The 109,960-nt window shown below is 28.6% G+C and carries 89 protein-coding genes, 4 tRNA genes and 1 other annotated feature (1 of these 94 only partly in view); of the genes, 27 read left to right on the forward strand and 66 right to left on the reverse strand.

From position 1 onward, the window contains the following. From ACQPUW_RS14375 to murI, 7 genes are all read right to left on the reverse strand, one after another. Positions 1-1,266: the beginning of a S8 family serine peptidase gene (locus tag ACQPUW_RS14375; protein WP_430838182.1), read on the reverse strand. Its footprint begins 2,250 nt before the window's first position; the window shows 1,266 of its 3,516 coding nt (coding positions 1-1,266); its start codon is at positions 1,264-1,266; the stop codon falls past the left edge of the window. A gap of 127 nt (positions 1,267-1,393) precedes the next feature. Then, positions 1,394-2,071 carry a helix-turn-helix domain-containing protein gene (locus ACQPUW_RS14380; RefSeq protein ID WP_430838183.1) on the reverse strand — a complete coding sequence of 226 codons (678 nt, stop codon included), beginning with the start codon at positions 2,069-2,071 and terminating at the stop codon, positions 1,394-1,396. 5 nt (positions 2,072-2,076) lie between these two features. Continuing rightward, positions 2,077-2,442, reverse strand: a complete 366-nt coding sequence (locus ACQPUW_RS14385; RefSeq protein WP_430838184.1) for a DUF3783 domain-containing protein — start codon at positions 2,440-2,442, stop codon at positions 2,077-2,079. Positions 2,443-2,454: 12 nt separating this feature from the next. Next, a complete protein-coding gene (locus ACQPUW_RS14390) occupies positions 2,455-2,979 on the reverse strand; it encodes a peptidylprolyl isomerase (RefSeq protein WP_430838185.1) in 525 nt (174 codons plus the stop codon). A 201-nt stretch (positions 2,980-3,180) separates the two neighbouring features. Continuing rightward, positions 3,181-3,834, reverse strand: a complete 654-nt coding sequence (locus ACQPUW_RS14395) for a DedA family protein (protein WP_430838186.1) — start codon at positions 3,832-3,834, stop codon at positions 3,181-3,183. A gap of 227 nt (positions 3,835-4,061) precedes the next feature. Further along, positions 4,062-4,334, reverse strand: a complete 273-nt coding sequence (locus tag ACQPUW_RS14400; RefSeq protein WP_430838187.1) for an STAS-like domain-containing protein — start codon at positions 4,332-4,334, stop codon at positions 4,062-4,064. Positions 4,335-4,583: 249 nt separating this feature from the next. Beyond that, positions 4,584-5,357, reverse strand: a complete 774-nt coding sequence (gene murI / locus ACQPUW_RS14405) for a glutamate racemase (RefSeq protein ID WP_430838188.1) — start codon at positions 5,355-5,357, stop codon at positions 4,584-4,586. A 284-nt stretch (positions 5,358-5,641) separates the two neighbouring features. Between murI and ACQPUW_RS14410 the strand changes: the two genes are divergently transcribed. Further along, positions 5,642-7,543, forward strand: a complete 1,902-nt coding sequence (locus ACQPUW_RS14410) for a glutamine synthetase (RefSeq protein ID WP_430838189.1) — start codon at positions 5,642-5,644, stop codon at positions 7,541-7,543. 61 nt (positions 7,544-7,604) lie between these two features. On the opposite strand, the gene ACQPUW_RS14415 is transcribed toward ACQPUW_RS14410, so the two are convergent. The 3 genes from ACQPUW_RS14415 to carA all read right to left on the reverse strand — a co-directional run bounded on the left by ACQPUW_RS14415 (position 7,605) and on the right by carA (position 12,408). After that, positions 7,605-7,853 (reverse strand): hypothetical protein, encoded by a 249-nt coding sequence (locus ACQPUW_RS14415; RefSeq protein ID WP_430838190.1) that lies wholly within the window; start codon positions 7,851-7,853, stop codon positions 7,605-7,607. Positions 7,854-8,120: 267 nt separating this feature from the next. Continuing rightward, entirely contained in the window at positions 8,121-11,336 is a 3,216-nt protein-coding gene (gene carB, locus ACQPUW_RS14420; protein WP_430838191.1) for a carbamoyl-phosphate synthase (glutamine-hydrolyzing) large subunit, read from the reverse strand. A 22-nt stretch (positions 11,337-11,358) separates the two neighbouring features. Further along, positions 11,359-12,408, reverse strand: a complete 1,050-nt coding sequence (gene carA / locus ACQPUW_RS14425) for a glutamine-hydrolyzing carbamoyl-phosphate synthase small subunit (protein WP_430838192.1) — start codon at positions 12,406-12,408, stop codon at positions 11,359-11,361. A 470-nt stretch (positions 12,409-12,878) separates the two neighbouring features. Here carA and ACQPUW_RS14430 point away from each other — a divergent pair, with 470 nt between their 5' ends. The 3 genes from ACQPUW_RS14430 to ACQPUW_RS14440 all read left to right on the forward strand — a co-directional run bounded on the left by ACQPUW_RS14430 (position 12,879) and on the right by ACQPUW_RS14440 (position 16,411). After that, positions 12,879-13,610, forward strand: coding sequence for an ATP-binding cassette domain-containing protein (locus ACQPUW_RS14430; protein ID WP_430838193.1), 732 nt, complete (start codon positions 12,879-12,881; stop codon positions 13,608-13,610). Further along, positions 13,603-14,781 (forward strand): ABC transporter permease, encoded by a 1,179-nt coding sequence (locus ACQPUW_RS14435; RefSeq protein WP_430838194.1) that lies wholly within the window; start codon positions 13,603-13,605, stop codon positions 14,779-14,781. The genes ACQPUW_RS14430 and ACQPUW_RS14435 overlap by 8 nt, the downstream gene beginning before the upstream one ends. Positions 14,782-15,046: 265 nt before the next feature. Then, on the forward strand, positions 15,047-16,411 hold the full coding sequence (locus ACQPUW_RS14440; RefSeq protein ID WP_430838195.1) for an MATE family efflux transporter: 1,365 nt from the start codon (positions 15,047-15,049) through the stop codon (positions 16,409-16,411). A 42-nt stretch (positions 16,412-16,453) separates the two neighbouring features. Here the strand turns inward: ACQPUW_RS14440 and ACQPUW_RS14445 are convergent, their stop codons facing one another. Beyond that, positions 16,454-17,281: a MerR family transcriptional regulator gene (locus ACQPUW_RS14445; protein ID WP_430838196.1), complete on the reverse strand. Its 828-nt coding sequence runs from the start codon at positions 17,279-17,281 to the stop codon at positions 16,454-16,456. 1,299 nt (positions 17,282-18,580) lie between these two features. Here ACQPUW_RS14445 and ACQPUW_RS14450 point away from each other — a divergent pair. Both ACQPUW_RS14450 and ACQPUW_RS14455 read left to right on the forward strand, forming a co-directional pair. After that, a complete protein-coding gene (locus ACQPUW_RS14450; protein WP_430838197.1) occupies positions 18,581-19,717 on the forward strand; it encodes a betaine/proline/choline family ABC transporter ATP-binding protein in 1,137 nt (378 codons plus the stop codon). After that, on the forward strand, positions 19,710-21,257 hold the full coding sequence (locus tag ACQPUW_RS14455) for a glycine betaine ABC transporter substrate-binding protein (RefSeq protein WP_430838198.1): 1,548 nt from the start codon (positions 19,710-19,712) through the stop codon (positions 21,255-21,257). Before ACQPUW_RS14450 ends, ACQPUW_RS14455 begins: the two co-directional genes overlap by 8 nt. A gap of 40 nt (positions 21,258-21,297) precedes the next feature. Here the strand turns inward: ACQPUW_RS14455 and ACQPUW_RS14460 are convergent, their stop codons facing one another. After that, entirely contained in the window at positions 21,298-22,098 is an 801-nt protein-coding gene (locus ACQPUW_RS14460; RefSeq protein WP_430838199.1) for an HAD family hydrolase, read from the reverse strand. 11 nt (positions 22,099-22,109) lie between these two features. Continuing rightward, entirely contained in the window at positions 22,110-22,883 is a 774-nt protein-coding gene (locus ACQPUW_RS14465; protein ID WP_430838200.1) for an SDR family NAD(P)-dependent oxidoreductase, read from the reverse strand. A gap of 374 nt (positions 22,884-23,257) precedes the next feature. Between ACQPUW_RS14465 and ACQPUW_RS14470 the strand changes: the two genes are divergently transcribed. The 3 genes from ACQPUW_RS14470 (at position 23,258) to ACQPUW_RS14480 (ending at position 25,494) form a co-directional block, all read left to right on the forward strand. Next, positions 23,258-23,593 carry a PadR family transcriptional regulator gene (locus tag ACQPUW_RS14470; protein WP_430838201.1) on the forward strand — a complete coding sequence of 112 codons (336 nt, stop codon included), beginning with the start codon at positions 23,258-23,260 and terminating at the stop codon, positions 23,591-23,593. After that, positions 23,590-24,897, forward strand: coding sequence for an FtsW/RodA/SpoVE family cell cycle protein (locus ACQPUW_RS14475; protein ID WP_430838202.1), 1,308 nt, complete (start codon positions 23,590-23,592; stop codon positions 24,895-24,897). The genes ACQPUW_RS14470 and ACQPUW_RS14475 overlap by 4 nt, the downstream gene beginning before the upstream one ends. Before the next feature lie 102 nt (positions 24,898-24,999). Continuing rightward, positions 25,000-25,494 carry a hypothetical protein gene (locus ACQPUW_RS14480; RefSeq protein WP_430838203.1) on the forward strand — a complete coding sequence of 165 codons (495 nt, stop codon included), beginning with the start codon at positions 25,000-25,002 and terminating at the stop codon, positions 25,492-25,494. Between the two features lie 67 nt (positions 25,495-25,561). On the opposite strand, the gene ACQPUW_RS14485 is transcribed toward ACQPUW_RS14480, so the two are convergent. From ACQPUW_RS14485 to proB, 5 genes are all read right to left on the reverse strand, one after another. Then, a complete protein-coding gene (locus ACQPUW_RS14485; protein ID WP_430838204.1) occupies positions 25,562-26,578 on the reverse strand; it encodes a TDT family transporter in 1,017 nt (338 codons plus the stop codon). Between the two features lie 327 nt (positions 26,579-26,905). After that, positions 26,906-27,826, reverse strand: a complete 921-nt coding sequence (locus ACQPUW_RS14490) for a TraB/GumN family protein (RefSeq protein WP_430838205.1) — start codon at positions 27,824-27,826, stop codon at positions 26,906-26,908. Positions 27,827-28,102: 276 nt separating this feature from the next. Further along, positions 28,103-28,552, reverse strand: a complete 450-nt coding sequence (locus ACQPUW_RS14495; RefSeq protein WP_430838206.1) for a GNAT family N-acetyltransferase — start codon at positions 28,550-28,552, stop codon at positions 28,103-28,105. Between the two features lie 71 nt (positions 28,553-28,623). Next, a complete protein-coding gene (locus tag ACQPUW_RS14500; protein ID WP_430838207.1) occupies positions 28,624-29,868 on the reverse strand; it encodes a glutamate-5-semialdehyde dehydrogenase in 1,245 nt (414 codons plus the stop codon). Position 29,869: 1 nt separating this feature from the next. Next, a complete protein-coding gene (proB, locus tag ACQPUW_RS14505) occupies positions 29,870-30,688 on the reverse strand; it encodes a glutamate 5-kinase (RefSeq protein WP_430838208.1) in 819 nt (272 codons plus the stop codon). Positions 30,689-31,180: 492 nt separating this feature from the next. Here proB and ACQPUW_RS14510 point away from each other — a divergent pair, with 492 nt between their 5' ends. Further along, positions 31,181-31,888: an MIP/aquaporin family protein gene (locus ACQPUW_RS14510; RefSeq protein WP_430838209.1), complete on the forward strand. Its 708-nt coding sequence runs from the start codon at positions 31,181-31,183 to the stop codon at positions 31,886-31,888. 29 nt (positions 31,889-31,917) lie between these two features. After that, positions 31,918-33,414 (forward strand): glycerol kinase GlpK, encoded by a 1,497-nt coding sequence (gene glpK / locus ACQPUW_RS14515; RefSeq protein WP_430838210.1) that lies wholly within the window; start codon positions 31,918-31,920, stop codon positions 33,412-33,414. Positions 33,415-33,488: 74 nt separating this feature from the next. Here glpK and ACQPUW_RS14520 read toward each other — a convergent pair whose 3' ends face one another. Beyond that, complete coding sequence (locus ACQPUW_RS14520) at positions 33,489-33,836, reverse strand: hypothetical protein (protein WP_430838211.1); 348 nt, start codon at positions 33,834-33,836, stop codon at positions 33,489-33,491. Positions 33,837-34,057: 221 nt separating this feature from the next. Here ACQPUW_RS14520 and ACQPUW_RS14525 point away from each other — a divergent pair, with 221 nt between their 5' ends. Together ACQPUW_RS14525 and ACQPUW_RS14530 are read left to right on the forward strand one after the other, a co-directional pair. After that, positions 34,058-35,413 (forward strand): YjiH family protein, encoded by a 1,356-nt coding sequence (locus tag ACQPUW_RS14525; protein WP_430838212.1) that lies wholly within the window; start codon positions 34,058-34,060, stop codon positions 35,411-35,413. Positions 35,414-35,507: 94 nt separating this feature from the next. Continuing rightward, complete coding sequence (locus ACQPUW_RS14530) at positions 35,508-35,789, forward strand: hypothetical protein (protein WP_430838213.1); 282 nt, start codon at positions 35,508-35,510, stop codon at positions 35,787-35,789. Between the two features lie 141 nt (positions 35,790-35,930). On the opposite strand, the gene ACQPUW_RS14535 is transcribed toward ACQPUW_RS14530, so the two are convergent. Then, a complete protein-coding gene (locus tag ACQPUW_RS14535; protein WP_430838214.1) occupies positions 35,931-36,752 on the reverse strand; it encodes an alpha/beta fold hydrolase in 822 nt (273 codons plus the stop codon). A gap of 357 nt (positions 36,753-37,109) precedes the next feature. On the opposite strand from ACQPUW_RS14535, the gene ACQPUW_RS14540 reads away from it, so the two are divergent. Further along, a complete protein-coding gene (locus ACQPUW_RS14540; RefSeq protein ID WP_430838215.1) occupies positions 37,110-37,295 on the forward strand; it encodes a hypothetical protein in 186 nt (61 codons plus the stop codon). A 13-nt stretch (positions 37,296-37,308) separates the two neighbouring features. Next, positions 37,309-37,557, forward strand: coding sequence for a spore coat protein (locus tag ACQPUW_RS14545; RefSeq protein WP_430838216.1), 249 nt, complete (start codon positions 37,309-37,311; stop codon positions 37,555-37,557). An 87-nt stretch (positions 37,558-37,644) separates the two neighbouring features. Here the strand turns inward: ACQPUW_RS14545 and ACQPUW_RS14550 are convergent, their stop codons facing one another. The 4 genes from ACQPUW_RS14550 to ACQPUW_RS14565 form a co-directional block, all read right to left on the reverse strand. After that, positions 37,645-38,580, reverse strand: coding sequence for a DUF2935 domain-containing protein (locus ACQPUW_RS14550; protein WP_430838217.1), 936 nt, complete (start codon positions 38,578-38,580; stop codon positions 37,645-37,647). 221 nt (positions 38,581-38,801) lie between these two features. Further along, on the reverse strand, positions 38,802-39,122 hold the full coding sequence (locus ACQPUW_RS14555; protein WP_430838218.1) for a DUF5661 family protein: 321 nt from the start codon (positions 39,120-39,122) through the stop codon (positions 38,802-38,804). 64 nt (positions 39,123-39,186) lie between these two features. Beyond that, positions 39,187-41,193: a molybdopterin-dependent oxidoreductase gene (locus tag ACQPUW_RS14560; protein WP_430838219.1), complete on the reverse strand. Its 2,007-nt coding sequence runs from the start codon at positions 41,191-41,193 to the stop codon at positions 39,187-39,189. 29 nt (positions 41,194-41,222) lie between these two features. Then, positions 41,223-42,182, reverse strand: coding sequence for an alpha/beta hydrolase (locus ACQPUW_RS14565; protein ID WP_430838220.1), 960 nt, complete (start codon positions 42,180-42,182; stop codon positions 41,223-41,225). A gap of 114 nt (positions 42,183-42,296) precedes the next feature. Between ACQPUW_RS14565 and ACQPUW_RS14570 the strand changes: the two genes are divergently transcribed. After that, positions 42,297-42,734 (forward strand): GNAT family N-acetyltransferase, encoded by a 438-nt coding sequence (locus tag ACQPUW_RS14570; RefSeq protein WP_430838221.1) that lies wholly within the window; start codon positions 42,297-42,299, stop codon positions 42,732-42,734. Between the two features lie 102 nt (positions 42,735-42,836). On the opposite strand, the gene ACQPUW_RS14575 is transcribed toward ACQPUW_RS14570, so the two are convergent. Then, positions 42,837-44,540, reverse strand: coding sequence for an ABC-ATPase domain-containing protein (locus ACQPUW_RS14575; protein WP_430838222.1), 1,704 nt, complete (start codon positions 44,538-44,540; stop codon positions 42,837-42,839). Between the two features lie 5 nt (positions 44,541-44,545). Further along, entirely contained in the window at positions 44,546-45,130 is a 585-nt protein-coding gene (locus tag ACQPUW_RS14580) for a DUF1836 domain-containing protein (RefSeq protein ID WP_430838223.1), read from the reverse strand. 220 nt (positions 45,131-45,350) lie between these two features. Between ACQPUW_RS14580 and trhA the strand changes: the two genes are divergently transcribed. Further along, complete coding sequence (gene trhA / locus ACQPUW_RS14585; protein ID WP_430838224.1) at positions 45,351-45,998, forward strand: PAQR family membrane homeostasis protein TrhA; 648 nt, start codon at positions 45,351-45,353, stop codon at positions 45,996-45,998. A 65-nt stretch (positions 45,999-46,063) separates the two neighbouring features. Here the strand turns inward: trhA and ACQPUW_RS14590 are convergent, their stop codons facing one another. From ACQPUW_RS14590 to ybaK, 3 genes are all read right to left on the reverse strand, one after another. After that, positions 46,064-47,500 (reverse strand): NAD(P)/FAD-dependent oxidoreductase, encoded by a 1,437-nt coding sequence (locus ACQPUW_RS14590; protein ID WP_430838225.1) that lies wholly within the window; start codon positions 47,498-47,500, stop codon positions 46,064-46,066. 142 nt (positions 47,501-47,642) lie between these two features. Next, on the reverse strand, positions 47,643-48,719 hold the full coding sequence (locus ACQPUW_RS14595) for an AI-2E family transporter (RefSeq protein ID WP_430838226.1): 1,077 nt from the start codon (positions 48,717-48,719) through the stop codon (positions 47,643-47,645). A 63-nt stretch (positions 48,720-48,782) separates the two neighbouring features. Continuing rightward, positions 48,783-49,253: a Cys-tRNA(Pro) deacylase gene (ybaK, locus tag ACQPUW_RS14600; protein ID WP_430838227.1), complete on the reverse strand. Its 471-nt coding sequence runs from the start codon at positions 49,251-49,253 to the stop codon at positions 48,783-48,785. 161 nt (positions 49,254-49,414) lie between these two features. Here ybaK and ACQPUW_RS14605 point away from each other — a divergent pair, with 161 nt between their 5' ends. Next, complete coding sequence (locus ACQPUW_RS14605) at positions 49,415-49,936, forward strand: hypothetical protein (protein WP_430838228.1); 522 nt, start codon at positions 49,415-49,417, stop codon at positions 49,934-49,936. A 42-nt stretch (positions 49,937-49,978) separates the two neighbouring features. Here the strand turns inward: ACQPUW_RS14605 and ACQPUW_RS14610 are convergent, their stop codons facing one another. Continuing rightward, complete coding sequence (locus tag ACQPUW_RS14610) at positions 49,979-50,890, reverse strand: CPBP family intramembrane glutamic endopeptidase (RefSeq protein ID WP_430838229.1); 912 nt, start codon at positions 50,888-50,890, stop codon at positions 49,979-49,981. A 328-nt stretch (positions 50,891-51,218) separates the two neighbouring features. Here ACQPUW_RS14610 and ACQPUW_RS14615 point away from each other — a divergent pair, with 328 nt between their 5' ends. Next, on the forward strand, positions 51,219-52,430 hold the full coding sequence (locus ACQPUW_RS14615) for a multidrug effflux MFS transporter (protein ID WP_430838230.1): 1,212 nt from the start codon (positions 51,219-51,221) through the stop codon (positions 52,428-52,430). Positions 52,431-52,877: 447 nt separating this feature from the next. Then, on the forward strand, positions 52,878-54,284 hold the full coding sequence (locus ACQPUW_RS14620; protein WP_430838231.1) for a C69 family dipeptidase: 1,407 nt from the start codon (positions 52,878-52,880) through the stop codon (positions 54,282-54,284). A 348-nt stretch (positions 54,285-54,632) separates the two neighbouring features. Here ACQPUW_RS14620 and ACQPUW_RS14625 read toward each other — a convergent pair whose 3' ends face one another. Continuing rightward, positions 54,633-55,943 carry a sodium-dependent transporter gene (locus ACQPUW_RS14625; RefSeq protein ID WP_430838232.1) on the reverse strand — a complete coding sequence of 437 codons (1,311 nt, stop codon included), beginning with the start codon at positions 55,941-55,943 and terminating at the stop codon, positions 54,633-54,635. Positions 55,944-56,511: 568 nt separating this feature from the next. Between ACQPUW_RS14625 and ACQPUW_RS14630 the strand changes: the two genes are divergently transcribed. Then, on the forward strand, positions 56,512-58,101 hold the full coding sequence (locus tag ACQPUW_RS14630; protein ID WP_430838234.1) for an ABC-F family ATP-binding cassette domain-containing protein: 1,590 nt from the start codon (positions 56,512-56,514) through the stop codon (positions 58,099-58,101). A gap of 38 nt (positions 58,102-58,139) precedes the next feature. On the opposite strand, the gene ACQPUW_RS14635 is transcribed toward ACQPUW_RS14630, so the two are convergent. The 7 genes from ACQPUW_RS14635 to ACQPUW_RS14665 form a co-directional block, all read right to left on the reverse strand. Next, positions 58,140-60,329: a cellulose biosynthesis cyclic di-GMP-binding regulatory protein BcsB gene (locus ACQPUW_RS14635; protein WP_430838235.1), complete on the reverse strand. Its 2,190-nt coding sequence runs from the start codon at positions 60,327-60,329 to the stop codon at positions 58,140-58,142. Between the two features lie 15 nt (positions 60,330-60,344). After that, positions 60,345-61,595, reverse strand: coding sequence for a glycosyltransferase (locus ACQPUW_RS14640; RefSeq protein ID WP_430838236.1), 1,251 nt, complete (start codon positions 61,593-61,595; stop codon positions 60,345-60,347). Between the two features lie 10 nt (positions 61,596-61,605). Further along, positions 61,606-62,949, reverse strand: a complete 1,344-nt coding sequence (locus ACQPUW_RS14645) for a DUF2334 domain-containing protein (protein ID WP_430838237.1) — start codon at positions 62,947-62,949, stop codon at positions 61,606-61,608. Beyond that, complete coding sequence (locus ACQPUW_RS14650; RefSeq protein WP_430838238.1) at positions 62,939-63,790, reverse strand: GGDEF domain-containing protein; 852 nt, start codon at positions 63,788-63,790, stop codon at positions 62,939-62,941. The genes ACQPUW_RS14645 and ACQPUW_RS14650 overlap by 11 nt, the downstream gene beginning before the upstream one ends. A gap of 3 nt (positions 63,791-63,793) precedes the next feature. Then, positions 63,794-65,287: a hypothetical protein gene (locus tag ACQPUW_RS14655; protein ID WP_430838239.1), complete on the reverse strand. Its 1,494-nt coding sequence runs from the start codon at positions 65,285-65,287 to the stop codon at positions 63,794-63,796. A 182-nt stretch (positions 65,288-65,469) separates the two neighbouring features. After that, positions 65,470-66,255, reverse strand: coding sequence for an HAD-IIB family hydrolase (locus ACQPUW_RS14660; protein WP_430838240.1), 786 nt, complete (start codon positions 66,253-66,255; stop codon positions 65,470-65,472). An 81-nt stretch (positions 66,256-66,336) separates the two neighbouring features. Then, positions 66,337-68,091 (reverse strand): ferredoxin hydrogenase, encoded by a 1,755-nt coding sequence (locus tag ACQPUW_RS14665; RefSeq protein WP_430838241.1) that lies wholly within the window; start codon positions 68,089-68,091, stop codon positions 66,337-66,339. Between the two features lie 298 nt (positions 68,092-68,389). On the opposite strand from ACQPUW_RS14665, the gene ACQPUW_RS14670 reads away from it, so the two are divergent. Further along, positions 68,390-69,280 carry a phosphatidylserine decarboxylase gene (locus ACQPUW_RS14670; protein ID WP_430838242.1) on the forward strand — a complete coding sequence of 297 codons (891 nt, stop codon included), beginning with the start codon at positions 68,390-68,392 and terminating at the stop codon, positions 69,278-69,280. Positions 69,281-69,296: 16 nt separating this feature from the next. Here the strand turns inward: ACQPUW_RS14670 and ACQPUW_RS14675 are convergent, their stop codons facing one another. The 12 genes from ACQPUW_RS14675 to ACQPUW_RS14730 form a co-directional block, all read right to left on the reverse strand. Next, positions 69,297-70,433 carry a Card1-like endonuclease domain-containing protein gene (locus tag ACQPUW_RS14675; protein ID WP_430838243.1) on the reverse strand — a complete coding sequence of 379 codons (1,137 nt, stop codon included), beginning with the start codon at positions 70,431-70,433 and terminating at the stop codon, positions 69,297-69,299. A gap of 140 nt (positions 70,434-70,573) precedes the next feature. Then, positions 70,574-71,041, reverse strand: a complete 468-nt coding sequence (pssE, locus tag ACQPUW_RS14680) for a PssE/Cps14G family polysaccharide biosynthesis glycosyltransferase (protein WP_430838244.1) — start codon at positions 71,039-71,041, stop codon at positions 70,574-70,576. Then, entirely contained in the window at positions 71,041-71,511 is a 471-nt protein-coding gene (gene pssD / locus ACQPUW_RS14685) for a PssD/Cps14F family polysaccharide biosynthesis glycosyltransferase (RefSeq protein WP_430838245.1), read from the reverse strand. Before pssD ends, pssE begins: the two co-directional genes overlap by 1 nt. An 8-nt stretch (positions 71,512-71,519) precedes the next feature. Further along, the gene (locus ACQPUW_RS14690) at positions 71,520-72,671 is read right to left on the reverse strand and encodes a CDP-glycerol glycerophosphotransferase family protein (protein WP_430838246.1); all 1,152 of its coding nucleotides are present in this window, start codon (positions 72,669-72,671) and stop codon (positions 71,520-71,522) included. A 63-nt stretch (positions 72,672-72,734) separates the two neighbouring features. After that, a complete protein-coding gene (locus ACQPUW_RS14695) occupies positions 72,735-73,754 on the reverse strand; it encodes a ribitol-5-phosphate dehydrogenase (RefSeq protein ID WP_430838247.1) in 1,020 nt (339 codons plus the stop codon). Further along, positions 73,744-74,466 carry an IspD/TarI family cytidylyltransferase gene (locus tag ACQPUW_RS14700; RefSeq protein ID WP_430838248.1) on the reverse strand — a complete coding sequence of 241 codons (723 nt, stop codon included), beginning with the start codon at positions 74,464-74,466 and terminating at the stop codon, positions 73,744-73,746. Before ACQPUW_RS14700 ends, ACQPUW_RS14695 begins: the two co-directional genes overlap by 11 nt. A gap of 225 nt (positions 74,467-74,691) precedes the next feature. Continuing rightward, on the reverse strand, positions 74,692-75,837 hold the full coding sequence (locus ACQPUW_RS14705; protein WP_430838249.1) for an ABC transporter ATP-binding protein: 1,146 nt from the start codon (positions 75,835-75,837) through the stop codon (positions 74,692-74,694). Between the two features lie 11 nt (positions 75,838-75,848). Next, positions 75,849-76,643: an ABC transporter permease gene (locus ACQPUW_RS14710; protein ID WP_204594213.1), complete on the reverse strand. Its 795-nt coding sequence runs from the start codon at positions 76,641-76,643 to the stop codon at positions 75,849-75,851. A gap of 21 nt (positions 76,644-76,664) precedes the next feature. Beyond that, positions 76,665-78,950 carry a bifunctional glycosyltransferase/CDP-glycerol:glycerophosphate glycerophosphotransferase gene (locus ACQPUW_RS14715; protein ID WP_430838250.1) on the reverse strand — a complete coding sequence of 762 codons (2,286 nt, stop codon included), beginning with the start codon at positions 78,948-78,950 and terminating at the stop codon, positions 76,665-76,667. A gap of 74 nt (positions 78,951-79,024) precedes the next feature. Beyond that, positions 79,025-80,077, reverse strand: coding sequence for a glycosyltransferase family 2 protein (locus tag ACQPUW_RS14720; protein WP_430838251.1), 1,053 nt, complete (start codon positions 80,075-80,077; stop codon positions 79,025-79,027). 222 nt (positions 80,078-80,299) lie between these two features. Beyond that, positions 80,300-80,374: transfer RNA gene (locus tag ACQPUW_RS14725), tRNA-Arg, on the reverse strand. A gap of 124 nt (positions 80,375-80,498) precedes the next feature. Further along, positions 80,499-81,356 carry a sensor histidine kinase gene (locus tag ACQPUW_RS14730; protein WP_430838252.1) on the reverse strand — a complete coding sequence of 286 codons (858 nt, stop codon included), beginning with the start codon at positions 81,354-81,356 and terminating at the stop codon, positions 80,499-80,501. Positions 81,357-81,594: 238 nt separating this feature from the next. On the opposite strand from ACQPUW_RS14730, the gene ACQPUW_RS14735 reads away from it, so the two are divergent. Both ACQPUW_RS14735 and rbr read left to right on the forward strand, forming a co-directional pair. Beyond that, positions 81,595-82,470, forward strand: coding sequence for a DegV family protein (locus tag ACQPUW_RS14735; protein ID WP_430838274.1), 876 nt, complete (start codon positions 81,595-81,597; stop codon positions 82,468-82,470). Between the two features lie 66 nt (positions 82,471-82,536). After that, a complete protein-coding gene (rbr, locus tag ACQPUW_RS14740) occupies positions 82,537-83,154 on the forward strand; it encodes a rubrerythrin (RefSeq protein WP_430838253.1) in 618 nt (205 codons plus the stop codon). Between the two features lie 45 nt (positions 83,155-83,199). Here the strand turns inward: rbr and ACQPUW_RS14745 are convergent, their stop codons facing one another. From ACQPUW_RS14745 to ACQPUW_RS14760, 4 genes are all read right to left on the reverse strand, one after another. Beyond that, complete coding sequence (locus tag ACQPUW_RS14745) at positions 83,200-86,319, reverse strand: AAA family ATPase (protein WP_430838254.1); 3,120 nt, start codon at positions 86,317-86,319, stop codon at positions 83,200-83,202. A gap of 3 nt (positions 86,320-86,322) precedes the next feature. Further along, a complete protein-coding gene (locus ACQPUW_RS14750) occupies positions 86,323-87,522 on the reverse strand; it encodes an exonuclease SbcCD subunit D (RefSeq protein WP_430838255.1) in 1,200 nt (399 codons plus the stop codon). Between the two features lie 248 nt (positions 87,523-87,770). Beyond that, positions 87,771-88,877 (reverse strand): Gfo/Idh/MocA family protein, encoded by a 1,107-nt coding sequence (locus ACQPUW_RS14755; protein WP_430838256.1) that lies wholly within the window; start codon positions 88,875-88,877, stop codon positions 87,771-87,773. A gap of 451 nt (positions 88,878-89,328) precedes the next feature. Next, complete coding sequence (locus tag ACQPUW_RS14760; protein ID WP_430838257.1) at positions 89,329-90,120, reverse strand: DUF1189 domain-containing protein; 792 nt, start codon at positions 90,118-90,120, stop codon at positions 89,329-89,331. A 165-nt stretch (positions 90,121-90,285) separates the two neighbouring features. Here ACQPUW_RS14760 and ACQPUW_RS14765 point away from each other — a divergent pair, with 165 nt between their 5' ends. Both ACQPUW_RS14765 and ACQPUW_RS14770 read left to right on the forward strand, forming a co-directional pair. Then, positions 90,286-91,593, forward strand: coding sequence for a L,D-transpeptidase (locus ACQPUW_RS14765; protein WP_430838275.1), 1,308 nt, complete (start codon positions 90,286-90,288; stop codon positions 91,591-91,593). 75 nt (positions 91,594-91,668) lie between these two features. Then, positions 91,669-93,021 carry a CCA tRNA nucleotidyltransferase gene (locus tag ACQPUW_RS14770; protein WP_430838258.1) on the forward strand — a complete coding sequence of 451 codons (1,353 nt, stop codon included), beginning with the start codon at positions 91,669-91,671 and terminating at the stop codon, positions 93,019-93,021. Between the two features lie 86 nt (positions 93,022-93,107). Here the strand turns inward: ACQPUW_RS14770 and ACQPUW_RS14775 are convergent, their stop codons facing one another. The 7 genes from ACQPUW_RS14775 to ACQPUW_RS14805 all read right to left on the reverse strand — a co-directional run bounded on the left by ACQPUW_RS14775 (position 93,108) and on the right by ACQPUW_RS14805 (position 104,318). Beyond that, positions 93,108-93,527, reverse strand: coding sequence for a GtrA family protein (locus ACQPUW_RS14775; RefSeq protein WP_430838259.1), 420 nt, complete (start codon positions 93,525-93,527; stop codon positions 93,108-93,110). A gap of 82 nt (positions 93,528-93,609) precedes the next feature. After that, complete coding sequence (gene addA / locus ACQPUW_RS14780; protein ID WP_430838261.1) at positions 93,610-97,326, reverse strand: helicase-exonuclease AddAB subunit AddA; 3,717 nt, start codon at positions 97,324-97,326, stop codon at positions 93,610-93,612. Positions 97,327-97,328: 2 nt separating this feature from the next. Then, complete coding sequence (gene addB / locus ACQPUW_RS14785) at positions 97,329-100,778, reverse strand: helicase-exonuclease AddAB subunit AddB (RefSeq protein ID WP_430838262.1); 3,450 nt, start codon at positions 100,776-100,778, stop codon at positions 97,329-97,331. A gap of 114 nt (positions 100,779-100,892) precedes the next feature. Further along, a tRNA-Ser gene (locus ACQPUW_RS14790) sits at positions 100,893-100,983 on the reverse strand. A 28-nt stretch (positions 100,984-101,011) separates the two neighbouring features. After that, positions 101,012-101,102: transfer RNA gene (locus ACQPUW_RS14795), tRNA-Ser, on the reverse strand. Between the two features lie 329 nt (positions 101,103-101,431). After that, a tRNA-Ser gene (locus ACQPUW_RS14800) sits at positions 101,432-101,522 on the reverse strand. Between the two features lie 204 nt (positions 101,523-101,726). Further along, the gene (locus ACQPUW_RS14805) at positions 101,727-104,318 is read right to left on the reverse strand and encodes a YfhO family protein (protein WP_430838263.1); all 2,592 of its coding nucleotides are present in this window, start codon (positions 104,316-104,318) and stop codon (positions 101,727-101,729) included. A gap of 168 nt (positions 104,319-104,486) precedes the next feature. Here ACQPUW_RS14805 and ACQPUW_RS14810 point away from each other — a divergent pair, with 168 nt between their 5' ends. Continuing rightward, positions 104,487-105,299 carry an HAD family hydrolase gene (locus ACQPUW_RS14810; protein WP_430838264.1) on the forward strand — a complete coding sequence of 271 codons (813 nt, stop codon included), beginning with the start codon at positions 104,487-104,489 and terminating at the stop codon, positions 105,297-105,299. Positions 105,300-105,372: 73 nt separating this feature from the next. On the opposite strand, the gene serS is transcribed toward ACQPUW_RS14810, so the two are convergent. From serS to ACQPUW_RS14835, 5 genes are all read right to left on the reverse strand, one after another. Further along, complete coding sequence (gene serS, locus ACQPUW_RS14815) at positions 105,373-106,647, reverse strand: serine--tRNA ligase (protein WP_430838265.1); 1,275 nt, start codon at positions 106,645-106,647, stop codon at positions 105,373-105,375. 69 nt (positions 106,648-106,716) lie between these two features. Continuing rightward, positions 106,717-106,923: a binding site (T-box leader), on the reverse strand. Between the two features lie 71 nt (positions 106,924-106,994). Continuing rightward, positions 106,995-107,228, reverse strand: coding sequence for a DUF1667 domain-containing protein (locus ACQPUW_RS14820; protein WP_430838267.1), 234 nt, complete (start codon positions 107,226-107,228; stop codon positions 106,995-106,997). Positions 107,229-107,245: 17 nt separating this feature from the next. After that, entirely contained in the window at positions 107,246-108,661 is a 1,416-nt protein-coding gene (locus ACQPUW_RS14825; protein WP_430838269.1) for an NAD(P)/FAD-dependent oxidoreductase, read from the reverse strand. 36 nt (positions 108,662-108,697) lie between these two features. After that, positions 108,698-109,207 carry a transcription repressor NadR gene (locus tag ACQPUW_RS14830; RefSeq protein WP_430838270.1) on the reverse strand — a complete coding sequence of 170 codons (510 nt, stop codon included), beginning with the start codon at positions 109,205-109,207 and terminating at the stop codon, positions 108,698-108,700. Positions 109,208-109,246: 39 nt separating this feature from the next. Next, positions 109,247-109,753 carry an HD domain-containing protein gene (locus tag ACQPUW_RS14835; protein ID WP_430838272.1) on the reverse strand — a complete coding sequence of 169 codons (507 nt, stop codon included), beginning with the start codon at positions 109,751-109,753 and terminating at the stop codon, positions 109,247-109,249. Between the last annotated feature and the right edge of the window lie 207 nt (positions 109,754-109,960).

The following is a 109,960-nucleotide window of genomic DNA, read 5'->3' on the forward strand; positions in this document are numbered from 1 at the left end:
AAATTTTGTATTTTTATTAAGGCCTTCTGATACAGGCATCCATATATCATAATTTCCTCTATACTCATTCAAAACATTTAATCTTATTTTCCACTCACCTGCAATAAGATATTCTCCCCCTGAAATGAATGCTATAACTACTTCTCCAAGCAAATCAAAAGGTTTAGGTCCTGACATATAAAATACAATTCTATCTCCGTCTAAATTAATTTCATTTAGCCCTTGCTCTATTCTTATTCCTCCACTTACTCTACCTGTTGGGCTTGTTATTTGAACATTTATCTCTGACAAAATATCATGATATAAAGCTAATTCTACAGATGGCTCATCATCTGCAATATTTATTGATATTGTTTGCTCGCCTCTAAGCTCTCCTCCAACATGATGTGAAGCATCCCCTTCATTACCTGCTGCTATAACTATGGTTATTCTTTCCAAATCACAGACCGTACTTATATATTTTTCTAATAGTGATTGACCATTATGTGCTCCATCATTAGTGCTTAAACTTATATTTACAGCTAAAGGCATTTTAAGCTCCTTGCTCCTATCAACCAAGAACTTAAGGCCTCTTAATATTTGAGTACTAAGGGCAAACCTTCCTCGGTTTGCTTTTACCATAATTATAGAACTCTTAGGCGCTACCCCATAATTAGCCACTGGAATTCGCCCTCCAGCACATGCTATTCCAGCAACATGAGTTCCATGTTCTACTAAATCATTTGATGGAACTATACTAGATGGATCTTCATTTAATATAGCCTCGTTTATCGTTGCTTTATTATATATAGCTCCCCCTAAACTTAAATCATAAATATACTCTATTCTTGTAGTACCATCGGCATTTCTAAATGCAGGATGCATATAATCTATTCCAGTATCTATAAATCCTACAACAACACCTTCTCCACCTACATTGTAACTGGACTGCGCTTCTGGTATACAAGCCGCTCTATTGCTATTTATATCTGAAAAATACAAAGCTTTAGGTAATTCTATATACTGTATTGCATCTAAATCTTCTAATTGATCTACTTTATCAACAGATATGGTCACTATTCCATATCCATACCCCAGGCTTTCATATTTTCCGCCTATACCATTCACAATTTGTGATATGTTATCCACACTTTCCCCACTTATTATTATAACTTCTATCGCATTTTCTCCATCAATCATATTTTCTTTAAATAAATTTAGTTTATTAATTGTATCCCTGCCTAATGCTCTATATAGTTCTAAGTAAGTATCTAACTTATTCTCCACCTCTAATTCACCTCGAGATTATTCTTATCATATACTTATTGTATGAAAGTATATGACTTTTGATAAAGGTGCTGTAAAACATATATAATAAAAAGAAAGTACATCCATAGATGTACTTTCTTTTTATTTATAGCTTAATTTCTACTCTATCTAACCTTGCTACTACCTTCATATTTCTAACTTCAACAGTCTCAGTCATAGCACTTCCTCTGTTGCTCATAAGTAATACTTTAGAATTATCTAGTCTTCTAACTTCTCTTATTTTAGTTTCTCCCTTGTAATTAACTAAGTAAAAACCATTTTGATTAAGTTCAGTAACTAAGTGCCCAAATACTAAGTCTCCCCTTAGCATTCTAAATCCACTCATTTCATCATCAGAAACTTCTAAATATATTACCTTATCTTGAGGATAACCTTCAACTTTATTTGAATGTATAGGTAATTCCTTATGTCCCTTAACATTTTTTAATTCATAATCATATATAGGAACATTCTTTAAAACTGAAGAAAAAGCATTTTCCCAAACTTCATTTGATTTATTATCTTTTTTAAAGCTAGGTTTAGATTCTTTAGCTACTCTCTTTTCTTCCATTAAATCTTCATCAGTAACTACCATATTGATATCATTTAAATCAGTATTTAGAACCTTTGAAGCTTTATTTATGAAACTTTCTTGAGCAACTTTTCTTCCCATTTCAACTTCATTTATATACTTTTCAGAAACACCAAGCTTCTTAGCTAATGCTTTTTGAGGTATATTAGCTTTAAGTCTAGCTTCCTTAATTCTATCTCCAACTCTACTCAAGACTATTACTCTCCTTTTTGCTGTTTTCTATACCATTCTCTCTCTTCTAAAAGGTGTGTAATTAGGTACTTAAATGACCAATTACGTGATACAGGTGTTACTACTGCTAGTACTCCATCCTTTACAGCTCTTCTTATTTTCTTTATTAAAATTTGAACTTCACCATCTGAGAATCCATTAAATAATATTACCTTCTCATCTGGCATTTCAACTATTTCAATAATTTCTTCATTAACAACGCCTGAAGCTATTTCATGAACTTTAAGTTCTACCATTTCTGGTTTTATTTCAATAACTTTTGCTAATAATCTTAATGAATTTATTTCATTTTTTGATAAGCCATGTACTAATAATGATTTATTATTATTCATTTAGCCCACCTCTTACTCTTCTATTACTTTAGGTTCTTTTGCTGAGTAATCTCCAAGGTCTACAGTAACCTTTTTAATTCTTTGGTCTTCGTATGGTCTATCTCCACGATCTCTTGGCTGCTTAACTATTTCATCAGCAACTTCCATTCCTTCTATAACCTTACCAAATGAAGCATATTGTCCATCTAAGTGTGGTGCATCTGCAACCATTATAAAGAATTGGCTACCAGCTGAATCTGGATGCATAGCTCTAGCCATTGATAAAACACCTTTAGTATGCTTTAAATCATTTTTAAATCCGTTTCTTGAGAATTCTCCTTTTATTGAGTATCCTGGACCACCTGTTCCTGTTCCTTCTGGACATCCCCCTTGGATCATGAATCCTGGAATTACTCTATGGAATATTAAATCATCATAGAATCCCATATTTATTAAATGTATAAAGTTATCAACTGTAGTTGGAGCTATTTCTGGGTATAACTCAGCTTTTATAACTCCTCCGTTTTCCATTTCTATTGTTACTATTGGATTTTTCATATAAATTCTCCTTTCAAAACTAAAACCTATTAACTATTATTATCCAAAAAATTTATATAAATTCATATACTTCTTAAGATAATATTTTGTTCTATATAATGAAATTATATCTCATTTATACCTATTAAACAATTACTATAGCCTATAGTATATTTTCATTAAAGAATTTAAATAAAACATACATTAAATAATCTTTTATATTTAATTTAAACTCTTTCCAGCACTCTTTCTTCCTTTAATCACTTCAATGACCGCTGGTAAAATTGATATTAAGATTATAGCTATTATAACAAGTGAGAAATTATTTGCAACAAATGGTATATTCCCAAAAAAGAATCCTAATAAAGATGCTGTTAATACCCAAAGTAATCCTCCAATTGCATTGAAAGTTATAAATTGCTTGTAATGCATTGACCCTATCCCTGCTACAAAAGGTGCAAATGTACGAACTATTGGAATAAATCTAGCTATTACAATAGTTTTTCCACCATACTTATCATAATAAGCATTTGTTTTATCTATGTATTCTTTTTTTATAAACCTTGAATCTCCACGATTTAATAGCTTCTGCCCTAGATGTTTTCCTATATTATAATTTATAGTATCTCCAAGTATTGCAGCTACTGATAAAGAAATTAGCAGTATCCAAATATTAAGTGACCCTATTGCTGCAAAGGCTGCTGCTGCAAATACTAATGAATCACCTGGTAAAAATGGTGTTACAACTAATCCTGTTTCACATAAAATTATGAAAAATAATATAACATATACTAACGTTCCATAATTATTGATTAATACTCCTAGATACTTATCTAAGTGTAACACTACGTCTATTAATCCACTTATTAAGTTCATATTATCACTCCCTAAGCTAATTTTGCTCTAAACTTTTATTGATTTTTTGTTGTAATACTTATTATAGACGTATTATGTTAATTATTAGTTAAGTAATTATAATATTAATAGATTATTATGAAATTTATTAATTCTATAAAAGCAAAAAAAAGCCACTATCTTAATATCGGAAAGATAGTGGCCTCTTATGGATCTTAATTAATATACTCATTCTATTACTCCATTTGTTAATTTAGGAAAGTAGTTCCCATTACAACTCTTGAAAAATCATTGTAGTTTGTTAAGTTCTTAACATTTACAGCGTTAAAAATTGCTTCTCTTCCATTTTGATTTATTAATTCACTGAATAGGCATGTTAAGAATGTGCTTGGTATTCTGTCTAATCCTTCAAAGTCTAAAACAACTTCATCATTTAAGTTCTCTTTTATTTGTTCTCTTAGTACTATAGCATCTTCAACAGCAAAATTTTCTCCTAAAAATTCTCTAACATTAATCATCATTACAATCACCTCATAAATTTATTTTATCTTTATTAGTTTTCTTTTTTCAAATTTTCTGACAATTCTGTCTACATATATAATATACCAACTTCCTATTTCTTTGTCAACTATTTAACAAAGTTTTTTTGAATTTTTTCTCTTCTTAATTTAATATATTCAAAATCTCTAATATGTTGACTATTTTTTAGTATTAAATTTAATAAACCGCATGTACTTTATATACATGCGGTTTATTATAAATATTATCTTCTATATACTAAGTAATTTTTTACTAAGTTCTGTTACATCATCTCTTCCACAAGAATTATAAAATTCTATTGTTCCTTTTTCATTACTATCATTTATAAGGTCTGCTTCTCCAAGTCTTCTTCTAAGCTCTCTTACAGTACCTTCGCCACCATCAATTATAGGAACATCCTCTCCTACTACTTCTGATAGGCTCTCTATTATAAATGGATAGTGAGTACAACCAAGAACTATAGCTGCTATATCTTTATCTTTATACTCTTTAAATTTATCTTTAAGATAATTTTTAAGTTCTTCGCTATCCAAATCCCCATTTTCAATAAATTCTACTAATCCATCACAAGGCATTGGAGTTATAGTAGCCTGTTCTCCATAGCTATCCATAAGCCTCTTGAATTTATTATGTGTTAGGGTAAATGGAGTAGCCATTATTATAACATCTCCATCTCTATGTAATTCAACTGCTGGCTTAACTGCTGGCTCTATACCTACTATAGGAACATCTTTGTAGACCCTTCTAAGTTCTGCAACTGCTGCACTTGTTGCTGTATTGCAAGCTACTGCTATAGCTTTAGCTCCCTTATTTAATAAAAATTCAATTGCATCAAATGTTAAATCTCTAACTTCCTTCATTTCTTTAACTCCATAAGGAGCATTTTTTGAGTCTCCAAAATATATGTAATTTTCATTAGGCATAAGTTTTAATGCTTCTCTCATTACGCTTAGCCCACCAACTCCTGAATCAAAAAAACCTATTGGTAATTGTTTCTTATTCAAAGCCTAATCACTCCACTCTTTTTCGTTTAAATTTATATACTACATATTCTATAACTTTAACTAAAATAAATCTAGATTTACTTAGTTTATTTATTTCAAATATAAAATATAATTTTTTATTAAGTTTATTGACTGACGAGATATATTGTAGTAAAATCTTTCTAAGATTTGGATTATACGAACATTTAACTAAATGTTCACAATTTCATTCGACCCTAAATTAAGAAAGGATGTGAAGCTATTCTAGATACAAATTGATAGAAAGTATCTGGAATTATACTACTATGATTGAAAATTTAATTTATACTATACCAAGCGATAAACACACTAAAAATGATATTATCGAGATTATGTCTAAAAACCCTCAAGTTAAATTTGTTTCTTTAGTCGGAATAGATTTATCGGGGAATGATACTGACGAAAAAATTCCTATGACCTTATTCTTAGATGATATCGACTCTTTCTTAAATGGCGTTGCTGTTCAAACTGACGGTTCTTCCGTTGTCCTTCCTGGAATTGCCACTCTTAATAACGCTAAAGTTGATATGATTGCAGACCTAGACTGTAATTGGTTCGTTGACTACAACTACGATAACATAGACCCAATGACTAACAGACCTGTTGGTACTCTTAAAATCCCTTGTTTTTTATATCACGACAACAAGCCTGTTGATTCAAGATATATCTTAAAATCATCCATTGAAACTTTCAAAAAATCTCTTTGGGAAGCATTTGATAAAAATCCTAAATTATTAGATACATACAATATAACTAAAGATGATGTAGAAGAAATTGTTCTTACTTCAGCTACTGAGTTAGAATTCTGGGTAAAAACACCAAATAATATAGCTCAAATAGAAGAATTATCAACTTCACAGGTTTTACACGAACAATATTGGACTAGAACTAAAGGTAATGTAAGAACTGCTTTAGAACAAACATTAGATTTAATGGATAAGTACGGATTTGAGCCAGAAATGGGTCATAAAGAAGTTGGTGGTGTTAGAGCTCAATTAGAAAGTTCAGGAAAATTCAATCATATAATGGAACAGTTAGAGGTTGACTGGAAATTCTCTTCAGCATTACAAGCTGCTGATAATGAATTATTTGTTAGAATATTAATCCAAGAAACATTCAGAAGAAACGGACTTGATGTAACATTCATGGCTAAACCAATAGATGGAGTTGCTGGATCTGGTATGCACACTCACCTAGGAGTTAGTGCTAAGTTAAAGGACGGAAGTAGAATTAACTTATTCCACGTTGGAAAAGAGCACTTCTTAAGTGAAATAGGATATGGAGCTGTAATGGGAGTACTTAAAAATTATGAAGTAATGAATCCATTTATTTCTTCAACTAATAATTCACTTAAAAGATTAAAGCCTGGATTTGAGGCCCCTATATGTACTGTTACATCTTTAGGATTAGCACCTGATAATCCTTCAAGAAATAGAACAATACTTATAGGATTAATAAGAGATCTTGATAAGCCTATGGCTACTAGATTTGAACTTAGATCACCAAATCCTCATACAAATACATATCTTGCTATAGCAGTCTCTTATACAGCTATGCTTGATGGTATATTATATGCTGCAAATTCTAATAAATCAAAAGATGATTTATTAAAAGAATTATCAAAAAAACCTGGTGAAGATGCTGATTACTTAGAAAAAGGAAGAGCCTATAGAACTGAAGAAGATGTATTTGAAGATTTCACTGAAGAAGAAAGAAGTGAATATTTCGGGAAAGCTCCTGCAACAGTTTTTGAAAATTTAGCTCAACTTGAAGCTAATCCGGAAAAGGTTAATGTATTAAAGAAAAACCCAGTATTTACTGATCAAATAATAGAAAGCTTTAAAATAGCAGCATTAAGTAGATGGGCTACTGAAATAGAATATAGAGTAATAACTAACTATATGAAAGAAATAAGAGCTAGTAGAATTCTTCATGCACCTGAAAAAGCTCTTGATTTAGATATTTCAAGATGGACAGAAATAAATAAGCTAAGACATACTTTACTTAAAGATACTTATAATAGTAAATCATTATTCACTAGCACTAAAGATGCATTTAAAAATAATGATTATGAATTAGCTTCAAACTTATACTTACAAGTTGAAGATTCTATGAGTGAATTAAGAGAACTTTATTCATCATATGAAAAGAATTTATTAGACCTATAAAATTAATTAAAAAAGACTAGATTAAATATCTAGTCTTTTTATTTTTATATTAATTTTTATATTAATTTTGATACATCCTAGCTGAATAGTCTTTGCCATGTCTAAAAGGATTATTATTTACTATCTCTTCAGCTTCTTTAAAATCTCTAGCCTTAAAAACTATAGTCCATCCATTTTTATCATACTTACCTGCACACATTAAGTATTTTTTTGAACTTCCAAAGTTTCCTTGTCTATCAATAATTAAGCTATTGCTTTCACCTATATTTTTATAGTTTAATTTTACAAAAACGCCTGAATCTGATTTCATAAATAACACTCCTTCTGCACGAACATACGTTTGATTACATTTTATCGAACGCAGGTTCGCATGTCAACATATTTTTCTCTTATGTTAACAATATATGTACCCATTTTCTAAATATTCCTAATTATTTTTTCACTTTTATAAATTTACTTAATTTACAATAAAAGAGAGTATATTGCTCCCTAAATATTCATAGTATTTAAAACTATAAATATAACAATAAACTCTCTTATATAAAGTAAGTGTAGTCTTATTTTTTTATAATCAATCTTAAATTTCAGCTATATTAAATACTTCTAAATTGCTCTCATTTTCAAAATGTTTGTTCTTAACATCAATTATAGCCTTTAATGTATCAAGTGCTGTTATAACCCCTATATTTCTCTCTACAGCAGCTCTTCTTATTAAGAAACCATCTCTCTTTGAATCATTTCCTTTAGTTGGCGTATTTATTACTAAATCCACTTCCTTATTCTTAACAACATCTAATATATTTGGTCTTTCTTCATTTAACTTTCTTACTTCTTCTACATCAACACCATGCTCTCTTAAAAGCTTACAAGTTCCTTCTGTTGATACAAATTTATATCCAAGTTTTGAAAGTTCTACTGCCATTTTTAAGAATTCCTCTTTATCATGATTTTTAATTGTTGCAAGTATCTTTCCCTTTTCCATTCCTGGGAACATACTAGCTCCAACAAACCCTTTATATAGAGCTTCTTCTATAGTTCTACCTATTCCTAATACTTCCCCTGTAGATTTCATTTCAGGCCCTAATGATACCTCTACATTTGGAAGCTTTTGAGTTGAGAATACCGGAACCTTTACTGATACTAATTCTGGCTCTTTATAAACATCTACTCCGTAACCTAAATCTTTAATCTTATATCCAAGCATAGCCTTTGTTGCAAGGTCTACTATTGGTACTCCAGATACTTTACTTATATATGGTACTGTTCTTGATGCTCTTGGATTAACTTCTATTACATATAATTGCCCCTCAAATTCGATAAACTGTATGTTTATCATTCCCTTTATTCCTATTGCTAAAGCGAGCTTCTTAGTATATTCTAATACCTTCCCCTTAATTTCATCACTTATATTTTGACTTGGATACATAGTAACACTATCCCCTGAGTGTACTCCTGCTCTTTCTAAGTGTTCCATTATTCCTGGTATTAATATATCTTCTCCATCTGATATTGCATCTATTTCGATTTCTCTACCCATTAAATACTTATCTATTAATATAGGATTTTTAGTATCTTTTATAAATGCATTTTTAAGGTAGTATGTTAATTCCTCTTCATCATGAGTTATTTCCATACCTTGACCACCAATTACATATGAAGGTCTAACAAGTACTGGGAATCCAAGTCTTCTTGCTTCTTCTAATCCGTCTTCTAGTGACCATATCCCTTTACCTTTAGGTCTTGAAACTCCAAGTTCTTCTAATAATTCATCAAACTTTTCTCTATCTTCAGCCATATCTATTTGATCCGCTGTAGTTCCAAGTGCTGGTATATCTTTTTCTTTTAAGAAATTAGCAAGTTTTATTGCAGTTTGGCCACCAAATTGAAGTATAACTCCATCTGGATTTTCTTTTTCTACTATATTAAGTACATCTTCTTCTGTTAATGGTTCAAAGTATAACTTATCTGATATATCAAAATCTGTACTTACTGTTTCTGGATTATTATTAACTATTATAGTTTCTATTCCCATATTTTTAAGTGATTTTACACAATGTACAGATGCATAGTCAAACTCAACTCCTTGTCCTATTCTTATTGGACCTGAACCTATAACTATCACTTTCTTTTTATCTTTATTTACTGTAACTTCATCATATTGCTCATAAGTTGAGTAATAGTATGGTGATAAGGCTTCAAATTCGCCTGCGCAAGTATCGACCATTTTATATGAAGGTTTTATATTCCATATATCTCTTAATCTATAAACATCCTCTGGACTAACTTCTAGGAAATCTGCAATTGCCTTATCTGAGAATCCCTTTTTCTTTAAGTTTAATAACCATTCTTTATCTAAATCTTCTATGTGACTTAATTTTAATCTTTGTTCTTCATTTACTATCCACTTTATTTTATCTACAAAGAATCTATCTATTCCAGTTATTTGAGATACCATATCAACTCTATAGTCTCTTCTAAGCATTTCTGCAAGTGCAAAGATTCTTTCATCATCTGGAGTTACTACTCTTTCCTTTAATTCTTGCATGCTTAAATCTCTAAACTTTTTAAAGTCTAATGAATATCTTCCTATTTCTAAGCTCCTTATTCCTTTTAAGAATGCTTGCTCGAAATTAGCTCCTATAGCCATTATTTCTCCAGTTGCCATCATCTTTGTTCCAAGGGCTCTATCTGCACTGAAGAATTTATCAAAAGGCCACTTTGGTATCTTACATACAACATAATCAAGTGTTGGTTCAAAACATGCATATGTTTTTTGTGTAACTGCATTTTTAATTTCATCTAAGCCATATCCAAGTGCTATCTTCGCTGCAAGTTTTGCTATTGGATATCCTGTTGCTTTTGATGCTAAGGCTGATGATCTTGAAACTCTTGGATTTATTTCTATTACTGCATATTCAAAGCTTTCTGGGTGAAGAGCAAATTGTACGTTACATCCACCTTCAATTCCTACAGAATTTATAATATTAATTGATGCAGTTCTAAGCATTTGATATTCTTTATCTGATAATGTTTGAGATGGTGCAACAACTATACTATCTCCTGTATGTATTCCAACTGGGTCTATGTTTTCCATATTACATACAGTTATACAGTTTCCGTATGAATCTCTCATTACCTCATACTCAACTTCTCTCCAGCCCTTAACTGATTTCTCTAAAAGAACTTGTCCTATAGTACTTAACTGTAATCCTGATTCTAATATTTCTTTTAATTCCTCTTCAGTTTCAGCAATACCTCCACCTGTTCCACCTAATGTATAAGCAGGTCTTACTATAACTGGGTATCCTATCTTATTTGCAAAAGCCATTCCAGCCTCTAAATCAGTTATTATCTCACTTTGTATAACTGGTTCATTGATTCTATTCATCATATTTCTAAATAGTTCTCTATCTTCACCCTCTTTTATAGATTCGATAGATGTACCTATTACTTTTACATTATATTTATCTAAAATTCCAGCATCATAAAGCTCTACTGCTAGGTTTAGACCTGTTTGTCCACCCATTCCTGCAAGTAAGCTATCTGGTTTTTCTTTTTCTATTACTTTTTCAACAAATTCTAAAGTTAATGGCTCTAAATAAACTTTATCTGCTACCTCTTTATCTGTCATTATAGTTGCAGGATTTGAATTTATTAATACAACTTCCATTCCTTCTTCTTTTAAAGCTTGGCAAGCTTGAGTTCCTGAGTAATCAAACTCCGCAGCTTGACCTATTATAATTGGGCCTGAACCTATAACTAATACTTTTTTTATATCTTTATTTAATGGCATAACTTTAAACCTCCTAATAATCTTATAGTGCGTAATTTAAGAATCTATCAAATATATATTCTGAATCCTTTGGACCTGCTGATGCCTCTGGATGGAATTGAACTGAGTATATTGGCATTGTCTTATGCTTTAATCCTTCAATAGTTCCATCATTGATGTTTATGTGAGTTGCCTCTACATCTTCTGGCATACTATTTACTACATATCCATGATTCTGTGAGGTTATGTGTACTTTTCCTGTTTCTAAATCTTTTACTGGATGGTTTCCACCTCTATGTCCAAATTTTAATTTAGTTGTATTTCCACCTAAGCTTAATGCTAAAAGTTGATGCCCTAGACATATTCCAACTATAGGTTTCTTTCCTATTATATTTTTTATTGTTTGTATTTCATATTCTAAATCTTGAGGATCCCCAGGACCATTTGATACGAATACTAGATCTGGATTTACATTAAGTATTTCTTCTGCTGATGCATTTGATGGGAATACAGTAAGTCTGCATCCTCTTTTTCTAAAACATCTTATTATATTTTGCTTTATTCCATAATCTATTATCGCTACATGTTTACCTTCTCCTGGAATCTCATACCTTTCTTTTGTAGTAACTATATGTACTGCCTCTTTATTTGAAAAGCTATTTAATTTTTCACTAACATCATCTAAATTTGAATCATCTAAAACAATTATTCCCTTCATTGTTCCATTGTTTCTTAATATCTTAGTTAGTGCTCTTGTGTCTATTCCTTCAAGACCTATTATTTTGTTTTGTTTTAAATAATCATCTAAAGTTAATTCACATCTAAAGTTATTTGGCATATTGCATTTTTCCCTAACTATAAACCCTTTAACCTGTGGCTTGCTTGACTCAACATCCTCTAAATTAACTCCATAATTTCCTATTAAAGGATATGTCATTGTAACTATTTGACCATAATATGATGGATCAGTTAAAACCTCTTGATATCCAGTCATACCTGTAGTAAAAACTACTTCTCCTACATTTTCTTTTAAGTATCCAAATGGATTTCCTTCAAAGACCATACCATTTTCTAATATAAGCTTTGCTTTCATGCTTAGCCCTCCTCTAAACTATTAGTTAGTTGCTAAAAATACACTTTAAAAGATAAATCTCAATAATTTTTTATAAAAAAAAGGACAATAAAGAGACCACAACATTTTAAATTGCTATCCTTATTATCCTCGTATGTTCACCGTTATTTAAATTTATCTTTAAAGACAAAGCTATGATATTCATATTTCTCAATAACATAGTTGCATACTCCTTTCTGGCCTCACAGGACCAATTTAAAGTGTATCTTAACTTCAAATTTATTCTTTTTTACTATTTTAATTTATGGCCACTACCATGTCAAGAAATTTCTTTAAATCATTTCCAATTCAACGCACCGCATAATACAATTATTAATATTGTTTAAAAAGTTATTAAATACTATTTACATCAACTTTTTATAGTAGTATAATTTCCTTAACATCTAAAATATGGTAATATTTTAAATGAGTATATTATAAGGGGGAAATTCATGTTACAGGTAAAAAATTTAACCAAAACATTTAAGAAAAATACCGTTGTTAATGACGTTACATTCACCGTGAATCCAGGTGAAATTGTTGGTCTTTTAGGGGAAAACGGTGCTGGTAAAACTACTACTCTTAGAATGATCTCTACAATGCTAAAAATCACTTCTGGCGAGGCTATAGTAAATAACTATTCTGCTTCTACAGATCCTATTAAAGTAAGAAAGGAAATAGGAATCCTTTTTGGAGGAGATGTTGGTCTTTATGATAGATTAACAGCAAGAGAAAATATAAGATATTTTGCAAATCTTTATGGTATTGACGACAAGGAAGCTGATAAAAGAATTGATGAACTATCTAGAAGATTTCAAATGGATGAATACATCAATAAAAGAGTAGCAAAATTTTCTAGAGGTATGAAACAGAAAGTATCTATTGCACGTTCAATAGTGCATAGTCCCAGTGTTATGTTATTTGATGAACCATCTACAGGACTAGATGTTACTGCTGCAAGAAGAATACAAGAATTTATACTTAGTTGCAAAGAAGAAGGTAAAACTATTCTTTTCTCTAGTCACTCCATGGCAGAAGTTGAAAAACTTTGTGATAGAGTTGTAATTATAAATAAAGGTAAACTTATAGAAAATTGCTCAATAGATAGCCTTAAATCAAAATATAACAATAATAACTTAGAAGATGTTTTTGTATCTTTAATTGGAGGTAATAAGCATGAGTAATTTTATGATTATTTTAAAGAAAGAACTTAAAGATATATTCCGTGATAAAAAAACTATTATATTTTCTATATTACTTCCAATATTAATTTTTCCAATAATATTTAATGTTATGTTTAAAGGTATGGAAAGTACCACTAAAAAGGCAACAGAAAATATAAATATATGTCTTGAAGGTGACGTAAATTCAAGTGCCGCAAATCTACTTAAATCTCAAGAAAATATAACTATAAAAGCTGTTGATAATCCTACAGAAGCACTACAAAATGGAGATATTCAACTTATTGTATCAATTCCAAATAATTTTGATGAAAAAATTAAAAAGGGTGAACATTTAACAATCCCAATCTCTGTTGATGAGAACTCTAATAATTCTGCTATAGCCTCAAATGTAGTTCAAAAATTATTAGGAGGGCTATCAGACAAAATAGTTACTGATAAGCTAAAAGCACAAGGAATAGATAAGGATTCTCTTACACCATTTTTATTAGATGTTAAATCTGGCTTAAGTGATAGTGCTGGAAATGGTGCAGCTAACGGATTCTTAGGAATGATTCCATCACTTATAGTAATACTTATGATATCACCAACACTTGCAATAGCTGCAGACTTAGGTGCTGGCGAGAAAGAAAGAAATACTTTAGAGCCATTGCTTTCAACTTCATGTAATAGAAGTGCTCTTTTGTGGGGAAAAATAGTTGCCATGAGTATAGTATCAGCTCTTGCACTTATATTGAGTATAGGATCTATATATTTCTCTATGCAAAATATACCTGGCCTTGAGGAAGGATTTTCACTAGGATTAAATACAACAGGTATAATACTTATATTATTAGTATCATTCCTGCTATTAATTGCAATTTGCTCATTAGAAACTTGTGTTAGTCTATATGCAAAATCAGTTAAAGAAGCTGGAACTTATCTATCTGGTCTTGTAATGCCATTTATGATTCTTTCATATGTTCCTGTATTTATGGATGCAAAAAATACATCTATGCTTATCTTTAATATTCCAGTTGCAAATTCAGTTGCTCTCATGAAAGAAGTTATGGTAGGAGTTTATAATCCAACTCATATAGGAATAGTTGTAGGCTGGCATATAGTTTATGTAATTGCTGCCGTTTTATTTGCTAAATACATGTTCTCAAGAGAAGAGGTTATATTTAGAGCTTAAATATTTTAAAGAAGGCTATTAAAAATAGCCTTCTTCAATCTTACTTAAATTAATTTTTATGAATAACCTTCAAATTAGATTTAATCTAATTTGAAGGTTATTTTTTTTAATTAAATTCTATATATAAAAGGTATTGACATTGGAGTTACTCTACTCTTTATAATTTAAAACAATTAGAAATTTAAAACTAATTAATTTAAAGTTTTTATGTAAGGAGTTTTTTTATGAAATTAGGATGTAGTAGTTTATCATGGAGGACAAATGGATGAATGAAAATATTTTAGGCACAGAAAAAATCACAAAATTATTTGCAAAGTTTTCAATTCCTGCAATTATTGCCATGTTAATTGCAGGAATGCAGTCAGTAGTAGATGGGATATTTGTTGGTAATTTCGTATCTTCTAATGCTATGGCAAGCGTTAGTATAGGAGCTCCATTTATGCAAATAGTAATAGGTGTATCAATGCTTGTTAGTGTGGGAGCTTTAAGCTATATGGGAAGAAGTCTTGGTGAAAATAAAATAGAACAGGCACAGGATATTTTTAAAACATCTTTTATATCATTATCGATAGTAGCTGTTTTTTTCACTATTATAGGTTTTTTATTTAGTTCTAATATAGCAAAATTCTTTGGAGCAAATGAAGTTTTATTAAGTGAGGTAAGCTTATATATAAAAACTATATCTATTTGTATATTGCCTATGTCTCTTGCATTTTTATTTGGGTTTTCAAATAGATTGCTTGGAAAACCTGATCTGTATTTTAAAGGTATGGTATTAAGTTTAATAACTAATATAACTTTAAACTTTATTCTTATAAAAATATTAAAATTAGGAATAGTTGGAGCTGCACTTGCAACTGGGATCTCTTATTCATCAGTTTTTTTAGTAGTTGTACATCCGTTAATAAAGAAAAATAGTTTAATAAATATATTTATCGGAAATTTTAAAAAAACTATTATAATTCCAGTTGCATATAATGGACTATCAGAAGCTATAGCATCTGTTACAGCTGCAATTTCTGCATTTCTATTTAACATGGCTTTCATAAAATTTGCTGGTGAAGATGGAGTAACTGCATTTTCAAGTATTGGATACGTAACACAATTTGGCTCATTGATTATATTTGGAATAGGAGATGGGATTTCTTCAATAATAAGTTATAATTATGGAGCAAAATATATGGATAGAGTTAAATCCATTTTTAATCTTGCTATGAAAATAGCATTATGTGTAGGAACCCTAACATTTATTTGTGTATTTTTCTTTAGTGAGAATCTAGTTAAAATTTTTGTTCCATCTAACTATGAGGTTATAAATATAGCTGTATCTGGTTCTAAAATTTATGCATTAGCATACCTAATAATTGCAATAACAACACTTTCTTCTTCATATTTTACAGCAATAGGATATGCTAAAGAATCAGTTATAATTGCTCTAAGTAGAGGGTTAATTTTTATAACAATTGGAATTACGGTTCTTCCATCAATATTTGGAATAAATGGAGTTTGGCTTACAATCCCCTTCTCTGAGTTTATGACATTATTTATTTGTTTGCACTTAAATAAGAAATATGGGATAAATAAACTTTTAGAATATGAAGAAAGCTCAGGCTTAACAGTGACAAAATAATATAAAATAGCTATATCAAAATTGATATAGCTATTTTACTTATTAATTAATTTTAATGTCTATATTTACAAAATATTTAGCATCATTATCTTTTTGAGGTAAATAAAAATCATATTTTATCAATGCATAACTTGATTTATTAGAATTAAAATGCTTATTTAAATCAATTATATATTTGTCAATTTGATTTGAACTTCCATAGAAATTAACATTAATAAAATTACCAGAAATATTTTTTTTTAAATTTTTATTCATCTCAATAGAACTGTGATTTTCTATGTAAAGTTTTATTTTTTCATTTTCTTTAAAAAATATAAGATTGCTTTCTTCTTCAATAGCTTGATTTTTATTTATATTAAAATAATATAAAGATGGAGTATCTTTTAAATAAATAAGATTTTTTTCTATTTCTGTATTGATATCAGAAGTGTTATTTTTAGATGTTAAAACATTTTTTATATCAATACCATATAAGGTATAATCCTTTTTAGTTAAATTTAAGTTCCTAAAGTCATATTCATTTTTAAAGTTTAACACCTGTTTTAATATATCTTCACTATTACTTAATGAGCATTTTAATTTTTCTAACTCTTTTTGCTTATTTTCTATTAAAGTTTTTTGTGTTTGTATTAAATCTATATATCTATTAATATCTCCGCCCTCTATTGTACTCTTTATATCTAATAATGGCACTCCTAAAGACTTTATACCAATAATTAATCCTAGCTGTTCTAAGTCCTTTAAATCATAGAATCTATATTTGTTATTTTCATTTACTTCAGGTTTTAAAATATCGATTTTATCATAATATCTTAAAGTATCTTTACTTATCTTAAATATTTTGCTTACTTCACCTATTGATAATTTCATGCTAAATACCTCTTTTATTAAAGTTATTTTCAAAGTAAATAATACCATATAAAAGTAATTTTTTGTAATATATTAATATGAATTATCTCTTACTAAACAATATATTAGTCAGTTAACTTAAATTTTTGAAAAAATACAAAATAACAGATTTGCAAATTACCTTCCAAAGTCTTTTTAATAAATTAAAATTAAATTTAGTGGGAGGCAGTTACATTAGCATTAAATAGAGATAAAACAATTGTTATTGCTAAATTAAATATCTTTGATTTATTAGCTCCTGCTGGACATAATAAAGTAAGACAAACTCCTTTACAATGCTCTGTGGATAGCACAGCCCTTGATGATTATGTTTAAAAAAGATATTAATAAACTAAAGAAGAAACTCTATTAAATAATAAAGTTTTTTCTTTAGTTTATATATAAAATGTCATATAATATTATATGTAATATTTTACATATAAGGAGATTCTTTATGGAATTAAGTAGAAAATGTATTATTTTTAATATAATTAAATTCTTATGTTTTGCAGGTATTGTTATATTATCCTTTGGATATACAGAAATGTCTTTTAAATATTATTTAATAACGGCAGACATTCGTGAATTATATATAATATTTTCTATAATAATTTCTTTTTTTATTGGTGATTTATTTATAAAACTTCTACAAAAAAAGAAATTATTATTTTTTATAGTTAATATATTATTGTTATATATTGTTATAAAATTTAGCTTTACACTTATATTTGTAGGTATGAGTTTATGTATTATTTATATGTATATATCTTTTGAACTTAGTATGAAATATTTTATTGACTTTTTTATAAAGGAAAGTAAATTAGTTTATATTGTATTGTCATTACTAAATTTCTTTATTTTAGTTTTTATTTGTGCATTCCTATCATAATATAATTTTTTAGTTCTATATTGTATAAAGGAAGGAAAAGTATATCTAGAATATAGGAAGAAAAAACTATAGAACGTGCCTTTGCTAACGCAAAGGAAAGGCACGGAATGAAATTTACTAACTTAAGAAGCTTGGTAAAAATTAAATTTGAGACCACGCTTATTTTTGAATGTATGGATTTGAAAAAGAACTAAAGAAGGTTATTTATAAGTAACCTTCTTTTTTTATGCTTTTTTATAATAAAATATTTAATTTATTCGAATAATATAACTGATAGATTTCAGCATATTAATGAATTTTATTTGAAATTTATGAACTTTAATGATATAATCACAACTAGCAACTTTAATTTAAGTATTAAGTTGTCAGTTGTCGAAAAAGGGGGCTTTTTTGTGATAGAGATAAAAAACGTATCAAAAAAATTAGGCAATAGACTGATATTAGATGATATTTCACTTTCAATAGAAAGTGGTAGCTTAGTTGTTTTAATAGGTTCAAGTGGATGCGGAAAAACTACGACACTTAAGCTTATAAATAAATTAATTACGCCAACTTCTGGTGAAATATTTATTGATGGTAAACCATTGTCTAAGGAAAATACAATAGACCTTAGAAGAAGAATTGGTTATGTAATACAAAATACTGGATTATTTCCACACTTAACTATAAAAGAAAATATAGAGCTTATTCCGAAACTTAAAAAGGAAAAGTCTATTAAAGATATTGAGGAATCTACAGTAAAACTTTTAAATATGGTAGGACTTGATCCTGAAATCTATTTAAATAAATATCCATCAGAACTTAGTGGAGGACAGCAGCAAAGAATTGGGGTCGCAAGAGCATTTGCTACTGATGCCGAAATTATACTTATGGATGAACCTTTTAGTGCATTAGATCCAATAACTCGTACTTCTCTTCAAGAAGAGTTATTCTCTCTTCATGAGGAATTAAAGAAAACAATAATATTTGTTACACACGATATGGATGAAGCACTAAAAATTGCAGATAAGATTTGTATTATGAAGAATGGTAAAGTAGCTCAGTATGATACACCTGAAAATATACTTAGAAATCCTGCTGATGACTTTATTAGAGACTTCATTGGTTCTGATAGAGTTTGGAACAATCCAGAGTTTATTAAAGCTGATGATATTATGATTAAAAATCCAGTTGCAGTTAAGGGCTCAAGAACTATACTTCAAGGTATAGAAATAATGAGAACTAGTAAAGTTGATAGTCTTTTAGTTGTTGATAAAGATCATATACTAAGAGGAATAGTTACAGTAAAAGATATAAAATCTACTCATGAAAAATCTACACCTTTAGATAAAGTTATGAGTACAGAATTACTTACTGTAAATGAAAATGATAATTTAGTAGATATTTTAGCTACTATGAATGAACATTCCGTTGGATATGTTCCAGTTACTAATTCATCTAACAAATTAGTTGGTTTAATAACTAGAAGTAGTTTACTTTCAGTTTTAAGTGAACAATTCCTTGAGATGGAGGTGAGTGTTCTTGGATAGTTTCTTTCAATTTATAATTTCACAAAAGGATCAAATACTTGACCTTTTAGTTCAACATATTTCATTAACACTTACCGCTATATTAATAGCAATCTTAGTCGGTGTTCCACTTGGAATAATAGTATCTAGAGTATCATTCCTTAGAAAACCTATAGTAGGTTTTGTAAACTTAATTCAAGCAGTACCATCAATGGCATTACTTGGTCTTCTTATTCCCTTACTTGGTATAGGCAGTACTCCTGCAATATTCATGGTTGTTATTTATTCATTGCTTCCTATTGTTAAGAATACTTATACAGGTCTTACTAGTATAGATCCAGTAATTTTAGAATCTGCTAAAGGTATTGGACTTACAAGTAATCAAACTTTGTTTAGAATTCAGTTACCTCTCGCACTTCCAATAATAATGGCAGGTGTTAGAATATCAGCTGTTACTGCTGTTGGTCTTATGACTCTAGCTGCATTTATAGGTGCTGGTGGTCTTGGTTACTTAGTATTCTCAGGAGTTCAAACTGTTAATAACAACATGATATTAGCTGGTGCTATTCCCGCTTGTATACTTGCTTTAATAGTAGACTATATATTTGGTAAGATAGAAGTTGCAGTTACTCCAAAAGGATTAAATCCTGGTTCTCCTAAAAAGAATCTTCTTGTTCTTAAAATAATTGGTGTTATACTTGCTATATTAGTTTTATTTACGGCATTTAATTCAATATTTTCAAATAAAAAAGATACTATAACAATTGGCTCAAAGAACTTTACAGAGCAACTTATACTTGGAAATATGTATGCTGATTTAGTTGAAGCCAAAACTGATTTAAATGTAGAGAGAAAACTTAATCTTGGTGGTACATCAGTAGCCTTTGGAGCCGTACAATCTGGTGATTTAGATATGTATGCTGACTATACTGGTACTCTTTTATTAAATGTAATGAAAGAACAGCCAATAAAGGATAATGCTAAGGCTTATGATCATATAAAAGATGTTATGAACAGTAAATATGGAATAACTTTATTAGATCCAATTGGATTTAATAACACATATACATTAGCTATGAAGCCTGAAGTGGCAGAAAAATATAATATAAATACATTGTCTGATTTAGCTAAGCATAGTAAGGATTTTGTCCTTTCTCCAACAATAGAATTCGAAAATAGAGATGATGGTTTAGTTGGTTTATCAAAGTTCTATAATATGAACTTTAAAAATGTTAAGGCAATGGATGGAAGTCTTAGATATTCAGCATTGGCCAATAACGAATCTCAAGTTGTTGATGCCTTTTCAACTGATGGTCTTTTAAAGAAATTTAACCTTAAGGTATTAAAGGATGATAAAGGATTCTTCTCTCCTTACAATGCAGTACCTTTAGTTAATAATAAGACTTTAGAAGAACATCCTGAACTTAAGGATGTATTTAATTCATTATCTGGGAAAATCGATGAAAAGACTATGATAGATCTTAACTATCAAGTAGATGAACTTGGAAAATCCCCGGAAGAAGTTGCACATAAATTCCTAGTTGATCAAGGTTTAATTTAATTACAAAGCTTTTAAATCTCTCCGTAAGGAGAGATTTTTTTTAGATTTTTTCCATGAATTTTACAATATAAGTAATAGGATTATCATTATTGCTTGGTGCTATGTATTTAGTATTAGCTTTTAACTTTTCATTACCATTATTAACTACAAAACCATAGTGAGCTTCTTCTATAAGTTCTTTATCATTCATGTTATCCCCTACTGTAACTATCTTTAAATCTCTTAGATTATAGTCATCTACTAAATCTTTAAGTGCATGACCTTTTGAAGTATATCTAGGCACGACCTCAAGAAAATTATCACCGCTTCTTATTGGAATCTCACTATCGTATTTTTCTTTAAATTCTTCCTCAATCTCATCTAATACTTCCTTGTCCCCTACAACTAAGATCTTAGTCCATTTCTTTTTCCATACATCTTCATTTATATCATAAATCACATTGTATCCTTTACCTGTGAACCTCTTTGTGTATTTGCAATCTTTAAATATGTATATATCTTCTTCTGAATAAACTTCTATTCCAATATCACTTCTGCTATTAAGGATTTTATTTATTACATCTTTTCTTTCTTCTTCTAAAAAATATTCTTTAATGATTTCTTCTTTTGAATAGTCATAAACCTTACTTCCGTTATATAAAATTATTGGTAAGCTAAGATTAAGTTCTCTTGCAAATCTACTAGCTGATGGAAGCATCCTTCCTGTAGCTATCGTAAATAGTCCACCGTTATCCATAAAATACTGTATTGATTTTTTATCTTCATCTGAAATTACTCTTTTATCATTTAATAATGTTCCATCCATATCTGAAACTAAAATATAACCATTAAAATTTCCCATACCTTTTCCTCCTATTTATTTGTACTAAATATTATTTTTCTTATTATGCTTCTAGGTAAAAATTTTGTAGCTATTACAATTAATTTATTTTTAAAACCTGGTATTATAATAACCTTACCTTTCTTAAATCCATCATGACCTTCTTTAGCAACATCCTTTGCATCCATTAAATATTTCTTTGCCTTTTCTGATTTTATAATTCCTGCATTTTCTTGAAAAGATGTTTTAACTGGTCCAGGACAAAGGCAACTTACATTAACTCCAAATTCTTTTGCCTCTTCATAAAGTGCCTCTGATAATGTAAGTACATATGCTTTTGAAGAGTAATAAGTACTCATTTTAGGTCCACCAACGAAAGCTGCTGTAGATGCCACATTTAGTATTCCGCCAGATTTTCTCTCTTTCATTTTTGGTAAGAAATATTTTATAAGCTTAGTTAACACTATAATATTTATATCTATAAGTTTTATATCTTTATCCACATCTATTTCATCAAAATATCCAAAACTTCCTAAACCAGCATTGTTAATTAAGTTATCCACAACCATATTCTTTTCTTCCACAAATTTTATAAGTTTCTCACAAGAATTATCCACACTAAGATCTAAACTTAAAGTTTCAACAGATATATTAAATTCTTTTTCTAAATTTTCTTTTACTCTTTTAAGCTCATCTTCTTTTCTTGCTACTATAATTAAATTATTTTTATCCTTTGCAAATAACTTCGCAAGTTCTATACCTATCCCCTTTGTTCCGCCAGTTATTAGTGTATATTTTTTATCCATAATATTTTTAGTTCACTCCTAAATATAATTAACATTTATTCTTATAAAGTTTTTCACCTTTTGCTTTCTATTATTTTACAATAATAATATTTAGAATTATAGTCCTAGTCTAAATTTACACTTATATAAAGCCATAAATACTGACTTTAAATTTATATTTTAATATAACTTCCTTTTGCATAATTAGTATTTTTTGGGATAAAAGTATTGTATTTGTAAATATATTCTAATATAATTATACCTAGATAATCTATGCATAGATTATCTAGGTATAATTTGAATTCGGAATTAATGGTTCCAAAACTATTAATATAAATTACTTTATATTAAATATCTTAGTAAAACCATTAGTCTAAAATAAAGGAGGCATAATCTTGAAGGTAAATAAGGAATTAATGAAAGGTAGTACATCGCTTCTTATTCTTGGGTTATTAAACAGAAAAGAAATGTATGGCTATGAAATGATCAAGGAAATTGAAGTAACCTCAAATGGAGTTTTCTCCTTCAATGAAGGTACACTCTACCCTATACTCCATGCACTTGAAGGAGAAGGTGCCATTGAATCATTCTGGAAAGAGGGAGAGACTAAAAGAAAAAGGAAGTATTATTGCATCACTAACACAGGAAAAAAACATCTTAAAGAAAAAGAAGATGAGTGGAATTTATTTAGTACAACTGTAGATAAAGTTTTAGGGGGAACTACAGCATGAATATAGAAAATAATAAGCTTGTTAATGACTACTTAGACAATGTTTGCTCAAATATAAAAAATACTAGAATGCATAATGAGATACGTGCGGAATTATTGTGCCACATTGAAGATAGATTTCTTTCAAATCTAGATAAGGGGTCAGATGAGGAAGGAGCTATCGAAAATGCAGTTACGATTATGGGTGATTATAGAAAGGTTGGTGAGGATTTAAATAAAATCCATAAACCATCAATTGAATGGGGTATATTAATATCAACATTATTAATATTATCTATAGGATTAGTCTCTTTAACTTTTACATCAAATTACTTAGATGTAAGAGAATTATATATTAATAAAAGTATTATATTTTCTTTCATAGGAATAGTTTCACTATTTTTATGTAGCTCATTCAATTATATTAAATTAAAGGTATCGTCTAAAAAAATATATATAATATCTATATTGTTATTATTACTTTGCTTATTCTCTGGGACAGTGGTAGGCGGTAGTAGATCATTTTTAGTATTAGGTTCCTTTTCTATAAATATATTAGAACTCTCTCCTATACTTATACTAATTTCATTATGCAATTTAGTTAAAGAATTTAAAAAATGTACAACTAAAATGGATTTTCTAGAGGTATACACTCTATGCTTTATGCCATTAATTCTTATGATTGCATTTCGTAGTATTTCTTGCATAGCTATATATTTTATTGGAGTATGTGCAATTTTAAAAACTAAAAAATATAAAAATAAATATATACTAATTCCTATTTTTGTATGCTTCTTATTGTTTTTACTTGCTTTGAATAGTTATAGAATTGAGAGATTAACTTCATTTTTAAATCCATATTTAGATCCACAAGGTAGCACTTATATATATAATCAAATACAAACTGCTCTTCATAATTCTGTTTTAATAGGTGAAGCTAATAACTTTATCCCTAATTTAATTCCAGAAGCTCATAGTGATTTTATATTTATTTTTATAATATATAGATTTGGCTACTTAGCAGGAGCTACCACAATTTCATTATGTGGATTCTTATTATTTAAAATATCAAAAATATTAATGAAAGTAAAAAATACTTACAATAAATCATTAGTGATTATACTGCTTACTACTCTTTGTATTAAGTTTATATATAGTATTCTTATGAATTTAGGAATGGCCCCACACATACCAATTTCTATTCCATTTTTAAGTTATGGTGGAACTTCAGGAATAATAAACTTAATGTTAATTGGGTTAATACTGAATATATATAAAATAAGAAACTTATCTAATATAGAGAGTTTGAATACATGCAATAAATAAAAGTAGCTTATGCTACTTTTATTTATTATCTAGGTCTTGTAGTATAATAAGTATATAAGTAATTTTTAGTATTATTTCCATATGATGAGAGGATGATATTCTATGAAGATGATTAACAAAAGAAGAGTGGCCATTATATCAGCAAGTTTAGCCATTATTATTTTCCTATGCTTTAAAACGTTTACAGCATTTGCATTTCACAATCCACAGGAACTACTAAAAGATCCTGAACAAAAAACTTCAGCACTATATTATGATAGTGAGGAAAACAATAATGAACAATTAGTAGCTTTCAAAAAATTATCTGGAATTACTACTTTAAGCAAAATTCATATTAAAGATAATGGTAATTTTACTATTAAATACGATAGCAAAATTTTAGGTGGCAATTTAAATATCTATGTTGTTGATAAGGATGATAATATCATTAATGAAATACCATCTAATAAATCTGGATCTATGGTGATAAATTCTAATGATAAACAAGATTTTTCAATAAAACTATGTGCCAAAAAATCAAAAGGAACTATCGAACTTAAAATTATTCCAAAGGATAATTTAGATATTAAATATAATAATGAAATATCTAATTCTTAAAATAAAAAAATACAGGTTACATCTTTTTTATTTAAAGATGCAACCTGCCTTTAATACTTCTATTATCTTATTTAGAATATAAAGAACCACCTATTATCTTCTCTTCTTTTTCTATATATTTGCCCGCTCTAGGATTAATAGCTTTAATAAACATATTTAAGAAATTTAGTAATATAAATAATACTACATAAGTTGCTATAAATATTTCTATATTTCCTAATAATTCAAAAACATTTCCTAATGATATATTTCCTAATCCCATGCAGTAATCTGATAATTTATATGCTGCAAGAGTTGCTATAGCTAAAGGGAATGTAAATGCTGCATATGCTGGTTTAAAACCTTCTTTAAATAATTTCAAAATGTATCCATATACAACTACAAGTAAAATTAATCCTGTAATAACTAACCAAGCTAACATATATTTATTTGGATTTGGTTCTATTGTTAATATTCCAACTACTCCAAGTGGAGCTGGTGAACAAATTATACCTACTGTTGGAAGCTTATGATCATCTAGTTTTTCACTTCTAAATACTATATAAAGAACTAATGGTAATAATAGTGTATAAAATACAAATCCAAACATAAGCATGAAATGAGCTATTTGTGGAATTTGAGGTATAACCCCATCCATTCCTTTACTAGCAACACTACCTGTTATCATACCTGTATATACAATAAAACAAGTTGGCATTATATTACTAAATTTTCTCTCTTTAATTCTTATTATTGTATAGAAAATTACTATTGCATAGTGATATACTGCTGCACCAATCCATAAGTAACTACAAAGAACTGGGAAACTAGGGTAGAAATATGCTGATACAAGCCATACTACCATACCAATAGTTGGGTAAAATGTACCTGTAACAGGATTTTTTAATTCCTCCCACATAACTTTTGGAAATCTAATTAATCTTATTAACATTAATGCTAACATGCATACTGCAATGAAAATTGCTATTGGTTTGAAATAATTCACATCTTTTATTATCCAAGAATTACTTAATGTTATAAATGCTAAACATGTACCACTTATACCAATAGGGTAATTTTTTAATTTATCTAAATATTTTTTCATATTTAATAATCACCTCTTATCTTACCTTGTCGTTAGTTATCAATTTATTTATAATTATCAATTCATTTAAATCATCATTAAATAACTTTAATTATATTATATGATCACACTATATATAAGTAAAATATTTTATTTTTATAATAATCATATACTTTTACCTATATAATAAAATACGTTTTTATTAAAATTCAATTCACTTGATTCAACTACGCTTAAAATCATTATAATATAATGATTTTAAATTTTAATTAGCTTAATATAAACTGTTTATGAAAAAACAAGATACACCTTATTTATTTAAGATGCATCTTGCCTTTAATATTTTTATTATTCCATTATATTAACTTCATAGCCCTTATCTTTCATCATTTTAACGATTCCATCATCTCCAAAGAAGTGAAGTGCTCCAACGGCTATAGTATATGTCTTATCTTCATCAAAGAATTTTTCCATCTTTTTAACCATCGCTTCATTTCTCTTAGTTATCATAAGATCATAACTTTCTGGACTTTGCTTTTGAGTTTTTATCGCATCCTCCATTACCTTTGTATCACCTTTTACGTATCCATCCATTAATCCTTCTGAATACTTAATAACCTCTTTCCCACTTTCTATGAATTTTCCTTCTTCGTGAGCATCTAAAGTAGCTTTTAATGCTTTTATTCCATTTATTTGTTTCAAAAGATCCATTTGAAAATCAATAGACTCTAATTGGGCTACCTCTTTTTTACTATCTTTTATCTCCTTCATTAACATATCATCAAATGTTTCCATAGTAAGACCTGCTTTATCATATAAAACTGCTTCAAGATTATTTATAATCATATTAGGCTTTAATATTTTTATCTTTTCATACTCAATTCCAGTTTCATTACATATTGACTTAAGTTTCTCAACTTGCTCTTTACTTAATTCTTTTTCAATGGAATCATCCCCACTATATACTCCATCGGCATTAACCTCTAATATTTCATCCTGTGTTGGATTAATTTCAACTGCTAGTACATCTGTTTCTTTAACTATATTATTTACAGTATCAGTAAAGTAATCATACCCTTTATTTATAGGATGCATCGTACCTATTAAGTACATAATTTTATCATCCTTTTTTACTTCCCACTGAAATCCATTAGCCTTTGGAGTAGCTGATACCTCTTCCTTTTTAGAACATCCAAATAATATAGTAGTGAAGAAACTTCCCACTATTAAAAGTGATGCTATTCCCCTTTTATGCTTTTTTATAAACATCCCCCATACACTCTCCCTTTTTAGTGTTTATCTATAAATTAATTGTAACATATTTTACCAGAATTCATAATATATATTAGATATGGATTTGATTTGATATAAATGTAATTTGATATAGATGTAATTTGATTTTATTTATAATTTATAGTATAATTTATTTGAATATTCAGATAATTTATGGTAAGAGGCAGTTACTTGATTTTTTAAGAACTGACCAAACTTACTTTCAATAATACCTTTAAAAGCCTTCAAGACTTACCGTCTGAAGGCTTTTTACTATACATTATAAATCATTTTAACATGAGGAATTCCCGCTTCCTCATATTCATCTGATACTACTGAAAATCCAACTGATTCATATAAACTCTTTATATATGCTTGAGATGATAATTTTATCTTTTTATCATCAAAATTTTCTTTTATATATTTTATAGCTGCCCTTAATACAACTCTCCCAAGTCCATAACCCCTATACTCTTTCTTTACTAACACCCTCCCTATACCAGGTGCATCTTCATATCCAATCCCTTTTGGTAATATTCTAAGATAAGCTGCTATTTTATCGCCATCCTTAGCATATATATGTATACAATCTTTATCCTTTCCATCAAATTCATTTTCACATGTTATTTTTTGTTCACAAGCGAAGACTTCAAATCTTTCTTGTAAGATTCTATATAAATCATCTCTTGTAAGTTCATCAAACTTTTCAATACAAAGTCTCATAAAATTCTCTCCTCCTTTTATATAAAGCCCACTCTAAAATCTTAGAGCGAGCTTAATTATTCATAACTTATTTATCTAATTTGTCCATTACCAAATATAATATATTTAACTGTTGTAAGCTCTTTAAGTCCCATCGGTCCTCTTGCATGAAGCTTTTGAGTGCTTATTCCAATCTCAGCTCCAAATCCAAATTCTGATCCATCAGTAAATCTTGTTGATGCATTTACATAAACAGCTGCTGCATCAATCCTTTGTAAGAATTTTTGAGAATTCTCATAACTCTTTGTAACAATAGCTTCTGAATGTCCAGTATTATATTTATTTATATGAGCTATAGCTTCATCTATATTTTTTACTACCTTAACGCTCATTATATAGTCTAAGAATTCTTTATAGAAATCTTCTTCTGTAGCTTCTTCCATATCCTTTACTATTTCTCTTGCTCTTTCATCGCCTTTTAAAAGTACATCTTTTTCTCTTAAAGCTTCTGCAAGTATTGGAAGTAATTCTTCTACAACATCTTCATGTATAACTAAACTTTCTGCTGCATTACATACTGCTGGTCTTGATGTTTTCGCATTAACTACAATATCTTTTGCCATTTCAAAGTCACACTCTGAATCCACATAGATATGACAATTTCCTGTACCTGTTTCAATTACAGGAACAGTTGCATTATTAACTACCGCATTTATAAGTCCTGATCCTCCTCTTGGAATTAGGACATCTATATAATCATTTAATCTCATCATCTCTGTAGCTACTTCTCTACTTGTATCTTCAACAAGTTGAACGGCATCTTCTGGAAGATTTGCTTCCTTAAGCCCTTCTCTAAGAACCTTTATTATCGCCATATTTGAATTTATAGCTTCTTTTCCACCTCTTAATATTACTGCATTTCCTGTCTTTAAGCAAAGCCCAGCTGCATCGCAAGTAACATTTGGTCTTGCCTCGTATATTATTCCGATTACTCCCATAGGAACTCTCTTTTGACCAATTTGAAGTCCATTTGGTCTATTCCACATTCCTATAACTTCTCCAACAGGGTCTTGCAGATTTATAACTTGCATTAATCCATCTGCCATACCTTCTATTCTACTTTTATCTAATGATAATCTATCGAGCATAGCTTTACTTGTTCCGTTTTCTACTGCCTTTTGTAAATCCTTTTTGTTTTCCACTATTATTTCATCTGACTTTTCTAAAAGCTTTTTTGCCATATTCTCTAAAGCCCTATCTTTATCCGTAGTGGTAAGATTAGCTAATACATATGATGCTTCCTTTGCCTTTTGCCCTTTTACAATTAACTCACTCACTTTAATTCTCCTTCCTACCCTTTAAAAATAATGTTCCTATATTTTCTCCATTTACTATATCTAATAGTATCTTTGGTTCCTCACCATTTGCTAAAATCATATTTATTCCTGAACTATTTGCAACCTTTGCAGCTGCAAGCTTAGTAATCATTCCACCTGTACCAAAGCTTGTTCCTGCACCACCTGCCGCTGCTTCTAATTCCTCTGTTATTTCATGAACTTCAGTTAAAAGCTTAGCATCTTCATTAGTTCTTGGATCTTTATCATAGAATCCATCTATATCTGAAAGTATTATAAGAAGATCTGCATCACAAAGTCGTGAAACTATAGCTGACAGATTGTCATTATCTCCAAACTTAACTATATTCTCTATTTCATCAATTGAAACTGTATCATTTTCGTTTACTATTGGAATTACTCCCATTTCTAATAATGTATTAAATGTATTACATACATTGTTTCTTATATGATCATCTTCAACAACATCTCTAGTAAGTAATACTTGACCTACCGTATTGCTATATTCTCCAAAAAATTTACTATATATATGCATTAATTCACATTGACCTATTGATGCAACTGCTTGTTTCTCTCTAATACTTTGGGGTTTTTCTTTAAGCTTTAACTTGCTACTTCCAACGCCAATTGCACCTGATGTAACAAGTACAACTTCTTTGCCAGAATTCATTAAATCTGATATAACTCTAGTTAATCTTTCGATTCTAGTTAAATTAATATTTCCATTCTCGTAAGTTAATGTAGACGTTCCTACTTTTATAACTATTCTTTTTGAATCTTTTATTTCATTTCTATTGCTCATATTGTGTACAGCCCCTTGTATTAATTTTATTTATTAAACTGATTTTATTATATCTTTTTATTATTATATTTACTATAAAAGTTTAATTACTTTATATAGTATACCTCAAAAATATAATGTTTTTTATTAAAACTGTTAAAATAAGTAACCTATTATTCATTATTTTTATATTAAAAGCATATTAAAATAATATATTTATAAATTGTTTTTACTCCCTAAAAATCTTTTTACATATCTAGTCAAAAGTGTTATACTATTATTGTAAACATTTTCAATAAATAAAAATACATTTACGTTTGATAATTAAATAAAATGAATATAATTTGTGTGATAGAGATTTAGAGAGTTAAGCATAAAGAAGATTGTCATCTTTTTGCTTAGCTTTTTTATTTTATTATGTAACCTAAGATTATTTGATTTGTTCATTAACAATATTTTTAACCTATTGCTAATGTTCATATTATAAAAATTAATTCTAATGGGGGTATTTTTATGATCAATTTTCTAGCTGAGATGATTGGAACAATGATCCTAATTTATTTAGGTGATGGGGTTGTTGCAAACGTTGTCTTGAAAAAAACAAAAGGCACAAATGGTGGCTGGATGGTTATTACTACTGGCTGGGCTTTTGCTGTCGCTATTCCTGCATTCATATTTGGTGCTACAAGTGGTGCTCATTTTAATCCAGCACTAACTTTAGCATTAGCATCTATTGGGGATTTCCCTTGGAGTCAAGTTCCTATGTATATAACCGCTCAAATGATCGGTGCTTTCTTAGGTGCTTTACTGGTATTTATTCAATATTATAATCATTTCGAAGAAACTGATGATAAAGATGGCAAGCTTGGAGTATTCTGTACAGGCCCAGCTATAAGAAATGGTAAATTTAATTTCATCAGTGAATTTATAGGAACATTCTTATTAGTTTTTGCTATTCTAGGAATAAGTGCAGTTCCAATGGCAAATGGATTAAATACACTTGCTGTAGGACTACTAATCTGGGCAATAGGCTTAAGTTCTGGAGGAACTACAGGTTATGCAATTAATCCTGCGAGAGATTTAGGTCCAAGAATAGCTCATGCAATCTTACCAGTGCCAGGAAAGAGAGATTCTGACTGGAAATATGCATGGATTCCTGTAGTTGCACCTATCTTAGGAGCACTAGTTGGAGCATTTACATTTATATACTTATTTAGATAATTAATATTTTTAATTTAGAGGTGAGTGGAATGAAAAAATATGTAATAGCATTAGATCAAGGAACTACAAGTTCAAGAGCGATTATTTTTGATAAAGATCAAAATATAATTGCAGTTAGCCAAAAGGAGTTTACTCAAATATATCCAAAAGAAGGATGGGTTGAACATAACCCTATGGAAATATGGGCATCTCAATTTGCAGTGCTTCAAGAAGCTATAGCTAAAAGTAATATAAATCAAGATGAAATTGCAGCAATAGGTATAACAAACCAAAGAGAAACTACGATAGTTTGGGATAAAAATACAGGAACTCCTATATATAATGCAATAGTTTGGCAATGTAGAAGAACTGCCCCTATATGCGATAAATTAAGAGAAAAAGGATTAGAAGAATATATAAAAGATACTACTGGATTAGTTATAGATGCTTATTTCTCAGGAACAAAAATAAAATGGATACTTGATAATGTTGAAGGCGCTAGAGAAAAGGCTGAAAAAGGTGAATTATTATTTGGAACAGTTGATACATGGCTTGTTTGGAAGCTTACAAATGGAAAGGTTCATGTAACTGACTATACTAATGCATCAAGAACTATGCTATTTAATATAAAAGATTTAAAATGGGATGAAAAATTATTAAATGAATTAAACATACCTCAAAGTATGCTCCCAGAAGTTAAAAGCTCATCAGAAATCTACGGATACACTAATTTAGGTGGAACAGGTGGAGTTAGAGTTCCAGTTTCAGGTATGGCAGGTGATCAACAAGCTGCTCTATTCGGACAAACTGCCTTTAATAAAGGTGATGCTAAAAATACCTATGGTACTGGCTGTTTCTTACTTATGAATACAGGTAATGAAATGGTTAAAAGTAATAAAGGACTTCTAACAACAATAGCAGCAAGTACTAAGGATAATGTTCAGTATGCTTTAGAGGGATCTATATTTGTTGGTGGCGCTGTTATACAATGGCTTAGAGATGAATTAAGATTAGTAAATGATGCTGCTGATTCTGAATATTTTGCTAAAAAAGTTAAGAATAATGGTGGAGTATATGTTGTACCTGCCTTTGTAGGTCTTGGTGCACCTTATTGGGATATGTATGCCAGAGGCGCAATCCTTGGATTAACTAGAGGATCTAATAGAAATCATTTGATAAGAGCAGCTTTAGAATCAATAGCTTATCAAACTAAAGATGTTTTAGATGCAATGGTTTCTGATACAAATTGCGAAGTAAACGTTTTAAGCGTTGATGGTGGTGCAAGTAGAAATAAATTCTTAATGCAATTCCAATCTGATTTAATAGGTAAAAAGGTAGAAAAGCCAATAATAGTAGAAACAACAGCACTTGGTGCTGCTTATTTAGCTGGATTATCAGTTGGATTCTGGAAAGACAAAGAAGAAATTAAGTCTATGAAATGCATTGGTGAAACATTCATTCCTAAAGCTTCTAAGGCTGATATGGATAAATATTATGCTGGATGGCAAAAGGCTGTTAAGAGATCAATGGATTGGGAAGAAGATTAATTAATAAAATTTAACTATAAAAAGAACTATCAATTATAATTGATAGTTCTTTTTTTGTTTAATGTTTTATCAATCTATTTACTGCTCTCTTTATAGTTATTGATTGTAGATTGTACACTATTTATTGATTGATCAACTGACTTTAAGGAATTTTGAATTAAGCTCTTATTTTGCTCTTTTTCTGCCGATTCAATGGCTTCATTTAATTTTGTTTTGGCCTTATTTAATTCATCTAAGCAGCCCTTTACACTTTCTATTGCATTTTGTGTATTTTGCGCATTTTGTGCACCTTGCGTATTTTGTACACCTTGCGTATTTTGTACACCTTGAACATTTTGTGCACCTTGCGCATTTTGTACACCTTGAACGTTTTGTGCACCTTGAGTATTTTGCATATCCTGTGCATTTTGTGCCATTGTCATTGCAATTCACCCTCCTTCATCTCTTTTTACATTAATAGTATCTGTATTTTTTCTTCCCTGATGCATGGCTATTTTAGGTCGCCCTGTTAATATTTTATGTATAATTTATGAATATTTTTATTAAAAAGGGTATCTTTTTTTTATATTTTACGTTATTATGTATATATATTGTATATTTATAAGGAAATTATGCATAAAGTTTATATAAAGGGGAGTTAATTATGGAAAAGGTAAATACTAAGTATCACCCGGAATCATTGTTTAAATTTATAATACCATCTTTAATTGGAATATCTTTATTTATGATACCAATGAAAATAGAGGGACAGATAACTATACCAATAGCATTTATGGCTAATTTTATTGAGGGAAATTTTACAGAATTACTTAAGTTTATGGCATTAATACTTATTTCATTATCAGTTATAGGTAGTGTCGTTATAAAGTTATTTAAACCAAAATTTTTAACTGAAAATAATTATTTAAATAATTTATTTAATGTAACACCACTATGGTTTATTGCTAGAATCTTAGGAATGATTTTTGTTATATGTGCATTTTTTGAAATTGGACCAGAATTCATATGGTCAGAAAATACTGGCGGACTTGTTTTAAATGATTTATTACCTATACTAATAGCAGTTTTCCTATTTGCAGGATTCTTACTTCCACTACTTTTAGATTTTGGACTTTTAGAATTTGTTGGATCACTTCTTACTAAATTCATGAGACCTATATTTAACTTACCAGGTAGATCTTCAATTGATTGTATAGCTTCATGGCTTGGTGATGGAAGTATTGGAATACTTTTAACTTCAAAACAATACGAACAAGGTTTTTATACTAAAAGAGAAGCTGCTGTAATTGGTACAACATTCTCTGCTGTTTCAATTACATTCTGTCTAGTTATAATATCTCAAGTAGGACTTGCTCATATGTTCCTACCATTTTATTTAACAGTTACACTTTCAGGAATAGTTGCTGCAATAATAATCCCTAGAATACCACCTCTTTCAAGAAAGAAAGATGAATACTTTGGCGGTCAGGACTCAAAAAATTTAGAAGTTATACCAGAAGGCTATACTCCATTTTCTTGGGGACTTGAAAAAGCTGTAGAAAAGGCTAATGACAATACTGACCCAAAAGAATTTGTTATATCAGGAATAAAAAATGTACTAGATATGTGGATTGGTGTTCTTGCAATAGTTATGGCTATGGGCGGAATTGCACTTATGATTGCAGAATACACTTCAATATTCCAAGTTATGGGTACACCATTTATTCCATTATTAAAATTACTTGGTGTTCCAGAAGCTGCCGCTGCTGCTCAAACATTAGTTGTTGGATTTGCTGATATGTTTATTCCATCAGTTCTTGCAACTAGCATAACTAGTGAAATGACAAGATTTATAGTTGCTTGTATCTCAGTTACTCAACTTATCTATATGTCAGAAGTTGGTGGACTTTTACTTGGATCAAAGATTCCAGTTGGTTTAAAAGACTTAATAATATTATTTATTGAAAGAACTATTATAACACTACCTGTTATTGTTCTAATGGCAAATATATTCTTTTAATTAAAAACCTCATCTAATAGATGAGGTTTTTGTTTAATATGAAGTCATATATGGTATAATCTGTATAATATATTTAAATTAGGAGGTGATTACTTTGTTTAGTTTCACTAAAACGTGTCCTAAATGTAAAGAAGATTTTAAAGTTACTCAAGTAAAAATGAGTAGAGTTACAAAATGTCCTCATTGCAGAACACCTTTAATAGCTACCTTATCTAATACTTTCGTTGCAGGAATATGCTTGGTTATAGGCTATGGTATATCTCAAATCCTATCATCAAAAGGAATTGTTCCCTTCTACATTCCATTTGTAATAATAGCTCTAATTACATTATTTTTAGTAGAACCAATTACCATGAAGTATAAAATAAAGGAATAGGGTTAAATTCCCTATTCCTTGTGCTTTATAATAATTCTTTTAACTTATTTATGCAAAGTAATAATTAAAGTAATATTATTATTTTGAAGGTATATATCAATAATATACATATTCATATTATATGATATCCATTATATAAGTTTAATAATACTTCTCTTCAATAAAACATCTTACTTCCCTATTAAACCTATCTTTTTCATCATAAAATAATCCATGACCACTTTTTTCAAACTTTATAAGCTTAGAATTTCTAATAAGTTCTCTTTGTGCTTCACCAAGTGGAGGTAAAACAACTTTATCATGAACACCATGCAAAATTAATGTAGGAACATAAATCTCCTCCAAATCTTCAAATAAGCATTCATTAATCCAAGTATTAGCGATTGCTGCTGTAGACCATCCCGCTGCTTGAAATCCTAATTGTAAAAACCATTCAGAAAATGGTCTACTTATCTTCTTATAAAAGAATATCTTACCAAAGTCCTCTAACATTTTAGGTCTATCTCTATACGTTCCCTCTATAATATCTTCAACTGTCTCCACTTTTGCTCCATAAGGAAAACCTGGTCGCTTTATAAGACTAGGAGCCGCTGCCGCACAAAGTACAAGTTTTGATACCCCATATTGTTCATGCCTTGCCATATATCTTGTAGCAATTGCTCCGCCGGTAGAATGTCCCAGTAATGTACAGTCTTTTAATTTTAACTTTTCCATAACACATCTTACATCATCAGCTAATGTATTATAATCATATCCATCTTTTGGTCTATCAGACTTACCAAAACCTCTTTGGTCTAATCCAATACATCTATATCCCTTCTTTGAAAAATAATCAAATTGATATTCAAACAGCTCATGACTACCTGGCCATCCATGCAAAAATACAATTGTTTTATTTCCTTCCTCATTAAGGTCTTCTACATATACTTTTACATTTGAATCAACTTCAACATAATATCCCATTATTTAATTCCCCATTATTTAAGAGTTTTCATTATTATAATACTCTATCCACGTATATTTGTGAGTTCAATATACTATGTTTAGATACTTATATATATATTTCGTCAATGAAGCAATAAATAATGCATGTTTTTTAAGCTATTGAATTATTAGCTTCTCTTCTATAATTTCTAATAAAATAATTTACTACACTTAAATTTTATAATTTATTTTTATCTATAAGCATTAATTATATACTAATCTAAATATACCATTATTAGAATTAATAATCTAAAATAACCATGTCCTAATTAAGAATAACTTTTTACTAGATTGCAGATATTAATATAGAACATTAAACAAAAGGAGTTGAATATTGTGGCTAATTTAAATGAATTAGAATTACAACACTTACGTCACCTAATCGGTGGTCATTGTACAGTTGAAAAGAAGTTAACAGATTATGCTAACCAATGTACAGATCCAACATTAAAGCAAATGTTACAAAAAGATGCTCAGGATGCTAAAACAAGTAAAGACAAATTAATGTCATTCTTAGGATAGGAGGTAGTATTTTATGCAAGAAAAAGAAATGATAAATGATTACCTTGCTGGTTTAAAGGCTAGTATAGCTGGCTACGGAGGTATAATAGCAGAAACAGAAAATAAAGAACTTCGTGAAACTATTCAAATGATGAGAAATCAAGATGAAACTCGTCAATATGCTCTTTTCCAAAAAGCAAGAGAAAAGGGATATTACGTGCCTGCAGCACAAGCAACACAACAAGAAATCTCAACAGTAAAGCAACAAGTATCACAAGGCTAATCTTAAATAAAAAGAGGTGAATTTTTTAAAATTCACCTCTTTCCATTTATTAATATCTCATAAATAATTTTAAATTAAATATAAGCTCTAACATTCTTCCATTTTGCCTTTATATTTTTCTAATATTCTAATATAATGATTAGCTTCCCTTAGTACATGGTCTCCAAGGAGAGGTAAAATTATGGATCGTATTTTACATTCATCTATACCCTTTGTTCCAGCTTGCTTAAAATCCTTAATCTTAATTGTTTCATTTAGAGTTTCCATAGTAACATCAGACATTGTTTCATCAGTCATTCTACGTGTCTTTTTAATAATCATATCATACTCTTTAGCAATTTCATTTGAAGTCTCAATTAAATTATTCTCAGTCGGATCAAGTAATCCTCTAATAAATAATGCATGTTCCATCATAATTCTATCCCAAAATAGTTGAGTTTCTTTAATATCCCTATTATCAATCTCCTCAACATCTTCATTATTCTCAAGCTTTATTATATAATCACGATATAATTTTGCCTCTCTGATTATATGTTCAATAAGCAAAGGATAATTCATTGTAAATAATTCACAGCACAATACACAATCTAATACTCTCATCTTTAGATCTATAAGTCCATCCACCAATCTCTTTGCTTTCTTATTAAGCTGCTTTACTTCTTTTACTGTTTCAGATTTAATATATTTATGTTCTTCACAATGCAGCCTTAACTCCATCATAGTTATCTTTTCATTTATCTTTATACCTGTTAAGTGTTCTGTTTTTCGTTCCGTACTCAATGTGTAGTCAGTAAAAAATTCTCCAGAATCTAATACCTCTTCCCTAATTATGCCGTCGCTTAGTTTAACTGCATCTGATAAAACTTCCTCAAATCTTCGCTTATAACCATCTGCCTCTTTGGCAAGTTTAGAATCTTTAGGTGTAAATCCTGCTTCTAAAAAAAGAGAATGCTCTTTCATTATTCTTGCAAAAAATAAATGTAATTCCAACGATAGTACAACATATTTTTTATTACTTATCATAACTCTCCTCCAAAAAAAAATTTATTATATTATATTCTTAAAGGCTAGTTTAAGTTCCTATCATCTTTAAGGACACTTTACATTCAGATAAATCTTTCTAAATATAAAAAGCAGCCTATAAAAGACCTCTTATATAAAATGATAGCAATTTAAAAGTATATGAAAAAAGATATACAACCTTATAAAAATTGTATATCTAATTTATAAATAATATATCTATGTTATTTTTTTTTGCTCCAATAAGCCTCAGCTTCAGATTCAAGCTTTTTAAGTCTTGTATAATAATCCGGAAATTCCATCAAGTGTGCCAAAGCTATTTTACCCGTTAATATAGGATCATCATGTGTAACATCAGTCCTTGGCGATCTACTTCCATGCTCAAGTTCTACATCTAATCCCATTCTAAATTGCTCTATATCAAACTTTTCTTTAGAAAAATCAATTTTTAAGTCTTTAGCTATCTTTTTTGCTTCTTCAAGAGTGAAAGATTTCTTATTTGGATCTCCTCTAAATCTCATTATTACCCAATCATTATGCTTCATTTTCTCATTCCATAAATATTATTTTTCAAGGTTATTATATGCTTTATATACAAAATGTGAGACACTATTTACTTTTAGTTTCTATCTCTACAAATGTCTCATTATACGTTACTTGTCCACCTATATCTGATATTCCTGACTCTGTTAATAAATTAGGATTTCCATGTTTATTCCACCAGCCTACATACATCATCACGACCTCATCACTTATAGAATTATCTATGTTAAGCTCTATTTTTATGCTACCATTCTTTGATTTTAAGTTTACAATTTCACCATTAGATACATTTACACGTTTTGCCATATTATCATTTATATAAGCTTTAGATATACCTTCTGTATCCATAAAATGCTGACTAGATAGAGAATCCCTACCATGATTGGTTAATAATCTAAACTTACCTTTCCTATTATCTGTGAAGTCATCTTTATATAAAGAAATTTCAAACTTGCCTGACGGTGTTAAGAATTTTTTATCTTCCCAGGGAACACTCTTGTGTATTGTTATATATTCATTTTTTATTTTATCTAATGATATATCTTTATAATACTCTTTAAGTGGTTCTATTACCTTAGTTAAATATTCTTTCTTTGAAACTAATGGGTATTCTTTTATCCCCATTCTCTTTGCTAATTCCCTAAAGAAATAATACTCATCCATATACTTATTCTTAGGTTCTACAAGTTTCTCATTATAAATAATATATGGATTTGTCATTGAGCTAAATAGTAAATCTTCACTTTCTAATGTGCTTGTAGTTGGGATAAACATATCACACATATCTGCTGTATCTGTCATAAACATATCAAAACAAACTTTAAATTCAATCTTATTTATTGAACACTTAAGTTTACTTAAATCGGCTAATTGGTTTAATAAATTACTTTTAGTTATAACAGCCATCTTTATTGGAATATTTAACTTCTCTAAATCTTCCTCGTCATCTATATCCTTAGTAAAGATTCTATTTTTATAATAAGTATCCCCTTTTATTGTTTCATCAATAAAATCACTCATATCACTTACATAAAACAGTCTATTATCACCGAAATTTTCGCTATTATAAGGATCTCCATTTACTATTTTAGGGTAAACTTTATTGGCATAGTTCACTCCTCCACCGCTAAAACCTATTTGTCCTGTTATAGCACCTAAAGTATCTATAGCTCTAATTGTATTTCCGCCATTTTTATACTTTTGCATTCCATAACCTAATAAAAGTGTAGAGTATTTATTAGTATATAACTCAACTAATTTTTCTACATCATCTCTAGATACTCCAGATCTTTTTAAAAGTTCATCTAGGTCTAATGATTCAATATATCTTCTATAATCATTAAATCCTAATACATATGAATCTATATATTCAAAATCACATAAACCTTTTTCTATGATTATCTTTCCCATTGCTAAAGCTAAAGCACAATCTCCACCAGGCTTAACTCTTATATATAAATCAGAGATTTTAGCAGTTTCAGTATAAATAGGATCTATTACTACTATTTTGCTTCCATTAGCCTTAGCTTTTCTAATCATTTGCATGGTATGAATAGTAGTAAATGCAGGATTTTTACCCCAAACAAATATGCTTTTGCTATTTAACATATCTTCTAATGAATGGCTTCTAACATCTCCAAAATCATATTTTTGTGCTGTTATTCCAGCGCTCCAACATGGTCCCCCCTTTGATGTACTTACACCACCATACATATTAAAAAATATATTACCTATGCTCTTTAATATAGCCCCATTACCGTATTGTTCATAGTACATAATTGATTTTGAACCAAAATCAATTTTATACTCTTTTAATTTCTCCGCCATTATATCTAAAGCATCATCAAAGGATATCTTCATCCACTTATTATCTCTTTTTATCATAGGACTATATATTCTATCTTTATGATTTAATCTATCTAAATGAGCTAGTCCCTTTTTACATACAAATCCTTTAGTGTACGGATGTCCCTTATCACCTTCTATTTTGATTATATTATTCTCCTCAACATAAACATTGAATTTACAACAATCAAAGCAGTCTAAAGTACAACCATGGCTTAATTTCCTCATAAAGTGCCCCCTTATTTCTATAAAGTATTTTAAATATTCTTATCTATAAATTTCTTTATTGTATCCCAGTAAAGTTCAGGATTTACTGTTGCTGCCTTAGCATGTCCAGCACCTTCTATTACTAATTTTTCCTTCTCAGAGCCTGCTGCATTATATAGTTCATCTAGCATAAAATATGGAACGAAATCATCTGCATCACCATGTATAAATAGCATAGGTGTCTTTGATTTAGCAACCTGCTTTATTGCAGATCCTTCTCCAAGCCAATATCCAGCTCTTATCTTACTAACTATACTCGCTGCATTCATTACTGGGAATGATGGCAACTTAAAAAGTGCTTTTAATTGATATGAAAATTCATCCCAAGCTGAAGTATAACCACAATCCTCAATTATAGCTTTAACATTGCTTGGAAGCTCTTCTCCCGCTGTCATCATAACTGTAGCGGCCCCCATTGATACTCCATGAAGTACTATATTTGCATTCTTATCTTCTTCTAGTATATGATCTATCCATTTTATAATATCTAATCTATCGTCCCATCCCATGCCTATATAGTCACCTTCGCTTTTTCCGTGCCCTCTTAAGTCCGGAATTAGTACATTATATCCCATATCATAAAAAGGTTTTGCAAAGCTAGACATTTGCTTTCCTTCACTAGTATATCCATGAACAACTATAACCCAGTTGTTTGTTTTCTTTGTATTTCTAACTTCATAGCTATGAAGTTTAAGTCCATCATTAGACTTTACATATTTATCTTTATAATCTGATTCAGCTAAAAGCCATTCTAGGTCTTCAGATCTAGTTTCCCCACTAGTTTCATCTTGAGATACTGCATCACTGCTTGCTTCTTCAGTTGCACCAAATATTACATCTTTTGATATGTGTGGATTAAGTGCTAAATTATAAAAATAATTTCCTACGAAACCTAATACCCCACCTAATAATATTAAAATTACTACTAATATAGAAATTATTATTTTCATATTTACATCTCCCCTCCTACTTAATAATATACTAAAATTTTATTATATACTGTTCACAAATAACTATATATAATAAAATCTTAATATAAATACATTAATTTGGGGTGAATTTTAATGAATGAGATAATGATAAAAGAAGTATTTTTTAATACTCCAGAATATGAATCTGAATTAGAACTTAGAGATAAGGTTTTAAGAAAGCCTTTAGGAATGAATATATCAGATGATGATTTAGAAATAGAACTAAATGATTATCATATTTGTGCGCTTATTAATTCTAAAGTTGTGGGTACACTTCTACTAAGGAAATTTAATAATACTACACTTCAAATGAAACAAGTTGCTGTAGATGCGTCCCTTCGTAATAACAATATCGGAAGAAACCTTATATCTTTTGCAGAAAACTTTGCTAAAGATAAAGGCTTTACTAAAATAATATTAAATGCTAGAAAGACAGCTATACCATTTTATGAAAAGATTAATTACGTAAAGATAGGTGATGAATTCACCGAAGTAGGAATTTTACATATAAAAATGACTAAAGATTTATAAGTACAAGGTCATTTTGCTTACAGATTGAATCATATAATTAATCACTAAAAAACAGTAACTAGATATGTCTTCGTACAAATCTAGCTACTGTCATTTTAAAATTTACTTTATTCTAAGCTTTCTATATCTATTAAATGCGGCCATTATTTCTTGTCTTCTTGGAAGTGCTAAATTTCCAGCTCCACCTTTTGTTCCACTAATTGATAGTAATCCTTTATTCTTTATCTCATCTATTATTTTATCTGTTATTTCAATCATAGTAAGATTATTATTAACTAATTTATCATCAGCCCATTTCATCACATTTCCGATTGTAGTTACTTGCTCTCTATCTATTATTTGTTCAACGGATCTTAAGTTTACTTCTTCTTTATTTATGTTAAGCCCATCTATTCCTAAAGTTTTAATTTTTACACCCTTTGGACCTTTTTCTATTGATCCTTTTAATAACTTTCTATCAAAGCTTATGTTAATCTTTAAATCTCTATCTTGTATTCTCTTAAGAATTAACCCTTTAGATAATTCCTTAGCTCTTGCTGTTACATCCTTTGGCTCATATGCATCCATTTGAATTACAGTATCTGCAATATCAAAATAATCTCCTGAACTTCCAACAACTATAATAGTTGATATATCATTCTCTTCATATATTCCTCTAACAAGTTCTATGAATGGTGTTATTGGTTCATCCTCATTAGATACTAAGCTTTGCATAACATCATCTCTAATCATGAAATTAGTTGCAGATGTATCTTCATCTATAAGTAACAGACTACTACCTGATTCCATAGCTTCAACTATATTTGCAGCCTGTGATGTACTACCACTAGCATTTTCACTTGTAAATTTCTTAGTATCTTTCCCGTTTGGGAGATTATTTATAAATAATGATATATCATCCTTTATTATTGCTCTTCCATCTTCTGCTCTAACTTTCATGGCAGTACCATCAGTTATTACATACTCTCTTCCATCACCTTCTATGTGATTATATACTCCAAGTTCTAAGGCGTTTAAAAGGGTTGATTTACCATGATATCCACCACCAACTATTAAAGTTATGCCCTTTTTTATTCCCATACCTTTAATTAATCCTTTGTTTGGTAAATTTATTGATACCTCTAATTCCTTTGGTGATATAAATTCTTTTCCATCTCTTAATGGTCTAGTCGATACACCACTTTCCCTTGGTAATATTGATCCATTACCAACAAATGCAACTAAACCTAGTCTTTTAATTTCTTCCCTTATAAACTCTTGATCACACACAAGCTTAACTCTATTTATAAGTTTATTTTTATTTAGATTTTCATATTTTAAGCTATTATCTACTATCTTAGGTAAGAAATCATAAAGTATCTTTTGAAGTTCTCTTCCTAAGACACTTCTTCCTCTAGCCGGAAATCCAACTTCAAATCTTGCTTCAATTTTATCTTTATTTATAACAATAGCCGTTCTATCTAATATTTCTTGTGGACATCTACTTATATTTATCATTCCACTTTTACCCGATCCCATAACTCTTTCCCCAAATTTATTTATATTTTGAGAAAAAACTCTAGTTATAAAATCCTGAACTGCTATTCTTTTATGATTTTCATTAAATAAATCATATGGAATCTTATTTACATTACTTTTCATACTTACTCTTATTCTTGATGGTGATGCAAATGGATCTCCTTGAACATGATCTATATGAAGGATATAATCTGAAAAATCATAATCTCCCTCTAAAGTTTTATATGCCTTATATCCTCTACCATCTATAGAGTCTATCTGCTTCTTTAAATCATTTAAATTTTTCATAAATTTTATTTCCCTCCTTCTTTAGTTAAGAACTCATCTATAATTTTTTCGCCCATCCTTCTATACATATTACTCATATTAATCATTGAACATAGAAGTAAAAACTTTTCTTCAAAATCCTTATCTTTATCATTCTTAACCTTATTTCTTACTAATTCACCCTTTTCACAAACACTATTTTTAAAACTATCTAAATCTTCTTCGCACTGTTCTAAATAAGCATTATACACCTCTCTTAAAGGATATTCTGATCCATCTTCAAATTCTTTTACTATATGATCTAAAGATGATTTTATATCACTTATTGATAAACCACCTTTTAAATTATAAATAAGGCTCATAAGTATTAAATGCTCTTTTGAATACTTCTTATTTTTAATTGGCATAAGAAGCTTACCCTTAGCATAATTATTTATCATTGTTTTTGTTAATACCTTATCTTCTTCATTTCTTTTAGCGTCATTATATTTACTCTCAAATAATTGTATAACTTGATCCATATATAGATCTATTTCTGGAATATCATCTAATCTAATATTTTTCTCTAATGCCATTTCCTCTATCAGTTTTATTATTTGTTTTTTTTCCATAACTTCACTTCCCAATCTAGTTTCAAAAACTACGTGTCAAAATATCTATATTTTAATAATAATAGTATTTCGGAGATAATTCAATATTTTTACAGTATTTTAAGTATTTTTACTCATTTTTGAGTCAATAATAACTTTGACCATATTTAGTTATAAATAATATAATAACATTATAATAAGTAGTTATAAAAACTACGTGGAATTTTTTGGAGGTTTAAGTATGGATAAATATTTTAGAGAACCAGTAAATGGGCTTACTCACCTTATAGGTGCTGCTCTTTCATTAGTAGGATTAATAGCTTTAGTTATAAAGGCGATATTAACCCATAGTGGATTTATTGCTATACTGTCAGTTATTATGTTTGGAATCAGCATGATTTTGCTTTACTCAGCTTCTGCCACTTATCACTCAGTTATTTCTACCGAAAAGGTAATATATAGATTAAAAAAATTAGATCACTCAATGATATTTGTACTTATCACAGGTTCATATGCCCCATTTTGCTTAGTAGCACTTAACAATAAAACTGGATTAATTTTATTTGGTGCTGTACTAACTTCAGCAGTGCTTGGAATTATCTTTAAGATGTTTTGGGTTGGTTGTCCTAAATGGGTTTCAAGTGTAATGTACATTGCAATTGGTTGGTTTGCTATATTTGCAATATACCCATTATCACAAGTATTAGCACCACCAGCTTTATTTTTATTAGTTCTTGGAGGAATTATGTACACAATCGGTGGAGTTATCTACGCCTTTAAAGATGATAAATTCCAAATAGGACCTTTTGGTACTCATGAAATTTTTCACATATTTATAATGCTTGGAACTCTATGCCACTTTATAGCAGTATTCTTTTACGTTATTTAATATAACAAAATGAGTGTCTTTACTATTATTTATATAACAGTAAAGACACTCATTTTATGTTTATATTAAAGTTTCATTATATCCATTCTTTTAACTCTATTATGGATATCTGAAGACCTTGGTGATAAACCGCCTACATCTTCTTCCTTTATATTTAGAGTTTCTGCAATAAGCTTTTTAACTCTTGGTCTACAAAACGCACCTTGGCATGTACCCATTCCTGCTCTTGTACGCCTTTTAACAGCATCTATAGATCTAATCTTTATCTCTCTAGTTAGTGCATCTACTATTTCAGTTTCAGTGACTGTTTCGCATCTACATATTATATGCTTCTTTGGATCTATTGCATTTATATCCCCTTTAAAATTTTTATCCTTTTTAATAAATATAGGTTTCCTATAAGCAATAAAGTCTTTATTTTCTTCGAATTTTAATCCTGAATCTTTAAGTATTCCAATTACCTTATTTGCTATTGCAGGTGATGATGTAAGTCCTGGAGACTCTCCTGTTACATTTAAAAATCCTTTAACCCTAGTCTCTTCTACTATAAAATCTTTAGTTGAACTAGTTGGCCTTACTCCAGCAAAGGAAGTTAATGCCTTCTTCATATCAAATTCGCTTACAGATTGTCTTGCAGCATCTACAATTTCTCTAAGGGATTTTTCATCTGTTGATACATCATCTTTATGAGCAACTTGCTCTGCGTCTGGACCTATTAAAAGATTGCCATGATAAGTTGTTGTAACTAATATCCCCTTTCCCTTTTTAGTAGGCACTTGGAATATTACTTTATTAACTAAATACGCTTGATCTTTATTAAATATTATATATTCGCCCTTTCTAGGAATAATATCAAAAGTATCCACTCCTATCATTTTTGAAACTTTATCGCTATAAGCGCCTGCTGCATTTATTACATATCTAGATTCAATAATTCCTTTATTAGTTTTAACTTTAAATATATCTCCTGACTTTTCAAGCCCTATAACTTCCTCACTTAACCTTAATTCCATCCCATTTTTTATAGCATTCTCTATAAGGGCTATAGTAAATTCATAGGGAGAGCACACCCCTGCCTCACTACAATATAATGCCCACTTTACTTCCTTATTTAGATGAGGCTCCATTTTAATTACTTCTTCACCATCTATTATTTTAAGTCCACCTACTCCATTTTCTATACCATCATTATAAAGTTTTTCTAAATGCTCCTTCTCTTCATCTGAGAATGCTAATACCAAAGAGCCTGTCTCTCTATAACCAAAGTTTAAATCTTTCTCTAGGTCAGCAAACATTCTATTGCCTCTAACGCAAAGCTCAGCCTTTAATGTTCCTGGAGTATCTGCATATCCGCCATGTACTATTCCACTATTAGCTTTAGAGCAGCCGCAGCTAACATCATCCTCTTTTTCTATCATACAGACTTTTAATTTGTATTTTGAAAGTTCTCTAGCGATGTTTCCACCGATAACTCCACCGCCAATTATTACAACATCATACATAATATCGCCCCTTTAATAATAATTTCTATTATCTGATAGTTCTTAACATCAATTATATCACCAATCTAAACATTTACATAAATAAATAACTATCTAATAATTCTATGATTATTAGATAGTTATTTATTATATATATTATTTTCTAATTGAACTTTTTATCTATAATTTTTTCATAAGATATGTAGCCATTATCCCTTAAATTCTTCAAAATCACTTTTAGTAGTGAATATATAGGAACTATACAAAAAGCTGCTATAGGACCTCCAATTGCAGCTGCTCCTACCACTAAAAATATATCCGTTATCGGATGTATCTTCATTGCCCTTCCCATTATAAATGGTACAACTACCCTACCCTTTAAAGTCTGAGCTATTATAAATAATATAGTAAGCTTAATTATCATATCTAATCCCATAGATGCTGCAAGTATGTATGGAATTATCATAGATATAAAAAAACCAACGAAAGGTATAAATGCTAATACAAATGTTGATCCCGCTAGAAATAATGCACCTGGCATCCCTATTATTTTATATCCTATAAAGACCATTATTGCTAAGGATAATGCTACTGTAGCCTGACCTATTATATAGCTTGATAATACCGTATCACTTTCAGATAGTATATTATCTGCAATATCCTTATATTTCTTAGGGCAATATTTAAGTAAATGAGGCTTAAATTGATCTCCATCTCTCAATAAGAAAAATGTTATTAAAACAACAAGTATAACATTTGAAAATATCATCATTCCCTTATTAAATATGCCACCTACATTAGCTAATATTAAATTAACATATCTTATAATTTGATTAGCAAATCCATCTGTAAATACTTTTAATTGACCATCATTAAAACCTTTTTCTGCAAATTCTCTTATATTATTTTCCATTAATATTGAATTTATAATTTGCCTTAATTGTATTATTTGCTTTATAAAATATTCTCCAAAGTACTTTGCTATACCTGATAGTACAAATATAAAAATAACAAGTGTTAAAGCTGTTGCCATAGAACGCTTTAATCCCTTTCTTATAAATATCTCATTTAATGGTTTCAATATATAAAATAAAAAAACGCCAAATACCATTGGTGTGAATATAACCAAAATAAACACATCCATAAATTCATCTATTACTTTAAAGTTTCCAAGGATATATAATAAAATTACTATTAAATTAGCTATAATTAAGTAAGATATAACCCTCTTTGTTTTCATAATAAACTCTCCTTTTTCATTATAAGGTTAGTTTATCCAAGTTAACTTATACCATACATACTACTATTTTATTACATCTTCAAAATTTACTCTAATTGCTTTTTCTATATCTTTTGGATTCATCTCTATCTGAAGTCCTATCTTTCCACCACTAAAGACTATCTTCTCTAGCTCTAGTCCTTCCTTTTGTATAAATGTTTTATACTGTTTTTTCATCCCTATAGGAGAACAGCCCCCTCTTATGTAACCAGTTAATTTATTTATATCTTTAACATGTATCATTTCAACTTTTTTCTCTCCTGATACCTTTGCAGCCTTCTTCAAATCTAATTCCTCAAGTACAGGAATAACAAATACATAAAGATTTTTTGAGTTACCAATTGTAACTAATGTTTTATATACTGTCTTTGGATCTTGACCTGTCTTTTCTGCAACTGAAGCTCCATCTATATGACCATCTGAGCAGTCATACTCCAGTGCATTATATTCTATTTTATTCTTGTCTAATATTCTCATTGCATTAGTCTTTTGCATAATAATCACTCCATTTTTAAAATCTCATATATTTATTATACACATTATTTTTGAAATCTTATATTTTCCTTAATGTAACCTTAAATATTCCTTTTTTTAACCCTTTTGTTGTTAATTAGATGCTAGACATGCTCTATACTATATTTATAGGGGGTGATTTTTTGAAGAAATTAATTATAGTTCTTGTATCAACTGCCATTATTTTTTTATTCGCTTTTGAACATGAGTATATCCCTAATGAAAGTTCAAATAAAGAAGTTAATTTTATCTCTTATAAAAGACTAGATAATATTATATCTAATTACTTAAAAAAAGATTATAAAAATAGGAACTTTCCTAATTCAAATCAAATATTTTTATCATATGATATCGTCGGAAAAGAAGTTAAAAACAATGTACTTCTTGCTTATATAACATACTCTCTATCTGGATATAAAGTTGATAAGAATATAGCGAAAAACATGTCTAATGAAGATTTCAATGGAGTAATATCTATTTCAAAAAGTGATAAAGACTTTATTGTTACTGATTTTAAATCTATCTCTCATAATCAAGATATTAAAACTATATTTCCAAAAGAATATATTTTGAAAACTAAAATTAATCCTAATCTTAAACATCGTGAAATAATAAAAGAAAAACTACATGCGTGGCAAAGTATAGATAAGATCACAATAGAATAAGCTAACTTATATTTTAAAATATAGGTTAGCTTATTTTTAAATCTATCTCTTTAATTTATTTTTTCTCATAAGTAAATATCCTAAAACAGCTATTCCAACAGCCAATATTAAAGTAACTATAAAACCACCCTCTGGTCCGAATGTTCCACCATTAATCAAATTATTTTCTAATATTTCTGTATTTATAATACTTCCTACACCTGCCTCTGTACCACTTACTAAAAATCCGAATATATTTCCTTGAGCAAAATTCCAAGCACTATGTAATGCACATACCCCCCAAAGGCTTTCCTCATAAATTGCATATATAGCAGCAAAAATTCCAAATAATATTAAGTTTACTATAGCAAGTGGTGCTACACCTGGATTTCCAAGATGAAGTACTCCAAAATATGATGATGATATTATTATTGCAACTATAGGTGAAATTTTAACTCCTAAGACTGGCAACATATGACCTCTCATCATAATTTCTTCTGATGCACCTTGAATAATCCAAGCTATAATCATAAATATAAATGGTATTAAAAAAGAAGCGTCTAAATTTTTATTAAGTATAAACTTCCCATCACCAATAGCAACTATTAAAACAGCGACTATAAAAATCATTAAAATTCCTATAAGAAATCCCCTTATGTATTTAAATACAGCATTATCTTTAAGTGAGAATCCCATAGTAACTATTTTTCTCTTTTCTTTAAATTTAACTATTAGGAAATATACTATAATTACTGAACCTGTTGATATCATAAGACCTAAAGGCTTATTTATAGAAGCAAATGCTCCAATTCTCCATATTCCTGAAAGTTTAATAATCATTGTAATTAATATAACTATAGGTAGTGCTAAGAATGACACCATTATAGGAAGTAATAACGTAAATATAATTCCAGATGGTTTCCCATCCTTAACTTTTTTAAATAGGCTTTCATTTGAATTAAATAAATTTCTCAAAATAAACTATATCCCCCTTTTATGTTTAATTTATTTAACAGCTACAGCTATTACATATCTATCATTTATATCTATTCCTTTGTTAATTTCCTATACTATTATTTTATATATAAATTTACTTATAAATTCTTAAGAAATTATTTTTAATATTTTGAAGTTATGGAGGAGAAAGTAAATATAGACCTTTCCTTACATTGACTTATATTTAATTTGATATTATCATTTCTTTATGCAATAACTTAGGCATTTACATTATTAAGCCATTATCTAATGTAAATGTCTAAGTTCTTGTTTTTTAATATAACATTAAATACACAGGGAGATTTAAATGAACACAGAAGAAAAAATCAATAATACTCAAAAATTCTTAGGAGATAAAGGTTTTATATTATTTATTGGATTTTTAAGCGCCTTTGTCCCTATGTCTACTGACCTCTATCTACCTGCATTACCTAAAATGGTAGATACTTTTCATACAGATGTAAGTACATTAAACCTAACAATAACATTTTTCTTTATTTTCTATGCAGTTGGTATGTTATTTTGGGGACCATTAAGTGATAAATACGGAAGGCGTAAAATTCTTTTAATAGGAATGACTTGTTACTGCATAGGAAGTTTTTTATGTGCAAATTCAAGTAGCGTTGAAACACTTATAATATCTCGTATAATTCAAGCTATAGGTAGTGGTTCTGCCGTATCAGTTTCTACTGCTATGATGAAAGATGTCTATACTGGCAAAAAATTAGTCGCTATGTTAGCTTTAGTTCAATCAATAGCGATGACTACACCAGTTATTGCTCCTTCAATAGGTGCACTTATATTAAAATATTCTTCATGGCACGGAATATTCTGGACTTTAACAATTGTTAGTGTAATTGGTATAGTTGGTGGAATTTTATTAGAAGAAACTTTAATAACTTATAGCACTCAAAAAATATCTAAAGTTTTTGGTAATTTAAAAGTTGTTAGCAAAAACCCAGGATTTTCATTACTTATGCTTATATTTTCAATAACATCAATACCACTTATGGCCTATATAACTATGTCATCTTATATTTACATTGATGGCTTTGGTTTAAAAGATGATGTTTATACTTACTTCTATTCTTTTTCTGCTATATTTTTAATTATAGGACCAATGCTCTATGTTAAATTAGCAAAAAAATTTAAAAGTAATAACATTATGACTGTAGACTTTATAGTTTTAATTTTAAGTGGAATTTTATTAATTTCAGTAGGAAATAAATCACCATATATTTTTGCTATTTCATTAGTTCCTGCTATGCTTTGTGGTAATATGCTAAGACCACCTAGTACGAATTTAATGTTAGCTCAGCAAGATACCAACATAGGCTCAGCTTCTTCTCTTATAAGCTTCGCAAATACAATAATGGGTAGTGTTGGAATGTTTATTATAACTTTAAATGTAGGAAATAAAATAGTAGCCATTGGCGCTATGTATTTGATTATTGCTATAATTAGTTTGACTTTATGGATTTTATTACATAAAAAACCATTTATAAAACAAGTATACTAATCTTTAAAATAAAAGCTAGGAATTAATTCCTAGCTTTTTAATTTATATAAACACTTAATTTTTATAACTTCTATAAAAATTATCTAAGTAATTATATATGTTTAGTTTAAAACCGTTAATTATAATTACTTTAAATTACTATTTAACTAAAGTACACTAAATATTTTTTAAACATTCCACAACTATTATAACATCTTCAATATTAAACATAATTCATTAAGCTTTTTATAGTATCTATTTTAAAAAGTATATTAAACGTTATAAATAAGCACTTTAGATATCAATAATTAAAATTTAGAAAGATTTACAAAATAGGCCAAAAGTATATCATATGAATTATAGAGTATCTTGAAAATGTTACTATGTAATATAAAATATGTAAAATTAACATCTTATTTCATTATTAAAACTTATTAACTAAATTAAAAAACTTAGGAGGAATGTATTATGTGTACAACTGTTTTAGTAGGAAAAAAAGCTTCAATTGATGGTTCAACAATTATCGGTAGAAATGATGATACTTTTGCACCTTATAATCCACAAAAATTTTATGTTCAAGCATCCAATAAAGAACAAAGCGGTACTTACGCTTCTAATCAAAATGGATTCAAAGCAGAGTTACCTAAAGTCGCTTATAGGTATCAAATTGTTCCAAATGTAGACATTAAAAAAGAAGGCTTCTTTGGAGAAAGTGGCTTTAATGAAAAAAATGTAGGAATGAGTGCAACAGAAAGTGTTTATGCAAATGAACATGTACTAGCTTATGATCCTTTATTATCAGATGGATTAGCTGAAGATTCTATGATGCTTATGGTACTCCCTTACATTGATTCAGCTAAACATGGTGTTGAATATTTAGGTAATTTAATTAAAACACATGGTTCTGCAGAAGGAAATGGTGTTATTTTTAGTGATAAAAATGATGTTTGGTATATGGAAATAGTAACAGGACACCATTGGGTAGCTCAAAGAATACCAGATGATGCATGTTGCGTAATTGCAAACCAAGTGGCTATTGAAGAAATAGATTTTAATGATCATGAAAACTTTATGTGGTCAGAAGAAATTCAAGAGTTTGTAGAAAAAAACAATCTAAATCCAAATTTATCTGGATGGAACTTCCGTAAAATTTTTGGTACAAGCACAGAAAAAGATCGTCACTATAATACTCCAAGAGTTTGGTTTGGACAAAGATATTTTAATCCAGATATTAAACAAGAACCAGGTTCTAATGATTTACCATTCATTTTTCATGCAAATAGAAAACTTTCTGTAGAAGACGTAGAATATATTTTAAGTTCTCACTATGACGAAACAGCATATGACCCATATGGCAAAGGAACAGAATCTGAAAAACTTTTATTCAGACCAATTTCCTTAAATCGTACTCAAAATTCTCATGTAATGCAAGTTAGAAATAATGTACCAGAAGAATTATCTACAATAATGTGGATATGTGTAGGTGTGCCTGCTTATACACCTTATGTACCATTCTACGGAAATTCTAATGACTCAGATCCAAGCTATAGTGATACAAAATTAGAATGGAATTTAACTGATGCTTATTGGATGTATCGTACAGTTACTGCTTTAGTAGAAGGTCATTACAGCAAATTAATCCAATCTGATATAGATTATTTAAAAGAATGTCGTGAATTATTAATTAGAACTATTAATGAAACAGATGAAGCTGGTAAATACTTGAGGAATGAAGAAGCAACTAAATTCTTAACAAATAAAAATCATGAAATTGTTGCTAAAATGCGTGAAATAACTATGAAATACATCGGAGAACTAGTAGTTAAAAGCATTGACCTTTCAAAATTGACATTTGATATGGATAAAAATTTATAAAATCCATTTTACCTAAAATATTAAATTAAGAACTTAGTTACATTAAAAAATAAATTTAGCATAAATTTTTAAAAGTATTTTTTAATGTAAACTATTTTTATAATCTAAATTACATTTTAAAATCTAATTTAAATTGTAATTTAGATTAGACTAGTAGCAAAAAACAAAATAAAAAGCCACATAGTTCTATACTATGTGGCTAATATATAAAAATTCGAATAAGTCATTAAGCTCTAATCATAATAAATAAAAATTATCCCTAAAAACATCTTCTCTAGTAAAAGGAATTTAGTTTTATTTCTTTAGATTACTTTTTTCTTGTGATCAAATATACTTAAATAGCTATTTCTAACCTATCCCCCCATAAACAATGCCAAGTACTATTACGCATATTGTTGTTATACTAAATACATACTTACCCATAACTATAAATCCAGCACCAAGCTTTCTTTTAGCTCCAATGTTAACTTCTTCAAGGACATTATCTGCTCCATGCATGAAATAAAAGGCTACAGCAACTATAAGTGCTGCAATTGGTGATATAACTATTGTTATTAAATTAGTAAAGTTATCAAAACCGCTCATGCTCAAATTTAAAGGTATTGATAATATAAATCCTACAAGTGCAACAAGTATTGAGGCTTTTTTTCTTGTAATTTTAGTTTTTTCCATCAAAGCTTCAACTGGCCCTTCAAGCATATTTATTGATGAGCTTATAGCTGCAAAAAGTATACTTAAAAAGAATATAATACTTAATATATGTCCTCCTGGCATTGATTTAAATATTGTTGGCATTGTTATAAAAAGTAATGGTGGCCCAGCTTGCGGATCTAATCCAAAAGAAAATACTGCTGGCATTATTACAAATGATACTAAAAGTGCTGCTGATGTATCTAATATAGCTGTGCTAAATGCTGATTTTGGAATATCAAAATCTTTATCAATGTAACTTCCGTATACAACCATTCCGCACCCATTAAGGGAAACTGTAAAGAAAGCTTGACCTAAAGCCATAATCCAAGTTTCCGGCTTTAAAAGGTACGAAAAGTCTGGTGTTAGAAGGTATTTCACTCCCTCCATTGCATTAGGAAGAGTTAACGATCTAATGGCAAGTAATATAAATATTACAAATAATCCTGGCATTATTATTTTATTTATATTTTCAATCCCCTTTGTCACTCCAATATATACAATTCCAAGAGTTATAGCTATGGCTATAAAGTTAAAGAATATAGAACTGCTAGTTCCTGCAAAAGAATTAAAATAATTTGGTATATCTATTTTTGATATATTACCCGTTATACTCATACCAAAGTATTTTATTATCCATCCAATAACAATGTTATAAAACATGAATACTCCCATGAGTCCAATTGCAGGTATTAAAGAAATAAACCTATTAAACTTTATTCCTTTATCCTTAAGTATTTTACTAAGTCCAGTTGATGATCCTCCCTTAAACCTTCTCCCAAAAGAGAATTCTGTCATAAGTCCTATCGTCCCAAGGCAAAAGACAAATATGAAGTATGGTATTAAAAAGGCCGCACCTCCATATTGCCCAAGCCTGTATGGAAACATCCATATGTTCCCAAGCCCTATTGCCGCTCCTATACACGCCAATACAAATCCTACTTTACTACTAAATTTTTCTCTTTTCATTTTTTAATGTCCCCCTTCTTATCCTACTATCCTAATAATCAATATACATATCTATTATGTACTTGATGCTTAAATCTATATAAAAAAAGCCACATAGGCGATTTCTCTCCTATGTGGCATATTTACTACAAAAATTAAAAATACCACATAGTTATTTCGTCCTATGTGGCTAATAATATATTAAATCCGAACAAGTCATTTAACCCTAACCATCATAGATACAAACTTAAAGTTTCGACTAAAGTTTGTATCTATAATTTCATTTTATAAATACAAACTTTATCTATAATAGTTAAAGTAATATGCTATATTAACTTTTTTTACAAAATTGAAGTTAATGTAATTTTTCATGACTGATTCTCCCAACCTACTTTTTAATATAAGTTAATTTTACCATCATTATAAAAAACTTGTCAATATAAATTCTTACTATTGGTATGTTATCTAAGTTATTACTTTTACTAACTTTAGAGCCATTTACCTAATGTTTATTTTGTTATGGTATTTATTTTAATTTATATGTTATAATAGGCAGATAAATATATTTATGAAATGAGGTAGAATAAGATTGATAACTGTATCAAATGTTAGTTTAAGATATGGTGGACGTAAGCTTTTTGAAGATGTTAACTTAAAGTTCACTGCTGGAAACTGTTATGGCGTAATTGGAGCTAATGGTGCTGGTAAGAGTACTTTCTTAAAGATTCTTTCAGGAGAAGTTGAACCAAACACAGGAGACGTATCAATTGCTCCAAATACAAGAATGTCTGTTTTAAAACAAGACCATTTTGAATATGATGAGTTCGAAGTTTTAGAAACAGTAATTATGGGTAATGAAAGATTATATCAAATCATGAAAGAAAAGGATGCATTATATGCAAAACCTGATTTCACTGATGAAGATGGAATAAAAGCATCAGAACTTGAAGGAGAATTTGCTGATCTTAATGGATGGGAAGCTGAATCAGAAGCTTCATCATTACTTCAAGGACTTGGTATTGGTACTGATATGCACTATAAAAAAGTTTCAGAATTAACTGGTTCAGAAAAGGTTAAAGTTCTTTTAGCTCAAGCCTTATTCGGTAATCCTGGAATCCTTATACTAGATGAGCCTACAAACCATTTAGATATTAAATCAATAAACTGGCTAGAAGAATTTTTAATAAACTTCCCAGGAACTGTTATAGTTGTATCCCATGATAGACACTTCCTAAATAAAGTTTGTACTAATATAGCCGATGTTGATTTTGGTAAGATTAAAATATTTACTGGTAACTATGATTTCTGGTATGAATCAAGTCAACTTGCTCTTCAAATGTCTAAGGATCAAAATAAGAAAAAAGAAGAAAAAATTAAAGAACTTCAAGACTTCATTGCTAGATTTAGTGCTAATGCATCAAAATCTAAGCAAGCAACTTCAAGAAAGAAGTTATTAGACAAAATTACTTTAGACGATATCCAACCTTCTACTAGAAGATATCCATTCGTTGGATTTAAACCTGAAAGAGAAGTTGGTAATGATATATTAGTAGTTGAAGGCTTAAGTAAAACTATCGATGGTGTTAAAGTTCTAGACAATTTAAGCTTTAGAGTAAACAAAGACGATAAAATTGCTTTAGTTGGTGCTAACGAAATAGCTATAACTACATTATTTAAAATATTAAACGGAGAAATGGAAGCAGATAGTGGTACATTCAAATGGGGTGTTACTATATCAACTTCATACTTCCCTAAAGATAATTCAGAATTCTTCAATGATTGTAACCTATCACTTGTTGATTGGCTTAGACAATTCTCAGAAGAAAAATCAGAAAGTTACATAAGAGGTTTCCTTGGAAGAATGTTATTCTCAGGTGAAGAAGCATTAAAAGAAGCTTCAGTACTTTCTGGAGGAGAAAAGGTTAGATGTATGTTATCTAGAATGATGCTTTCAAATGCAAATGTATTAATGCTAGATCAACCTACAAACCACTTAGACCTTGAATCAATAACTGCTGTAAATAATGGACTTAAAGACTTTAAGAGCGTACTTTTATTCGCTTCTCATGACCATGAGTTCATTCAAACTATTGCAAACAGAATCTTTGATATCAAAGAAGACGGTAGCTTAGTTGACAGAGTTATGACATATGATGAATACTTAGAAACAATGAAATAATTAAAAGCCTTAGGAATTTATAACTCCTAAGGCTTTTTTTATTTTCTCTTAAATATATTCTTTACCTTATCTTCAACAGTATGTTTTTTATCTTTTTTATCTAATTTTCTATACTTATATGTGAACATTATTATTATAGCTATTACTAGTATTAGTATTAATATAAGTGTAGCCATTAAAACCTTTATATTGCCATCTAAATTATCTATTTTTTCAAATAAAGGTCTTTCCTTTGGAGAACTCATAACAAAACTTCTTATATTTCCATACTGATCTATAATCTCTGAATCACCAGTAAGTTTGAATGCTTTATCTGATGATGATAAGTACTCAGTTGATTCTCTTAGTAACTTATCGTTAGGCGATGTAAGCACAAGCATACCTAATTGATTATTAAATGGTGATTCACTTAATTGATATGTTGTTATTTGAGAACTAAAAGGAGCTGTTAAATATAATTTTTCATTTGACTCAAATGCATTATATCCTTTATTATATTTAAACCATAAATTATCATTTACTTCTTTTACAAATGGATTATTATTAGGCGTACCATATATTAAAAGATTCTTTTCTTTTTTTTCTTTCCCTACTTCCGAGCCTTTCTTTACCATTATGGTTCCTATATTATATTTTAAGTCCTTACCCCAATATGATACTATATTCCCTAGTGTAGTTAAATCATCTGATCCCATATTATCTGGAGTAACTATTAATACATTATTAAGTGCACCATCATTTATAAATGGATTAGGATAATTATCAAAATAATAATTAAGTTGCCTTGAATTTGGTAAGTATAAATAAGAATCTCCAGTAACTAGTGCCCATGGTGTATCTTCACTTCTCTTTTCACACCATACTCCTGGCATTTCTAAATCAAAGGCGACTTGAATATTTAAGTAACTTGTTTTCTTAATATCAGATGGAATATTTAGCTCTACAAAGTCTCCATTAGCATTTTCTTTAGTAAGTTTCTTGCTTCCTATTGGAACTCCATTTATATAAACAGTCACTAGTGATCTATCAAAATCTAAATTCTCCGAATACCTCATATTAAGTTTTATCTTTCCACCATCTGCAAGAATCCTATTTTTAGGTATGTAATATGATAAGTTCGCTGTTCTTCTAAAAGGCCCCTTTAAAAGAATCTCATTATTACCAAGTTCACTAAAAGTTATCTTATTTGAAGGCTCTGATGCAACATCTAATTCTTTGGTATTATCATCAACTATATATTGATCTTGATTAATCTGAGAAACTAGATTATCATTCATCATAAACCTAATTGACTTATTTAGCATATCTGGATTATTTGATACTAATAATAGTATCTTTGTATTTTCATTTTTTGTATAAGGTGATTGTTCCTCTTTTATTACTGACCCATTCTTAAAATTACCTGAGTCAACTTTATTAAAATAGCCTTTAAGTTCATTCGGTAGACTACTTTCTTCGCCTATATAAATTATGTTATAGTCCTTATAATCTTTTATATCAGAATACTTTATTACCCGCCCGTTATAATCACCATTTTTATATATGCTTCCAAGATATGAATTCATCATTAATGCAGATGCTACATCGCTATCTGTGTAATTGTCTGGCACTACAATTACAGTACCAGGATTTTTATCATCATTAACTTTTAAAAATGGATATGGGAAATTTGAAATATTATTATCTGAATCTATATTTTTATAATTTACTGTTACCTTAGAGCTATTGTATATATCAAGCCAATTTGCTGAATTCACATCATCAACACAAGGCAAATCAGTAACTCTTGCATATGCATTTACAGTAAACTTATTACTTCCTTCTTTAAATAGTTTCTTTGGTATTTTTACCTTTAGAGTTTGAGTTTCTTTTTTAGGATTGTATGCTATTTTCTCAGACGAGAATGGTATGTCATTTACTGAAAGAGTTAAATAACTTTCAACTCCCTTTTGAACAACTTGATTCATACTAAAATCTATTTCTGCCTCAACATAGTCTGTGTCCCACCATTTTTCTATATCAAAAAACCAACTATGAGAAGAGAATACGCCCTTAAATACTACATCAGAATCTATATAAAAAGTTTTTTTATTTGATTGGTTCGTAACTTTATTATTTTTAGGTGCTGCATTCGCAATATTATTATTTAAAGTAAATCCTATAAGAATGGTAAAGCTGAATATTAGTAATACTTTCAAAATCCATTCCGCTTTATTACGATTTTTCATATTATATCCTCCCATCTAAAATCTTTCTGTTTTATACCACTTAACTTCTCTTTTGAATAATATATCTTTAATATAATTATAAAATCCAAGTAGTGCTACAAAGGCCCATAGCTTACAATAGAAAAAATACATTAAGAATATAATGACTGTATTTTTAAATGTTAATTCACCTTTTTCTGTAGATATCGCTACCATTATAGATAATATAAACATGACTATTGCAATTAACCAAATTATCGCTCCAAATCCAGCTAAATTTAAATGGATAAATCCTGTCATTCCAAGTATAAATAAACCATCCGAAATAATACTTGCTGATAGGAATAAGAAATATGTCATAGCATAATAAAGAATATCAAACCTAGTAACACCAGCATTCCTTTTAAATAAATATTTGAAATTTTTTATTACAACATAAGTATTTCCTTTTGCCCATCTTGTTCTTTGTTTAATCCAAACCTTTAGAGTTTGAGGTTCCTGTTCCCACGTAACTGCAAGAGGCATAAATTTTATTTTGTATCCCATTCTATACATTCTAAAACTTATTTCTGTATCTTCCGTTATTGCTTTTGTGTCCCATCCACCCATTTCTTCTATTATGCTTCTTCTTATAACAAAATTCGTTCCTGGAATAGTGCATAAATTCAATAATTGCCATCTACCAGCCTGTGCCATCCATTGAAATGTAAGTGTTTCTATATTTATAAACCTTGTAAGAAGATTTCTAGATTTATTCCTACATCTAAATTTCCCAATAACAGCTCCAAGTCCATCGTCTTTTATAAGTGTCTGTACTAAATATTTAAGTGCTTTTTTCTCTGGAGTATTATCAGCATCATATATTGCAAGAATTTCTCCTCTGCTTTTTTCAAATCCAATATTTAAAGAATTTGATTTTCCCTTACCTCCAACTATATTATCTGTACTTATCACAGTTAAATTTCTATCTGGATTATTATTTTGTATTTCAGTTAATATCTCATGTGAATTATCGCTTGAATTATCATTAATGACTATAATCTCATATCTATCCTTTGGATAATCAAACCCCAAAAGAGATTGAACCGTTCTTCTAATTACCTTTGCTTCATTATGTGCTGGAACCATAACAGAAACAAAAGGATATTCTTTTAATTCTTCATCCATTTTAACTTTTAAAGTTTTAGTATAATAAACATATCCAGCAATCATCAATATAACATTTATAAATATTATTACCCATATAACTGCCAAAGAGTATAGAGCCAAATAATCAAATATATTCATACCATTCTCCTTATTTGAAGTACTTCCTCTTGTCTTTCTTCCTACTCAATATAACTATTATTAAGAAAATAATGCTTGAAGATACCGCTATTGTTATAATTATTTTTTTAGGCTTTTCAATGCTTATTAACTTTTTATTTTGCTCTAAGCCACCATTCTCCCCTACTGCTTTTGCAAAGTCATCTTGGCTTATAAAATTATTTTGAGTAACTGGACTTCCATCTAAAAAAGTACCACTCATCCCCGATGTTATTGTATTATTATTTATCTTCAATTCTATATTTAAATATCTTGGATCATTAAAATAGACCTCTGAATTACTAAGTTCATCTACAATATTTTTAAACTTATCATAAGGTATACTATTATCCACAGATATAGCAATATCTTTAAAATCCCGATATTTAATATCATTTATCTTTGTATAATCTACCTTATTTATAACATTATTAAATTTAATATTTTTAAAATGTCCAGGATTTTGAACCCCTATATCTTCATCACCACTTATAAAGATTGTATTTGTCTTTTCAAGAAATTGCTTCATATCGTCTCTATATAAAAAGAAATCTGGTATATCAAAGCCTAATGGATATATAAGATAGTTCAAATAATTTTGATATCCTATTTCACTTTTATTAATTATATCTTCTGAAGGCACTGACTTTTCCATAATATATGGACCGTGCAATATTACATATCCGCCTTTACATTGAGCGTACCTAAGTACTTCTGCAAATCTCTTCATTGCATTAAAATCTGTATTTTCAAATATAGGTATTGCACTAATAAAAAATTGAATCCCATGACTATTTAAATAATCTATTTTATTTACTAGTTCATTTAAATCTATAAAAGGATTAACATTATCCAACATAAAATATTTCTTATGAATCCATACTTCTTTTTCATTAAATGCCTCAAAAATCTTTTTTTGAGTAGAACTATTTAATGAATTTAAACCAATATGCGTTATATTAGATTGCCCTTTAAACTCATCATAATTCTTTCCTATCCAGAATATAATACCCTTAAAGTTTTTGATTTTATCCTTCAACTCTCTACTTAGACTATTATCATCATTACTTAATATAATTACACTACTGTTATCTCTAAATAACTCATCTTTAAAATCATTAAAGTTAACTATCTCTACTTTCCCGCCAAATGATAATGCCATTTCATTTACATAATTTAGGGTATTTTTATTTTCTCCATACTGAGTATAGCTATCATATAATATGATTATATTATTCAATGTTGAAGCAGAAGCTTTCCTTTGTGGAAGTACCCCAAATAAAACAGCTATAATAAAAATATAAAAAATATAATTTTTATATTTTTTATACATCATACTCAACCTCAGCTTCTGCTCTCCTTAAGAAATCAATTGGACCTTTTATATCTTCGCTCCAAGTCTTATATCCAACTTGTATTTCTAAGTTCAATCCCCCAAGTAAACTATCCTCATCTAAAACTATCTTATTTATTTCTTCCTTAAGTCTTTTCATTACTACTCTTGCACCTTCTTCAGTGGATAATAATATGTACGCAAAAGTTGAATCATTGATAATGTATTTTCTGTCTTCACCTCTTAATAAACTACTTATTCTACTTGAGGCGAAAGCTATGACATCTTTGTACCTCTCTTCTCCAAGAAACCCTTTTATCTTGCTGCTATGCTTTATATTTACAACCATCACAGTTATAGGAATATCTTTTCTTCTCCTTGTCATGCTTATATATATTGGTAGCTCATTCATAAAAGCTCTTGAGTTTCTCATGCCTGTTTCGTGATCGATCATTACAAGATTATTGTTTCTTTCTCTTAGTTCAGTTATCTCTTTTTGCATTCTAAAAATAAGACTTGATATATTAGATATTAATATAGCTGAAATAACAATAGAAATGATCCAAAAATATGTACTAATATTGATACTGCTCTTTCCACCTAATGCAAAATAAAGCTTTATACTCATATATACAAAGTCTACAACTAAGGATACTATTAGCGATAATGTTATATTTGTATAATAGGATATAATCATAACAATTACTAAAATTAAAAACATAATATAATTTTCAAAACTTGATTCTAGTTTTAATATATTAAATGTGATCCCTATTCCAAAGAAAAATACTATTAGTATAGTTACTGCTAAGTCTATTTTCTTTCTTATATCTAATGAACCCACTCTTTAAACCTCCTCAATGTCCTTTTTCTTTAATAAATTTAATACAAAATATAAAAGCATTATGTCCCAAGACATGTTATACATAAATTCATGCTTAGAAAGATCCGCATCTCCCGCTCCAACTAATGATGTTGCTATTTGGACTAACCCTATTAAGAATATATATAAATAAGCCTCTTCCATTAATCGCCCACTATCATCATCTTCATATATTGAAATCTTATATCTCTTAATAGATAAAATGAAAAATAATATTATATAAATCATAGATGCAATAAATGTTTTAGGTAAATATTCACTCTTAAATGTACTCCATCCACTAAAGAAATAGCATTTAGCACCTGGCTCCATTCCTGCACTTTTTTCATAATTTCCTTGTGTAACTGGCCTTATATAATAAGCATTTCTGAATCCTATATCAATCATCTTAAACATATCCTTCGGATGTGTAGCATAATAAAGAATTATTTTATCTATCGTAAAATGATCATAATAGGATTTAATAAGATCTTTATTCTTTAAATCAATTTGAGGGACATCTACAAAATATATTGTATTTTCTAGCAGTGAATACTGATTATTTATATTCATATCATCTAATATTTTATCTGCATCTCCTTCATCTAAAAGAATCCCTCTATTTAATGAGTGATATCTATTTATATAGTCAAAGTCTCCTTCTATTGATTTGTAAAAAAATCCTGCTCCCACAACAAAGGCTATTGCCATTACACAAGATAGTATTTTCACTGATAATTTATTTGTGTAATGAATTATTCTCCACATTAAAATCCCAAGTAATACACCAGTAGGCGCTAATTGCTGCTTAGCTCCAAAGAATATAAAAGATGTAATAAAAAAAGCAATTAAGTTATACCAAGTAAATTTATTAAACCTTATCATATAGAGTAGTATCCCTATACTTAATAAAAAGAATGGTATATTAACTCCTTCGCCATAGAAAGAATTAAAATATGCTATATAGCCAGTATTCATAAAAATAAATATGTATAATAAAGTTATTGTTAACTTAAATACTGGCCTTCTTAAGTACGATGTAAATACTTTTACTAGTATATAAGCAGCTATTGCATGAAATACAAGTAATATAGCTGACAAAAATCGAATATCAAATATTTTATTATTGCCAGTAATTAATTCATTTAACATAATTGCTGGCTTTATTAGAATAGATTGAGTTGATATAAGCATTCTTTTGTTATCACTATGATACTGATTAATACCGTAATCTTTTTGAAAGTATTTAAAATGCTCATCTTGCTGATCTTCTGGATTATTGTTTAAATAATGAAGATCATTTTGACTTATAATTCTAAAAAAGTCACCATTATTAGCCATGCCTATTAAAGGTTTAATAAATAATGTCATTGATCCTATAGCTAAAACTAATATTACAGCTAATACTTCGAATTTAACTTTAGCTAATATACTATCTGCTCTTATTGCTCCATTCTTAATACTATTAAATAATTTCATAGTAAAAAGCTCCTTCTCTATAATGCCTTTATTTAAATCATACTATTTTCCAAAGTATATATAGCAAATAAACATATATTTTTTATAAACATTTTTATACTTTTTATTGCTTAAATTGGATATTATTAAAGGTTAACTTATTTAAATGAGTTAACCTTTATATTCTTAAAATATCCATTTCATTATTTTATTATGTTCTCTACAATTTCATGGACAAAGTCTATATGATTCTTAGCATATTCTTTTACGCCCTCTTCTGCCCTATTGAATGTATAACTGTTATTAGTTATATTAAACATAGATACATCATTAAAAGAATCTCCAACTGTATATATATCATCAAAATCCTTATTTTCAAGTTTTAGTACCTCTGTAAGTCCATTTCCCTTTGATGAACCTTTTGATACTATATCAACAAAGAATTGATTTCTAAATATTCCAAGCTTATCTCCAAACATACCTATTAAGTTTTCTTTTATTTTTTCAGCTCTTTCTATTGAACCATCTGCTGCAAATACACTTAATATAAGTGCCCCACTTTTCAGTTCTAATATATCCTCTTTTGATGCCACATCAACATCTAATTCTGCAAAGAATTCAAGATTATTTAAATCAACACTAGGATTTTCAATTAAATTCATTCCATTTCCATTATCAAAATAAACCATTGTATTTTCTTCTTGTGAAAATTCTTTAATAATCTTTTCTACCACTTCAAAACTTATCATACTATTTTTTATAACCTTAAGGTCTTTATCTAGTATTAATGCTCCATTACAAAGCACTAAGTAATCAAATTCTAACTCATATTTTTCTAAGACATCTTTCATTCCTAAAAAAGTTCTTCCAGTGGATACAATAAATTTATGTCCTTCTTTCCTTAATCTCTTTATTCCCTCAATATCCTTTTGATTAATCTCTTTATCAACTAATAAAGTTCCATCAAAATCACTCGCTAGTATCTTCATATTACCTCCATAAATAAAAAAAATATATCTCACACTTACTATAGCATGAGATATATTTAAATTACAGATTATTCTACAGAATTATACAATTTCTTCTGATTTTTTATCTTTTTTCTTGTATTTAAGATGTAATAACTCATGAGCTTTTCCGTGACCTGGATGTCCCATATATGTTTCATACATCTTTAATAAAGCTTCATTTTCATGAGATTTTCTCTTCTTAAAGTTTTTATCTTGATTATATAAAACAGACGCTCTTACAGCTCTTACATTTATCTTTTCTCTATCTGTAGCACTTACATGTGGTTGACCACCACCATCTACACATCCACCAGGACATGCCATTACTTCGATGAAGTGGTATTGTTTATTATCAAGTCTTCCACTTTCAATGAATTCAAAAAGATTTGCTGAACCATTAACTACAGCTAGGTTATAGTCTTTTCCACCTATCTTTACAGTAGCTTCTTTAATTCCATCTAATCCTCTTACTTCATGATATTCTACATTTTCTAAGCTTTCATTTTCAACAAAGTCCTTAGCTGTTCTTATTGCAGCTTCCATAACTCCACCTGTTGCTCCAAAGATTACTCCAGCACCAGTGTATTCTCCCATTGCAGGATCTTGAACTCCGTCTTCTAAGTTAGCAAAGTCTATCTTTCTAGCTTTTATCATTTTAGCTAATTCTCTTGTTGTAATAACAGCATCTATATCTCTTAATCCGTTTTGTTCCATTTCTGGTCTATCAGCTTCATATTTTTTAGCTGTACATGGCATAACAGTTACTGTAAATACCTTTTTAGGATCAATATCAGCTAATTGAGGATAATATGTTTTAGTAGCAGTACCAAATATTTGTTGAGGTGATTTAGCTGTTGATAAATTATCTATAAGATTTGGATAGTAATTTTCAACTTGTCTCACCCAAGCAGGACAACATGATGTAAGCATTGGGAATGGTCCACCCGCTTGTATTCTTTGGATAAGCTCAGTAGCTTCTTCCATTATAGTCATATCAGCACCAAAGTTTATATCAAATACTTTATTGAATCCTAATTCTCTTAAAGCAGTATATAATTTACCAGTTACATCTACCCCGTAACCCATTTTGAATAATTCACCCATTGAAGTTCTTACAGCAGGGGCCATAGCAACTAATACGTGCATTTCTGGATCAGCTAAAGCTTCTTCAACTCTTTCAATATGTGATTTCTCTTCTAACGCGGCTACCGGACATGCAGATACACATTGTCCACATAATAAACAATTTGTATCATCAAGACATTTATTATCTGTTGGAGCTACCATTCTAGTTCCATCAAAGTTTGCTATCTTTATAGCTTCTGTACCTGATTTTACTTTACAGCTTGATTGGCATCTTCCACAAAGTACACATTTTGTTCTATCTATAGTAATTGATTTACTTCTTTCATCAACATATTCACTTTTATCTTTTGGTAAGAAAGGCGTTGTTGCTCTTCCCTTACTCTTTATAACTAATTTTAAGAACTCACAAGTTTCTCTTCTTGAACATGGTCCACACTTGAATTCATGTTTATTTAATAAAGCTGAAACTCTAGATTTCACTCTTTCTTGAACCTTTTCTGTGTTTGTTCTTATAACCATTCCATCTTCAACTTTTGTAAGACATGCTAGTACAAGGTTTGGTTTACCTTCAACTTCTACTGCACAAACTCCACACTTTCCAACATTTCCACACTCTTTTAAATAGCAAAGAGTAGCAATGTCATCAATCCCATTTGCTCTCGCTGCATCTAATATATTAGTACCTTCCGCAACTTGGATTTCCTTGTCATTAATAACTAATTTTTTCATCCTAAAAGACGTACCTCCATTAATTTAAATTTAAAACTCTCTTAAACAAAAACTTTGTTATAATTTTAACTTACAATAATAAAAATAAAATTTATATTATTAAGTATAAATTTATATAAAATATCTAATCATATTTAAACTACTATTAGATTTTAACCTATTCCGATGCTAATATCAATTGGAAGTTCCTATTATTATGTATCAGAATTTCCTATAACTTGCATTAACAAACGATTTCTACTATACTTTTATTATATTTACTAAGAAATTTCCAATAAAAGTAACAAAGGAGTAATTAATGATACTTGTATACAACAGAACTACAAAATCACATGAGGAAGAAAAGGTAGCTGGAAGAAAGTATTTAGAATGGTGCTATCAATCACCTGCTGGCAAACGCCTTACCGAATTATTAATTAAGAAAAAACTTTGCTCTAAAATGTATGGACTTTTCTGTGACACTAAATTAAGTACAAAGAAAATACCACAATTTATAGAAGATTTTAATATTGATATGGATATATATTCTAAGGAAGCTTCTGACTTTATAACATTTAATGATTTCTTTGCAAGAACGGTACTACCAAATGCTCGTCCAATTCCAGATGATATTAATAAATTAATGTCACCCGCAGATGGAAGACTCTTTGCTTATGAAAACATAGATATGAATGAAATTGTTCAAGTTAAGGGAATTACATATAGCTTAAAGGAATTGCTTGGAGATTCAAATGTTGCTAAAGAATATGATGGCGGAACTTGTTTAATTTTTAGACTTTGTCCAACAGATTATCATAGATATCATTTCATAGATTCTGGTATACCTGGACCAAATCACTTTATAAGAGGGAATTACTATTCAGTAAATCCTATAGCAGTTGATAAAATACCTAAGTTATTCTGTCAAAATAAACGTGAATGGTCAGTATTTAAATCAGATAATTTTGATGATGTACTCTATGTTGAAGTAGGGGCAACATGTGTTGGTAGTATAATTCAATCATACACTGTAGGCAAACACGTCAATAGAGGCGATGAAAAAGGATATTTTAAGTTTGGTGGATCAACAGTTATAGTATTCCTAAAAAAAGGGATAGTTAAAATCGATGATGATATAATAAATCAAACTAATTTAGGATATGAGACAAAGGTAGTTATGGGTGAAAAAATAGGTGCCAAAATACTATAGTAAAATAACTCAAGATTTAATCTTGAGTTATTTTGTTTATTATATTCTCTAATGTTTTTTTAAAGATATTTATATCTCTATCAAGTATAACTAAATGTATTCCCATCTCTCTTGCTCTATCTATCACTGATGATTTATTTGGCTTTTTAGTAGCTATCAGTATTTTTTTAGAAATTTCCCCACCAATTCTATCACTATATACCTTTAATTCATTAAGTGTATTTTCATCATACTTTGCACTATCTTTGCAAGATATACATACCATAACTGAATCTTTAATAGCTACAACATCTAATTCATTTTTTATATTTCCATGAAGTTCATTCCACATAAATACAACTCCACTTTTAACATCATCTATAGAATTTATTTCTTTAACTATACTTTCTGTAAGAATTTCAAGCCAAGTTCCACTTTTAAATATAAATCCTTTTAGATAATCATTTAAAAATGTAACTTTTATATTTTTATCTTCTTCTACATCTATTAAATTTAATTTTTTAAGATTGCTTATTACTTTAAATAAGATAGTTTTCTCTTCATCACATAGCTTTTCTTTATTTATAGTAACTATTCTTTGATTCGTATAATCGTGTGAAAATATCTCTGTATCATATAGCCTTTGTTTGTACTTATGCCATGTATCCATATTTTCATAGATTATCTTAGCAAAGTCTAGTATCTGACTATTATTTGTAAGTCTACACTCATGAGATATTATATTATTCCCATTCGATTTAAACATTTCTTCTATATCTAAATCTACAAGCTCTTCTTCTAATATATTTAAGTTCTTCTTAAACCAATATTCTTTCTTTTTAGATATATCAACATATACTCCATCTATATTAAGTTCTCTACATTTATATAGAAGTTTAAGTGCTTTTAATGTATCATCTAAAGTTAGATTTATTATAAGTCTATTCTCATTATCTTTAAGCCTATCTATTATACTGTCTATATCATCTTTTACTATTTCAATTTTACTACCATTATTATTTTCTTTATATATCTCCTCCAAATTATTAAATATCTCTTCTTTATGCATATTACATTCAGAAACAATTATATTTTCAAACTTATATTTTTTAGCTAGAATTATCCCACTTTCATTATGATCACTAAATACTGTAAGCAGAGTGCCTTCTTTCATAATAATTCTCCTTAAATATTCTATTTTATAATTAATTTAACCTTTAAATACAACTTTAATTCAAAGAGAAGTATAATACATATAATAATTATCGCTATAAAAAAAGAGAAACCCTATATAGGTCTCTCTTTAGATTCAAACTATAAATTATCTATAGTGTCATTTATAAAATTAATAAGCTTGCTATTATCAAATACATATTCCTTTAAATCTATTTCCTTGTAGTTCTTAATAGCTTCATTTAATGAATCAAAATCTGTACAATTAATTGTATATCCTTCCTTTGATAGCTTATTACATATTTCTAATTGATGATCATCATTATGTTCCTTATACTTTGAAAGCCTTGGCATAGTTATTACTTTCTTTTTATATCTAAGCCCAGTAAGTATTGAACCAACTCCTCCATGAGTTATAACAAGATCACTCTTATTTATATATTCATCAAATTCCTTTGGTGATAAAAAAGGTATTACCTTATATTTTTTTGAAGAAAACTCTGTATTCCCTGATTGGATTAAAACTTCCTCATTAATATTCATATCTTCTAAATACTGTAACATTCTTTTAAACTCTAACTCATGAGTTCCTAAAATAACGAATATCATTAATATAAATCTCCTTTGTAAATTGCATTTTCATAAACATCAACCATCTCTTCATGTTGAACTAAAAATACATCTGCAATTTTATTTATCATCCTACCAGACATACTTTGAGAATTTACTCTTGCAAATGTTTCGATAAATATTATCTTCTTTTTAAATAACTTTGCAATATAACATATTGGTACTGCTGTATGAGCTCCAGTCGTTACTATTATATCTGGCTTTATTTTCATATATAAAAACAATGATTTTATTATGTTATATGGGAACTTAAACATATAACTAAGCATATAATTTCTAGCTCCATATACTAAATAATCTATTCTATCTCCATACTCTTCTCTTAATTTTAAAGTAGTATCATTCTTTTCAGTTATTATATGATAATCATATTTTTTAAATATACTCTTTAACTGCATTAATTCAGATAAGTGTCCACCAGTTGATGATATAAATATAACTTTTTTCATATTCTCACCTAAATATCTTTCTTTAAGATTATTTTATCTACAAATCTTTTAGATGCTAAACCATCAGTATAATCGAAGAATTTATTTTTAAATGACTTTATTTTTTCATAATCGCAATCACTATTATTTAATACTTCTATAAGCTCATCTGTATTCTTAATTATAGGTCCTGGTACAAAACTTTCGTATGGATAATAGAAATCTCTTTCATGTTCATATGAATCTAGATCATCAGCATAGAATATCATTGGTCTTTCTAATAAAGAATATTCAAAGACTATAGATGAGTAATCTGTAATAAGTAAATCAGTCATAACTAATATATCATTTATAGCTGGATAATCTGATAAGTTGACTATTCTATCATTATTTATCTTTATACTATCTTTTACAAATGGATGCATTTTAAGAGCCAATACATAATCATCTGGTAATGTATCTACTACTTTTTCTGCATCAAAAGCTATATCCATCCTTGCATCAGATTGACTATTTCCTCTAAATGTAGGTGCATATAATACTATTTTTTTATTCTTAAGCTCTGGATATTTACTATAAACTTTGTTCATAGCATCTTCCTTCATTTTATCGTTAAAGAATATGTCAGTTCTTGGTACTCCTATAGGATCAATATTATCCTCACTCATATTAAAAGCTTCTGCATAATATTTAGCTACTTCCTTTGAACTTACTAATACGTGTGAATAATTAGTATGTATAGGTATATACTTAACATAATTATTATCGGCACCAAAGTTTTTATCTAATATACTAAATCCAAACTTTTTAAACGCCCCACATGCATGCCATACTTGAACTACTTCTGTACCTTTTCTAAGCTTACTTACTGTATATACTGGAAAATAGAAATCATCTATTAAGAAGTATTCTGAAGTTGCCATGTAATGTGTAGCTTTCATCATGTGAATAAAATACGTTATTATTCCTTTTGCTCCTTTATTAAACTTTTCATAAAGGAACTTACACTCATATTCTGAATTTCTTGATTCTATTTCATCATGTATATATTTAAAATTCCCATTCATAGTATCATTTCTATAAGTTGCGAACACTATTCTTTTCTTTACCGGAAATATATAAGAACAATAATATACAATCCTTAATAGGTATTTTAATATTACTCTCTCTAATGTTTTCATGTACTAAAATCCTCACCTTAAGATATATTTAAAGACCCTTATAAAAGGGTCTTTATTTTAATATTAAACTCTCCAATTTAAAACAGTTTTAAATGGAGTTGTTAAGTCATGCTCAAATCCTTTTATTATATCTTCAATACCTCTTACATCAATTACTGCTGAAATTAATTTTTGTAATTGGTTTTGAGCATCTTCATGAGCTTCTAAGAAGTCTACTCCTTCTTGGAAATCAACTCTTCCACTTCTACTGCTTCCTACAAATGTTAAGCCCTTTTCTAAAACCATTCTAGTATTTATAGGCACTGGATTTTCTGAAACTCCAAGTAATGCAATTGTACCTTCTGGATTTATGTAATCTATTATTTGATCTATTGCATATTGACTTCCTTTTCCACCAACTGCTTCAAAAGCATGATCTACTCTTAAATCATCTGGAATATTGTCTATTTGTATAGTTTCATCTACAAATGAGAAGAAGTTTAATTTTTCTTCGTTTTTACCGAAAACTATTATTTCTGATTCTGGGAATTTCTTTCTAAGTATTAATGCAGTTATAAATCCTACATTCCCATCTCCCCATATTCCTATTTTATTTCTTCTCTTATGAGCTTTTCTATCAAATCTATCTATTGAATGTGCTGATACGCTTATAAGCTCTAAGAATGAAGCAACATCATGATTTATATTATCATATTTTATGATACGATCTCTTCCCATAAATACATATTGCTGCATAAAGCCATCATAACCACTAGCTCTAAATTTACTTGTTGTTAAGTAATTTTCTGCTATTACATTGTCAACTTGTGTTGGCGTATTTGGTATCATAACTACTGTATCACCAGGTTTAAATTCTCCTTTTGGATCATATATAACTTCTCCAACACCCTCATGAATAAGAGCCATAGGAAGTTTCTTTTTCATAGCTTCCTTTCCTCTTGTTCCTGTATAGTATCTTTGGTCTGCTGCACATATTGATAATCTTGTAGGTCTTATAATTATTCCTTCTCCATCTAAGCTTCTCTCCTCAAATTCTACAGTGATTTGCTTAGGTGCAATTAATCTATATACCTTATTTATCATTTATCTCATCCCTCACTAAAGCATTTGCTAGTTTTAAGTCATATGGAGTAGTTATTTTCATATTGAATACTTCTCCTTGTACTAACTTAACATGTTTTCCTTTAACAACGAATATCTTTGCAGCATCAGTTAATATTTTCTTTTCATCATCTGATAATGAATTATATAAATTAGTTAATTCTTTTATATTAAAACTTTGTGGCGTCTGACCTTGATACATGAAATCACGTCTTGGAATATCACTTATTATATCTCCATCAACTGATTCTACTATTGTATCAAATGCTGGAACAACAGTATCGCAAGCTCCAAACGCTAAAGTAGCATCTATATTATCATTTATTATTCTGTGAGTTAAAAATGGTCTTACAGCATCATGAGTAACTATTATATCGTCATCATTTATTCCGAATTTTTCTTCGACATATCTTATACCACTCATTATTGACTCATTTCTATCTGCACCACCTGCACATATAACTATGTTATCTATTAGATTTTTTGGTATGTATTTATTTATTAAATCATTAGTGTGTTGAATCCATTGTTTTGGTGTTGTTATGATTATTTTATCAAATCTTGTATTTAATAAAAATGTCTCAACAGTATGAATTATTATTGGCTTATCACCAATTTTTAAAAATTGCTTTGGCATTTCAGTGTTACCCATACGAGTACCTTTTCCACCTGCTAATATCTCTGCGTATATCATATTATCACTCCTATGCATATCTTTATTTTATGCTATCTCTTTTCGTCACTTAACTAATTTTCTGTATAGTTATATATCTTATACTATTATAATTTAATAATATATTATTTTGTGATTAACTGTATTAAATATATATTACATTTACTTTTTCCATATTATTATAATTGTATCACAATTTTTTGTTATTTAAAATAATAAGGATAGTGATAAACACTACCCTTATTATTAATTTCTCTTTACCTTTAATCTATTATTTTTTATTAATAAAGATAAATTATATTCTTGCGCCATGAACTTTCCGACCTTATTCATGCACCACATTTGTCTTATAAATCTTTCACCTTGAACATCTAAGTGTAACTCCGCTGTGAAATATCCCTTTGGTATTTCATCAAACTTAAGCGTACATACATATTCAATTCTATTAGCTTCTTTTTTATATTCAAATTCGAAATTCTTAAATTCAACTTCTTCATCATCTTGTTTTAAAGTAATACTATCAATTTTAAATTCTTTATTTTCTGGTAAAACTTCAACATAACCTTTGAATTCAACTTTATCAGAGAACATATCAATATCAGTTAAGCTTTGCTTTATCTCTACAAAGTCCTTGTATTGTTCCATATTCTTTAATATAGTCTCTACTGGTACCCCATTTAAATAATGCTTATAAAGATTTGCAACTTCGTCAATATCTCCATATGATAAAAGCTTTCCTTCATTAAGCCACATTCCTTTTGTACAGAATGATCTCATTTGAGGTAATGAGTGAGATACGAAAAGAATTGTTTTTCCTTCATCTCTGAATTTATCCATTCTTGTCATACATTTTTGTCTAAATATTTCATCACCAACTGCTAAAGCTTCATCTACAACTAATATTTCTGGATCAATATTAACTGCTATAGCAAAACCTAAACGAGCCTTCATACCACTTGAGTACATTCTTACAGGTTGGTCTATGTATTCTCCAAGTTCTGAGAATCCAATTATATCCTCTAACTTTTTAGTTATCTCACTTCTTATAAGTCCCATTGAGTAACCTTTAAGATAAATATTTTCTCTTCCTGTAAGTTCTCCATCGAATCCTGCTGTAAGTTCTAGTAATGCAGATACTGTACCATCTACTAATATTTCACCTTCTGTTGGATATACAACTCCAGTTACCATTTTAAGTATAGTAGATTTTCCTGATCCATTTTTACCGAAGATACCTATAACCTCACCTTTTGGTAATCCAATACTTAGCTTATCTATTGCTCTAAAAGGAGTATATCTTTTTCCCCAGAATAAATCTTTAAAACGATCTTTATCATTTTTATATAGCTTATATTCTTTAACTACATTTTTAAATTCAACTGCATATTCCATAAATCTTCTCCTTATAACACATCAGTAAAGTCTTTATATAATTTCTTGTAAACATGACTACCTATTAATGCAGTTATTAGTATTACAATCCAAATATATATTGAATATGTTCCTTGGAAGAACCACTCTTTATATAAGAATATATCTCTAAATCCTTCTATAAAGTAATTTACTGGGTTTAATTTCATTATAAATTTCATTGTAGGAGAAAGTCCTCTTATATTCCAAAGAATTGGTGTTAACCATAAAACTGCTTGTATAGCCGCTTTTACTAAGTTTTCAAAGTCCCTACTTATAACTGATAGAGATGATAATGTCCATGATAATACTAAGAAGAATATATACATAGTTGGTATGTAATATAAGAATTGTAAATAGTATATATCAGGATAATATCCATACGCTGCAAATATTAATACGATAAATGCTAAAAGCATTATTTGTACATATAGCTTTGATAACAATACAAAAGTAGGAATTGTTGATATTGGGAACTTCATCTTTGTAACAAAGTGTCTATACTGTCTAATTGACATTGCCCCACCAACAATTGCATCACTTATAAAGAACCATGGTCCAAGTCCAGCAATAAGCCATAATAGGAACGGAAATCCATCTACATAACCACTTTTTCTGATACCCATCTGGAATGCAAAAAGGTAAACGGCTATTGTTACCATAGGTCTTATAACAGCCCAGGCATATCCAAGGGCCGCACCCTTATAAAATTTTACTAAGTCAGCTTTAGATATAAGTATCGTTTGTTTAATATTTCTTATGTTTTCTAATACAATAGTTTTTAACATTTTTTATCACCTATTTATCTATTACTTTTCATTGAATATATATTCAACGAATCTTTCACTTGATTTCCCATCTGCATGATCAAAGAATTCTTTCTTAAATTCTGATACTTTTGTTGCATCAAATTTATCTTCATTTATTATTTTAATAATATCATTATTTGTGTATGCAATAGGACCTGGTACAAATTCATCATACTCATAATAGAAATCTCTCTCTGCAAGATATGATTCCTTATCATATGCAAATAGTATCATCTTCTTATCCAATAATGCACCTTCAAATATAACAGATGAATAATCTGATATTAAAATTTCAGTAACCATTATTAAGTCATTTATATCTGTATTACTATTTAAATTAATTATTCTATTTTTAAATTCTTTAGGTATAGTTATTACATTACCTAAACCATTTTTAACACTTGGATGAAGCTTAAATATTATTACATAATCTTCTCCAACTTCTTTTAATATTTTTACTGGATCTAACTCTAACTTAAAGTTCTGTCTTTCCTTTGGGCTTCCTCTAAATGTTGGTGCATAAGTTATTATCTTCTTTCCTCTTATGATTGGATGTTCTGATTCTAACTTATTTCTAATGAAGTCTCTATAATCAGTATCAAATAATATATCAGTTCTTGGTACTCCAAGTGGAATTACATTACTCTCATCAATATTAAATGCTTCTGCATAATGTTTATTTATATTTTTTGAACTTGTTATAACTTTTGTGTAATGTCCATGAGCTCTTTGTTCGAATTCAGCTGTATTTCCATCACCTTTTCCAACAGAACTAAAACCAAATTTCTTAAAAGCTCCACAAGCATGCCATACTTGTACAACCTCAGCTTCTGGCTTAAACTTTAATCCATAAAGCTGTCTATGATAGTCATCTAAGATTATATACTTTGCTGTAGCAAAATTGTAATACATTTTTATTAATTCCCAAAGAGTTCTATTATTTCTGTCCATATATACTTTTATATCATACTTACTCTTTTTAACTAATTCATCATTTATAAACTTTAAATTTCCTGACAATCTATTTGACTTATTACTTGCTAATATAACTTTATTTTTCTTGATAGGCATTAATTTACTTAACCTAAAGCTAATTCTTACATACTTCTTAGAAGTTTTCTTTATCTTCTCTGGAAGGTTTTCAATCTTTCTTCTAGTTAAGTATTTATAGATATAATATTTACTATGTTTACGCACTGCCTTCTCTACATAGTTTATAAGATATTTATTTTCAACAGCTAATATATATCTACTATTGGTATTTAATTTATTATATCCTTTTATTAATAAATCAATATATTTAGTTCTAGCCTTTGCTGACAAGAATAGATATTTATCTATTACACCTTTAATTACTATCCATTTAAAAGTGCTAAGGTCATTGAATATATTATCATCTACTGCATCTAATAAGTTCTCCATATTAGTTATTGCTTCTAATTGTACACTTTCATTCCTACTAATAATTGCACGTTTGAAAGGTGGCCATATATCAACACTTACAAGTCTTGATATATACGCATACTTTAAACCAGATGCTATATATTTATTTTTTATATTTCTATCTATCTCTTCTTTTGTTCTGCTCCAGGAATCACAAACTTGCTTTATAACACTTCCTGATGCAGTATGTATTTGTTGAGTTAATGATTCTGTTGGATTATTTCTCATTCTATAGAAATATGCTACATATTTTGTTGCGTAAATTTTTCTAGCTCTTAAATAAGCACTCATTACAAACACTTGGTCTTCTGCATACTTAATAGTTTCTGGGAACCTTAATTCTTTTATTAAACTAGTTCTAAATAATTTATTACATGGTCCTAACGTCCAAAGTAAATCATAATCTTCTCTTATATCTTTAGGTCCCTCACTTAAGAAATGCTTAACCATTGGCCATAATTTTGATCCATCGTACTTGCATGTTCCGCATACTATAACATCTGAATCATTATTTACAGCTAGGTTATATCTAACTTCTAATGAATCTTTAGGAATTAAATCATCTGAATCCATAAATGCTATGAACTCACCTTGCGCTAATTCTATCCCTTTATTTCTTGCCTTACTTGGCCCACTATTTTTTTGGTATACACCTACTATATTCGAGTGCTTACTTGCATACTCTTCTATAATAGCTTTACTATTATCTGTAGATCCATCATCAATTAAGATTACCTCTACATCATCTAACGTCTGAACTACTAAAGAATCTAATGTTTCTTTAAGATACTCTTCAACATTATATACAGGCATGATGACACTTACCTTATACTTACTATTCAAGATACCCCTCCTAAATCTGTATGTTTATTTTATAAACAGTAACATTTTTATAGCTAAAAGCTCCATCTTACTATTTAATTCTTGCCTATTTTTTTCATTCTAATAATACCATTATGCATCTTTATTATTAGTTTAATAGTTTTTATCTTAGATTTTTCATTTAAAGTGGAATTATTTTTTACAATATCTCTAAATACTAATCTTTTTATTTTTCCTATACTATTTAGTTGCTCTTCTTCTACTACATTTAATAGTTCAGTTAAATTTCTTAATGCTTTTAACTCTATATCTTTATCATTACTTAAAAGTGCTCGTCTAAAGGGTGGCCATATATCGATATTAACCAATCTATAAAAATATGCATTTTTAAGTTTTGCTGCTGTTTTCTTATCCTTAATATCTTTATCAATTTCATTAGATGTTAATTCCCATGACTTAAGAACCTGCTCTATAACACTTGCTGATGCTGTTTGTATCTGCTGTGTTAAAGACTCAGTTGGATTATTTCTCATCCTATAATAATATCCAGCATATTTAGTTGCATATATTTTTTTGGCTCTTAAATAGGCAGTCATAACAAAGACCTGATCCTCAGCATATTTAATGCCTTCTGGGAATCTTAAATCTTTTATAAGGTCTGCTTTAAAAAGTTTATTACAAGGTCCTACAGTCCATAGTAAGTCATAATCAATTTTTACATCTTTAGAGCCTTCTGATAAGAAATGCTTAAGCATTGGCCATGTCTTTTCTCCGTCATACTTATAGGTACCACAGACTATAGCATCTGCATTTTTATCTATAGCTAATTCATATCTAACCTGTAATGAGTCCTTTGGTATTATATCATCCGAATCCATAAATGCTATAAATTCACCTTTAGCTAGCTCTATTCCCTTATTTCTCGCCCTACTAGGTCCGCTATTCTCTTGATATACATTAACTATGTTATCGTACTTCTTTGAATACTCTTCTATAATTTCACCACTCTTATCAGTAGATCCATCATTTATTAGTATTAATTCAAAATCTTTTAACGTTTGCTCCATTAAAGAATCTAGTGTTTCTCTAAGATACTCCTCTACATTATAAACAGGAACAATAACACTTATTTTGTACTTCTTAAACAAAATACCCCTCCTGTACTTTCCAATAGAAAGTTTTGTGTATATTTTGAATCAAATATACTGTCAATGTTATAAAGCTTTTATAAAATTTAATATTATTTATTTTAAAATTTATTGCGTTAATTCAATAATTTCAATTATAATATATTCTTTTGTGTATGTACAGTTAAGCCTACTTTTATATAAAAATAAAAAACTTCAAAAGAAAAGTCTTTTGAAGTTTGATGGTAGGGCGTATAGGAATCGAACCCATAATGTACCGTCCGTAGCGGTATGTTATATCCATTTAACTAACGCCCCATATATTATTTTTTATTAACAGAAATATCTTATCATAATTTTTAAGTCAGTGCAAATTTATTTGCGGTAAGCTAGGTGGAAAGAGGCTATACTTAGAAGCTTCTTTCCTTATTATAATGCTTATTTAAAGATATATATCTGAAAACTCTATTTCTAATAATTGAACCTTATCACTATGTTCTTCAAACTCGACTTCTTCTTTTTCTAATTTAATATTAGGAAGCATAACTGTAAAAGTAGAACCTTCGCCTAATTTACTCTTTAAAGATACTTTTCCATTATGAAGACCAACTAATGATTTAACTAAATCTAAACCTATGCCGCTTCCTTTATACTCGCTCTTTTCATTTCCTCTATCAAATCTATCAAAAATTTTCTTTTGCTCTTCTTCACTTACGCCTATACCATTATCCATTACACTAATTTTAATATATTCATCATCTATCATAAGAGTTACATATATATAACTTCCACTTGGTGAAAATTTTATAGCATTTGAAATAAGGTTTATACATATTCTATCAAGAGATTGCGGATCTACTGCAACTATGCACTCCTCTTTGTTTGTATCAAATATAAGGGTTATATCTTTTTGTTTTGCATACTTATCTATAGAGCCTATCGTATCCTCAAGGAAGTTTACTATTTCTATATTTTTCTTATTCATTTTAAAATAATTTTTCTCTAATCTAGTTACATCAATTAAATTGTCTATTAACTTTAGCATTTTGTAGCTATTTCTTTTTAACATCTTTAAATATTCTTTTTCTTTATCATTATAATTAGAATATTCATCCTTCTTAACACATTCTAGCATCTGATTTATGCTCATAATCACATTTAACGGTGATCTTAAATCATGAGATATATTCAGTATGAATTTTTCTTGCATTTCCTGCTTACCTTTTAAATTCTCTATAAGTGATATCATCTCTTCTCTCGATAATTCATTTACCTTATGTTTAAATTTATTTTGGACCATAATTCTCCCTACCTTACCCCCTATTTTAACCCTAAATAAATTTTATCATTATTTTCGAATACTAACAACCATTTTTTTGTATAATATCCTTTAATTTCATTTTTATTTTTATTAAAATAAATTCTATAAAGGTATATTATTTTAAGATTTTATTGATATAATTTAATAACTTGTATTTATATTTATACTATTAGATAATATCTAAGTATAATTAATTAATAAAAGGGAGGTTTTTATTATTAAAAGTTTTATTATAATGACAGATTCTAGTTGTGATTTACCAAAAGATATAATAGATAGATTCTCTATACATTATACTGGTCTTATATGCAATTTAAACAATGATGAGTATGTTGAGGACTGTGGGGAATCATTAAGCTATTCAGATTTCTATAATGGTTTAAGAAATGGTCTAATGCCAACTACATCACAGATAAATAGTTTTAGATTTTATGAAGCCTTTGAAAAGTATACTAAAGAAGATATTTCAGTTATATACTTAGCATTCTCTTCAGCACTAAGTGGAACATATAATAGTGCATTAATTGCTAAAGAGGAAATACTTGAATCTTATCCTAATGCAGATATATCAATCATAGATACTCGTTCAGCTTCACTTGGAGTAGGACTTTTAGTTTATGAAGCATGTACATTGAGAGAAAATGGAGCTTCAAAAGATGAAGTTATTAAATATATAGAAGATACTAAGCTTAAAGTAAATCATCTATTTACTGTTGATGATTTAAATCATTTAAAGCGCGGTGGCAGAATTTCACCTGCTATGGCTACTATCGGTACTCTACTTCAAGTTAAGCCACTTCTTTATATACCTGATGATGGAACTCTTCAAAATTTTAGTAAAGTTAAAGGTAGAAAGAAATCTATAAAATCTTTATTCAATAAACTTGAAGAAAAAGTAGTAGACCCTAGTAATCAGACAATTTTCATATCTCATGGCGATTGTTTAGATGATGCTAAAAGCTTAGCAAATATGATAAAGGAAAAGTATGATACAGAAGTAATTATAAATTATATTGGGCTTGCGATTGGAAGTCATGCTGGTCCAAATACACTGGCTCTTTTCTTTAAAGGAAATAATAGAGATATTAATTAAACATAATCCCCATTCAAATAGTTAATACTATAATCATAACTATTTGAAAGGGGTTTTGTCTTATTTATGAAAAGTTTAAAAGGAAGTAAAACAGCAGATAATTTAGCAAAGGCTTTTGCAGGAGAATCTCAAGCTAGAAACAGGTATACATTCTTCTCAAGAGTAGCTGCAAAGGAAGGACATAAGCAAATTGAATCTATATTCTTAGAAACAGCTGAAAATGAGAGAGCTCATGCTAAGGTTTTTTATGACTTAATGATTGAAGGTCTTGGTACAGCCCAGATTCATGTGGATACAGATTATCCAATAGGCTTTGGAACTACTTTAGATAATCTAAAATATGGGGCTGAAGGAGAAAGAGAAGAATGGGGTACTGCTTATCCTGAATTTGCTAAAGTTGCAGAAGAAGAAGGATATCCAGAAGTAGCATTTGCTTTTTCTAAAATATTAGAAATAGAAAAGCATCATGAACAACGTTATTTAGATCTATACGCTAACTTAAAAGATGATCTTCTATACAAACGTAATGAACCAGAGTATTGGAAATGTAGAAATTGCGGATATATATATGAAGGAACTGAAGCTCCCAAAATATGCCCTGCATGTAAGCATCCTCAAGGATATTTTGAAATTATGTATGACACTGAAGCCCTTGGCAAAAGTAAAGAATATGCTCCCAAATAATTGGAGGCGAAAAAATGAGATACTTAAAAAAGTATCTCATTTTTATTATAAAACATTAAATTTTGCTATACTTCCGTTTTTAGTTGCCTTTACTTCAAGTTTTGCATCTACTCTTTCTTTAAGCTCCTCAACGTGAGATATTATACCAACTAATCTGCCCCCACGCTGTAAATCTAAAAGACTATCTATAGCATTATCAAGAGATTGTGGGTCTAGAGTACCAAAACCTTCATCAACAAACATTGTTTCTAATGATACTCCTCCACTATTTGATTGAACTACATCAGATAAACCAAGTGCTAAAGATAATGATGCTTTAAAACTCTCTCCTCCTGAAAGTGAGCTTACATCTCTTGAACTTGCTGTATAATTATCATAAACTTCAAGTTCTAATCCTTTTTGACCTGCACCTTTACTCTTACTTGTTTTTCTTCTAAGTGAGAATCTATCCCCTGTCATTTTTTCTAATCTTAAGTTTGCTGCATCTATTATATCTTGGAAGTATGATGCTAATACATATCTTTCAAATGATATATATGGAGCTTTTCTTCCATTTGAAAGTTCTGAAAGCTCTCCTATAACTCTATATTCATCTTCTTTTTCTTTAAATTCTTTGTTTAATTCTATAACCTTTTTTAAAACATTCGTATTATTATCTATTATAGAAAACTCTTGTTTTAATTTATCTTCTTTCTCTTTTTCATCTATTTTCATGCACTTAATTGAATTATCTATTTCATCTATAGAAACTACATTTATATTTTCACATTTTTTATTTAACGTCTCTTTAGCTTCCATTAATATTCCTATTTTTTTATTGTATTCAATTATTTCTTTATCCAAAATATCTATTTTATCGATATCCATTTTTATTTTGCTATAGTCTTCTACATTTAAAAATCCTTCTCTTCCTAGATTAACTGCAAAGTCTTCTTTAGCCTTTTCAATATCCTTTTTAAGCTCTTTAATGCTTTTTTCTATTTCTTTACACTTTGATTTTTCACCTTCAAAAATCTTTATAGTATTGTCTCTCTTTCTTACTAGTGCAATTAATCTATTCTTACTATCTTCTAATTGCTTTTCTTTATCCTTTATTGATTTTGTTAAACTATTAATGGAATTAACTTCATCTGGAATATCCTTTTTAAGATTATTACATGAGGACTTTAATCCCTCAAGTTTTGCAAAAGTCTCTTTATCTTCAGTATTTAGTAATTCAATTGCTGCTTCTAGTATATTTATATCTTCTTCTAATTCCTTATTTCTTTTTTGAAGTGTATCTTTATTATTTATCTTACTTATAATATCCTTTAGTTCATTATTTATAGAATCAATTACATTCTTTAATTCAATACCCTTATCTCTTATGATAACTTTTAAACTATCTTCATAAGTATTAAAATCATCTCCTATATTTATTGACTTTAAGATATCATTGATATTTTGTAATGCATTATTTACATTAGAATTTATTTCAGTTAGATTTATTATTTTTTCATTATTCTTTTTTTCATATTTTTCAAATTCAATCTTCTTTTTCTTTAATTCATCTTCAGTTGGAATGCTTCCAACACTTTTACTTGCTGGATTTGGATGATCTAATGCTCCGCATACAGGACAAGGAGCTCCATCTATTAATTCATTTGCTAATATTCCAGCTTGTTCTTTCTTATATATCTCTTCTAAATTTTCATACTCACTCTTAATATTCTTATATTGAATTTCAAACTGAGCATATTCATTTTTAAACTTTGTATGGTCATTTTTTATACCTTCATATAATCTTATCTTCTCGTACAAATCTCTCAATTCATTAATTCTTTTTGTTTCATCTTTTATGCTATTTTCTAAATTAACTTTTTTAATTTCAAGCTCAGAAATATCTTTTAATATAGCTTCATTTTCTTCTCTAATTTTTTTATTTTTCTCCAAACGCAATTGCTTATTTCTTATTTCAGTAGTTATTTCCTTAATTCTATTTTCAAAAGTTATTATTAGCCTTCTTTCTTTTTCATAAACTTCTATCTTAGGCTCTATATTTCTTAGCTTACCTATCTCTTCAGTAAGTTCAACTCTTAATTTATCGTTATTTTCTTCAACCTTTACAAAATCCTCTTGCTTACTTAATTCATTTTTTAAGTTTTCTATATCTTTAATTGAATTATTATATTCTGTATTTTTTATTTCTAACCTTTTATTGAAATCAATATACTTCTCTTCTATATGCTTAATGTCTTTAGCTTTTTTTATTTTTAATAATAACTCTTTTTTATTTTCAAAATCTGCTGCCTTAAGTAATTCTTTTTCTAAATTTATTGTTGTTTCTTCTTTTTCTTTTAATAAGGCATTGTTTTGCTCTCCTATTAATTTTTCTTTATTCTTTTTCTCTAAAGCAGTTTTTATTTCATTTAATGAATCCTTATTTTGTTTATATGAACTCTTTTCAGTATCTATTAATTCAGTAAGCTCCTCTATTACTAAAGGAAAATCTATATACTCACCAATTAAAATATTATGTTCACCTTGTATATTTTCTAAATAAGTCTTCATTTTTTCCTTACATAAGTTTCTTTCCTTACTCAATTTAATAGCTTTATCTTTAAGTGATGACTGTATTTTTTCAAATGCATACGTATTAAATATTTTTCTAAAAATCCCCTCACGCTCTACAGAACTTGCAAGAAGCAATTTCTTAAACTCACCTTGTGGAAGCATTACAATTTGTTTAAATTGTTCCTTAGTTATACCTAAAATTTCAGTTATTTTATCATTAACAGCCTTAACTTTTGTAATAACTTTACCATTTGGAAGTATTAACTCAGCTTCTGGTTCTTTATCTGTGAACCCTTCTCCTCTAGTCTTTCTTTTCTTTTGCTTAGGACTTCTGACTACTTTATATATATCTCCTCTAAGTTCAAAATCTAGCTCTACAAATGTTTCCGTATCATCATCTGCAAAATGGCTCCTAAGAGAATCATTTTCTCTATATTCTCCACTTGCCTCTCCGTATAAAGCATAACTTATAGCATCAAATATAGTAGTCTTCCCAGAACCTGTAGTACCTGTTATAACAAATATATTTCTACCATTTAATTCTCTAAAATCAAGTTCTTGCCTTTCTGCATATGGTCCAAATGCTGATATTACTAATCTAACTGGTCGCATGAACTACACCTCCTCTTTTAAGATTCCATTTATAGTTTCATCTATAATTTTACTTTTCTCTTCTGTAAATTCTCCATCTGATAATGCGTTATAAAATTCTTCAAACAAATCTTTTTCTGATTTACTTTTATATCCCTTTTTAGCTGATGTACTATTCTCATCATATTCTCTTTTCTTCTCTCTAGTTATCAGCATTACATTTGGATATACCGCCCTTAATTTTTCTATTGGATTTATAAGTTCACCTTCATCTAATAGAATTGCTTGTATATAATCTTCTTTTCCATCTACTACATCTCTACCGACCTCTATAAGTTCATCTATATCTCCTTTTATGATTCTTAAATCTCTTAATGGTTTTAATTCTCTTAGGTCTAAAGTTACATTCTTATCCTTATCTATATCAAATATTGTAACTCCCTTCTTTTGATTAACTTCTGAGAATGAATACTTTAATAATGAACCTGAATATCTTACTTCTTCTCTTCCTATTTTTTGCCTTCCGTGAAGATGTCCAAGTGCTACATAATCAAAGTCATTAAATATATTACAATCAATAAGATCTGTTCCGCCTATTGATAAAGGCCTCTCAGATTCGCTCACCTCAAGATTTGCAGCTTCATATTTATCTTCATCTGATTCTTTAGCATCTTCTCTATACATAGTTACATATCCATGTGCTACTAGTACATTTCTTTCACTCTTATCAAGATTTTCATTTATTTTTTCTACAATTGCCTTCATTGCATCATTATGATTTCTAATTTCACTATTATCTAAAAGTTTTTTAATTACTGATGGATCTTTATAAGGTATTAAATAAAAGTTTACCTTACCCTCTTCATCATCTATCTCTATTTTCCTATATAACTCTTCATCACGACCTACAATATATAATCCTTGTTTTTCTAATATATTGCTAGCAAAGCATACTCTTTCCCCACTATCATGGTTTCCTGATATAGCTAAAACATTTATTCCTTTTTCCATTACTAATTTACTTAAAATATTATTTAGTAATTCTACCCCATCAACAGGTGGGATTGATCTATCATATATATCTCCAGCTATTATAAGTACATCTGGCCTTTCTTTATCTACAAGTTTTATTAACTCATCTAATATATATTTTTGATCTTCTAACATTGAGAACTCATTTACTATTTTCCCAATATGCCAATCACTTGTATGAATAATTTTCATATTAATCCTCCCTACCATTTTTATTATATAAATTAATTATATCAAAAAAGGTGATTTCTAACCTTTAGAAATCACCTATATATTGTCTATGAGTCTATTTCACTAAATATAATAATTGCTTTTAATATTCAAGTTTTTAAAATATTTATATTTCTCTCTGTTATCTTTCATACATCAATATGAATTTCTACTATACTATAATAAACCATATTTCTAATAATGCATCTATTGTCTTTCCTACAACTGTATTAAAACCTTTCCTCCAATTTCATCCTAAATTCTTTAGTATCCATTGGGAAAGTAATTATTGCATTGTTCCATGATGACAAATAGGCTCCATTAATTATATATAGCGAATTTATGGCTTCTTTTACAGGACACAACACAGTCGCATTACCTGCAATAGAATTTATGAAATTGTTTATAATAGCAGCCTGCTGTATTGAATTGTCTGCATCATCAAATGTAAACTCTTGTTCTTTGAACGGAATTTTTCCGTAGACTTCATCTGTTGTATTTGCATAGTTTTTTTCATCTTGTTCTAACTCACGTAATAGCAAGTTTTGATCATCAGATAAAATTACTTGTCCTTTACTTCCTATTATCTCCAAACGATTACTTCCTGGGAATTCCCTTGAAGATGCGATAAACTGAGCAGTTGCACCATTCTGATATTCCATGTGCAACATTACATCATTTTCTACTTCGATTTGACGCTCAGCACCGTAATAGCAAAACGCATGAATATTTTTTGGCATACCGCAGAGCCAAACCAACAAATCTAATTGATGAGAGGCCTGTGTCATCAATAATCCTCCGCCTTCTCCATTATATGTACCTTTCCACGATTGTGCATTATGGTATGCCTGAGTACGATACAGGTTTGTAATTATCCAGTTAGCTCTCTTTAACTCTCCTATTTTGCCTGAAGAAATCAGATCCTTTATTTTGTTAAAGGCTTGACTGGTTCTTCTACAATACAGTACACCACTTAAAATATTAGGATGTGTTTCTACGCACTTCATAAGTTTTTCCACTTCATCTGAAAATACCCCAACAGGCTTTTCAATTAATGTGTGAATACCTGCTTCAATAGCCTTGATTGCCATTGACGGATGGGTAAAATGTGGTGTACAAATCACAACCATATCTATCATTCCAGCCTCAAGCATATCTTCATAACTTGTAAACAATGAAACATCTGTCAAAGCATATCGAGAACAGATACTTTCCATACGTTCAAAATTTCTGCTTGATAAAGCACAGATGCGACACCCCTTAATTTTATTGCTGACAATCAATTTTATATATTCTTCAGCAATGTATCCAATTCCCGCAATACCTAATCTTATCATTTTTTTCCCTCCTCAAATTATTATTTCTTATTAGCTCATAACATACACATATGCTTTTTGTTACTACATCACATAAGCTGCCCTACATATGGAAAATAAATTTTATTTTTCTTTTATAATTCTAACCCTTATAAAATCATAATCTTACAATTTTCGTAGGTACAAAAAACTCTATTTAATTCCATTTATTTTATAAATTACTTCTATAACAGCATATTAGAAACCTTTATTTCTCTAATAATATTTTTCTATTTCAAATATTTCTTTTCAACTTCTCTTAAATCTTTTTCTTCTTCACAATAAAATCTTTTTTCAACAATTTTATTTTAAAAGAATAGGATATCCTTGCTTATATAACTTTAATTTAGCAAATAATACTATAAAAATTTAAGATATTATTTATAATAATGTAATAAAGGTGATTTCTAAGAATTAGAAATCACCTTATATATTATAATTTTATTTTCTTTAAAAGATCCTTTTTTATATACCTTAATATAAATGCCACGTATATTATTGTCCCTGCCATAAATGCTGTATCAAAATATATATCTGGCCTTATTAAGCTAAATGGTAATAATATTAAACTTGGAAGTGTTGCTGCATAAACAGATAATGAATACATTGCTGATGCCTTCATTCTTAATCCCATTATCATTCCAATTATTATTGAAAAAGCTGCTATTATTAAGCAATTAAGTAAGTATGTTGTGAAGTATTGGAATATTGTAAATCCAACTGTAATTGGAACTATAACAACAGATGCAAGTTTTAATTGTTCGACAATAGTTTTATTAGTATATTCTCCCGTAAATGCATCTTTATATAATATATCTTTGTTAAGTCCTCCTGAACCTACTTTAATTCCATCTTTAAGAAGTAATATATACATATCTCCATGAACATATGCATCCTTTAATCCTTCTGCTTGATTTAAATCTTTATTACTATCTATATAAACAACTATATTATCTTGATTAAATTTAACTGGACTATTTTTCATTTCTAATATCCCATTTTTTATTGAAAAATCATATTTGGGTTCATTAAGTTCTACGATACCTTCATTTATATTATTTTTAGCTCTAAATCCCATGTATACACCTTGTATACCACCGATTATAAGGCTCAGAATAAGTGTATATAATATAGCTTTACCGAGGCCATCTCTTACATATTCCGAAAATTTTTCTATGTTATATATATTATTTTTTAGCTTACTAAAAAAACCATCTCTCTTCACGTTCTCTACTCCTTTAAACTACTTTTATGTAATTATTTTTTCCTAAATCCTCTCTAACTATAGTAACATACTAAATTGTATTATTAAATATTTTATGTTTAATATCCCAAAAATTGGTCAAGTATTAAGGTAAATATTATTTTAGGAGGGATTAATTTGTCAGATATGAAAGAGCTTAATAATACACCAGATGAAAATACAAGCAATATAAAAGAAAATGTTAATTTTAAAGAAGATGATCAAAATACCGATTATTTAAATGATAATCTCGAAGAATATGCTATAAATGAATTAGAATTATATGATAAATTGAATGATAAATCTGATAAGAAGTTTAAAAAGGTAATTCTAGCATTAATTATTATTATTATATTTATAGGTGCAGCTATAGTAAGTTATCAATCTTATCAATATAAATCATTACTATCTACTTTTAAAGGTCATTTTGATTCAAGCAATTATTCAGAAGCTAATAAATATATTGTGACTTCAGGAAATTCTAATATATTTAAATCTCTTTTTTTAGAGGATGATTTAGAAACTTATTTTAGAGTAAAAACAACAGATTTAAAAAATAAGATAAATCTAAATGAGATTTCAAAAGATGATGCTTTAGTAGTATTTAATGAAATGAATAGGTATGATCTATTAAGTTCAGATTTACAAAATGATTCTTCTGTTTTATCTCAAGGTACAAATAATGATACTCCCCTATCTAAAGGTATCTCTGAATTTGAAGAAGGTAAATACGAAGATGCAATTGCAACATTACAAAATATTTCTTCTAGTGACCCAAGCTATCAAAATGCTACAAATTATATAGCTAAATCTAAAGAAAAACTAAAAGAAGATCTTCTAAAAACAGCTAATGATTATGAAAACAAAGAATATTTTACAGCTGCTATTAATTTAATAGAAAGCAAGCTTAGTTTACTTTCTAATGATAAAGATTTAGTTAAAAAGATTGAAGATTTAAAAGTTTCTAAAGATAATTATCTAGCAAGTCAAAAATCTTCTGCTACTCCAGCGAGTTCTTCTCAATTGGTTAGTTCAATAAATACATCAAACATAAATTCATTAGATATTGAAAGCTTAACTGATTATCTAATATATGTAGATACCAACGCTCAAACTACTAATGTTTATACTGGTTCAAAAAATAAATGGAACTTAAAGAAATCAATGAAATGTTCTACCGGTATAAAGGATAAAGAAACTCCATCCGGTGTCTATACTGTTCAAAATAGAGATGAATGGTTTTTCTCAGAAAAGTATAAACAAGGTGGTAAATACTGGATTCAATTTGATGGAGATTATCTTTTCCATTCACTACCTTATGATAGAGATAAGCAAACCGTTCTTGATACAACATTAGGTACACCTGCATCACATGGATGTATAAGATTATCATTAGAGGATTCAAAATGGCTTTATGATAATGTAACAAAAAGTACTAAAGTAATAATTAAATAATCCCTTTATGTTTTAAATACCTTATCTATTAACTTATAATATAGATAAGGTATTTTAATATTGTAGGAGGAAATTATGAAGATAAATATTCCTGATAAAGTCAAATTTATAATAGATAAATTTTATGAAAATAATTATGAAGCATTTATGGTGGGTGGCTGTATAAGAGATTCTTTGCTTTTAAAAGAGCCTAAGGACTATGATATTGCAACATCTGCTACACCAACAATAACTGAATCACTCTTTGACAAAACAATTCCAACCGGTATCAAACATGGTACTATAACAGTACTTATTGATAAAGAGCCTTTTGAGATTACAACATATAGAGTTGAAGGTGAGTATAAAGATAATAGAAGACCTGATGAAATATCTTTCGTTACAGACATTAAAGATGACCTTTCAAGGAGAGACTTCACTATAAATGCTTTTGCTTATAATTCTAAGGAAGGCCTTAAAGATTACTTTAATGGACTAGATGACCTTAAAAATAAAATTATAAGAACAGTTGGTAATAGTAACAAAAGATTTAATGAAGATGCCCTTAGAATAATGCGTGCTATAAGATTTTCCGCTCAATTAGATTTTAAAATTGAAGAAAATACTTTAAATGCCATTAAGGAAAATAAAGAGTTACTTAAAAATATAAGTGCTGAAAGAATACGTGATGAACTCTGTAAGATATTAATATCTGATAACCCAAGAAAAGGACTTAACCTTTTAAAGGATTGCGGAGTTTTAAACATAATAATTCCAGAATTAATACCATTAATAGGTTTTAATCAAAGAAACAAATATCATTACGAGGATATATTTAATCATACTTTATCTGTAGTTGAAAATACTCCAAATGATCTAATATTAAGGCTTTCTGCATTATTTCATGATATAGGAAAACCAGATTGTTTCTTTATTGATAATAAGGCAAACGGAAGATTCTTCGGTCATAACAATGTTGGTGAAAAAATTACTGAGAGAATATTAACTAGATTACATTTTGATAATAAAACAATTAAAACTATATGTATCCTTGTTAAAGAGCATATGAATGTTTTAGATAATCCAAGTAACTTAGCAATAAAAAGACTCATAAATAGAGTATCAGTAGATAATATTTATTTACTATATTCACTTCAAGAAGCAGATATAACATCGCTTAAAATTCCTGAAGAAGCATTACATAAGCTTAATATTATGAGAGATAAAACTAAATTTATTTTAGAATCAAAAGCTCCAATGTCTACAAAAGATTTAGCTATAGATGGAAGCACACTAATAAAAGAATTATCTTTAGTTCCTGGAAAAGTTATTGGAGATATATTAAACCATCTTCTTCAATTAGTTCTGGATAATCCAGACTTAAATTATAAAGATATATTATTAGATAATGCAAAAATATATATAACAAATATAGATAATACAAAATAGAAGACTCATCAATTAAAGTGACAGGTCGTATCAGACCTAGATTAACCTAAATAATACAAAAAAGGAGATTAACTTAGAAATCTAAGTTAATCTCCTTTTTTAAATACATATAGTTTGCTTAATACATAATTTAAAATTATAACAATAACGTTTATTATTATTTTACTTACCATATCCTCCATATGAATGACTGATACAAATAAATACATCAGTCCCATATCTAAGACACCTGTAGCTCCTCTTGATATAGTAAAATCAACTAACTCTTTAGTTACTATCTTTAAACTATAATCTCTACTATCAAATACATATATCTTATTAGTTATAAATGCAAAGATTACAGAAGCTATCCATGCTCCTATATTACTTGCCAGCAATCCCATTCCAAATACTCTTGTGAATAAGAAAAAGCTTATGATATTAATAGCAGTAGTTAATACACCAAATACTATATATAATATTTGTTCTTTAAACTTATTATATAATTCAATAATTTTACCTAACATATTTTCCTCCTAAGAAATCTCACAACTGATATACATTAATCTATAATATCATAACTTTTTCTCTTCATCATAATTATTTAAATTAAATCTCTATCTCCTCTTCTGGATAGAATAGATAAAGATATCTACCCTTTATATTTTTTCCTGTTATTTTTTCTAATGCTTCAGTATAATAATCAAGTTGAGCCTTATACTTTTTGCTCATCTCTTCTTCTATATTATCTTTAACATAATCAGTCTTATAATCTACAAGAACTATCTCTCCATCCTCTTCAAAGAAAAGGTCTATTACACCTTGAAGTCTAACTTTTTCATTAACTGACTCATCTGATAAGTCTTCTTTTACTTCTTTAGCACTTATACTTGTGTAGAATGGCAATTCCCTATGTACCATTCCTCCATTTTTATATACCTTTAATATTCTCTTTCCTATTTCACTTCTAAAGAAATTAAGTATTTTAAATGGATTAACAGCCTTAAACTCATCCTTAGTTAGAAGTTCATTTTGAACCATCTCTTCAAGTTGTAATTTTATTTCGTTTAATGAACCTATTCTTTCGTAATCTACCCTTTGCATTACAAAGTGTACCGCTGTACCTTTTTCGGCTCCAGATAGTCCCTTTTCCTCTTGAAGGAACCTTGGCTTTAAAACAATTTCTTCTTTAAATAATCTTTCTCCGCTATACTCAACTTCAGCTTCGTACCCAGCCTTCTTTAAATCTGAAACTGAAAAGTTACTTTTAATAGTTGTTGCATCTTTAAATTTATATCTATATCCAAGTCGTCTTTCTATTTCTTTATCCACAGTTTCTTCTTTACAATTAATAAACAGTTCTTCTTCAAGAGAAATTTCATCCACAACCTCTAATTTTTTTTCCACAATTATATCATTTCTATCCCATAATTTAACCTGCCATGTGGATAAGTCATCTTTAGCTATTTCATTAGATATTCCTATTCTTTCCCTAATCACTTCACCATCTCTATGCTGGCAAAGAGCCATTCCGATCCAGTCTAAATAACTTTTCCCTTTAAAAACTTCAGCTGGGGATATTCTGTTTTGTTCTATACTTGCAGATTGAATCCATTTTTCCACAGTTTTATCTATATCACGAGTAGCTCCAGTTATAATTAATTTCTCTTTTGCTCTAGTAAATGCAACATATAATATTCTCATTTCTTCTGATAAAGTTTCTAATCTTATTTTCTTTTTAATAGCTTCCTTAGGTAATGTTCCGTAACTAATTCTTTTTTCTAAATTAATGTAATCCGGTCCAAATCCTAAGTCATCATGATGAAGAATTGAATTATTTAGATCCATTAGATTAAATTGCTTTCCAGCTCCAGCTAAAAATACAACAGGAAATTCTAATCCCTTACTTTTGTGAATACTCATAATTCTAACTACATCTTCATTTTCGCCTAATATCTTTGCACTTCCCATATCCCCTGATGATTTTCTAAGCTTATTTATGAAATTTATAAAGTTAAATAATCCTTTAAAACTAGTTTGCTCATATTGTTTTGCCCTTTGGAATAATATTTTTAAGTTTGCCTGTCTTAATACTCCATTTGGCATAGCACCAACATATCCATAGTAAGCTGTATCCATATATAAATACCAGATAAATTCATCTATTGGCATATATACAGATTTATTTCTCCACTTATCAAGATAAGTAACTAGCTTATCACATTTACTTTTAAGTTCATCAGTGGACTTCTCTTCACCTTTTGAAATAGAAACTATATTTTCATAAAAATATTTATCTCTATTTACTATTCTAATATCACTAAGTTCTTCAGCTGTAAAACCCATAAAAGGTGATTTTAACACTGCAATCATAGGCACGTCTTGAAGTGGGTTATCTATAATTTTAAGAAGTGACATTATAGTCCTAATTTCTATTGATTCAAAGTATCCGGCACCTGTATCTGCGTAAACAGGTATACCTTCTAATCCTAATTCATCTAAAAATACTTCTGACCAGTTTTTTGTTGCTCTTAGAAGTATCACTATATCTTTATATTTAAGAGGTCTATACTCTCCTGTATCTTTATCTAATACTCTAAAATTCTTTTCATTTTGCTGTGACATAAGTTCATTGATTCTTTTAGCTACAACTCTAGCCTCCAAATTTATTGAATCTATATCCTCATCATCTTCTATATCATCTAAATCTCTAGTATCATTTTTATCTAATATATGAAGTTCAATAGGGCCACCTGCATAACAGTTCTCTTCTTTCACTTCTTTGAAGTTTGCACCTAAATTTAAAGCTTCCTCATCTGTATATTCAAGCTCTCCAACACTAGTAGACATAACTTCTTTAAATATGAAATTAACGCCGTTTATAACTTCTTCTCTACTTCTAAAATTCTTATAAAGCTGTATAACTCTATCAAGCCCGCCTTCTTCTCTAGAATACGTATTATACTTTTCTAAAAATAACTCTGGCTTTGCTTGCCTAAATCTATATATACTCTGTTTAACATCTCCAACCATAAATACATTTGGATTATTAGTACTCTTTCTAGATACAAGATTTATAATAGCCTCTTGAACATTATTTGAATCTTGGTATTCATCTACCAGTACCTCATCAAAGAACTCTCTAAAATTCTCAGCTACCTTAGATGGTTTTATCTCTCCATCTTCACTTTCTTCTATAAGAATCCTTAAACATAAATGCTCTAAGTCATTAAAATCAAGCATATTTCTTTCTTTTTTGCTCTCGCTAAATCTTTTAGAAAAATCTAATGTGATTTCTACAAGCTTTTTCATAAATGGGTATGAAGCTCGTATTCCCTCTAGAGACTCTTCTGGAGTCATAGAAAAGACTTCATCTCTAAGCTTTCCAATCTTCTTCTTTACTTGTTCCCTAATACTCTTAACTAATTCTTGTGCCTCTGGATCACTTACATTATTTTTTCTTATAGATTTAAGTCTTCCAAATGATATCTTAGATAGTGCATTATAAATATCATTAAGTCCTTTATTTAAACCATCTTTTAAGTTAATAAGTGCTGATAATTCATCATTAAAAACGTCTAAATATGGTTCTATTCCTTCAGTATTTGATATAACATCAATTGCTTTATGATACATATTTATAAAGCTATCAACTTCCATTCCTATATCATTTTTTAGAACTTTAACCCATACTGTATCATTTAATTCATCTAAAGATTTAATATTAAACTCTTCTGCTTTTTCCTTAAGCCATCTTTCTGGCCAAGGTCCACTCATTGAGAATCTGTATAAATTTAATATTATTTCTTTAAGCTTTTCATCGTCTTTACTTCCTGCATAAGCTTCAACTAAATTGAAGAATTCCTCATCATCATTTTCATATAAATCTTCAAATAATTCATCTATGATTTCATTCTTTAACAGTGTTCCTTCTGTCTCATCACCAATTCTAAAGGCAGGATCTAAATCTATAGTATGGAAGTTATTTTTTATAACATCTAAGCAAAATGAGTGCATAGTTGTTATATTTGCTCTACTTAAAAGTGTTAACTGCTTTTGAAGGTTTTTAGAGCTAGGATTTCTCTCAAGTTCCTTCGTTATTGCAGCAGCTATTCTTTCTCTCATTTCAGAAGCTGCTGCACTTGTAAATGTAACTACTAAAAGTCTATCTATATCTATAGGATTTTCACTATCTGTTACAATTTTTATAATTCTCTCAACTAGTACAGCGGTTTTTCCTGAACCTGCTGCAGCTGCTACTAAAAGATTACACCTTCTAGTTTTTATAGCTTCTAATTGCTCATTGGTCCATTTTGTTTCTCCCATGACTATTCTTCCTCCTCCCCTTCAACTCTATTCTCAATCTTTTGCCATATCTCATCATCACTTTTCTTTATGATAAGCTTATATTTATTATCTTTTATACTAGTATCAAACTGACATATTGCTGAGTAATCACAATAATTACAATATGCCCTTTGACTATTCTTAGTTGGCTCTATTTTAATCTTCCCACTTAACATATCAGTACAAAGCTCTATCATCTTCATATTTACGTATTCTCTTAGTATGTTAAACTGCTCCTCCGTTGCAACAGAACTCCTTGATGAGAAATCTCCATCCTTTTTGAAGCTAGCTGGAATTATAAGAGAATATGCTTCCATAGTATTATCCATTGCTCTTACTAGCTTAGCATCTTTTAATATAAGTCCATTCATTTTAAGCTTATCTAAAACTTGTTTTTGAATTTCTTCATCATCTAATCCTTTATTGCTTTTTATTATAGGGTCATCTATTTTAAAATAAAGTATCGCACCTGGAATTGCACCTGTATTTAAAATATATTCTGAATTCCTAAGCAGCGCATCTAAATATACTAATAATTGAATTTGGATACCATAATATAATTCTGTTAAGTCAAACTTCTTAGCCCCTGATTTATAATCTATTACTCTAAGATAAGTATTACCATCCATATTTAAGGTATCAATTCTATCTATTCTACCAGTTAGATAAACTCTCTCTCCAGTAGGTAAATCAAGCTTTATTGGTTCTCCACCGTCCATTGCTCCAAATTCAAATTCATTTCTAAATACTTCAAATTCTCCTCTTTTCATTTGTTCTGAAATAATTGATACTGATTTTGTAATAACTCTTTTAAATCTATCAGTGAAATATTTATATCTCTTTGTACTATTAAGTATTGAATTAGCATCTTCTTTAAGCTTCACATCAATTAAGCTTCCAACTATTTCTCTACACTTTTCTCTATTTAATTCTGACCATGCTATTTTTTCTTCTTTAACTTTATTAGTAAACTTATCTAGTATCTCATGCATAAATGATCCTAAATCTGGTGCAGAGAACTCATATATTTTTCTATCTTTAGCTTTTAATCCATATTGAACAAAGTATGAAAATGGACACTCTGCATATTTTTCAAGTCTTGAAACACTAAATCTTAGATTACCGTTCTCATTTTGGTATAGCTTTCTAATTTTTTCCCTTGAAATCATTTCTCCAGTATTTGAATAATCTATACCTTTAAATATTGTATTAGTCTTCTCCTCAAAGCCCTCATGTTTCATATACCAACTAAATACTTCTCTCCAATAATCATCGACTTCTTCTCTATCAGCCTGTTTTCTAAGTGCTAATATAAGCTCATTAAAGGTTGGTATTGGAGTTGTTATTTTATTAAATTCATCATATTTTTGAGGATAATTGAATATATCACTTTCCTCTTTTAAATTGCTAAGAATCCTTTTAAGTCTAGGTATTATAATTGATGGTCTAAGTGACTTACCTTCAAAGTCTGCCATAGGATAAGTAACCATTAGATATTTACTTGGTATAGTAAGCGCAGTATAAACCATATACTGCTCTTCAAATGCTCTTGCCTTGGTTGTTGATGCAAGTTCTATCCCCATATCCTTTAATATGTCTCTATCTCTATCCGATAGTATTCCTTCATCCTTACTTGCTGCTGGTAATACACCATCATTAACTCCAACTATATAGAGTGCCTTTACTTCTCTTCCTTTAACTCTTGCAATATCACCTATATTGACTTGATCTAGCGCAACTGGTATGACACCTATCTCCTTAGTTTCAAATCCTGCATTTAAAACCTTATAGAATTCCTTAGGTGATACTTTATCATCTCCAATTACATCAACAGCTTGATCTAATATCTCCATAACCATTGATGGAACTTGCTCATACTCCTTAATTTTTCCTTCTAGGCCTTCTTCACTAAATACTTCTATCCATTCATCTATTCTATTAAATACATCTAACTCTATTAATAACTCATATATAGCAGTACAAATTTCTCTAACAGATTTTTCACCTTTTATTTTTTTATGGAATATCATTAGAGGTTCTCTTACTTCTTCCATTATTTCTTTTATTAATAGCTCATCTTGATTCTCATAGACATCTTCACTCTCAAAATATCCATCATTAACTTCATCTGTAGTCCATCTATATCCTTTTAATCCGTGGGCTAATATATAATTTTCAAGAATATCAATATAATTTCTATCGATTTTTATAAGTCCACTTTTTAAATATTTAAATACACTCTCATATGACCAATTTTGTATAAGAATCTCAAAAGCTGACATTATTAATATAACTAACGGATTACTTAAAACTTCTATCTTCTTATCCAAAAAATATGGTATATCATATTGATTAAATACAACAGAAGTTATCTTCTCATAAGCTCCAATATCTCTACAAACGACTGCTATATCTTTATATCTATATTCTTTATCTCTAACTAGCCTAATAATGTCCCTAGCTATCATATCAATTTCATCGTAACTATTATTAGCTTTATATAATCTTACATCTTTATTTTTTCCGCTATAAATTCTAAATGGGTAAGTAAAGAAATGTTTCTCTATATGTTTTAGCTCTTCACTATCTTTAAATCTATAAGGATATTCTTTATTTAAATTTATAGGCTCTAAATAACCTATATTATTTTCCTCCATAAGTTTAATAATTCTATTTTCCGTGCCTTTTAATGCATTAAATATATCTGTTACTTCAGAATCTTTTCCATTACCTGACTCATCCATACATAAGGTTATATTTATTTTACTTGCACTAAATGATAGTTCTCTAATTACATCAAGTTGCTGTGGAGTAAATGTTGTAAATTCATCAATCCATATTTCCGCACCTTCATAAATATTACAACTCTTAAGCTTTCTAGCTAATATAGTAAGCTCGTCATCTCCATCTATTACGTTATTTTCAATTCTTCTATTATATTCATTATAAAGATCAGCTAAATCATTAAGCTTTTCTTTTAATTCCTCATCTTCAGTATTTTTAGCTCCATCTAATAATATTTCCTGTGAAATATTATACTTTTTAAATTCAGTAATAGTCTTTGATACAATATCAATAAACCCTTGTTGTCTAGATATCTTATTAAAATATTCAAGCTCTTCACCTTTTTCTTGAAGAAGCTTATAAATAAGCATACTCTTTCCTTCATCCTTCATATTTTGATGAACTCTTCCACCACATTCATCAAATACTCTTTGAGCCATACTCTTAAAACTTAAAACTTGTGCTCTTAAAAGTGCTTTTTCTCCTGCCATATGCAAAAGTTTATTTTCTGTTTGGAATGTATATTGTTCTGGAACTAATAATATCAATTTATTTTGTTTTTTATCATCTAATTTTTTTCTAATCTGGTCTAAGCAAAATCTGCTTTTTCCGCTTCCTGCTCTCCCATAAATAAATCTAATTCCCATAACTAAACTCCTATTTGTCAAATTTACATATTTTAATTATATCCTAATTATAATTCATCTAACAAAATAATTTAATATATAAAAAAAGCACCTAACAAAAAGTTAGATGCTTTATGGCGGAGAATCCGGGATTTGAACCCGGGCGCCAGTTGCCCGACCTACGCCCTTAGCAGGGGCGCCTCTTCAGCCACTTGAGTAATTCTCCAAGTGCCTTCTATATTAAAAAATATATGTGGCGGAGAGAGTGGGATTCGAACCCACGGTACCCGTGAAGGTACGCCGGTTTTCAAGACCGGTGCCTTAAACCAACTCGACCATCTCTCCGTATCAAAGACATTTATTATTATAGCAACAAGGTAATATACTGTCAACACTTTTTCAAAAACTTTTTTCTTTTTTTTTCATAATAATAAAATAGTAAAGACACTAAGATAAATCTCAGTGTCTTTACTTAATATATTTTAATCACTAGGCTCTATTTTAACAAAGTTAATTATAAAATATAAATTTATTATGTAATCCTAAATATTAACTTTATTATGTAAAATTATACTTTAAATATCAATCTAACTCGTTGTCAGTTTTATATTCTTCATTAATCAACTTATTTTTATGTGCAAAAAAACCTGCTCTTACGAACAGGTTATGCTCTCTGGCGGAGAGAGTGGGATTCGAACCCACGGTACCCGTGAAGGTACGCCGGTTTTCAAGACCGGTGCCTTAAACCAACTCGACCATCTCTCCATGCGAAACACAAGTAGAATTATATCAACATATATTTCTTATGTCAACTATTTTTTTAATTTCTTTGATTACTAGATATCTTATATTTAAATATAAGATATCTAGCTCATATAATTTTATTTATTTTGTATTACTTTATGTAATATATAAATTGAATAGCCAATTATATAACATTATATGTTTGTATATATTCTTTTATATAACTTAAGTATCTCTTGCTTTCTTATAAAGATATCCAATTAATATTAATCCTACTGTTATTATAGATATCATACTTCCCAAATATAGACCCTTAGGAGTAAATTTAAGTTCTACTTCATGTGCTCCCTTTGGTACATTTATCCCTATTAATGAGTCTATTAATTTTATTTTCGGAACTTCCTTTCCATCAATACTAACCTTCCATCCTTCATCATACGGAATAGATGTATATAATACACTCTTTGCATCAGACGAATTTACAGTTCCCTTTATATTAGTATTGCTAAAGTAATTTATATCATATTTATTTTTTGATATTTCCTTATATTCTTTTTTGTAGTTTTTTACATCTAAATAATACAAATATTGATTACTTATATTAAATTTATTTTTTTTAAGTTCTATTTTAAAATTCAGATTCTCGCCAATTGCTCGTTTTCCTAAAGGTATGATTTTATAATTATTCGCTGAAAAATATGTTATTTTCTTATTATTAAGATATATTTGTGCTTCATAAATTTTATCAGTTTCAATAAATGCATATAAAGGATCACTACTTTGATTCTGCATAGTAAACTCTATATATGCTGGCTTACCTTTTATTTCTTTTGTATATTCTTTTGCTCCATTTATATCTTCAACAATTAGATTAGTTAGCTTAACTTCATAATCATCTTTTTTATAATAATTATTTTTATTGTTACTCTTAACCATAGAATCTAAAATATCATCTTGTGCTTTAAATGGATTTTTCTCATCTTTTATATTTAAATTAACAATATCCTTATTCACCATAAATCCTAATGGAAGATAATACGGATTTTCATATACATTTATGCCATAAACACTTCCTAATAATCTATAGTAGTTATTATATAGTCTTCCATCTTGTTCTTTAGATAATATATATTTTACATCTAGTAATGAATTCGATATTAATGTTGAAGTCATACCATCTCCAAATAAAAATTTATTTGACATATATCCCATTTTACCTAGCAAGTCTTTTACATATACTTTATACATTGAACTAAAATGAGATAATCCATTATAGTTTAAAAGCATAGGATCATTGCTATTATATACAAAGTTCTTACCTACCCTATAAAAACTATTATCTTTACTCTTTATATCACTTAAAATATTATCTAACTCTGAATTATATCTTACAAATTCACTTCTTTTTGCATAATTCAATTTAATATTTATCTCTAATGCATGTATTCCAAGCTCTCCAAGCATTAATATAATTATAAAAAATTTAAGTAAATTATCTAATCTTATCTTATTTTTCTTAATTATAAGCAATATACAGTACACTATTGCTAATGATGTACTTACTATAATATTAAAGTTTGATAAATATACATAATTCATCTTAAACATAAATGGTGAAGTTATACAGATTGATATTAATGTTATTACTATTGATGTATTTGATGTCTCCTTTATATTTATATAGGTCTTATAAGCTAATAAAATCATAAAAAAACTAAATAAAAATGAATACCTATATGGGAATCCAACAGGCTTATTAAACCCGTGCCATATATAATCAATTTTATTTACATAAAAGCTCACTAGTAAGATACCAACAACTATAATGGAGTAAATTTTCTCTCCTCTTTTTATTCCTTTATTAAAGAAATATAGTATAAATAAAATAGCGATGAATACCCCACAATATATATTAGGTAATCCCTTTAATATATCATTATTAACTAATCCATTTATATAGAATTTAGATAATATATCATATATCTTAAAATTTTGATATATTGGAGCTGAGAAAAATTCAAATTTAGCCTTTCCTCCCAATAATGCATATACAGTTGGTATTAATACAAATGAACTAAGGGCTCCACCTAAAATAGAACCTAATAAGAAATATTTGATTCTATTATAAATAACTGATTTAGAAAAATATTTTTTAGCATAAATCTTTTCTACAGCAATCTTATATATAAAATATATAACTGAAAAAATACATATTATAAATCCTATATAAAAATTAGTTATTATACTCAGTGCTAACGTAAATATGTAAAGTAAAATTCTCTTCTTATTTATAATATTATTTATACCAAGTAAAACTAATGGAAGTAATATAACTCCATCTAACCACATAATATTTGACTGATACATTGTATTATAAGCCATCAATGCATAAGCTGATGAAAATATAATTGATGAGTACCCAAAGTCTTTAAATGATTTTCTTAAAAATATTGATAATGTTAATCCACATGATCCTATTTTTAATAAAGTCATCACTAAAATAGCTTCAGTAATCATTTCCTTAGGAAATAATAATAAAATTATATTAAATGGACTCATCATATAGTAAGTTGTAAGCCCAAACATATTGCCACCTATCTCCTTCGTAAAGGAGTATAATAGACTTCCATCGCCTAATAAGGCATTTCTAAACGCACTAAAATAACTTACATATTGTCCTCTTAAATCTCTAAATAATAATGTTTTATCTCCAAAGGGATATATTTCAGAGATTGCATAAACTATTAGCATTATTATTATAGGTATTAAAAATGATAGTAAGTATATACTAATACTTTTTCTTTTATTATGTATCATTTTTTTTGCCTCCACTATTACATATACTCTTATTATTATCTAAAATATTCCATATGATACATAATATTTATATATTTTTTTGTGTTCCATATTGGTTCAATTGAATTATATAAATATTTATATTATAATTATTGGAAATTTGTATTTTAATAAAATTGGAGGCTACCTATGAATTTATACATTTCAGATTTAGACGGAACTTTATTAGATAGTAATGCTAAACTTTCTAATTATACAAAGTCCATATTAAAAGAGCTTATAGAAGATGGACTTAATTTCTCTATTGCAACTGCGAGAACTCCTGCTACAGTAGTACCAATATTATCAGATATTGATATAAAACTACCTGTAGTTGTTATGAATGGAGCTGCAATATATGATATAGAAAATAATAAATATATAAAATTTAATTCTATTCCATCAAAGTCAGTAGATAAACTAATATCTATATTATCAGAAAATGATGTTTCTGCATTATCTTATACACTTTGCGATAACCATATAAATGCATATTACGATAGAATTAATAATCCTGTTGAAGAAAAATTTATAAAAGATAGAACAGGAAGCCCTCATAAAACTTTTATAAATGCTTCTATCCCTAAAGATTCGAATGTTTTATATTTTTTACTACTAAATGAGAAAGACTTAATAATGGATATATTTAATAAAGTAAAAGATATAGAAGGTATATATGCCATTGCCTATAAAGATGTTTATAATGATGGCTTCTATAATTTAGAGATATATAGTAATAAGTCTTCAAAAGCTAATTCTATAAAAGAAATTATGAGCCTTTTTAATTTTGATAGACTAATTTCTTTTGGTGATAACTTAAATGATATCCCTATGTTTGAAATATCTGATGAGTGTTATGCAGTAGAAAATGCTGCAAAAGATATAAAAGATATATCTACTTCAATAATTGATTCAAATTCTAATGATGGAGTTATTAAATACTTAAAATCAATTTCCTTATAAAAATTATTTATATAAAAATAGCAGGCATATATTAAAACCTGCTATTTTTATATCTTTACATTGTATTGTTATGTTACTTTATTACATCTACACCCATGTATCTCTTTAGAACTTCTGGTACTGTAACAGTTCCATCTTCATTTTGGTAGTTTTCAAGTATAGCTGCTACTGTTCTTCCTACAGCTAATCCTGATCCATTTAGTGTATGAACGAATTGAGGTTTACCCTTTCCGTCTCTAAATTTAATATTAGCTCTTCTAGCTTGGAAATCTTCAAAGTTTGAACAACTTGAAATTTCAACGTATCTATTGTAACTTGGCATCCAAACTTCTAAGTCAAACTTTAATGCTGCAGTGAATCCTAAATCACCCTTGCAGATTCTAACTTTTCTATATGGTAATCCTAATTCTTCTAATACTTCCTCAGCATCTCTAACTAACTTTTCTAATTCATCATATGAATCTTCTGGTCTTGAGAACTTAACTAATTCAACTTTATTGAATTGATGTTGTCTTATAAGACCTCTAGTATCTCTACCTGCTGATCCTGCTTCTGCTCTGAAACAAGCTGAATAAGCAACATGCTTTATTGGAAGCTCTTCTCCATTTAACACTTCGTCTCTATACATATTAGTTACTGGTACTTCTGCTGTTGGTATTAAGAAGAATCCATTATTCTCTACTTTAAATGCATCATCTTCAAATTTAGGTAATTGACCAGTTCCAGTCATACTATTTCTATTAACCATGTAAGGAGGTAATATTTCAGTATAACCATGGTCATCTGAATGTTTATCCATAAAGTAGTTAAGAACAGCTCTTTCAAGTCTAGCTCCTAATCCCTTATAGAATGTAAATCTTGAACCTGCAACCTTTCCGCCTCTTTCTGCATCAAGTATACCAAGGTCTGTTCCTAAATCCCAGTGAGCCTTTGGTTCACCTTCAAACACTCTAGTTTCTCCCCATCTCTTAATCTCAACATTATCAGCATCAGAATCTCCTTCTGGTACTTGTGGATTTGGTATGTTTGGAATTCTAAGCATTATATAATCCATTTTTTCATTAACTTCAGCAAGCTTAGTATCATGCTCTTTTATTTCATTTCCAAGTTCCTTCATTTCAGCCATTATTGGAGCTACATCTTCTCCAGCTTTTTTAAGTTTTGGAATTTCTGCTGAAACTTGATTTCTCTTGCTCTTTAATACTTCAACTTCACTTAAAATATTTCTTCTCTCTTCATCTAATCTAACTAATTCATCAATAATAGTTACATCAAAATCTTCTCCTCTGTTAGTTAAAGCTAACTTGATTTCTTCTGGATTGTTTCTTATTCTTTTTAAGTCTAACATTTCTATTTCCTCCTAAAATCTATTTAATCATTTAATTTTTTACATATAAAAAGAGCCTATTATCCCTAATAAAGGGACGAATAGACTCCGCGTTGCCACCCTAATTGATAAGAAGTTACTTCTTATCCTCTTAATAAATTTAACGATTCACACCGTACTGCTTGCATTCACAGTCCCTCAAAGGTGGATTCATATTAATTAGAACTATCAGTTTACACCAGCCACTGACTCTCTTAAAGCCTAATTAAAACTACTTATCCTTATCATCGGTTTAAAGTATTTTATGCGATTATCTCTAATATATTACATTCCAAGCTTCTTTGTCAATATTTTACTCAATATATTTATTACTCACTATCTATTCTTTTACTACATACGATATCTATACCTGTATTTAATATATTTTTACATATAATATCTCCAGTGTTAATAGGTGTGCTTGCATATATCCTTCCTATAACTTTAGAAAATTCTCTCCATAAAGCTACGTCAACCTTATCACTACTCTTTACAGGTACAACCTTATGCTTAATATCTCCTTTAATTCTTACAACACTAGTAAAAATATCTTTCTTAACCAAAAGTATTCCTCCCTAAACTAGACCTCATCAAATTCCTTTATTCTTCCTGATACAATCTTAGAATCCTTTGAATTCCTAACTATATCAGTTGGACTTTTATCCATTTCCCTTGCCAATATATTTATTATTTTTCTAATACAATATGATCCATGGCAATTACCATATCCGGCTCCGGTTCTTTTTTTAACGCCTTCAACAGTTCTAGCTCCAAGTGGTCTTCTAATACAATCTATAATTTCGCCTTCACTTACCTTATTACATGCACATATAATATTTCCATATCTCTTATCTAGATTTATTATTTCATTTATTTCGTCTCTACTTAAATTTTTAAATCTATAAAATTCTCTTCTCTTATCAATAAAGTTTTTCTTTAATGTAGAACTCATTCCATTGACTATATCATTTCTTATGCTTTGCGCAATAGCTGGTGCTATAGTTACTTTACCATAATGCTTACCAGTAACTCTTATATATCCATCATCGAATTTACTATTATCAATAACCATTTCATCTCTTTTATATACTTCTCTAATCATTTCACTAATATCTTCCTTAGTAACACTAGGTACTATATATTTGCTAAAATAAACGCCCTTATCAGTATCTAATACATTTGTATTCTTAACACCGAACATAGTACCACCATTAATCATAGGAGAACTTATAACAAATGTTTGCTCATCAATAACATTAACAACTATCTTTTTAAGACTATTTTTAATTTTATCCTCAGCTAAAAAGTAGTTCATTTTCTTTTGGATTATTTCCTCTGATTCTTCTTCTATCCTATTATTATCATAAACATATATTTCATCTGGAATAGTATTTATAACCACCTTACATTTAAATTTATTTTTATTTGTAATTACATCAAATCCCTTAGTTGTTTTGGTAGTTATTTTAGATATATTTAAAACTTCCTCTTCCAGTCTAAAATTAACCCCATTATCAGCCGCTACTTCTGCATATGCTATTGATAAGTGATAGGGTGCTATTATAGCTGTATTTCTTGAATATAAAGCCTTTTTTGCCTCTATATCTAAATTAGGCTCTATCTCTTTTATTTCACTGCCATTAACTAATTTAACCCCAGATATACCTCTATTTTTTGCATTTAAATACATCTCCTCAAGTTTATCGCATTGTGCATCATTAGTAGCTATTCTAAGAGAGCCTACTTTCTTATATGGAATTTTAAACTTCTCACAAGCTTCCCTAATAAGACCGCTCCCTATATTCTCAAGTTCAGCCATAACTTCATTGGAAGTTTCTGATCCATCATATACAATAGTAGTATTCACTACAGCAATATCATCTGCAACATCATATCCTTTTTCAATTAATGCTATATTAAGATTATACTTTGAAAGCTCATATGCAACAGCACACCCAACTATTCCTCCACCTAGTATCAATACATCATAATCCATACTTTTGATATACCTCCATATTTAAAGTGTAGTTACTTAAGAAACTACGAAACCCTTATCTTTTAACTCTTCCTTTATCAAATCCATGTTAATCTCATCATCAGCTGAAATAGTGTGTATATGAACGCCATTTGTTAATACTGATAATGGCTTAGCATGGTTATTTTTATATTTCTCTACAAATTTATTTATGTCATTTAAATTCTTTATCATTAGCATAGCTTTTATTTCTCCATATAGGGGATGCTCAACAATTACATCTTCTATAATTCCGCCGTACTTTATAACTATCTCCAATTCCTCTCTGATACTATCACTATCATGAGATACTGCAATTATAGATTTAACCCTATTTTCTTCTTTAGCTATAATGTACCCATCTGGAGTAGCTATAATCTTATTTCCTCTTGCTCTTAATATAGCAATATCCTTAACTATTATCTGCCTAGTAACGCTATATAATTGGGCAAAATCAGTACCTTTTATAGGATCATTATTTTCTATTAATTTTAATAAAATATCTTCTCTTCTCTTCTTTGAATCCATTTTGCTATTATATATCCTCCTTAAATAGTTTTAGTATCCTCAATTTTTGTTATCACACTCTCTTATTATTTTAAGATATATATTATCTTCTGATTCTTTAGATTCTTTATGATGCTTCTTTACTACTTCTAGGAACTCATTATCATATCTATATAAATCCTCTAATATTCTAACACCTTTTTTAGGATGATTATAATACACATCTATTTTTTTAATCTTAGTATACTTTCTAAGACTTCCACCAGTAAATTTATCTAACATCACCATTATGGACTTATCTATTACATTTAATGATTTCATGGTCTTTCCTACATCATGTAAAAGAGCTACTTTAGCTAATTTATTCTTATTAATCTCTATATTTTCTTTATTAACTTTTTCTAATGCATCGTTACAAACTCTAATACAATGTTGCTGTTCAGATATATTTAATCTATTAAATATTTCTATTTCTTTTTTATTTAAATATTTTTTTATTAATTTATTGTCTATGCCTTTCCATCTAGAAGTTACATGCCAAAAAAATTGTTTAACTCTATATATCATTTTTAATTCCTCAAAACTTTAAATTCATTAAAAATATTTTATTTCTTACTTTATAATATCATTTAGATTATATCTTATCAATTTTATATAAACAAAAAAAGCTATGAACCTAAGTTCATAGCTTTCCACCTATTTGGTGGAGATAAAGAGATTCGAACTCTTGACCCCCTGCGTGCAAGGCAGGTGCTCTCCCAACTGAGCTATACC

The organism is Clostridium sardiniense (assembly GCF_050584765.1).
GTDB classification, from domain to species: Bacteria; Bacillota; Clostridia; order Clostridiales; family Clostridiaceae; genus Clostridium; species Clostridium sardiniense_A.

Excerpts from the sequence above, each read along its gene's own strand:
- ACQPUW_RS14575 (WP_430838222.1), bottom strand. The coding sequence starts at position 44,540 with ATGAAAAATTTAAATGATTTAAAGAAGCAGATAGACTCTATAGATGGT.
- ACQPUW_RS14430 (WP_430838193.1), top strand. The coding sequence starts at position 12,879 with ATGTTACAGGTAAAAAATTTAACCAAAACATTTAAGAAAAATACCGTT.
- ACQPUW_RS14445 (WP_430838196.1), bottom strand. The coding sequence starts at position 17,281 with ATGAAATTATCAATAGGTGAAGTAAGCAAAATATTTAAGATAAGTAAA.
- pssD (WP_430838245.1), bottom strand. The coding sequence starts at position 71,511 with ATGAAAAAAGTTATATTTATATCATCAACTGGTGGACACTTATCTGAA.
- ACQPUW_RS14805 (WP_430838263.1), bottom strand. The coding sequence starts at position 104,318 with ATGATACATAATAAAAGAAAAAGTATTAGTATATACTTACTATCATTT.
- ACQPUW_RS14595 (WP_430838226.1), bottom strand. The coding sequence starts at position 48,719 with ATGAAAACAAAGAGGGTTATATCTTACTTAATTATAGCTAATTTAATA.
- ACQPUW_RS14485 (WP_430838204.1), bottom strand. The coding sequence starts at position 26,578 with ATGAAAAAATATTTAGATAAATTAAAAAATTACCCTATTGGTATAAGT.
- ACQPUW_RS14675 (WP_430838243.1), bottom strand. The coding sequence starts at position 70,433 with ATGAAAGAAGGCACTCTGCTTACAGTATTTAGTGATCATAATGAAAGT.
- ACQPUW_RS14695 (WP_430838247.1), bottom strand. The coding sequence starts at position 73,754 with ATGATAAATAAGGTATATAGATTAATTGCACCTAAGCAAATCACTGTA.
- ACQPUW_RS14835 (WP_430838272.1), bottom strand. The coding sequence starts at position 109,753 with ATGATATATAGAGTTAAACAATTTTTTTGGCATGTAACTTCTAGATGG.
- trhA (WP_430838224.1), top strand. The coding sequence starts at position 45,351 with ATGGATAAATATTTTAGAGAACCAGTAAATGGGCTTACTCACCTTATA.
- ACQPUW_RS14495 (WP_430838206.1), bottom strand. The coding sequence starts at position 28,552 with ATGAGACTTTGTATTGAAAAGTTTGATGAACTTACAAGAGATGATTTA.
- ACQPUW_RS14550 (WP_430838217.1), bottom strand. The coding sequence starts at position 38,580 with ATGATAAGTAATAAAAAATATGTTGTACTATCGTTGGAATTACATTTA.
- ACQPUW_RS14665 (WP_430838241.1), bottom strand. The coding sequence starts at position 68,091 with ATGAAAAAATTAGTTATTAATGACAAGGAAATCCAAGTTGCGGAAGGT.
- ACQPUW_RS14535 (WP_430838214.1), bottom strand. The coding sequence starts at position 36,752 with ATGGGATATTATGTTGAAGTTGATTCAAATGTAAAAGTATATGTAGAA.
- ACQPUW_RS14700 (WP_430838248.1), bottom strand. The coding sequence starts at position 74,466 with ATGATATACGCAGAGATATTAGCAGGTGGAAAAGGTACTCGTATGGGT.
- ACQPUW_RS14435 (WP_430838194.1), top strand. The coding sequence starts at position 13,603 with ATGAGTAATTTTATGATTATTTTAAAGAAAGAACTTAAAGATATATTC.
- carA (WP_430838192.1), bottom strand. The coding sequence starts at position 12,408 with ATGAAAGCAAAGCTTATATTAGAAAATGGTATGGTCTTTGAAGGAAAT.
- ACQPUW_RS14690 (WP_430838246.1), bottom strand. The coding sequence starts at position 72,671 with ATGAAAACATTAGAGAGAGTAATATTAAAATACCTATTAAGGATTGTA.
- ACQPUW_RS14755 (WP_430838256.1), bottom strand. The coding sequence starts at position 88,877 with ATGATAAGATTAGGTATTGCGGGAATTGGATACATTGCTGAAGAATAT.
- ACQPUW_RS14545 (WP_430838216.1), top strand. The coding sequence starts at position 37,309 with ATGCAAGAAAAAGAAATGATAAATGATTACCTTGCTGGTTTAAAGGCT.
- ACQPUW_RS14710 (WP_204594213.1), bottom strand. The coding sequence starts at position 76,643 with ATGTTAAAAACTATTGTATTAGAAAACATAAGAAATATTAAACAAACG.
- ACQPUW_RS14465 (WP_430838200.1), bottom strand. The coding sequence starts at position 22,883 with ATGGATAAAAAATATACACTAATAACTGGCGGAACAAAGGGGATAGGT.
- ACQPUW_RS14770 (WP_430838258.1), top strand. The coding sequence starts at position 91,669 with ATGAAGATAAATATTCCTGATAAAGTCAAATTTATAATAGATAAATTT.
- ybaK (WP_430838227.1), bottom strand. The coding sequence starts at position 49,253 with ATGCAAAAGACTAATGCAATGAGAATATTAGACAAGAATAAAATAGAA.
- ACQPUW_RS14490 (WP_430838205.1), bottom strand. The coding sequence starts at position 27,826 with ATGTTTATAAAAAAGCATAAAAGGGGAATAGCATCACTTTTAATAGTG.
- ACQPUW_RS14390 (WP_430838185.1), bottom strand. The coding sequence starts at position 2,979 with ATGAAAAATCCAATAGTAACAATAGAAATGGAAAACGGAGGAGTTATA.
- pssE (WP_430838244.1), bottom strand. The coding sequence starts at position 71,041 with ATGATATTCGTTATTTTAGGAACTCATGAGTTAGAGTTTAAAAGAATG.
- ACQPUW_RS14705 (WP_430838249.1), bottom strand. The coding sequence starts at position 75,837 with ATGGAATATGCAGTTGAATTTAAAAATGTAGTTAAAGAATATAAGCTA.
- ACQPUW_RS14580 (WP_430838223.1), bottom strand. The coding sequence starts at position 45,130 with ATGGAAAAAAAACAAATAATAAAACTGATAGAGGAAATGGCATTAGAG.
- ACQPUW_RS14400 (WP_430838187.1), bottom strand. The coding sequence starts at position 4,334 with ATGATGATTAATGTTAGAGAATTTTTAGGAGAAAATTTTGCTGTTGAA.
- ACQPUW_RS14640 (WP_430838236.1), bottom strand. The coding sequence starts at position 61,595 with ATGAATATATTTGATTATTTGGCTCTATACTCTTTGGCAGTTATATGG.
- ACQPUW_RS14440 (WP_430838195.1), top strand. The coding sequence starts at position 15,047 with ATGAATGAAAATATTTTAGGCACAGAAAAAATCACAAAATTATTTGCA.
- ACQPUW_RS14395 (WP_430838186.1), bottom strand. The coding sequence starts at position 3,834 with ATGAACTTAATAAGTGGATTAATAGACGTAGTGTTACACTTAGATAAG.
- ACQPUW_RS14510 (WP_430838209.1), top strand. The coding sequence starts at position 31,181 with ATGATCAATTTTCTAGCTGAGATGATTGGAACAATGATCCTAATTTAT.
- ACQPUW_RS14555 (WP_430838218.1), bottom strand. The coding sequence starts at position 39,122 with ATGAAGCATAATGATTGGGTAATAATGAGATTTAGAGGAGATCCAAAT.
- ACQPUW_RS14750 (WP_430838255.1), bottom strand. The coding sequence starts at position 87,522 with ATGAAAATTATTCATACAAGTGATTGGCATATTGGGAAAATAGTAAAT.
- ACQPUW_RS14810 (WP_430838264.1), top strand. The coding sequence starts at position 104,487 with ATGAATTTATACATTTCAGATTTAGACGGAACTTTATTAGATAGTAAT.
- ACQPUW_RS14765 (WP_430838275.1), top strand. The coding sequence starts at position 90,286 with ATGAAAGAGCTTAATAATACACCAGATGAAAATACAAGCAATATAAAA.
- ACQPUW_RS14615 (WP_430838230.1), top strand. The coding sequence starts at position 51,219 with ATGAACACAGAAGAAAAAATCAATAATACTCAAAAATTCTTAGGAGAT.
- ACQPUW_RS14415 (WP_430838190.1), bottom strand. The coding sequence starts at position 7,853 with ATGAAATCAGATTCAGGCGTTTTTGTAAAATTAAACTATAAAAATATA.
- ACQPUW_RS14625 (WP_430838232.1), bottom strand. The coding sequence starts at position 55,943 with ATGAAAAGAGAAAAATTTAGTAGTAAAGTAGGATTTGTATTGGCGTGT.
- ACQPUW_RS14730 (WP_430838252.1), bottom strand. The coding sequence starts at position 81,356 with ATGGTCCAAAATAAATTTAAACATAAGGTAAATGAATTATCGAGAGAA.
- ACQPUW_RS14775 (WP_430838259.1), bottom strand. The coding sequence starts at position 93,527 with ATGTTAGGTAAAATTATTGAATTATATAATAAGTTTAAAGAACAAATA.
- ACQPUW_RS14830 (WP_430838270.1), bottom strand. The coding sequence starts at position 109,207 with ATGGATTCAAAGAAGAGAAGAGAAGATATTTTATTAAAATTAATAGAA.
- ACQPUW_RS14590 (WP_430838225.1), bottom strand. The coding sequence starts at position 47,500 with ATGTATGATGTTGTAATAATTGGCGGTGGAGTTATCGGTGGAAACATC.
- ACQPUW_RS14520 (WP_430838211.1), bottom strand. The coding sequence starts at position 33,836 with ATGACAATGGCACAAAATGCACAGGATATGCAAAATACTCAAGGTGCA.
- ACQPUW_RS14660 (WP_430838240.1), bottom strand. The coding sequence starts at position 66,255 with ATGAAGATACTAGCGAGTGATTTTGATGGAACTTTATTAGTTGATAAA.
- ACQPUW_RS14635 (WP_430838235.1), bottom strand. The coding sequence starts at position 60,329 with ATGAAAAATCGTAATAAAGCGGAATGGATTTTGAAAGTATTACTAATA.
- ACQPUW_RS14745 (WP_430838254.1), bottom strand. The coding sequence starts at position 86,319 with ATGCGACCAGTTAGATTAGTAATATCAGCATTTGGACCATATGCAGAA.
- ACQPUW_RS14620 (WP_430838231.1), top strand. The coding sequence starts at position 52,878 with ATGTGTACAACTGTTTTAGTAGGAAAAAAAGCTTCAATTGATGGTTCA.
- addB (WP_430838262.1), bottom strand. The coding sequence starts at position 100,778 with ATGGGAATTAGATTTATTTATGGGAGAGCAGGAAGCGGAAAAAGCAGA.
- ACQPUW_RS14570 (WP_430838221.1), top strand. The coding sequence starts at position 42,297 with ATGAATGAGATAATGATAAAAGAAGTATTTTTTAATACTCCAGAATAT.
- glpK (WP_430838210.1), top strand. The coding sequence starts at position 31,918 with ATGAAAAAATATGTAATAGCATTAGATCAAGGAACTACAAGTTCAAGA.
- ACQPUW_RS14480 (WP_430838203.1), top strand. The coding sequence starts at position 25,000 with ATGAAGATGATTAACAAAAGAAGAGTGGCCATTATATCAGCAAGTTTA.
- ACQPUW_RS14460 (WP_430838199.1), bottom strand. The coding sequence starts at position 22,098 with ATGGGAAATTTTAATGGTTATATTTTAGTTTCAGATATGGATGGAACA.
- ACQPUW_RS14410 (WP_430838189.1), top strand. The coding sequence starts at position 5,642 with ATGATTGAAAATTTAATTTATACTATACCAAGCGATAAACACACTAAA.
- ACQPUW_RS14670 (WP_430838242.1), top strand. The coding sequence starts at position 68,390 with ATGATACTTGTATACAACAGAACTACAAAATCACATGAGGAAGAAAAG.
- ACQPUW_RS14825 (WP_430838269.1), bottom strand. The coding sequence starts at position 108,661 with ATGGATTATGATGTATTGATACTAGGTGGAGGAATAGTTGGGTGTGCT.
- proB (WP_430838208.1), bottom strand. The coding sequence starts at position 30,688 with ATGAGCAATAGAAATGAAATAAAAGATTCAAAAAGAATAGTTATAAAA.
- ACQPUW_RS14645 (WP_430838237.1), bottom strand. The coding sequence starts at position 62,949 with ATGATGTATAAAAAATATAAAAATTATATTTTTTATATTTTTATTATA.
- ACQPUW_RS14560 (WP_430838219.1), bottom strand. The coding sequence starts at position 41,193 with ATGAGGAAATTAAGCCATGGTTGTACTTTAGACTGCTTTGATTGTTGT.
- serS (WP_430838265.1), bottom strand. The coding sequence starts at position 106,647 with ATGTTAGACTTAAAAAGAATAAGAAACAATCCAGAAGAAATCAAGTTA.
- carB (WP_430838191.1), bottom strand. The coding sequence starts at position 11,336 with ATGCCATTAAATAAAGATATAAAAAAAGTATTAGTTATAGGTTCAGGC.
- ACQPUW_RS14565 (WP_430838220.1), bottom strand. The coding sequence starts at position 42,182 with ATGAAAATAATAATTTCTATATTAGTAGTAATTTTAATATTATTAGGT.
- ACQPUW_RS14655 (WP_430838239.1), bottom strand. The coding sequence starts at position 65,287 with ATGAAATTATTTAATAGTATTAAGAATGGAGCAATAAGAGCAGATAGT.
- ACQPUW_RS14385 (WP_430838184.1), bottom strand. The coding sequence starts at position 2,442 with ATGAATAATAATAAATCATTATTAGTACATGGCTTATCAAAAAATGAA.
- ACQPUW_RS14525 (WP_430838212.1), top strand. The coding sequence starts at position 34,058 with ATGGAAAAGGTAAATACTAAGTATCACCCGGAATCATTGTTTAAATTT.
- rbr (WP_430838253.1), top strand. The coding sequence starts at position 82,537 with ATGAAAAGTTTAAAAGGAAGTAAAACAGCAGATAATTTAGCAAAGGCT.
- addA (WP_430838261.1), bottom strand. The coding sequence starts at position 97,326 with ATGGGAGAAACAAAATGGACCAATGAGCAATTAGAAGCTATAAAAACT.
- ACQPUW_RS14475 (WP_430838202.1), top strand. The coding sequence starts at position 23,590 with ATGAATATAGAAAATAATAAGCTTGTTAATGACTACTTAGACAATGTT.